Origin of the sequence: Paenibacillus nuruki (assembly GCF_001721045.1) — a bacterium.
In the GTDB taxonomy this organism is placed as follows: Bacteria; Bacillota; Bacilli; order Paenibacillales; family Paenibacillaceae; genus Saccharibacillus; species Saccharibacillus nuruki.
Window position 1 is genome coordinate 1 of sequence record NZ_MDER01000075.1, and the last position, 115,343, is coordinate 115,343.

The 115,343-nt window shown below is 40.2% G+C and carries 94 protein-coding genes and 2 riboswitches; of the genes, 78 read left to right on the forward strand and 16 right to left on the reverse strand.

The features are described from left to right. Nucleotides 1-330 precede the first annotated feature (330 nt). The 13 genes from PTI45_RS18965 (at nt 331) to PTI45_RS19025 (ending at nt 15,509) form a co-directional block, all read left to right on the forward strand. Nucleotides 331-2,436, forward strand: a complete 2,106-nt coding sequence (locus PTI45_RS18965) for a SpoIID/LytB domain-containing protein (protein ID WP_069329156.1) — start codon at nt 331-333, stop codon at nt 2,434-2,436. Between the two features lie 8 nt (nt 2,437-2,444). After that, on the forward strand, nt 2,445-3,473 hold the full coding sequence (gene queA, locus PTI45_RS18970; RefSeq protein ID WP_069329157.1) for a tRNA preQ1(34) S-adenosylmethionine ribosyltransferase-isomerase QueA: 1,029 nt from the start codon (nt 2,445-2,447) through the stop codon (nt 3,471-3,473). Nucleotides 3,474-3,626: 153 nt separating this feature from the next. Then, nucleotides 3,627-4,766: a tRNA guanosine(34) transglycosylase Tgt gene (gene tgt / locus PTI45_RS18975; RefSeq protein ID WP_069329158.1), complete on the forward strand. Its 1,140-nt coding sequence runs from the start codon at nt 3,627-3,629 to the stop codon at nt 4,764-4,766. A gap of 86 nt (nt 4,767-4,852) precedes the next feature. After that, nucleotides 4,853-5,167, forward strand: a complete 315-nt coding sequence (gene yajC / locus PTI45_RS18980; RefSeq protein WP_069329159.1) for a preprotein translocase subunit YajC — start codon at nt 4,853-4,855, stop codon at nt 5,165-5,167. Between the two features lie 129 nt (nt 5,168-5,296). Further along, nucleotides 5,297-6,619 (forward strand): ArsB/NhaD family transporter, encoded by a 1,323-nt coding sequence (locus PTI45_RS18985; protein ID WP_069329160.1) that lies wholly within the window; start codon nt 5,297-5,299, stop codon nt 6,617-6,619. A 103-nt stretch (nt 6,620-6,722) separates the two neighbouring features. Beyond that, complete coding sequence (locus PTI45_RS18990) at nt 6,723-7,007, forward strand: post-transcriptional regulator (protein WP_069329161.1); 285 nt, start codon at nt 6,723-6,725, stop codon at nt 7,005-7,007. A gap of 152 nt (nt 7,008-7,159) precedes the next feature. Then, nucleotides 7,160-8,632, forward strand: a complete 1,473-nt coding sequence (gene secD / locus PTI45_RS18995) for a protein translocase subunit SecD (RefSeq protein ID WP_069329162.1) — start codon at nt 7,160-7,162, stop codon at nt 8,630-8,632. After that, nucleotides 8,622-9,530, forward strand: coding sequence for a protein translocase subunit SecF (secF, locus tag PTI45_RS19000; protein ID WP_069329163.1), 909 nt, complete (start codon nt 8,622-8,624; stop codon nt 9,528-9,530). The genes secD and secF overlap by 11 nt, the downstream gene beginning before the upstream one ends. A 73-nt stretch (nt 9,531-9,603) precedes the next feature. Further along, nucleotides 9,604-10,587 (forward strand): cation diffusion facilitator family transporter, encoded by a 984-nt coding sequence (locus tag PTI45_RS19005; RefSeq protein ID WP_069329164.1) that lies wholly within the window; start codon nt 9,604-9,606, stop codon nt 10,585-10,587. An 11-nt stretch (nt 10,588-10,598) separates the two neighbouring features. Beyond that, nucleotides 10,599-13,004, forward strand: a complete 2,406-nt coding sequence (recJ, locus tag PTI45_RS19010) for a single-stranded-DNA-specific exonuclease RecJ (protein ID WP_069329165.1) — start codon at nt 10,599-10,601, stop codon at nt 13,002-13,004. Nucleotides 13,005-13,052: 48 nt separating this feature from the next. Next, nucleotides 13,053-13,571, forward strand: coding sequence for an adenine phosphoribosyltransferase (locus PTI45_RS19015; protein ID WP_069329166.1), 519 nt, complete (start codon nt 13,053-13,055; stop codon nt 13,569-13,571). A gap of 245 nt (nt 13,572-13,816) precedes the next feature. Continuing rightward, nucleotides 13,817-14,314: a cation:proton antiporter regulatory subunit gene (locus tag PTI45_RS19020; protein ID WP_069329167.1), complete on the forward strand. Its 498-nt coding sequence runs from the start codon at nt 13,817-13,819 to the stop codon at nt 14,312-14,314. A gap of 1 nt (nt 14,315) precedes the next feature. Further along, the gene (locus tag PTI45_RS19025) at nt 14,316-15,509 is read left to right on the forward strand and encodes a cation:proton antiporter (protein WP_069329168.1); all 1,194 of its coding nucleotides are present in this window, start codon (nt 14,316-14,318) and stop codon (nt 15,507-15,509) included. 275 nt (nt 15,510-15,784) lie between these two features. On the opposite strand, the gene uraA is transcribed toward PTI45_RS19025, so the two are convergent. Further along, complete coding sequence (gene uraA, locus PTI45_RS19030) at nt 15,785-17,104, reverse strand: uracil permease (protein WP_069329169.1); 1,320 nt, start codon at nt 17,102-17,104, stop codon at nt 15,785-15,787. A 375-nt stretch (nt 17,105-17,479) separates the two neighbouring features. Here uraA and PTI45_RS19035 point away from each other — a divergent pair, with 375 nt between their 5' ends. The 9 genes from PTI45_RS19035 to PTI45_RS19075 all read left to right on the forward strand — a co-directional run bounded on the left by PTI45_RS19035 (nt 17,480) and on the right by PTI45_RS19075 (nt 29,334). Then, nucleotides 17,480-19,654 carry a RelA/SpoT family protein gene (locus tag PTI45_RS19035; RefSeq protein ID WP_069329170.1) on the forward strand — a complete coding sequence of 725 codons (2,175 nt, stop codon included), beginning with the start codon at nt 17,480-17,482 and terminating at the stop codon, nt 19,652-19,654. 94 nt (nt 19,655-19,748) lie between these two features. Next, nucleotides 19,749-20,201, forward strand: coding sequence for a D-aminoacyl-tRNA deacylase (dtd, locus tag PTI45_RS19040; RefSeq protein ID WP_069329171.1), 453 nt, complete (start codon nt 19,749-19,751; stop codon nt 20,199-20,201). 198 nt (nt 20,202-20,399) lie between these two features. Further along, nucleotides 20,400-20,906, forward strand: coding sequence for a type 1 glutamine amidotransferase domain-containing protein (locus PTI45_RS19045; protein ID WP_069329172.1), 507 nt, complete (start codon nt 20,400-20,402; stop codon nt 20,904-20,906). 84 nt (nt 20,907-20,990) lie between these two features. Continuing rightward, nucleotides 20,991-21,437 carry a hypothetical protein gene (locus tag PTI45_RS19050; protein WP_069329173.1) on the forward strand — a complete coding sequence of 149 codons (447 nt, stop codon included), beginning with the start codon at nt 20,991-20,993 and terminating at the stop codon, nt 21,435-21,437. An 835-nt stretch (nt 21,438-22,272) separates the two neighbouring features. Next, nucleotides 22,273-23,517, forward strand: coding sequence for a histidine--tRNA ligase (hisS, locus tag PTI45_RS19055; RefSeq protein WP_069329174.1), 1,245 nt, complete (start codon nt 22,273-22,275; stop codon nt 23,515-23,517). Nucleotides 23,518-23,583: 66 nt separating this feature from the next. Continuing rightward, complete coding sequence (aspS, locus tag PTI45_RS19060) at nt 23,584-25,374, forward strand: aspartate--tRNA ligase (protein ID WP_069329175.1); 1,791 nt, start codon at nt 23,584-23,586, stop codon at nt 25,372-25,374. A 154-nt stretch (nt 25,375-25,528) separates the two neighbouring features. Further along, a complete protein-coding gene (locus tag PTI45_RS19065) occupies nt 25,529-26,284 on the forward strand; it encodes a tRNA threonylcarbamoyladenosine dehydratase (RefSeq protein WP_069329176.1) in 756 nt (251 codons plus the stop codon). Between the two features lie 165 nt (nt 26,285-26,449). Next, on the forward strand, nt 26,450-26,860 hold the full coding sequence (locus tag PTI45_RS19070; protein ID WP_069329177.1) for an NUDIX hydrolase: 411 nt from the start codon (nt 26,450-26,452) through the stop codon (nt 26,858-26,860). Between the two features lie 341 nt (nt 26,861-27,201). After that, nucleotides 27,202-29,334 (forward strand): HelD family protein, encoded by a 2,133-nt coding sequence (locus tag PTI45_RS19075; RefSeq protein WP_069329178.1) that lies wholly within the window; start codon nt 27,202-27,204, stop codon nt 29,332-29,334. A gap of 159 nt (nt 29,335-29,493) precedes the next feature. Here the strand turns inward: PTI45_RS19075 and PTI45_RS19080 are convergent, their stop codons facing one another. After that, nucleotides 29,494-29,787, reverse strand: a complete 294-nt coding sequence (locus PTI45_RS19080) for a cupin domain-containing protein (RefSeq protein WP_083243621.1) — start codon at nt 29,785-29,787, stop codon at nt 29,494-29,496. 153 nt (nt 29,788-29,940) lie between these two features. Here PTI45_RS19080 and PTI45_RS19085 point away from each other — a divergent pair, with 153 nt between their 5' ends. From PTI45_RS19085 to crcB (PTI45_RS19095), 3 genes are all read left to right on the forward strand, one after another. After that, nucleotides 29,941-31,260, forward strand: a complete 1,320-nt coding sequence (locus PTI45_RS19085) for a replication-associated recombination protein A (RefSeq protein WP_069329179.1) — start codon at nt 29,941-29,943, stop codon at nt 31,258-31,260. 45 nt (nt 31,261-31,305) lie between these two features. Further along, nucleotides 31,306-31,368, forward strand: a riboswitch (Fluoride riboswitch). Between the two features lie 68 nt (nt 31,369-31,436). Further along, a complete protein-coding gene (crcB, locus tag PTI45_RS19090; RefSeq protein ID WP_069329180.1) occupies nt 31,437-31,829 on the forward strand; it encodes a fluoride efflux transporter CrcB in 393 nt (130 codons plus the stop codon). Further along, complete coding sequence (gene crcB / locus PTI45_RS19095; RefSeq protein ID WP_069329181.1) at nt 31,819-32,184, forward strand: fluoride efflux transporter CrcB; 366 nt, start codon at nt 31,819-31,821, stop codon at nt 32,182-32,184. Before crcB (PTI45_RS19090) ends, crcB (PTI45_RS19095) begins: the two co-directional genes overlap by 11 nt. A gap of 100 nt (nt 32,185-32,284) precedes the next feature. On the opposite strand, the gene mnmA is transcribed toward crcB (PTI45_RS19095), so the two are convergent. Beyond that, nucleotides 32,285-33,409, reverse strand: a complete 1,125-nt coding sequence (gene mnmA / locus PTI45_RS19100; RefSeq protein ID WP_069329182.1) for a tRNA 2-thiouridine(34) synthase MnmA — start codon at nt 33,407-33,409, stop codon at nt 32,285-32,287. 332 nt (nt 33,410-33,741) lie between these two features. On the opposite strand from mnmA, the gene cymR reads away from it, so the two are divergent. The 13 genes from cymR (at nt 33,742) to PTI45_RS19165 (ending at nt 47,279) form a co-directional block, all read left to right on the forward strand. Continuing rightward, nucleotides 33,742-34,161, forward strand: coding sequence for a cysteine metabolism transcriptional regulator CymR (cymR, locus tag PTI45_RS19105; RefSeq protein ID WP_069329183.1), 420 nt, complete (start codon nt 33,742-33,744; stop codon nt 34,159-34,161). Between the two features lie 114 nt (nt 34,162-34,275). After that, a complete protein-coding gene (locus PTI45_RS19110; RefSeq protein WP_069329184.1) occupies nt 34,276-35,427 on the forward strand; it encodes a cysteine desulfurase family protein in 1,152 nt (383 codons plus the stop codon). 119 nt (nt 35,428-35,546) lie between these two features. After that, nucleotides 35,547-36,053 carry a PRC-barrel domain-containing protein gene (locus PTI45_RS19115; RefSeq protein ID WP_069329185.1) on the forward strand — a complete coding sequence of 169 codons (507 nt, stop codon included), beginning with the start codon at nt 35,547-35,549 and terminating at the stop codon, nt 36,051-36,053. A gap of 28 nt (nt 36,054-36,081) precedes the next feature. After that, nucleotides 36,082-36,276, forward strand: a complete 195-nt coding sequence (locus PTI45_RS19120; protein ID WP_069329186.1) for a hypothetical protein — start codon at nt 36,082-36,084, stop codon at nt 36,274-36,276. Between the two features lie 553 nt (nt 36,277-36,829). Continuing rightward, nucleotides 36,830-39,457, forward strand: coding sequence for an alanine--tRNA ligase (gene alaS / locus PTI45_RS19125; protein ID WP_069329187.1), 2,628 nt, complete (start codon nt 36,830-36,832; stop codon nt 39,455-39,457). A gap of 221 nt (nt 39,458-39,678) precedes the next feature. Next, nucleotides 39,679-39,939: an IreB family regulatory phosphoprotein gene (locus PTI45_RS19130; RefSeq protein ID WP_069329188.1), complete on the forward strand. Its 261-nt coding sequence runs from the start codon at nt 39,679-39,681 to the stop codon at nt 39,937-39,939. Nucleotides 39,940-39,957: 18 nt separating this feature from the next. After that, on the forward strand, nt 39,958-40,374 hold the full coding sequence (ruvX, locus tag PTI45_RS19135) for a Holliday junction resolvase RuvX (RefSeq protein WP_069329189.1): 417 nt from the start codon (nt 39,958-39,960) through the stop codon (nt 40,372-40,374). A gap of 11 nt (nt 40,375-40,385) precedes the next feature. Further along, nucleotides 40,386-40,682 (forward strand): DUF1292 domain-containing protein, encoded by a 297-nt coding sequence (locus tag PTI45_RS19140; protein ID WP_069329190.1) that lies wholly within the window; start codon nt 40,386-40,388, stop codon nt 40,680-40,682. 4 nt (nt 40,683-40,686) lie between these two features. Then, nucleotides 40,687-40,995: a DUF1292 domain-containing protein gene (locus tag PTI45_RS19145; RefSeq protein WP_069329191.1), complete on the forward strand. Its 309-nt coding sequence runs from the start codon at nt 40,687-40,689 to the stop codon at nt 40,993-40,995. A 91-nt stretch (nt 40,996-41,086) separates the two neighbouring features. Beyond that, nucleotides 41,087-42,136, forward strand: coding sequence for an endolytic transglycosylase MltG (gene mltG / locus PTI45_RS19150; RefSeq protein WP_069329192.1), 1,050 nt, complete (start codon nt 41,087-41,089; stop codon nt 42,134-42,136). Nucleotides 42,137-42,160: 24 nt separating this feature from the next. Then, nucleotides 42,161-43,093 (forward strand): peptidase U32 family protein, encoded by a 933-nt coding sequence (locus PTI45_RS19155; protein ID WP_069329193.1) that lies wholly within the window; start codon nt 42,161-42,163, stop codon nt 43,091-43,093. A 40-nt stretch (nt 43,094-43,133) separates the two neighbouring features. Then, entirely contained in the window at nt 43,134-44,504 is a 1,371-nt protein-coding gene (locus PTI45_RS19160; protein WP_069329194.1) for a peptidase U32 family protein, read from the forward strand. A gap of 252 nt (nt 44,505-44,756) precedes the next feature. Then, nucleotides 44,757-47,279 carry a methyl-accepting chemotaxis protein gene (locus tag PTI45_RS19165; protein WP_069329195.1) on the forward strand — a complete coding sequence of 841 codons (2,523 nt, stop codon included), beginning with the start codon at nt 44,757-44,759 and terminating at the stop codon, nt 47,277-47,279. Between the two features lie 83 nt (nt 47,280-47,362). On the opposite strand, the gene PTI45_RS19170 is transcribed toward PTI45_RS19165, so the two are convergent. The 4 genes from PTI45_RS19170 to PTI45_RS19185 form a co-directional block, all read right to left on the reverse strand. Beyond that, nucleotides 47,363-48,487, reverse strand: a complete 1,125-nt coding sequence (locus tag PTI45_RS19170) for an AI-2E family transporter (RefSeq protein WP_069329196.1) — start codon at nt 48,485-48,487, stop codon at nt 47,363-47,365. A 147-nt stretch (nt 48,488-48,634) separates the two neighbouring features. Next, nucleotides 48,635-50,305, reverse strand: a complete 1,671-nt coding sequence (gene ilvD, locus PTI45_RS19175) for a dihydroxy-acid dehydratase (protein ID WP_069329275.1) — start codon at nt 50,303-50,305, stop codon at nt 48,635-48,637. A gap of 288 nt (nt 50,306-50,593) precedes the next feature. Continuing rightward, a complete protein-coding gene (locus PTI45_RS19180; protein WP_069329197.1) occupies nt 50,594-50,845 on the reverse strand; it encodes a KGG domain-containing protein in 252 nt (83 codons plus the stop codon). 195 nt (nt 50,846-51,040) lie between these two features. Beyond that, nucleotides 51,041-52,111: an acyltransferase family protein gene (locus tag PTI45_RS19185; RefSeq protein ID WP_069329198.1), complete on the reverse strand. Its 1,071-nt coding sequence runs from the start codon at nt 52,109-52,111 to the stop codon at nt 51,041-51,043. Between the two features lie 273 nt (nt 52,112-52,384). On the opposite strand from PTI45_RS19185, the gene PTI45_RS19190 reads away from it, so the two are divergent. The 6 genes from PTI45_RS19190 to mgrA all read left to right on the forward strand — a co-directional run bounded on the left by PTI45_RS19190 (nt 52,385) and on the right by mgrA (nt 57,865). After that, entirely contained in the window at nt 52,385-53,347 is a 963-nt protein-coding gene (locus PTI45_RS19190) for a sugar kinase (RefSeq protein ID WP_069329199.1), read from the forward strand. 27 nt (nt 53,348-53,374) lie between these two features. Then, nucleotides 53,375-54,040, forward strand: a complete 666-nt coding sequence (locus PTI45_RS19195) for a bifunctional 2-keto-4-hydroxyglutarate aldolase/2-keto-3-deoxy-6-phosphogluconate aldolase (RefSeq protein ID WP_069329200.1) — start codon at nt 53,375-53,377, stop codon at nt 54,038-54,040. A gap of 248 nt (nt 54,041-54,288) precedes the next feature. After that, on the forward strand, nt 54,289-55,110 hold the full coding sequence (locus PTI45_RS19200; RefSeq protein ID WP_069329201.1) for an alpha/beta fold hydrolase: 822 nt from the start codon (nt 54,289-54,291) through the stop codon (nt 55,108-55,110). A 79-nt stretch (nt 55,111-55,189) separates the two neighbouring features. Further along, the gene (locus PTI45_RS19205; protein WP_069329202.1) at nt 55,190-55,960 is read left to right on the forward strand and encodes an HAD family hydrolase; all 771 of its coding nucleotides are present in this window, start codon (nt 55,190-55,192) and stop codon (nt 55,958-55,960) included. A 60-nt stretch (nt 55,961-56,020) separates the two neighbouring features. Next, entirely contained in the window at nt 56,021-56,755 is a 735-nt protein-coding gene (locus PTI45_RS19210; RefSeq protein WP_069329203.1) for an NAD-dependent protein deacylase, read from the forward strand. Nucleotides 56,756-56,860: 105 nt separating this feature from the next. Next, nucleotides 56,861-57,865: an L-glyceraldehyde 3-phosphate reductase gene (gene mgrA / locus PTI45_RS19215; RefSeq protein WP_069329204.1), complete on the forward strand. Its 1,005-nt coding sequence runs from the start codon at nt 56,861-56,863 to the stop codon at nt 57,863-57,865. A 65-nt stretch (nt 57,866-57,930) separates the two neighbouring features. Here the strand turns inward: mgrA and PTI45_RS19220 are convergent, their stop codons facing one another. The 3 genes from PTI45_RS19220 to PTI45_RS19230 form a co-directional block, all read right to left on the reverse strand. Continuing rightward, nucleotides 57,931-59,184 carry an MFS transporter gene (locus tag PTI45_RS19220; protein ID WP_069329205.1) on the reverse strand — a complete coding sequence of 418 codons (1,254 nt, stop codon included), beginning with the start codon at nt 59,182-59,184 and terminating at the stop codon, nt 57,931-57,933. Nucleotides 59,185-59,345: 161 nt separating this feature from the next. Then, the gene (locus tag PTI45_RS19225; RefSeq protein WP_069329206.1) at nt 59,346-59,819 is read right to left on the reverse strand and encodes a MarR family transcriptional regulator; all 474 of its coding nucleotides are present in this window, start codon (nt 59,817-59,819) and stop codon (nt 59,346-59,348) included. Nucleotides 59,820-59,869: 50 nt separating this feature from the next. Continuing rightward, a complete protein-coding gene (locus tag PTI45_RS19230; protein WP_139129287.1) occupies nt 59,870-60,736 on the reverse strand; it encodes an AraC family transcriptional regulator in 867 nt (288 codons plus the stop codon). A gap of 386 nt (nt 60,737-61,122) precedes the next feature. On the opposite strand from PTI45_RS19230, the gene galE reads away from it, so the two are divergent. The 10 genes from galE to PTI45_RS19280 all read left to right on the forward strand — a co-directional run bounded on the left by galE (nt 61,123) and on the right by PTI45_RS19280 (nt 75,276). Continuing rightward, nucleotides 61,123-62,115, forward strand: coding sequence for a UDP-glucose 4-epimerase GalE (gene galE / locus PTI45_RS19235; protein ID WP_069329208.1), 993 nt, complete (start codon nt 61,123-61,125; stop codon nt 62,113-62,115). Beyond that, entirely contained in the window at nt 62,108-63,715 is a 1,608-nt protein-coding gene (locus PTI45_RS19240) for a UDP-glucose--hexose-1-phosphate uridylyltransferase (RefSeq protein WP_069329209.1), read from the forward strand. Before galE ends, PTI45_RS19240 begins: the two co-directional genes overlap by 8 nt. 291 nt (nt 63,716-64,006) lie before the next feature. After that, on the forward strand, nt 64,007-65,170 hold the full coding sequence (locus PTI45_RS19245) for an iron-containing alcohol dehydrogenase (RefSeq protein WP_069329210.1): 1,164 nt from the start codon (nt 64,007-64,009) through the stop codon (nt 65,168-65,170). Between the two features lie 210 nt (nt 65,171-65,380). Next, nucleotides 65,381-65,902, forward strand: coding sequence for an NfeD family membrane protein (locus PTI45_RS19250; protein WP_069329211.1), 522 nt, complete (start codon nt 65,381-65,383; stop codon nt 65,900-65,902). Between the two features lie 74 nt (nt 65,903-65,976). Then, entirely contained in the window at nt 65,977-67,614 is a 1,638-nt protein-coding gene (locus PTI45_RS19255) for a flotillin lipid rafts scaffold protein FloT (RefSeq protein WP_069329212.1), read from the forward strand. A 190-nt stretch (nt 67,615-67,804) separates the two neighbouring features. Then, nucleotides 67,805-68,671, forward strand: coding sequence for a glucose PTS transporter transcription antiterminator GlcT (glcT, locus tag PTI45_RS19260; protein ID WP_069329276.1), 867 nt, complete (start codon nt 67,805-67,807; stop codon nt 68,669-68,671). A 304-nt stretch (nt 68,672-68,975) separates the two neighbouring features. After that, the gene (gene ptsG / locus PTI45_RS19265) at nt 68,976-71,033 is read left to right on the forward strand and encodes a glucose-specific PTS transporter subunit IIBC (RefSeq protein WP_069329213.1); all 2,058 of its coding nucleotides are present in this window, start codon (nt 68,976-68,978) and stop codon (nt 71,031-71,033) included. Nucleotides 71,034-71,431: 398 nt separating this feature from the next. Then, the gene (locus tag PTI45_RS19270) at nt 71,432-71,707 is read left to right on the forward strand and encodes an HPr family phosphocarrier protein (RefSeq protein WP_069329214.1); all 276 of its coding nucleotides are present in this window, start codon (nt 71,432-71,434) and stop codon (nt 71,705-71,707) included. After that, a complete protein-coding gene (gene ptsP, locus PTI45_RS19275) occupies nt 71,700-73,412 on the forward strand; it encodes a phosphoenolpyruvate--protein phosphotransferase (protein ID WP_069329215.1) in 1,713 nt (570 codons plus the stop codon). The genes PTI45_RS19270 and ptsP overlap by 8 nt, the downstream gene beginning before the upstream one ends. A 226-nt stretch (nt 73,413-73,638) precedes the next feature. Beyond that, on the forward strand, nt 73,639-75,276 hold the full coding sequence (locus tag PTI45_RS19280) for a methyl-accepting chemotaxis protein (RefSeq protein ID WP_069329216.1): 1,638 nt from the start codon (nt 73,639-73,641) through the stop codon (nt 75,274-75,276). A gap of 160 nt (nt 75,277-75,436) precedes the next feature. Here the strand turns inward: PTI45_RS19280 and gcvPB are convergent, their stop codons facing one another. The 3 genes from gcvPB to gcvT are packed head-to-tail and all read right to left on the reverse strand — an operon-like array spanning nt 75,437 to nt 79,459. After that, entirely contained in the window at nt 75,437-76,945 is a 1,509-nt protein-coding gene (gcvPB, locus tag PTI45_RS19285; protein ID WP_069329217.1) for an aminomethyl-transferring glycine dehydrogenase subunit GcvPB, read from the reverse strand. Continuing rightward, complete coding sequence (gcvPA, locus tag PTI45_RS19290; RefSeq protein ID WP_069329218.1) at nt 76,942-78,297, reverse strand: aminomethyl-transferring glycine dehydrogenase subunit GcvPA; 1,356 nt, start codon at nt 78,295-78,297, stop codon at nt 76,942-76,944. The genes gcvPB and gcvPA overlap by 4 nt, the downstream gene beginning before the upstream one ends. 43 nt (nt 78,298-78,340) lie before the next feature. Next, complete coding sequence (gene gcvT, locus PTI45_RS19295; protein ID WP_069329219.1) at nt 78,341-79,459, reverse strand: glycine cleavage system aminomethyltransferase GcvT; 1,119 nt, start codon at nt 79,457-79,459, stop codon at nt 78,341-78,343. Between the two features lie 279 nt (nt 79,460-79,738). Continuing rightward, nucleotides 79,739-79,836, reverse strand: a riboswitch (glycine riboswitch). A 178-nt stretch (nt 79,837-80,014) separates the two neighbouring features. Here gcvT and gcvH point away from each other — a divergent pair. The 16 genes from gcvH to PTI45_RS19375 all read left to right on the forward strand — a co-directional run bounded on the left by gcvH (nt 80,015) and on the right by PTI45_RS19375 (nt 102,216). Then, nucleotides 80,015-80,407, forward strand: coding sequence for a glycine cleavage system protein GcvH (gene gcvH / locus PTI45_RS19300; protein ID WP_069329220.1), 393 nt, complete (start codon nt 80,015-80,017; stop codon nt 80,405-80,407). A gap of 306 nt (nt 80,408-80,713) precedes the next feature. Further along, nucleotides 80,714-83,146, forward strand: coding sequence for a helix-turn-helix domain-containing protein (locus PTI45_RS19305; protein ID WP_069329221.1), 2,433 nt, complete (start codon nt 80,714-80,716; stop codon nt 83,144-83,146). Nucleotides 83,147-83,405: 259 nt separating this feature from the next. After that, complete coding sequence (locus tag PTI45_RS19310) at nt 83,406-84,305, forward strand: ABC transporter permease (RefSeq protein WP_241669368.1); 900 nt, start codon at nt 83,406-83,408, stop codon at nt 84,303-84,305. A gap of 30 nt (nt 84,306-84,335) precedes the next feature. Beyond that, on the forward strand, nt 84,336-85,208 hold the full coding sequence (locus PTI45_RS19315) for a carbohydrate ABC transporter permease (protein WP_069329223.1): 873 nt from the start codon (nt 84,336-84,338) through the stop codon (nt 85,206-85,208). 496 nt (nt 85,209-85,704) lie between these two features. Then, nucleotides 85,705-87,198, forward strand: coding sequence for an extracellular solute-binding protein (locus PTI45_RS19320; protein ID WP_069329224.1), 1,494 nt, complete (start codon nt 85,705-85,707; stop codon nt 87,196-87,198). 45 nt (nt 87,199-87,243) lie between these two features. Further along, on the forward strand, nt 87,244-88,743 hold the full coding sequence (locus PTI45_RS19325; protein WP_069329225.1) for an extracellular solute-binding protein: 1,500 nt from the start codon (nt 87,244-87,246) through the stop codon (nt 88,741-88,743). 244 nt (nt 88,744-88,987) lie between these two features. Continuing rightward, nucleotides 88,988-89,839 (forward strand): SDR family oxidoreductase, encoded by an 852-nt coding sequence (locus PTI45_RS19330; RefSeq protein WP_069329226.1) that lies wholly within the window; start codon nt 88,988-88,990, stop codon nt 89,837-89,839. 132 nt (nt 89,840-89,971) lie between these two features. Beyond that, complete coding sequence (locus PTI45_RS19335; RefSeq protein WP_069329227.1) at nt 89,972-90,544, forward strand: DUF2569 family protein; 573 nt, start codon at nt 89,972-89,974, stop codon at nt 90,542-90,544. Between the two features lie 59 nt (nt 90,545-90,603). Continuing rightward, complete coding sequence (locus PTI45_RS19340; RefSeq protein WP_069329228.1) at nt 90,604-91,122, forward strand: GNAT family N-acetyltransferase; 519 nt, start codon at nt 90,604-90,606, stop codon at nt 91,120-91,122. A 238-nt stretch (nt 91,123-91,360) separates the two neighbouring features. Beyond that, nucleotides 91,361-92,107: a type I methionyl aminopeptidase gene (gene map / locus PTI45_RS19345; RefSeq protein ID WP_069329229.1), complete on the forward strand. Its 747-nt coding sequence runs from the start codon at nt 91,361-91,363 to the stop codon at nt 92,105-92,107. A gap of 468 nt (nt 92,108-92,575) precedes the next feature. After that, nucleotides 92,576-95,473 (forward strand): type I pullulanase, encoded by a 2,898-nt coding sequence (pulA, locus tag PTI45_RS19350; protein WP_069329230.1) that lies wholly within the window; start codon nt 92,576-92,578, stop codon nt 95,471-95,473. A gap of 258 nt (nt 95,474-95,731) precedes the next feature. After that, nucleotides 95,732-96,691 carry a Ppx/GppA phosphatase family protein gene (locus PTI45_RS19355; protein WP_069329231.1) on the forward strand — a complete coding sequence of 320 codons (960 nt, stop codon included), beginning with the start codon at nt 95,732-95,734 and terminating at the stop codon, nt 96,689-96,691. Nucleotides 96,692-96,939: 248 nt separating this feature from the next. Then, nucleotides 96,940-98,316: a GntP family permease gene (locus PTI45_RS19360; protein ID WP_069329232.1), complete on the forward strand. Its 1,377-nt coding sequence runs from the start codon at nt 96,940-96,942 to the stop codon at nt 98,314-98,316. A 45-nt stretch (nt 98,317-98,361) separates the two neighbouring features. Next, a complete protein-coding gene (gene gntK, locus PTI45_RS19365) occupies nt 98,362-99,945 on the forward strand; it encodes a gluconokinase (RefSeq protein WP_069329233.1) in 1,584 nt (527 codons plus the stop codon). Nucleotides 99,946-100,165: 220 nt separating this feature from the next. Continuing rightward, a complete protein-coding gene (locus PTI45_RS19370; protein WP_069329234.1) occupies nt 100,166-101,743 on the forward strand; it encodes a PTS sugar transporter in 1,578 nt (525 codons plus the stop codon). Then, entirely contained in the window at nt 101,740-102,216 is a 477-nt protein-coding gene (locus PTI45_RS19375) for a GNAT family N-acetyltransferase (protein ID WP_069329235.1), read from the forward strand. The genes PTI45_RS19370 and PTI45_RS19375 overlap by 4 nt, the downstream gene beginning before the upstream one ends. 159 nt (nt 102,217-102,375) lie before the next feature. On the opposite strand, the gene PTI45_RS19380 is transcribed toward PTI45_RS19375, so the two are convergent. Continuing rightward, nucleotides 102,376-104,100 carry a glycoside hydrolase family 13 protein gene (locus tag PTI45_RS19380; protein WP_069329236.1) on the reverse strand — a complete coding sequence of 575 codons (1,725 nt, stop codon included), beginning with the start codon at nt 104,098-104,100 and terminating at the stop codon, nt 102,376-102,378. 104 nt (nt 104,101-104,204) lie between these two features. Further along, a complete protein-coding gene (locus tag PTI45_RS19385) occupies nt 104,205-104,756 on the reverse strand; it encodes a GNAT family N-acetyltransferase (RefSeq protein WP_245703515.1) in 552 nt (183 codons plus the stop codon). A gap of 256 nt (nt 104,757-105,012) precedes the next feature. Here PTI45_RS19385 and PTI45_RS19390 point away from each other — a divergent pair, with 256 nt between their 5' ends. Next, entirely contained in the window at nt 105,013-106,212 is a 1,200-nt protein-coding gene (locus PTI45_RS19390) for an acyltransferase family protein (RefSeq protein WP_245703516.1), read from the forward strand. On the opposite strand, the gene PTI45_RS19395 is transcribed toward PTI45_RS19390, so the two are convergent. Next, nucleotides 106,128-107,015 (reverse strand): LysR family transcriptional regulator, encoded by an 888-nt coding sequence (locus PTI45_RS19395; RefSeq protein ID WP_069329239.1) that lies wholly within the window; start codon nt 107,013-107,015, stop codon nt 106,128-106,130. The two genes, PTI45_RS19390 and PTI45_RS19395, sit on opposite strands and share 85 nt — an antisense overlap. Nucleotides 107,016-107,063: 48 nt before the next feature. Here PTI45_RS19395 and mdcA point away from each other — a divergent pair, with 48 nt between their 5' ends. The 7 genes from mdcA to PTI45_RS19430 all read left to right on the forward strand — a co-directional run bounded on the left by mdcA (nt 107,064) and on the right by PTI45_RS19430 (nt 115,005). After that, nucleotides 107,064-108,731: a malonate decarboxylase subunit alpha gene (gene mdcA / locus PTI45_RS19400; RefSeq protein ID WP_069329240.1), complete on the forward strand. Its 1,668-nt coding sequence runs from the start codon at nt 107,064-107,066 to the stop codon at nt 108,729-108,731. A 2-nt stretch (nt 108,732-108,733) separates the two neighbouring features. After that, a complete protein-coding gene (locus tag PTI45_RS19405; protein WP_069329241.1) occupies nt 108,734-109,696 on the forward strand; it encodes a triphosphoribosyl-dephospho-CoA synthase in 963 nt (320 codons plus the stop codon). Continuing rightward, nucleotides 109,696-109,995 (forward strand): malonate decarboxylase subunit delta, encoded by a 300-nt coding sequence (locus PTI45_RS19410; protein WP_069329242.1) that lies wholly within the window; start codon nt 109,696-109,698, stop codon nt 109,993-109,995. The genes PTI45_RS19405 and PTI45_RS19410 overlap by 1 nt, the downstream gene beginning before the upstream one ends. Then, a complete protein-coding gene (locus tag PTI45_RS19415; protein WP_069329243.1) occupies nt 109,985-111,718 on the forward strand; it encodes a biotin-independent malonate decarboxylase subunit beta in 1,734 nt (577 codons plus the stop codon). Before PTI45_RS19410 ends, PTI45_RS19415 begins: the two co-directional genes overlap by 11 nt. Beyond that, nucleotides 111,709-112,368, forward strand: coding sequence for a malonate decarboxylase holo-ACP synthase (locus PTI45_RS19420; protein WP_069329244.1), 660 nt, complete (start codon nt 111,709-111,711; stop codon nt 112,366-112,368). Before PTI45_RS19415 ends, PTI45_RS19420 begins: the two co-directional genes overlap by 10 nt. Nucleotides 112,369-112,431: 63 nt before the next feature. Next, nucleotides 112,432-113,364: a malonate decarboxylase subunit epsilon gene (gene mdcH, locus PTI45_RS19425; RefSeq protein WP_069329245.1), complete on the forward strand. Its 933-nt coding sequence runs from the start codon at nt 112,432-112,434 to the stop codon at nt 113,362-113,364. A 171-nt stretch (nt 113,365-113,535) separates the two neighbouring features. Continuing rightward, complete coding sequence (locus PTI45_RS19430) at nt 113,536-115,005, forward strand: carboxylesterase/lipase family protein (RefSeq protein ID WP_069329246.1); 1,470 nt, start codon at nt 113,536-113,538, stop codon at nt 115,003-115,005. Nucleotides 115,006-115,343: the final 338 nt, after the last annotated feature.

The window sequence follows — 115,343 nt, forward strand, 5'->3', positions numbered from 1 at the left end:
ATGTGATGAGTGATGAGTGATGAGTGATGAGTGATGAGTGATGAGTGATGAGTGATGAGTGATGAGTGATGAGTGATGAGTGATGAGTGATGAGTGATAGATTATTATATTTGTAAACTTTATTATTGTAAGTATATAGCTCTCTATCAATGATTAATAAGAAAGTGATTTTAGATTTTAAAATATTTTGGCTAATGAGATTAATGTAATAAGTCTTAATGGTTTTAGGACAATTTCTGTGTAAACCAAGTCATTTGGACCACTTATGCGTATAATGGATAAGAGTGTAGCTGTACAAGTATGGATGAAGAAAGGAACAAGTGAGTAAACATGAGTACAAATGTAAATACAACCTTAAAAAAGTGGAAGAAAAAATTATGGCTTTTGCCTGTAGTGATACTGTTAGCGGGAACACTGCCTCAATCTTCTTATGGAGCAACATCATCTGTTGATAATGAAAAAGTGCGTGTAGGATTATTTTTGGACGTGGGGAGTACATATTCTTCAACGGTTCCTTTTGTAAATGTGAAATCAGCAGGTAGTCTAAGTATTGGACAATCCAATAATGGTGTTGTTGATTCATGGGTATCTATCGGTAATCAAGCAAGCTTCGGAATTGATGGCTACCGGGTTAAAGTATTGGAGACGACGGATTTTGCTACAGCGGCTACAGGTATTAAATTGTTACAATCGACCAGTGATAAACCGATCGTATTTTCAGCTTCCAAAAATGGAGGTACAGTATACCAATTGTATACAGGCATGTATTCTTCTAAAGCAGCTGCTGCCACTGGAGCTTCTCGCACTGCTTCTGCGGTACGATCTATTTTGAACGGTCAGACTCCTGCTGTAAAAGGAGGCTTCCATCTATCTGCTGGAAGTTATGCAACGGAAGCGCAAGCTAATGCTGGACTTGCTGCTGTAGGTGCAGCCGGATTAGATGGATTTGTCGCTATGACCAAAAGTGGTGGAGCTCTTTCTTATAATGTATGGGTGGGTGAGGAAGCAGATGCATCTGCTTTGGCAAGTATCAAGTCGCTCGCAGCAACATCGCTACCTGATGTAGCCTTGACTACGGTAAGCAGTACACAAGCAGCAATGATTAAGCGTACCAATGTGACTTCAAGTATCACAAGTCCTTCACCTGTAGATCATTATATGGTGAGTGGAACCGATGCCAAAATGATGTTACAAGGTAATGATTCTGGAACTCAAGTCACCGAACGGTCAGCTCGAACGTATCGTGGCGATTTCGAAATGAGTAATTATAATGGTCAACTGGCATGGATCAATGTTTTGCCGATGGAAGAGTATTTGTACTCGGTAGTAGGTGGAGAAGTGTCTGCTTCATGGCCAGCTGAAGCGTTGAAAGCTCAAGCAGTAGCTGCACGCAGTTATGCAAGATTTCAAGAACAAGGTTCTAAATTTAAAATAGCAGATGTAGTCGATACTACACTGAGTCAAGCATATAACGGTGTAAGTGCAGAAGACAAACGAATTATTGCGGCTGTCGATGCTACAGCAGGTGAGATCGTCACCAAAAATAATAAAGTGATTGAAGCCATCTTTTCTGCTAATAGTGGTGGAGCTTCGGCAGATCCTTCCGAAGTATGGAATGGCGGTGGAGATGTCTTTGTCAGTGTAGTCTCCAAAGAAGATGCTGCTTCACAAGCTGCACTTAAAAATTGGTATCATGTATTATTGGATAATGGAAAGTCTGGTTATGTGCGTGAAGATAATGTAAAATTATCAGGCAAGAAAACATCGGCTGGATTAGACTATATGACGGTTACTGCTAAAAATACAAATGTACGTCCTTTACCAGTTGTACAAAGCAGTGTAGCGATGGTGGGCCAAATGAATCCAGGCGATCAAGCTACTGTGTTGGAATTATTACCTGAGTCTAATAGTTATGAGTGGATACGTGGTCCGTTTACCTCTGCGCAACTTCTAGCTACTTTAAAAGGTAAAACGACATCAAGCTTACCATCAACGATTACTTCTATTCAGGTATCTCAACGTGGACCTTCAGGTCGTGTTACTGAAATTAAAGTCAATGGTGCTGTTGTGAAAGTTAAATATCCAGATGTATTCCGTTCTGCACTTAATAGTCTACCAAGTACATTATTCGATGTGGTCAATACTGCCAATTATGTAGTAATCGGTTCGAATAATGATCAAAATGAAATGCCAGCTGCTGGAACTGTTCTTTTGGGATCGTCCGGACAAGGAACAGGTTCAAGTTCAACTGTTATTTTAAATGGTGATGGTGTAGCTAGAGTGACTGAAGCTGGTGGATTTTTATTTACAGGTAACGGAAATGGTCATGGATTAGGTATGTCTCAATGGGGCGCTAAAGGAATGGCAGATAAAGGCTCCAATTATAAACAAATCTTGCAACATTATTATAACAATGTGCAAATTACGAAGGGGTAAGTAGAACCATGAAAGTAGATGTATATGATTTTGAATTACCAGAGCATTTAATAGCTCAAGTTCCATTACAAGATCGAACCGCTTCACGATTACTCACATTAAACAAACAAACAGGCGAAGTAAGACATCAACACTTCGGTGAGATTTTAGATTATTTACATGAAGGCGATACACTGATTTTGAACGATACGCGTGTTATTCCTGCTCGTCTATTTGGTATCAAACGAGATACAGGGGCTAAAGCAGAAGTACTGTTATTAACTCAACTTGAAGGTGATCGTTGGGAAGCATTAGTGAAACCCGGCAAAAAGTTGAAAAAAGGCGCTGTTATTGATTTCGGCGGTGAGCTTGAAGCCGTGATCGAAGAAGAATCGGATATGGGGATGCGTGTATTGTCTTTCCGATATGAAGGGATATTCCAAGAGATTCTAGATCGATTGGGTGAAATGCCACTTCCTCCTTATATTAAAGAAAAGTTAGATGATCGTGAGCGTTATCAGACGGTATATGCCAAACACGAAGGTTCCGCAGCTGCACCTACTGCCGGACTTCATTTTACAACAGAATTATTAGAACAAATTGCAGCTAAAGGTGTACAAGTAGGCTTTGTGACTCTGCATGTAGGATTAGGTACATTTCGTCCGATGTCAGTTGAAACTATCGAAGAACATGTGATGCATGAAGAATTTTATTCACTGTCTGCGGAGACGGCTCAATTATTAAATGAAACGAAAGCGCGCGGCGGTCGTATTATTGCTGTAGGCACTACTTCTGCCCGTACACTGGAAACTGTAGCTCGTGAAGCAAAAGGCTCATTGATCGAAGCTTCTAGTGGTTGGACACAAATTTTTATTTATCCAGGACATGAATTTGGTCTGGTTGATGCGATGGTGACTAATTTTCATTTGCCTAAATCTACATTGGTGATGTTGGTCAGTGCATTAGCAGGTCGAGATCATATTATGAATGCTTATCAGCAAGCTGTAGCCGAAGAGTATCGCTTTTTCAGCTTTGGCGATGCGATGTTTATTTATTAGAAAATGATTGTATTTCACAGGGGTGCTCCCGTATAATTAACTGTTGATGAACGTTGTTGTAAGCTATGTCTATAGTGACGTTAACAGGATAAGTTAACTTATTGATAAGTCTGACTATCCTATTTTATAAGCAGAAGGATGAGAACCAATACTATGGCTGGACCTATTACGTACGAACATATCAAAACTTGTAAGCAATCAGGAGCACGTCTTGGACGTGTTCATACTCCGCATGGAGTTATTGAAACACCTGCTTTTATGCCTGTAGGTACACAAGCAACAGTTAAAACAATGAGTCCAGAAGAACTTAAACAAATGGATGCGCATATTATTTTGAGTAACACGTATCATTTGTTTCTTCGTCCAGGTCACGATCTGATTCGTGATGCAGGTGGATTACACAAATTTATGAACTGGGATCGCCCTATTTTGACAGACAGCGGTGGGTTCCAAGTATTTAGTCTGAGTGATATGCGTAAAATTAGTGAAGAAGGCGTACACTTTAAATCGCATCTAAATGGCGATAAGTTATTCCTATCTCCTGAAATTGCGATGGATATTCAAAACTCATTAGGTTCGGATATTATGATGGCATTTGATGAATGTCCTCCTTATCCTGCTGAATATGAGTATGTGAAAAAGTCACTTGAACGTACATCTCGCTGGGCAGAACGTTGTCTTGAAAGTCATGGTCGTCCACAAGATCAAGGGCTGTTTGCAATCGTTCAAGGTGGGATGCATGAAGATCTACGTAAACAAAGTGCACTTGATTTGACTTCGATGGATTTCCCGGGGTATGCTATTGGTGGACTGAGTGTAGGTGAGCCTAAGGACTTGATGTATCAAGCTTTGGATTTCACGATACCGTTTCTTCCGCACAATAAGCCACGGTATCTTATGGGTGTAGGTTCGCCCGATGCTCTGATCGAAGGATCGATTCGTGGAGTAGATATGTTCGATTGTGTGTTGCCAACACGGATTGCACGCAATGGTACAACCATGACTAGTGAAGGACGTGTAGTGGTACGTAATGCGAAATATGCGCGTGACTTTGGACCACTTGATCCGAACTGTGATTGTTATACGTGTCGGAATTATTCCCGTGCCTATCTGCGTCATCTCATCAAAGCAGACGAAACATTTGGTCTACGATTGACCACGTATCACAATCTGCATTTCTTATTGAATCTGATGAAAAATGTACGTCAAGCGATTATGGATGATCGTCTTCTCGACTTTAAAGAAGAGTTCTTCACGCAATATGGACTACATGATAATGATAAAGGGTTCTAAACAAACGGTATGTACATGACATCCATCGAAAAACAATATGATATTGCTTTTTGATTAATGGTTGATAAGAAAAAGGGGGAAATAACATGTTTGAAACAGCAGCAGCTGCAGGTGGAACAGGCGGTATCTGGGGAGCAGTACTTCCATTTGTATTTATGTTCGTTATTTTTTACTTCTTACTGATTCGTCCGCAACAAAAGAAACAAAAGCAACGCAAAATGATGTTAAATACTTTATCTAAAGGTGATAAAGTTGTTACAATCGGTGGATTACACGGTACGATTGCTGAAATCACAGACGATATGGTTGTTTTGCGCGTAAATGATGTAACGAAATTAACATTTGATCGTGCTTCTATCAGTCATGCAACAGGCGAAAAAGCACCTGTTTTGACTAAATAATAAAAGTTTATTAATCATTATAATGATGCTTACATCGAAGCGGGCCTGGTTAACAGGTCCGTTTTTTGCTTGAAGATGACCTCTTGTTATCAGTATGATAGATATAAAGGATGAATAAGGAGGTACAATATGCAACCGACAGCGTTGATGAGTTCATGGCAGCCTGTGGCAGCGATTGTGATCTTTTTGATCATATATGCAGTATGGATGACAGATCGAATAAGCAAAGCACTTGTTGCGTTAGCAGGAGCTCTTATTTTTCTAGTCATTTGTATTGTTGATTGGCAAGATGCGTATAGAATGCATATAGAGTGGAATACAGTCTTTTTGTGGATAGGTATGATGTTAATAGCTGCCGTCATGAATCGGAGTGGCTTAATACCTTATGCAGCCATTTATAGTCTTAAATGGACAAAAGGCGGCCCTATACGAGTGATGCTCTTACTAACAGCATTTACAGCAATAGGGTCGGCATTATTGGATAGTGTCACGATGGTGCTATTGATCGTGCCTGTAACGATTGTGATGACTCGCAAATTAGAGCTCAATCCTGTTCCTTTTTTAATTGCTGAAATTGTGGTGAGTAACTTGGGTGGTGCAGCTACGATGATTGGACATCCGGTCAATATTTGGATTGGGTCAGCCAACCCTCAATTGACGTTCGATTTATTCTTAAAAGTCATGGGTCCTATCGTACTTATCTTATTAGTCGTAAATATTGGTCTGTTGTTGCTATTTTATCGCAAGTCTTTTCGGCAAAAGGGACCTACCACTTCATTGCAACATTTGGAGGAAGAAGCACGTTCTTATATTCAGAGCCCACGTCGTTCTATGATTATATTTATCATCTTTATCTTGACGTTGTTGGCTTTTATATGCCAAAAATGGATAGGTCTCGAAGCTCCTGTGATTGCTCTGAGTGGAGCGGTATTGATGTTGTTAGTCAGTTCTCCTTCACAATGGCGTACAGGGGAGATATGGCGTGAGATCGAATGGGGAACCGTTTTATTTTTTATCGGACTCTTTATATTGGTTGGTGGTCTGGTAGATACGGGCTGGATAAGCTTAGGAGCGATGCATCTTATCGAATTAACCAATGGCAATCTTGGATTTGCGGCGATAATTATATTATGGATTACAGGTGTTGTATCTGCAGCCATTGATAATATTCCGTGGGTAGCGACAATGATTCCTTTAATTCAAGAAGCAGGCGTGCAGATGAATGCCAACACTCCTGCTGTGCTGAATCCGCTCTGGTGGGCTTTGTCATTAGGTGCTTGCATTGGTGGAAATGGTACGTTAATTGGTGCTTCTTCCAATATGTTAGTCGCTGCTATGGCTCATCGTGAGAAACATCATTTTAGTTATATGGAATTTTTGAAAGTAGGATTACCTTTAACATTGATTTCTTTGATCATTGCCTCACTTTATCTTTATTTTATTATCTTGTGAATTTAGCAGGAGATTCCAGTTGGATGAAGAATTAGTTAATGTTGAGCATGGACAAATAAAAAAATAGACAGGGTTATCAAGTGCAGGAAGGAAAGGTGCTCCAATGGCGATGGAAGAATTAACCAATGCCGAGCTTACTGAAGTGATTGAGACATTATGCGAAAGCAAAGCAGAAGAATTTCGACTGCTAGGCTATGAAAATGTAACTTCAGATGAGATATGGGATTGTCTTGGTCATAAATATGATCAGCAGGGAATGCCCAAACTTCATGAGTTGGTTAGTGATATTTTGTCAATGAGGGTAAATCAGTTTATGAATTATGTAACTATGTCATCTTATAAAAGCGCACCAGATACTTGGAACCAGGCACCGTTGGATCAATCATAAACTGTTGAATAACAGCATGAACCAATGATAAGCTGGAGTCGGTACTTTATCGACATCAGCTTGTTTATTTTGCAGACCAGTGGTAAATTGACTGTAATTTGTGCCATCGCTATAATAGGAATATTGAGAATGAAAGGGGAACCACATACGGGATGAAAAGAATCATCAGCTTCGTAGTCGTTATGCTCGTCGTTGCTGGAGTTATTGGCGCAACGACACCGTTATTTAAGGATGTTCGTCTAGGACTTGACCTTAAAGGCGGTTTTGAGATTTTGTATCAGGCTACGCCAACCACGCAGGGGGAACAAGTCACCAGGGAATCACTATTGCAAACAGCAAAAAGTTTGGAACAACGTGCGAATGCTTTGGGAACCAGTGAACCAGAAATTACAACAGAGGGTACAGATCGTATTCGTCTGAAAATTGCTGGAGTTACTGACGAAGCAACGGTTCGCCAAACGATGAAAGAACCAGCGGAATTGACTTTCCGTAGTGCAGATGGCTGTACAACAGATTCTTCTGCCAAAAAAGACGAAGCTACAAGTAAAACAGCAACTGAATCTAAAAAATCAGATGCTACTAGCAAGTCTACTTCCAAAGACAGCAATGAAGTATCGGCTCAATCGGCAGGAGCAACACAAGAAATTAATGTTGATCCTACAACCGGAGAAGCTACAACTGCCCCTGGAGATACATACAATGGCGCAGCAGAGCAGGATCCAGCAGCACAAGATCCGCTTAAAGTATATTGTAAAGTAGAATTGACAGGTAATGATTTCACAGAAAATGGAGCATCGATTTCATATACTCAACTGAATGAGCCACAAATTGCTATTAAGTTGAAAGATGCAAGTAAATTTGCTGAGATCACCAAACGTTTGACAGGTAAAAACTTAGCTATTTTCCTAAATGATCAATTGCTGTCTGCTCCTACAGTACAAGGTGAGCTTTCAGATGGAACAGCGGTTATTACAGGTACGTATACGCAAGAAGAAGCACAACAACTGAAAGACCAAATCAACTTGGGTGCATTGCCACTTAAATTGACAGAAGTGTATTCTCAAAGTGTTGGCGCAACATTGGGTCAACAATCATTGAAAGATACATTACTAGCAGGTGTGATTGGTTCGATCTTGATCCTGTTATTTATGGCTCTTATTTATCGTGTTCCTGGTCTTATTGCAGGATTCTGTATTATTGTTCATACCTGGTTATTGGTTATGATCTTTATTGCAGGCGACTTTACATTAACCTTGCCAGGTATTGCAGCCTTTATTCTCGGGGTTGGTATGGGTGTCGATGCGAATATTATTACCTACGAACGGATCAAAGATGAACTTCGTAGCGGTAAGAGCTTATTGTCTGCATTTAAAGCAGGTGGACGCAATTCATTCGGAACGATTATGGATGCAAATATAACCACTATTATTGCCGGTGCTGTAATGTTCGCATTGGGTACAGGCGCAGTAAAAGGTTTTGCATTAGTATTGATTCTTAATATTGTAGTGAGTATTTTGACGAATGTGTTCTTCTCTCGCTTCTTGCTATCTTTGCTTCTTAAAGGAAAGATTATTACCAAAGCGAAGTCGTTCGGTGTAAAGGAGAGTGAACGCAGTGCGCTTTAAGTGGAATTATGATTTTATCAAAATAAGTAAATACTTCTATACGTTCTCGATCATTTTGATCGTACTTGGTATTTTGAGTCTAGCAATCTTCAAATTGAATTATGGTGTTGATTTCCGTTCAGGTTCTAATGTGGATGTGACATTGACCAAACCTATTACAGAAGCGCAAGCTCAACCTGTGGTTGAAGCATTAAAACTGAGTGATGATCCTAGTATTACGATCGGTGACGGACGGATGAATGTTCGTTTTGAAAAAGTACTAACCGATACGCAGGAAAATCAATTCAAACAAGCATTTAACAAACAGTTGGATAGTGGAGCTTCTTTTGAAGTCAACACCGTTGATCCAGCGATTGCAAAAGAATTAGAACGTAACGCTTTGTGGGCAGTATTAGCAGCAAGTTTGGGTATTATTATCTACATTACGATTCGTTTTGAATGGCGCTTTGCGGTTGCAGCAGTTGTAGCCATGCTCCATGATGCGTTTATCGTTATTGCGATCTTCTCTATCTTCCGCCTAGAGGTGGATCTTACCTTTATTACAGCGATCTTAACGATTATTGGTTACTCGCTGAATGATACCGTCGTTATCTTTGACCGTATCAGGGAAAATCTACGTTTCTCTAAACAGAAGAAAAGTGGAGATATTAAAACCATCGTTAACAACAGTATTTCTCAGACGATGACTCGTTCACTAAATACAGTATTAACTGTATTTATCGCCTGCGTATGTTTGTTCATATTCGGTAGTGAATCGATTCGTATGTTCTCATTAGCAATGATTCTTGGTCTTGTCTTTGGTGCTTACTCTTCTGTATTTATTGCAAGCCCATTGTGGTTGTTGCTTAAAAACAGACAAAAACCAAAAGCGAAAACACCGTCTAAAACGACGGCGTAACATTGCAAGTCCAACATGTTGAAGCCGCGTCCTGTTACAGACGCGGCTTTATGTTGTTTTAGGAGGGAAACTCGTGAAGAACCAAGATATCCATCAAGGGGAAAAGGTGTTTTGGACATCGGTTATTACCGGACTTGGCTTAGCTATTGTCAAAGGGGTTACCGGCTATATTGCAAACAATAAAGCATTAATGGGAGATGCATTATATACAGCTTCTACAGCGGCAAGTAGTCTTGTCGATCGTTTATCGAATAATGGTACAACCGCAAAAAGTCATACACGTCAAAATGGGCGTACAGGTACCACTGCTCCACCTGCTAAAACAGGGGCTCCTTTTGCAAATTTAATGATTACTGTGCTGTTATTGTTAGGTGGATTAGAAATTGGTATTTCAGCTGTGCGTGATCTGATGTCTTCAGCGACTCCTGATCCGAAGCCATATGCGATTATTCCTGTATTTCTATCTATTGCTATCAATGAAGCCGTATTCCGTTATCGCTATCGTTATGCGAAAAAACAAAAAAATGCTCGGTTAGCTGATGATGTTGATAATCATCGTTACTCGTTATACTCTTCAATTCTGGTACTTGCAGGGATGTTAAGTACGATTGCTGCTTTGGAACTGAATATTGATCAACTGTATTATATCGAACCGATTTCTGCGATTCTGGTGGCTGGAATTGTATGGCGACAAGGATATCGTATTGCCAAGCACTCTATTTATGGATCACTTGTACAAGAATTAGATCAACAGGATGCTGTCGATTTTATGGATACGGTACAACGTGTACAGGGTGTTATTACAGTTGAAGAATTGAAAGCACAAGAAGTAGGAGATAGTGTCAAAATCGATCTCAAAATCAGTGTAAATCCACAAATTACTGTTCGAGAAGCGGCAGAAATTTCAGAGTATGCCAAAAATTTATTACTGAGTCGGTTTGCACATGTCAGTAGTGTACAAGTACAGGTGGTTCCTTATAACGGGGGATATCCTTACAAATCAAATTATGAACTGACACAAAGTAGAGATACATCTGGAAATGGTATGCTTCAATAAGGAGGAACCCTATGATTCATTCACAATATCATTGGAATATTCGTCGTCCTGATCAGACGATTTCACAGTCTCTTGCTAATCAGTTAGGCATATCTTCATTGATGTCTACCCTTTTGGCGAGTAGAGGCTATACAGAGGAACAACAAGCTCTAGATTTTCTTCATGGAAGTCGGGAAGATATTCATGACCCGTACTTGCTCGCAGGTATGACAGAAGCTGTAGCACGTATTCGTCAAGCTCTGGATCAACATGAGAAAATATGGATCTATGGAGATTACGATGCAGATGGTGTATCCAGTACAACGTTAATGATCTATTTGTTACGTCATTTGAAGGCTGATTTCGATACGTATATTCCTCATCGTTCCAAAGAAGGATACGGGCTACATCAACATGCAATTGATCAAGCTCATGCTCAAGGTGTGACATTGATTATTACAGTAGATACGGGTATTAGTGCAGTAGAACAAATAGCACATGCTTCACAATATGGCATAGATGTGATTGTAACCGATCATCATGAACCGCCTGCTGTATTGCCACAAGCCTATGCTCTGGTGAATCCCAAGTTACCTTACTGTCCTTATCCGTTCAAAGGGTTAGCAGGAGTTGGAGTTGCTTTTAAGCTTGCGCATGCGCTAATAGGTTCTATGCCTGAACAATGGTTAGAAATCGTCGCTATCGGTACGGTAGCTGATCTGATGCCACTTGAAGGCGAGAACCGTATGATGGTACGTGCAGGTGTAGAAAAAATGAAAAACAGTTCTTTTGTCGGCATCAAAGCTTTAATGGATGTAGCAGGGATTGAACATGAGCAAGTATCGGCTACTCATATCGCTTTTGCCATGGCTCCTCGTATTAATGCGAGTGGACGAATGGAACATGCAATGCGAGCAGTTGAGTTGTTAACAGCTACAGATACAGAACAAGCAAATTATATTTCTCATGAATTGGATCAATTGAATAAATCTCGTCAGGAGCTAGTCAACACGATTACTCAAGAAGCTCATCTAATGGTTGAACAAGGGTATGAAGGACAGACCAAAGCTATTCCAGATGTGATTGTCGTAGCTGGAGAAGGTTGGAATCCGGGTGTAGTCGGTATTGTGGCTTCTAAATTATTAGATCGTTATTACCGTCCGACTATTGTTCTTGGAATCGATCCCGTCACAGGGATGTGCAAAGGATCTGCTCGTTCTATTGATGGGTATGATATTTATCAAGCATTATTGAACTGTTCAGACTTAATGGATCATTTTGGAGGACATCCAGCAGCGGCAGGAATGAGCCTACATCGAGATCAATTGGCTGCTTTTCGCCAAGCTTTGAATGAGCGAGCAGCAACGATTTTGACTGAAACTGATTTGGTTCCACAAACGCAGGCTGATTGTGAATGTGAATTAAAAGAATTGTCTTTATCGGCGATTGAGGAATTAGATCAATTGGCTCCCTTTGGAATGTCTAATCCATTACCTCGGATTGTGTTACGTGGAGTTACAGTCATTCAAGCCAAAACGATCGGTAAAACAGGTACTCATCTTCGCTTGGTAGTCGAGCAAGGAGATACGATGATCGAAGGTGTGGCTTTTGGGAAAGGAGAACTTGCGAGTCTACTAAAAGAAGGAGATCATATTGATCTACTTGCCGAAACGAGTATTAATGAATGGCGCGGTAATCGTAAGCCCCAATTGATGGTGCAAGACATTGCTGTTCCGGGTCTACAGATCTGGGATCGACGGGATTGCCAAGCGATCGATAGCGAATTAACTCAGGTTCGGCAACAATTTGGACGTTATATGGCAACTGAACAAGGACAATGGGCGATCTTAAGTGAAGAAGATGAACATTTATCAAAAAGCCAATTGTGTGATGTATCCCTTTGGGGTTATGATAGAAAGGCTGGCATTGTCGCTAGTAATACTATTTCTATGCAATATGGTGCAGAGGCTGTACGCACATTATGTGTATTGTCTTTACCAGCGCATACAGGGCAGTTGGATATGATTTTTGCCCAGTTCACTTCTCTTGAAAATATCATTCTTCTCCATGATAAGCGGCAACAGCAGGAACTTCTGCAAATACCTGATCGAGATCAATTTAAATTGATCTATGGATGGCTTGTCAAAAGCAATCAGCAATTTGTTCGTGAAGATGAGCTTATTCCTTACCTGAGTCAGAAAACATCCAGTTCGATAAGAATGGTACAGCTTATGCTGGAAGTATTCGAGGAACTGGAATTTATTATTCGGGAACAAGGGAAGGTTACAGTCAATACTTCTCCTTCCAAACGTCCTCTGGATAGTTCGAAGCGGTATCAGGAACTTAGCGAGCTGGCTGAAATGGAATATATGTTATGTGAAAGTGATCTGCCGCAGTTAACATCATGGATGATTTCCCGCATGCAAGGCGCGTCATAAAAAGAAGTATAAGGTTGCAGAGGTTTTTATTTTGAGGAGGAGATTTTTTTGGATTTTAAAGATTATATTCGTGTGATTCCTGATTTCCCGCAAGAAGGAATCAGTTTTAAAGATATCACCACTTTGATGCAAAATGGACCTGTTTATCAACAGTCTATCAATGAACTAAAAAAAATGGTAGAGCATTTGCAAATTGATGTGATTGCTGGGCCAGAAGCACGTGGTTTTGTTGTAGGTGCTCCACTTGCTTATGCACTAGGTGTTGCTTTTGTACCTATTCGTAAAGCAGGTAAACTTCCTTACAAAACGATTCAAGCAGATTATGCTCTTGAGTATGGTCAAGATAGCCTAGCTATGCATGCAGATGCAATCACCGAAGGACAAAATGTTCTGATTGCTGATGATCTGCTAGCAACAGGTGGTACTATTGCTACATCGATCCACTTGATTCGTCAATTGGGCGGTAATGTAGTAGGTACAGCATTTATGATCGAGTTACAAGACTTGAATGGTCGTGCTAAATTACCGGACGTTGATGTGTTCACATTGACACAATATCCGTTCTAAAACGGAGCATTTCCCGGGAAATAAAAAGTTGCATATATAAAAAGTGTTGTAATAACGCCCGATTGCCAATAACTATTATTGGTAAATCGGGTTTTTTGGCGTTTTTTGAGCTAAATTGGACTAAAATGAGATTTTTATGAAACCTAAGGGATAGAAGCACGTATAACATTGTAGAAGCATACGGTATGTACAGTTATTTCTGTATAGATTAGTCATGCTATTTTACAGATAAAGGAGGGGGAAGTATGGCTAACATTCGTGAGACGGACTTACCCGGTATTGGCAGGAAATTTTCAGTAGAAACTGATGAGAGTGAGAAAATATCGATCATTGTGCATGAAGATGGGAAGCGCGAGATTTTTCACAATCCACCGGACAGCCCGGAAGACTATGAGTTGGTGGTTACACTTGGAGATGTAGAAGCTCGCCAGATTGCAAGCATTATTGGTGGGATGAGCTATCGACCTAGTGGACTAGAACAAGCAGAATTATCATTGTCTCAATTAAGTATCGAATGGTACAAATTGAAAAGAAATATGGATTGCTTGGGTAAAACGATAGGCGATCTGGCTGTTCGTGAAAGTACAGGTACTGTGATCATAGCGAGTATCGAATCAAGTCGTAAGCAGAAGATTAGTCCAGGACCCGAATATGTACTACAAGAAGGATATACTCTTGTTGTTGCTGGTGAGCGTAGCGGTATTCAGATTCTTAAGCAATTGCTTGAGAGGGGGTCTGGATAATATGGACTATATTGTTTTTGAGATTGGGATTGCTGTTCTGTTAGTCGCTCTAGCAGGATTACTAGCATCCAAACTGAAGTTCTCGGTAGTTCCGTTTTATATTTTAGCGGGAATGGCTGTAGGACCTCATGCACCAGTATTCGGCATTTTGGATTTTCGATTTATTCAAAGTGCTGAATTGATTGAATTTATGGGAAAGATCGGCGTCATTTTCTTACTGTTCTATCTGGGACTCGAATTCTCGGTAGGTCGGTTGGTCAAAGCCGGTAAATCGATAGCGATTGGCGGAACGATCTATATTGGAATTAATTTTACACTGGGATTGCTGTTCGGTTTTGCTACCGGATTTGGCATCAAAGAAACATTGGTGATTGCAGGGATTACAACAATCTCTTCCAGCGCCATTGTAGCTAAAGTGTTAGTTGATCTGAAGCGTACTGCTAATCCAGAAACAGAAATGATCCTCGGGATTATTATGTTTGAAGATGTATTTTTAGCTGTATATCTGTCGGTGCTCTCCGGTCTATTGTTAAGTGGAGCAACTTCAATTGGTGGTATTCTCCTTTCTGCTGCTCTGGCACTTGGATATATGTTATTGATCCTGGTTGTTGGACGAAAAGCTGTACCGCTATTAAATAAAGTACTCAATATTCCTTCGAATGAAATTTTTATGTGTACTGTATTTGCTGCTTTATTTTTAATTGCTGGATTTTCCGAAACGATTCATGTCGCAGAAGCAATCGGCGCTTTATTAGTAGGTCTTGTTCTTGCTGAAACTTCGCATATGCATCGGATCGAAAAAATTATTTTACCTTTCCGCGATTTCTTTGGCGCACTGTTCTTCTTTAGCTTTGGACTGACGATTGATCCATTGTCCTTAGGTGGAAATGCAGTATGGTTGGCGATAGGTGCTGTGATCTTGACGATGATTGGTAACTACTCAGCAGGGATGTTAGCAGGAAAAACGGCTAATTTATCACCTAAATCTTCATCAAATGTAGGACTAACGATTATGTCACGTGGTGAGTTTTCAATTATTGTAGCCAATCTAGGCGCAGCAGGTGGACTTGCTGCTATCTTACAACCTTTTGCTGCTATCTATGTTTTGATCTTGGCGATTTTAGGCCCATTGATGACGAAAGAATCGAAATGGATTCATAACGGAATCGCACGTATTTTCAGACTCAAAAAATAAGCAAATTATTTTCCTATAACACGTCGAGCGAACAGATGTGAGCGTTACTCAGATACCATATATTCAGTATGGTAAATGACTCGTATTATAAGAAAATGACTTGCTTGGGATGGTCATAACGACCGTATATCTCGAACAGAAAATACAAAGTAGGCTGTATCTACAAAGAAAAAAGTAATACTATTCAATAAAAAAGACTATCCTTGTACAAGTATTCTGTACGTTAAAGGTAGTCTTTTTATTGAATATAAATTAATGAAGATGAGATCAATAGATCAATCTGGATTTTTGGCAGGCATAGATGGATCATCTTTATCGTTGGATAATCCTGTCACATGTAGTATACGGAAAAATAGACTGAGTAGAATACCGACAATCGTCGCAAGAGCCATCCCTTTTAACTCCACAGAACCGAATTTTAAAGTCGCTCCGCTTAAACCTGTGATCAGTACCATTGTGGTAAGTAGCATATTCTGTGCTTTAGAGTAATCGACTTTTTGTTCGACCAGAATCCGCAGACCTGACGCGGCAATCACTCCGAATAAAAGAAGGGATACACCGCCCATAACAGGTTGAGGAATCGCAGAGATCGCTCCTGTAAATGTACCTGAGAACGAGAGGACGATCGCAAATAAAGCAGCTCCTGCAATCACATAGATAGAATACACTTTCGTTAATGCCATAACACCGATATTTTCACCGTATGTTGTATTCGGTGTGGAACCGACAAAGCCAGACAATATCGTTGAAATACCGTTTCCTAATAGAGAGCGATGAAGCCCAGGATCTTTGGATAAGTTTTTGCCTACAATATTACTTGTTACAAGCAAGTGACCTACGTGTTCAACAATAACGACCAAAGCGACAGGAATAATCGTCAAAATGACAGACCAGTTAAAAGAAGGCGTAACGACCTGTGGCAGTTGAATAAAGCTTGCTTCCTGAATTTTGGTTGTATCGACTAGACCCATTGGAAAAGCAAGTCCATAGCCGACTGCAATACCAATCAGAATATGTATGATTTTGGGGAATCCACGAAAAGTCACAGCACCGAGTAGCGTGACGCCAAGCGTGATTAACGATAGCGTAATGACTTTCATATCAGGAGCCCATGTACTTGCATCTGCACCTGAAGGAGCGATAAATCCAGCCATCTGTGCAGCGACAGGAATCAGTTCAAGTCCGATCAGAGCGACAATAGCACCCATCGCTGCTGGAGGGAAGACGATATCTAACCAACCTGTACCTGCATATTTTACAATAAGAGCCACAAGAGCGAAGATAACACCTGTTACAATAAAAGCACCTAACGCAAGTGAGTAACCATTCTCATCAAAACCGTATTTGGTTAATACAAGCGTTACCGGTGCGATAAATGCAAAGCTAGAACCAAGGTACGCAGGAATTTTGCCCCGACAAATCCAGATATAAAGCAGGGTACCTATACCATTCATCAATAAAATCATACCTGGATCGACATGGAACAGATTAGGAACAAGTACTGTACTTCCGAACATAGCAAAAAGATGCTGTAAGCTTAACAGCAATCCTTGAAATAAAGGAAGTTTCTCATTCACTTGAATTTCACGCTGCACGTTATTCACTCCTTCTGATCAAATAGTATTCTCTACATTAACAACAATTGTCTTCTGCAACGATCAAACGCATATCTTTAATAGCTTAATGAGTTTGCATGTTTTTTTCAATAACGTTTTTCAGAAAAGCATGATAATCTTCATAAACCATTCATCCAGAATGGTTGACGCGGATACGTGCAAGAGGCATAATTATAGGAAATCCCCTTTTCGGAACCTGATGCCACACAGATATGGGCAGGTTCCATTTTGATATGTATTTTTGGTAAATACTGAAAACTTAAAAAAAGATGTGAAAACAGGTGATATTCTTTCGTTTCTCAAAAAGGATTCACAATGTTTATTTATAAATAGAAAGGATACGACAACGATTCTATGGGCATAGAGCGATTACTTGAAAAGGCGTCCGCCTACATTAAAGAAAAGGATCTTCACCGCATACGGGAAGCCTATGAGTTTGCTGATCAAGCCCATCACGGCCAGGTGCGGAAGTCAGGAGAACCTTATATTTTGCATCCTTTGGCGGTTGCAGATATTGTTGTTGGTATGGAAATGGATACCATTTCCATTATTGCTGCACTTCTGCATGATGTTGTTGAAGATACCACCGTATCCCTTGATGAAATTCGCACCCGGTTTGGCGATAATTGTGCCATGCTGGTTGATGGTCTAACCAAGTTAGAACGAATTAAATTCCGTTCCAAAGAAGAACAACAAAATGAGAATTATCGCAAAATGTTTATTGCGATGGCGCAAGATATTCGCGTCATTGTGATCAAGCTAGCTGACCGTCTGCATAATATGCGGACACTGAAATACCAGTCTGAAGAAAGTCAGCGCCGGATTGCTTATGAAACACTTGAAATTTTCTGTCCTGTAGCTCATCGTCTCGGTATATCGGCGATTAAATGGGAAATGGAAGATATTGCTCTTCGTTATTTGAATCCGCAACAATATTATCGTATTGCGAATTTGATGCACAAAAAGCGTGCAGAACGTGAACAATATATTGATAATGTGATTGGACGTATCAATGAAAAGCTATCTGAAATGGGCGTAGAAGCTGATCTTTCAGGTAGACCTAAGCATATCTATAGTGTGTATCAAAAAATGACGATGAAAAACAAGCAATTTAATGAAATTTACGATCTATTGGCGATCCGTATTATTGTAGATAATATCAAAGATTGTTATGCCACTTTGGGTATTATTCATACGTTATGGAAACCGATGCCAGGTCGATTCAAAGATTATATTGCAATGCCTAAAACGAATATGTATCAGTCTTTGCATACGACAGTAGTAGGCCCAAATGGCGAACCGACAGAAGTACAGATTCGTACATGGGATATGCACCGCACTGCTGAATTTGGTATCGCGGCTCACTGGGCATATAAAGAAGGTACAACCGGAACGATCGAAAATAAAGTTCCTTTTTTCAAAGAGATTCTGGAATTACAGCATGAAGCTAAAGATGCTTCTGAATTTGTAGAATCACTCAAAATGGACTTTTTCTCTGATTTGGTATTTGTTTTCACACCAAAAGGAGAAGTTATTGAATTACCTATCGGATCTGTACCGCTTGATTTTGCTTATCGTATTCATACAGAAGTGGGTAACCGGACGATTGGTGCTAAAGTAAATGGTCGTATTGTACCACTGGATCATCGTTTGAAAACAGGCGATATTATTGAGATTTTGACTTCTAAACATTCCTACGGTCCAAGTCAAGATTGGCTCAAAATTGCTCAATCTTCGCATGCACGTAGTAAAATTAAGCAGTGGTTCAAAAAAGAAAAACGTGAAGAGAATGTAGAAAAAGGTCGTGAAGCTTTAGAACGTGAAATCAAACGTCTAAATCTGGAACCTTCAGTCTGGTTAACAGATGATAAATTAGTCGAAGTCGGTAAAAAGTTTGCTTTTCATGACAGCGAAGATATGTTATCTGCTATTGGATTTGGAGGCATTACAGCGGCTCAAGTCTGTACACGTTTAACCGAGAAATTGCGTAAAGAACAAGAAGAATCGGCGATTATTGAACTGAGTGAACAGGTAAAAGAAGTCAAAACAGCACCAGAAGAAAAACGTCCACGTCCAACTAATGGCGTAAGCGTCAAAGGAATCGATAATCTATTAGTACGGTTTGCTCGTTGTTGTAATCCTGTGCCGGGTGATGATATTGTGGGTTATGTGACACGCGGACGCGGTGTATCGATTCACCGTAGCGATTGTACCAATGTGCCTGATGTGAGTGACAACAGTGAAGCCGCTCGTATTATTGAAGTGGGCTGGGAAAATGCTGTTGAATCTAACTATAGTGTGGATATTGAGATTACAGGACATGATCGTCGTGGACTGCTCAATGAAGTATTGCAGACTGTCGCAGAAAGCAAAACGAATATTTCAGCGGTATCTGGACGTTCCGATAAAAACAAAATGGCTATGATTCATATGACAATTTTGATTCGGAATACAGATCATTTGCAATCGGTAGTCGATAAGATCAAACGTATTCAAGATGTATATACCGTTCATCGGATTATGCAATAATATAAATTAATCGTAATACCAATTGAAAAGAAGCTAATCTCCTTCACCGGAATCGTTAGCTTCTTTTCTTTATAGAAAGGCAGGATTTAGACTTATGAGAGTAGTTGTTCAGCGTTGTAAACAAGCTTCAGTTACCGTAAATGAAGAAATTGTCGGGCAAATTGGCAAAGGATTAATGGTATTAGTGGGAGTTACTCATCAGGATACGGTTGAAGATGCCAAGTATCTTGCAGGTAAAGTAGCAGGAATTCGTATTTTCGAAGATGAGAATGGAAAGATGAATCTAGGTTTACAGGAGATCGGTGGTCAGGTACTGTCAGTATCACAGTTTACCTTGTATGGAGATTGTCGCAAAGGTAAGCGTCCGGGATTCAGTGATGCTGCTCGTCCTGAAGTGGCTACACCTGTATATGAAGCATTTAATAATGCTTTGCGGGAGTTAGGGCTTGTGGTTGAAACAGGAATCTTCGGCGCAGATATGGATGTGTCTCTGACGAACTGGGGACCTGTCACACTGATTATTGATAGCCCCACTAAAAACAATTAATGGATACACAAACCGTATAGGTGATGAATAAAAGGGCATTCTTTTGTAAAGAAGAATGCTCTTTTTGTTATTTATTTATCAATTAGATGATGGATTGTGGTAGAAGAGTAAAAGAAAAGGGTAATAAGAAAGCGAGAACAATTACAGTATTCTACTGTATAGACAACTAGATAGCATCACGAAAGGAGAACTATTCCCATGAGTAAAGTAGCATTCTTATTAGCAGACCAATTTGAAGATTCCGAAATGCAGGTGCCTTATGACGAGCTGAAAAAAGCGGGTCATGATGTTGATATCATCGGTCTCCAAAAAGGAGAAACGGTGAAAGGTAAAAACGGCAAAGAAGAATACACAATCGAAAAAGCAATCAGTGAAGTTAACGCTGCTGATTATGATGGAGTCGTGATCCCTGGTGGTTCTTCACCGGAAGGTTTACGTTTGGATCAAGATATTCTGAAATTTGTAACGGAAGTGAATACAGCGAAAAAACCAATTGCTGCGATTTGCCACGGTCCACAAATTTTAGCAAGTGCTAATTTGCTTCAAGGACGTACCATTACTTCATTCCCTCCTCTCAAAGACGATATGGTCAATGCAGGAGCAACTTTTGAAGATGGCGAAGCGATTGTAGATGGTAATTTTATTACTTCTCGTACACCTAAAGATGAGCCAGCCTTTGTACGTGAAATTTTAAAAGCATTGTAAGTAGAACGTACCATGAAAAGATTTCTTTTCTTAAAATAGTATGTCCGTACCATGTATTTAAAATACAGCAAGGAGGTAATGATAATGACTAAACATATTCAAGCTTATTTTCAAACAGAAGATCAAGCAGAGGGTGCTAGAACAAGTCTGCAAACGTTCAATGTAAAACAACTTGAGGTGGGACGTTTACCTCACCAAATTAGTCAAAGTGGTAAAGTATTAGTACCGCTCGTTCCGATTGCTACAAATACAGGCGGCGCTGTAGGTACAGCAGGGGCTCCATCTGGAGCAGGTCCAGGAGGCATTGTCGCTCCAACAGCTATTATTGAGAATCGTGAAGATCGTGAAGATATTGATCGCGAAGATTCACCTCGTAGTGATGACGATGCAGCTTACAGTGCAAGCAATGCTACAGACAAAGATTATGATGATCTGAAATATGTATTGTCTGCTTCTGTGATGGAAGCTGATGTAGAACAAGTTGTTCAAGCATTGCGTACAAACAATGCGTTTGTAGAAATTTTAGATTAATATTTATTTTTAAAGTAGATATATAGTTTAAAAGGTGTTACAGGTGAAGATTATTCATCTGTAGCACCTTTTTTATGGAATATAATGATCAAAGTTTACCTATTGTAATGAAACTGTAATATAGGAAACATCTTCTCTTAACAATCACCATCTATAATGTACCTATGACCCCCTTTTTAACATACTATGTTGGCCTACAGCCCGTTGCTGTAGGTTATTTTTTTGTCTATAACGATAGAGTCTTTTTGCAAAGGATATTTTTATTAAGTTAAAGTGTTGACTTTAGTGCAGTGGTTCATTACAATCGTTAAATATAACATGATTCTGACTATAAGCTTTGTAGATGACAGTTGGAACGATAGAATATAAGATTATGAGATCAACGTAATCTTTAAATATACGAATTTGTAGACGGGAAAAGTAACTTAGATCGATACAGTATCGATGATCGATAAAGAGAGGAATTCCATGGCTGGAAGAATTCCCTGTATTCCTTTGTGAAAAGACCTCCCCGAGAACATGATGTGAAAGATAGAAAAGTGAGAACGTGTAGCTGTAAATTGATATTTACAGTATAACTAATCCTTTTGGAATCCAAGTAACTTCATGCGTAGTCAGCGGGCGTTAACCGCTAATGAAGCGAGTGCAATGGTTGTATTCTAAATAAAGCGGTTATCGTTTGATTTAGAACGTTGTATTCGAAATGTGGGTGGTACCACGGGTGAATGGAATAATCCAATCCCTCGTCCCTGTTTTTAATAAACAGAGGCGTGGGATTTTTTTGTGTCATTTAGCAAGAGAATAGAGAATGATTTGAATCAAGGAGGAATACGAAATGGCTTTTCAAAAACCGACAGGTACACAAGATTTTTTACCTGGTAAAGTAGAAAAATGGCAATATGTCGAACAACAAGCACGCGATCTATGTAGACGTTACAACTATCGCGAGATACGTACACCATTATTTGAATCGACAGAATTGTTCCAACGTGGTGTAGGAGAAACAACGGATGTTGTACAAAAAGAAATGTACACGTTTGAAGATAAAGGTGGCAGAAGTATGACGCTACGTCCTGAAGGGACAGCTGGTGTTGTACGCGCATATGCTGAAAATAAATTGTATGGCGAGCCTGATGTCAGCAAATTATATTATATGGGTCCTATGTTCCGTTATGAACGTCCGCAAGCAGGACGTTATCGTCAATTCCATCAGTTCGGTATCGAAGCTTTCGGTTCGATTGATCCAGCAATTGATGCAGAAGTGATTGCACTCGGCTTAGAATTTTTTAGAGAATTAGGATTAAAAGGGGTTACTGTTGAAGTGAACTCTGTGGGTACCGCAGAGACAAGAGCGAACTACAATGAGACTTTGCTTGGATTCTTACGTCCTATGCGAGATACGTTGTGCAAAGATTGTCAAAATCGAATGGAACGAAATCCGATGCGTGTCTTGGATTGCAAAATCGATCATGACAAATTCGTCGATGCACCTTCAATTCTAGATAGCTTGGACGAAGAAAGTACCGCTTATTTTGCCAAAGTAAAAGAGTATTTGGAAATTATGGATGTAGCGTATACGATCAATCCTCGTCTTGTACGTGGTCTGGATTATTACGCACATACTGCTTTTGAATATAAAGCTCAAGGTATTGGAGCGATTGATACTGTTGGCGGCGGAGGACGCTATACCAAGTTAGTCTCTGAAGTCGGTGGACCGGATCAACCAGGAATCGGCTTTGGTATTGGGATGGAACGTCTGCAATTGTTATTGGAAGATCAAGAAGTCGATATTCCAGCGATTCAGCCACTCGATGTATATTTGCTAGCACTCGGTGAAGCGGCAGAAGTGGAAGTTGTGAAGCAATTATTCAAATTACGTAAATTAGGTTTCTCCGCAGAACGAGATTATCTAGGACGTAAAATGAAAGCTCAGATGAAATCAGCTGATCGCTTTAAAGCACGGTATACAGCGATTCTCGGTGAAGATGAATTACTACGTGGTGAAATTGCTCTAAAACGTATGGATACTGGTGAACAGCAAACTGTCAAAATGGACGAGTTAGCAGATCACTTGAAATAAATATAGTTTTACTTGTGCAATACAAGGTTAGACCATCAACTCAATTTGAAGGAGAATGAATAATTTATGTTAAGGACTCATAACTGTGGACAACTAACAACTGCCAATATTGGCGAAACGATCACTTTGAATGGCTGGGTACAGACTCGTCGTGACTTGGGTGGCGTACTATTTATCGATCTACGTGACCGTACAGGGATTGTACAAGTTGTATTCAACCCTGCATACTCTGGCGATGCTCTACAAATCGCAGACCGTGTTCGTAGTGAATATGTATTAGCTGTTAAAGGCGAAGTGGTATTACGTGAAGATGAGACGATCAACAAAAACTTGCCAACAGGTGAGATTGAAGTACGCATTACTGAAATTGAAGTATTGAATGCAGCCAAAACGCCTCCATTCTTTATCGAAGATGGGATCGAAGTCGACGAATCGGTTCGTTTGAAATATCGTTACTTGGACTTGCGTCGTCCTGAAATGCAAAAAACATTGATGTTGCGTTCTAAAGCAGCTAAAATTTTCCGTGATTTCTTAGATGGTGAAGGCTTTATTGATGTAGAAACACCAATTTTGACAAAGAGTTCACCAGAAGGTGCACGTGATTATCTTGTACCTAGCCGTGTCCATGCAGGCGAATTTTTCGCATTGCCACAATCACCACAGATTTACAAACAATTATTGATGGTGAGTGGATTGGAACGTTATTACCAGATCGCTCGTTGTTTCCGTGATGAAGATTTGCGTTCAGACCGTCAACCGGAATTTACACAGGTTGATATTGAGACTTCTTTCTTAACACAGGACAACTTGCTTGATATGATGGAACAATTAATGGTGAAATTATTTAAAGAAACGGTTAATGTAGATATTCCTACTCCATTCCAACGAATTACACATGCTGATGCCATGGATAAATACGGTTCAGATAAACCAGATCTTCGCTTTGGATTAGAATTGGTTAATGTGAGTGATATTGTAGCTGCAAGTGGTGTTAAAGTATTTGCTTCTGTGATTGAAAAAGGCGGAGAAGTGAAGTGCCTAAACGCTAAAGGTTGTGGCACATGGACTCGTAAAGAAATCGATAGCTTAGAGCCATATGCAGCACGTTATGGCGCTAAAGGTCTAGCTTGGATTCAAGTGAAAGAAGGCGAGCTTAAAGGACCTATCGTTAAATTCTTCAATGAGCAAGAATTAGAGCAAATTAAAACAGCTGTAGGCGCAGAAGAGGGCGACTTATTGTTATTCTCTGCGGATACTAAAAAAGTCGTTGCTGACGTATTGGGTGCATTGCGTCTGAAAATCGGAAACGATCTAGGTCTGATTGATGAGAAAGCATTCAAATTTGTATGGGTGGTAGACTTCCCATTACTTGGTTACGATGAAGATGCGAAACGTTATGTTGCAGAACATCATCCGTTCACACGTCCTCGTGAAGAGGATGTACATTTGTTCGATACAGATCCAGGTCAAATTCGTGCTCAAGCCTACGATATCGTATTGAATGGTTATGAAGTCGGTGGCGGTTCAATGCGTATTTACAAACGTGATGTACAAGAAAAAATGTTCGCAGCATTGGGTCTTCCAGAAGAAGAATCTCGTGATAAATTCGGTTACTTGATGGATGCATTCGAATACGGAACACCTCCACACGGTGGTATTGCATTTGGATTTGACCGTCTAGTGATGTTGCTAGCAGGACGTACAAACTTGCGTGAAACGATCGCATTCCCGAAAACAGCCAATGCTACAGATCTATTGATGAATGCACCATCTGAAGTCGATACTTCTCAACTTCAACAATTGCATATCAAATTGGCTAAAAAACCGGGCGATGACAAAAAACAAGAAAATAAATAAAATCATTTAAAATATTCTGGGCAATGCGATATAAAGATATTTTAAATATGCTTGCTCAGAATACTTTTGTTATATAGCTCTTAGAACGTACAATACCTTAGAGCTATTTATATGAAGTTCAGTCTTCCACTCATGAAGAAAGGAGTGAATATTGATGTTAAACCAATTTTCACGTACAGAACTTGCTTTTGGCTCAGAAGGTATGGAAGTGATGAAAAATAGTACTGTCGCTGTGTTAGGTATTGGTGGAGTCGGCGGAATTGCTGTGGAAGCCCTCGCACGTACAGGTATCGGACGTATTATTTTGATCGACAAAGATACGGTTGATATTACTAACATCAATCGCCAAATTCATGCGCTAACGACTACAGTTGGACAAAAGAAAGCGGATCTAATGGTGGATCGTGTCAAATTGATCAATCCTGAATGTGACGCAATCGCACTAAACATGTTCTATACCGAAGAAACGTATGAAGAATTGTTCAAATATGATCTCGATTATGTGATCGATGCTTCGGATACGATCATTTATAAAATTCATTTGATCAAACAATGCCTAGAACGCAAAATCCCTGTCATTTCGAGTATGGGTGCAGCTAACAAAATGGACCCGAGTCAATTTCAGGTAGCCGATATTTCGCAGACCAAAATGGACCCGATTGCACGTATCGTTCGTACCAAATTACGTCAAGAAGGCATCAAAAAAGGCGTGAAAGTCGTATTTTCTACCGAAAAACCGATGAAACCACGTCAGGATATTACGGACAAAATCGTGCCTGAAAATGCACCAGAAATCCGTAAAGCCAAACAACCACCAGCAAGTAATGCTTTCGTACCACCTGTAGCAGGACTCATCATGGTCAGCGTCACTGTCCGCGATCTGCTTGAAAAGAATGGTATCGAACTCTAAAACACAATGCTAAGTAAGTTTTCATAAGAAAGAGCATGCTATCTTCCAAAGATACATGCTCTTTTCTTATCATTCTTTTCAAAGATAATCAGTATAAGCAATTGATAATTTATATAAAAAAGTAGTATCTCAAAATCCTGCATATAGAAGAGAGCGAGGAATAACATGCAAAGAGTAGATGTAGTCTATGCTCTTATTTATGATAAAGATCGAGAGCAAATATTGATGGTGAATAATCACGGATCAGGTTGGTCATTACCTGGTGGTGCTGTAGAAATTGGAGAAACATTAGAACAAGCATTGATTCGAGAGGTGAAAGAGGAGACAGGATTAACAGTTGAGATTGAACATGTGCTAGCAATCAATGAAGCGTTCTTTCAGAAGAAAGCCCAGCATGCTTTATTTATAACCTTTAAGGCTAATATTTTACATGGAGAATATCAGATTCAGCATAAAGAAGAAATATTAGAAATAAAATGGATGGATGTCCAAACAGCCAATACATTAATGCCTTATCATTCAAAGGGTATAGAGAAACTACTTCAATCTTCTTGTACATATACATTTCAGTCATAATTATCAAAAGTAGTTATAGATTAATCATTATTGAAGAAATTCAAAGCCTTTTCTGAAGCGAATGATGCCCACAGCGAGCATTTAAAAACAAATCAATCCATAGATTTCCGCCAAAAAGAACTAGTTTTTTCAAAATGCTTGTGGTATATTAAAAATCCTTTGTTAATGGCAAAACTATAAACATAAGCGCAGACTGACCTGAAAATAGTACACATGACACCATATTCGCTTTGCAAAAAGTGATCATGAGAAGTGTACCTTTTTACTGTTACGTCTGCGTTTTGTTTTTTTGCGTGCTTAACAAAGAGATCATAAGTAGATTTCTTAGGAGGTAACTGAAATTGGAGGACAACTTTCAAAGTGCCTATCAAGAAGAGCAAGACAAGTTGCAACAAACGGTTGTTGAGATCGATGAACAACTCGAGCGTTTAAGCCAGATTCCTGTCTATACCGGTCATGATTTTACCGAGCAGATTTTGGAATCAGGTCGTGAACAGCAACGTCAATCTCTTTCGAAAAGCGCACAAGCACCGTATTTTGGTCGACTCGATTTTGCAGAAGGAGAAGAAGGAGCGCGTCAACCGCTGTATATTGGCAAGATTGGCGTAGGTAAGTCTGAAGTGGATGATCAGCCATTAGTGATTGATTGGCGAGCACCGGTTGCCAGTTTGTTTTACTCATTTACAGGCGGAGATGAAGCAGCAGTCTATGAAGCTCCAGAAGGATTCATTCAAGGATTAGTCTATCTGAAACGCAATATTGTGATTCATCAACGGATGTTAGAACGCCTAGCAGATACGTATGATCGTGAAAGTACAGAACCTGCGGTCACTGATGAATTTCTGGTGTATCGTCTGGGCGAAAATAAAGATAATAAATTGCGTGATATTGTATCTACGATTCAAGCCGAGCAAGATCGGATTATCCGTGCCGCTAAAAATACAGCACTGGTGATTCAAGGAGTAGCTGGTAGTGGGAAAACAACTGTTGCTCTGCATCGCTTAGCTTTTTTACTGTATCAATATCAAGAGCAAGTATCTGCGGATAAAATGATTATTTTTGCACCTAACCATATGTTTTTAGACTACATTTCAGAAGTGTTACCTGAACTGGGTGTAGGTGATATTCAGCAAAGTACATTCAGTGACTGGGCGCAGCAGATTCTTAAAAGTGATATCCGTCTTGTTCCTCAATCAGAGACGTATGATTACTGGTTTGAAAATACCGATCGTCCAGCTGTAACCGATCATACCCCTTCTCGTTATAAAGGATCGCTTGTATTTATGCAGTTGATTCGTCAGTATATCGAAGTGCTTGAGCAGACAGCAGTTCCTGATATGGACTTTAATCCATGGGACGAAGCGATTTTGCCACAAGCTGAGATATTGGAATGGTTCAATAATGAATACAAACACTATCCACTAGCGAAGCGTAAAGAGCGAGTGATGGCACGTGTTCACCGCTGGGTAGAAATGCAGTTAAAAATAGCGCCTTCCGAAGCTATCCGTAAAGAGCGTAAGAAAAAAGCAGCTCAACGGGAAAAAGCATACTTAAATAAATGGCCGAAATACGAGCCGTTAACATTATATAAACAACTATTTAAAGCAATTAAAAGTAATAGTCTCACTGAAAATCTGCAACCGATCTGGGAACAGATTCCGACTGATGTTATCAAAATTGTTTCTAGTGAATTGAAAAAAGATCGTATTCGTGAAGATGATCTGCCAGCGCTGGTATATATCCATACGTTACTTCATGAGATGGAAGCCGAACATCGCTTTGACCATGTGGTGATGGATGAAGCGCAAGACTTTTCGCCTTTCCATGTGTCTTTATTAGATCATTATGTACGAGGTAGTTCATTTACGATACTGGGCGATTTGTCGCAGGGGATTCATGCGTATCGAGGTGTACACCAATGGGAAGAAATAAGCAGTCTATTTGCTTCGGAGCAGACCGATTACTTCCCTCTAACTCGAAGTTATCGTTCAACGATGGAAATTATCGAATTTGCAAATATTATTTTGAATAAAGGTGTACAAAATGGTATCACCGCTGTACCTGTATTCCGTAGTGGTGATCCGGTACAGATGATTCCTTGTCTTCCGGATTCACGTGTAGAGACGATTAAGTCACACTGGCAACAATTGCAAGCTAAAGAGTACCGCACAACTGCTATTCTGACACGTACTCTGCATGAAGCGATAGCGCTACATCAACAACTGACTGAACAAGGGATAGACATCCATTTAATTGATGGAGGCAAAGCTGCTTATCAAGGTGGACATTCGATTCTACCTGTGTATTTGTCTAAAGGGTTAGAATTTGATGCAGTGATCGTCACTGATGTAGATACGGATCATTATCGTAATGATGATTGGGATGCCAAATTATTGTATGTTGGATGTACGCGTGCATTGCACGAATTGTGGATTATGCATGGTCAACAAGTACCTGATTATATTAGTAGATAACAATAATTAAAATGTAGAGTGGAGTAAGGATACTCATTCTATACAATCAAGTCAAAATGCTAAAAAGAGAGTACCGTATACAGTGAATCTGTATATGGACTCTCTTTCTGCTTTTTGTGCAAAATAATGTTAAAATAAAGAGACGTTCTTTCGCCCAATTTAGGATTTGATAACTAAAATAGAGGTATCTTCAAGGGCTTTGAGAGAATGAAATTCATCAGGTTCCATAATCAAAACTTCATGAGGAGAAAGTATAATTTCTTGATCTGATACGGTAAAAGCTACTTTTCCACTTTTGACCACAATGAACACATGCTTAGGGCTTTTGTGAGTAGGAATTTCTTGATTCGCACTTAATTGTAAATGAACAATCTGACGTGCTTCGGTATTGTAGATCGAAGTTAGTTTTTTATCCTGTTGTGGTATTACTGTATCTAATAAAATGGTTTGCATACTATCGTCTCCTTCAAGTGTTTAGCATAAGGCAATCATTAGGGTTGTTGTTAACCTGCTTTTACTATAGATCGAAATCAGAATCATCTAGGTGATTACAGTCACTACAAATGTGACAGTATAAATGAGTCAGTATAGATAGGATGTGAACGTATGGATTTATTTTCTTATGAAGACAGTGGCAATGGTTCTGGATCAGAGAGTATGGGTGTACTGGCAGATCGGATGCGTCCACAGTCGCTCGATGAATATATAGGGCAAGAACAGATTGTCGGTCAAGGTAAATTACTACGACGTGCGATTGAAGCAGATCAAGTATCATCGATCTTATTATACGGCCCACCAGGGTGTGGCAAAACGACATTAGCACACATTATTTCAAAGCATACACAAGCTGAATTTGTACGACTAAATGCTGTAGAAGCCACAGTTAAAGAAGTGCGTGAAGTGATCGAACGGGCACAGACGAATAAGTCGTTATACGGTACCAAAACGATTCTTTTTCTAGATGAAGTCCATCGGTTTAACAGCTCTCGTCAAGATGCACTATTACCTGCTGTAGAAAAAGGAACGATTATTTTTATAGGCGCTACCACTGAAAATCCTTTTCATTATGTGAATGGCGCTTTGATGAGTCGCTCGACTCTTTTTCAATTAGAGTCATTGAATCAAGAACATTCGATGATTGCAATGAAGCGTGCATTGAGCGATTCACAGCGTGGACTTGGATTTATGCAATTACAAGTGGATGAAGAAGCATTACAACATATCGCTTCTATGGCTAATGGAGATATTCGGCGAGCACTTAATGCGCTGGAACTGGCTGCTGTGACTACACCACCAGACAGTGAAGGCAATATTCATGTCACTCTAGAAGTAGCAGAAGAATCGATTCGTCGTCCGATTGTAAGGGCAGATGAGTCGACTCAATATGATGTATTGTCTGCTTTTCACAAAAGTATACGGGGCTCTAGTGATGCCGCTCTATTCTGGTTCTTATATGCAGTTGAAAAGTTAGGGATGGACCCGATGACTTTCCTAAGACGCTTAATCGCTGCCAGTAGTGAAGATATCGGACTGGCTAACCCACAAGCGATGATTCAATCACTAGGCGCATTAGATGCGTATCGTACAAATGGATGGCCTGAGGCGAAGCTCAATATTGCGCAAGCGATTCTATTTGCTGTCGAAAGTCCGAAGTCTAATGCTGTCTATACTGCCATCTCTAGTGCAATGTCGGCTATTGATGAGATCAAGTCTGCTGAAGTTCCTTTGCATTTACGAGATACTCATTACAAAGGATCAGCACAGTTAGGGCATGAAGGATATAAGTATCCGCATAACTTCCCGAATCATTTTGTCAAACAAGAGTATTTGCCGAAAGGGATTTCTCGTAAAGTGTTTTATCAAGCGACAGAACAGGGCAATGAATCGAAGATTAAGCTCAATCAAGAACGCAGACGAGGATTATAATATGCCATTCTTTACAAACTAATAGGCATACGTTATATTAAAATCAATAAAATCGGCGATGGAGTTCGCCATTGACTGCTGATTTCAGCTAATGACTCCTACTTGTTTAAGCACAGGATTGCTGTGTCTTGATCGAGTAGGAGTTATTTTTATGTACAGGAAAGGGGATCATAAATATGTATTATGTCTGGGTAGCTCTATTTGGCGTGTTGGGAGCATTATGTCGTTATCTAACAGGAGTATGGATTGTAAGCCCTGGCTTTCCAATGGCAACATTGATCATTAATATTGTGGGATGTTTTCTGTTAGCGATAGTGATGAAGTACTTGGCGGAACTTCCTTATATCTCAAAAACGATAATTACAGCGCTTGGTACCGGATTTGTCGGTTCATTTACTACCTTTTCAACATTTAGTGTGGAAAGTATAGAGCTGATCGAAAAACACTGGTACGGTACAGCAGCACTTTATATCGGAGCCAGTCTTATCGGTGGATTGTTATCTTCGCGCTTCGGATTCTATGTGAGCGAACAATGGTTGAATAGAAGGAGGAATCGTCATGCTCATTAATATGCTGTTGGTATCAGTAGGAGCGGTATTTGGCGTGTTGACTCGCTTATTATTATCCAACTGGATGAAAACCAAGTGGCCGATGCAATTTCCTTTAGCGACGCTATGTATTAATATCAGCGGTTCTTTTTTGTTAGGATTATTATTCGCTTCAGGGTTAAATAGTCATTTTCAATTGTTGATTGGTACTGGTTTTATGGGCAGTTATACTACGTTCTCAACATTTAAGTTAGAAAATATTGAATTACATTTGAAAAAAAAGTATCGTATCTTCTGGAGCTATATCGGTGCTTCCTATGTACTGGGCATAGGATTTGCTGCATTGGGGCTATGGATAGGAAATACGTATTTATAAGTTTGTGATTAAGAAGTATGAGAAACAGCAAAGAGTTACTGATAACGATCATCAGTAACTCTTTGCTGTTATTACATATTTAACTTAGTTTCTATAACAATTACACAACGGCTTCGTAAGCTACTTTTTCAACGACATCAATCGTACCGCCACCTAGACAAAGTTCTCCATCATAGAAAACAACTGCTTGTCCTGGGGTGATTGCTTTTTGTGGCTCATCAAATTGCACATGGACATTGCCATCAGCTTGCCATGTCAACGTCACACCTTGATCCGGTTGACGGTAACGGAACTTCGCTACGCAATGAAGAGTTGAACCCACTGCATGTTCAGAACCATCAATCCAGTTCATTACAGATGCTACAAGACCCGTCGAATACAGACTTGGATGTTGATCACCTTGTACAACATACAAAATGTTTTGATCCAAATCTTTGTCAGCGACAAACCACGGATTACCATTTCCTGAACCGCCAATTCCCAATCCTTGACGTTGTCCAAGAGTGTAATACATCAATCCATCATGATCGCCTTTGACTTCACCTGTTGCAATATCAATCATTTTGCCCGATTTGGCAGGTAAGTATCCACTTAGAAATTCACGGAAATTACGTTCACCGATAAAGCATACGCCAGTGCTATCTTTTTTCTTCGCTGTATATAGACCTGCTTCTTCTGCAATACGGCGAACTTCTGGTTTCGGCAAATGACCGATCGGGAACATCGTTTTGGATAATTGTTTTTGATTCAATGCATTCAGAAAATACGTTTGATCTTTGCCATTATCAATACCACGTAGCAACTGGAATACACCGTCTTTTTCAACGACACGTGCATAATGACCTGTAGCGACATAATCAGCACCTAGATCCATCGCTTTGTTCAAAAATTCACCGAACTTGATTTCACGGTTACACATCACGTCTGGATTCGGTGTGCGTCCACGTTTGTATTCGTCTAAGAAATACGTAAATACTTTATCAAAGTATTCTTTTTCAAAATTCACTGTATAGTAAGGAATACCGATCTGTTCACAGACCCGGCGCACATCCTCTGAATCTTCTTCTGCTGTACAATGACCGAATTCATCGGTATCATCCCAGTTTTTCATAAAAATTCCGATCACATCATAACCTTGTTGTTTGAGTAGCAACGCGGTCACTGAGGAATCGACTCCGCCGGACATACCGACAACGACACGAGTGTCTGCTTTTGCTTTTTCCATTTGTACTCACCACTTTATATAAGATGAGATGATTCTGTATTATTTGCTAAATGGATCATATTCTGTACCCAATAATAAGAATTCATCTGTAAAAGGTATATCTAACCGACAGCAATAATTCATTGTACCATTTTCTTGCAAGATCGCGTGGAGAAAAGCACGAATAATTTCCCATAAAGCCTGTATATATGTTACGATAGGTCACAAGAATGATCGGAATACAGTGAATTATCGAAATTTTACGATACGTGCAACTATTAATAATAATTGAGGTTGTTCAATAAATCAACGATTTATCATTGTTTTTGCCAAATTTAAGTGAGGTGCCCTATATGAAGATATCAACTAAAGGACGTTACGGTCTAACAATCATGATGGAATTGTCTTCCCGCTTTGGTGAAGGTCCTACATCACTCAAAAGTATTGCTGAAAAAAATCAACTATCTGAACACTATTTGGAGCAGTTAATCGCTCCACTTCGTAATGCCGGATTAGTAAAAAGTATCCGCGGGGCGTATGGCGGTTATATTTTATCACGTGAACCGGAGACGATTACAGCAGGCGAAGTTATTCGTGTACTCGAAGGTCCCATTTCCGTTGTTGATTTTACCGATGAAGATGTAGCTGCTAAGCGTCATCTATGGATGCAGATTCGTGATGCCATCGCTCAAGTCATTGATTCAACGACACTTAAAGATCTGATCACGTACCGTGAGCAAGGTCAAGAAGACAATTATATGTTTTATATCTAAATTCGATATAGACAACAAGACGGAGGGGAATCCGCAGGTATATGGCTGCTCCCTTCCGTTTTTTGCTGTCTTTGTACGTATATTTTATTTTCCGATACAGAAAGGTGAATTGATATGAAAGCTATTTATTTAGACCATGCAGCTTCTACTCCGATCCATCCACAAGTGGCTGAACGTATGTTACAGGTAATGACCCATACCCACGGTAATGCTTCAAGTGTGCATGCTTTCGGACGTTCTGCCAAAAAAGTAGTCAGTGGAGCCAGAGACCAAATCGCTAAAGATCTGGGTTGTCGTCCGGATGAATTGGTATTTACCGCAGGAGGAACCGAAAGTGATAATCTCGCTTTATTTGGGATTGCTGAATCCTTAAGTCATAAAGGCAAACATATCATCACATCACAGATTGAACACCATGCGGTACTTCATGCTTGTGAAGCGTTAGAACAGCGTGGTTATGAAGTAACTTATTTGCCTGTTAATGCTCATGGATTAGTTTCTATAGAAGAAGTAGAAGCGGCTATTCGCCCGGATACGATATTGATCAGTATTATGTTTGGTAACAATGAAGTAGGAACCATTCAGCCGATTACAGAGATTGGACAATTAGCACGTGCCAAAAATATTATTTTTCATACCGATGCTGTTCAAGCACTAGGTGCTATTCCTTTGAACTGTCATGAGTTACCTGTAGATTTAATTAGCTTTTCTTCTCACAAAATCAATGGTCCACAAGGGATCGGTGCACTATATATACGTCATGGAGTCAAAGTAGAACCTGTATTGTACGGCGGTCTACAAGAACGCAAGCGTCGTGCAGGAACGGAGAATTTAGCAGGTATTGCAGGCTTTGCACAAGCGGTAGAACTTGCTGTACAAGGACTATCTGAGCGCATCAACCATCTGGAATCGTTACGTGCATACATGTTAGAAGAATTAGAACAACAAGTCGGTACCGAAGGGTATGTTGTCAATACACCTATCGATCAATCGCTCCCTCATATTCTGAATATTAGCTTTCCCGGCGTGAAAAGTGAAACGATGTTAATGAATCTCGATATGGAAAATATTGCAGCTGCCAGTGGATCAGCATGTACTTCAGGTTCACTCGAATTGTCACATGTTCTTCAAGCAATGAAAATTCCTGAAAATCTCTTGAATTCGGCGATTCGCTTTAGCTTTGGGATGGGTAATACTAGGGAAGAAATAGCATATGCTACACAAAAGATTGCAACTATTTTAAAGCGTATACGTAGTAGAAATTAGGGCTCCCCTGTGTGGTGAATAATAAGGGAGGGAAGATGATCATATGACGCCAACAGCCGGGCAAGAAAGAAATGATTTTCTTCCTGCGCAATCTATGCGATGAGGAGGTCCTGAGCGTTATGAAGATGCAGGGAATGATTGGACTTGCTGTATTTGATATTGAAGATGGCAAGCAACTTGGTAAAATTCATGACTTTATATTAAGCGAAGACTGGGCGGTTCAAGGTTTTGAACTGGAAGGTAAAAGCTTTTTCTCATTACAAGTGCGTACCATACTATGGGAAGATATTGTGTCCTATGGAGAAGACGCTATTATGATTCGCAATCAACAGGCAGTCCGCCAGATCGCGGCTGACGATATTAAACATACATTTTTGATCGGTCAAAACAAAATTAAAGATATGCCTCTGCTTACCAGTGATGGAGCAATGTTAGGCTATGTGTCTGATGTTTATTTTGATCATGAGTTGGGTAAAAGCATTACCGGGATTGAAATCAGTGATGGCTTTATCTCGGATATGATAGGCGGAAGAAAGTGGCTTCCAGTAAGTGGACAAGTTGCTTTTGGTGAAAGCGCGATTATGGTGCCGATTGAAAGTAATGAACGCCTACAGGAATGTCATTAAACTTGGAGACGGATAGGGTGAGCGCTGAATGAAATGTCCAAATTGTAGTTCAAAAGATATTGGTAAAATTGGTTCCCATCAATTTTATTGCTGGGGTTGCTTTATTGAGTTAACTGTTAACGGCGGTAAAATGTCTGTGTATCAAGTCGAAGAAGACGGCACACTGAGTTCATTAGACGATTTGTTTGTCGAAGAACCTGTAGCTATGTATACACAAGCTTGAGCCTTTTTAGAAACGTGAACGATGTATAGAATGGCGAATATCGGCTGTTCCGACAGCGCGATACAATTCTTATCTTATACATACTACGTGTATCAGCGCTATTTTAAAAACCCCGTCTTGTATTGCACATCTGTAGAGGTGGCGATAGAAGTCGGGGCTTTTAAGCATGATGGATGCGATTGACAGACGTATGGGCGCTAGATATACTGATATAGTTGTTAAAGAACCGTGAAATTTCGGAACATGAACGTTAGATGAGCCGAAATAAAGGAGATCCAGGCATACATCTTTTGTTACACAGGTAATTGAAGTGATGACCGAACCCTACATAGTGTTAATCGGATGTATTCAGCGGTTAAGAGTCACTTATTCAAGAGACCTATATACAATAAAAGAGCGGTTGCAGGGAATATTGTTAGATATACACCAGAACACCGCCCCTGATTTTGCGCAGGGCGCTTTTTTTTTACCGACTTGTCAGCGATACAGGTTGGATAGATTACTGGATCACCAAGAAATTGATGTTTAACTATTCTGAGGAGGCTCATTACTTATGAAAGCAAGTGAAATTCGTTCCAAATGGCTCGCTTTTTTCGAAAGCAAAGGACACAATGTTGAGCCAAGCGCTCCGTTAGTTCCTCATAATGATCCATCTCTATTGTGGATTAATGCAGGGATGGCTCCACTCAAAGCTTATTTTGATGGACGCGAAAAACCTGAAAATCCACGTATTACGAATTCGCAGAAATGTATTCGTACCAATGATATTGAAAATGTAGGAAAAACACGTCGTCACCATACGTTTTTTGAAATGCTAGGAAACTTCTCGATCGGTGACTATTTCAAAGAAGAAGCGATCACATGGGCTTGGGAATTTTTGACGGGCAAAGAGTGGATTGGATTTGATCCAGAACGTTTATCTGTAACGGTATATCCAGAAGACGAAGAAGCTTTCAAATTGTGGAACGAGAAAATCGGTCTACCTGCTGAACGTATTATTCGTTTGGAAGAAAATTTCTGGGATATCGGTGAAGGCCCTTGTGGACCTTGTAGTGAGATTTTCTATGATCGTGGAGATGCTTACGGCGCTCTTGATCCGAATGATCCTGAGATGTATCCAGGTGGAGAAAATGAACGTTTCCTGGAAGTATGGAACCTTGTATTCTCTCAATTTAATCATAACAAAGATGGTAGCTATACACCGCTACCGAACAAAAACATAGATACAGGTGCAGGGTTAGAGCGTTTTGCTTCGATTTTGCAAGAAGTGGATTCTAACTTTGATACTGACTTGTTCCAACCGATTATTCAACAAGCCGCTCAAATTGCGGGTGTAACGTATAAACAAAATGAAGAAACCGATGTAGCGTTGAAAGTCATTGCTGACCATATTCGTACGGTTGCTTTTGCAGCAGCAGATGGCGTATTGCCTTCGAACGAAGGACGCGGTTATGTTATCCGTCGATTGTTACGTCGTGCAGTGCGTTATGGTAAAGTGATCGGTCTGGATAAACCGTTCTTGTTCAGCTTAACCGGTATTGTAGGCGAGATTATGGGCGTCTATTATCCAGAAGTAGTATCCAAGCGTGAATTTATCGAGAAAATTATTCGTACAGAAGAAGAGCGTTTCCATGAGACATTATCCGATGGTTTGAATATTTTGGCTGATCTGAGTACACAAGCGAAGCAAAATGGACAAACAGCGATCAGTGGCGCAGAAGCGTTTAAATTGTATGATACGTATGGTTTCCCATTTGATTTGACAGAAGACTATGCAGCTGAAAATGGATTGACTGTAGATCGTGCAGGCTTCGATACAGCAATGCAAGAGCAACGTGATCGCGCTCGTGCAGCTCGTCAAGATAGTGGTAGTATGAAAGTACAAGGTGGCGTATTGTCTGATTTTGAAGGCAAAAGTGAATTTATCGGTTATGAGCAGTTAACCGTACAAGCTACTGTAGTCGCATTGATTCAAGAAGAAGCTTCGGTCGACCGTGTCGGTGAAGGTCAACAGTGTCAGGTGATTCTAGATGTGACTCCTTTCTATGCTGAAAGTGGTGGTCAGATCAGTGACGTAGGACGTTTGAGCAACGATACTGTAGAAGCTTCTGTTGAAGGATTGTTCAAAGCTCCACGCGGACAATTTGTGCATATCGTAACGGTAAGTTCGGGTGAACTTCATATCGGTGATGTGGTTACAGCAGAAGTAGATGCACCAAATCGTAACGATATTATCAAAAACCATACCGCGACTCATTTACTTCATCAAGCACTTAAAGATGTATTGGGTACACATGTTAATCAGGCAGGTTCACTGGTTGAAGCAGAGCGTTTACGTTTTGACTTTTCTCACTTCGGTAGTATCACACCGGAAGAACTGGCAGATATCGAACGTCGTGTGAATCAGGAAATCTGGAAAGGTCTTGATGTCGAGATCGAGTACAAAGGTATTGACGAAGCTAAAGCGATGGGTGCTATGGCATTATTTGGCGAGAAATATGGCGATATCGTACGTGTTGTACAGATTGGCGATTACAGTATTGAGCTATGTGGTGGTTGTCATGTCGATAACACAGCACGTATTGGATTGTTCAAATTAGTATCTGAAAGTGGTATCGGTTCGGGTGTACGCCGTATCGAAGCTGTTACAGGACGCCTAGCTTACATGTTCTTGGATAGCCAATTGGATATTCTGAAGCAAGCTGCGGTACAATTGAAATCAAATGTACATGATGTGCCTAAACGCATCGAGTCATTGAACCAACAACTTCGCGATCTAGGTCGTGACAATGAATCTCTACAAAGTAAATTAAGCTTGATCGAAGCAGGTCAATTAACAGACAAAGTGGAAATGATTGGTTCTACACCATTATTGGCTGTATCTGTCAATGTTCCAAGTATGGATGCTTTACGTGGTCTAGCAGACGAATTGAAAGGCAAATTGCCTGAAGCAGTGCTTGTATTAGGAGCTGCTCAAGACGATAAAGTAAACTTTGTAGTCGTTGTTCCGAAATCAGGTATTGAGCGTGGACTTCATGCTGGTAAATTGGTTAAAGAAGTCGCTGCTATCTGTGGTGGTGGCGGTGGTGGTCGTCCAGATATGGCACAAGCCGGCGGTAAAGATGCTTCCAAATTAGCTGAAGCTCTTGAAGCAGCCAAACAACATGTAGCATCCATCTAAGTGATATGAGTATCAGATAATGGGTACAAAATAGAAGGAATAGCGTGTTAGATTCAAAAAGTTGAAACAATTTTGTAACTTTTTGAATAGTTTTAACGTAAATATTCCTTGTATATCCCTTGTTGTGTTATGATGAAAAAGAATCAGCATGAACAGCAAGGGATTCCATTTTGAGGAAGTGTACAAGTATACACTTTTTCCAAAAAGCGAGGTGTCAGCGAGTGGACTCCATGGATAAAACAGTTAAATTTAATGTGAAGGGTGACGAGCACGAAACCTCTTCTCAGGAAATACTTCTCACTGTATACGATGCACTGGTTGAGAAGGAATACAACCCGATCAATCAAATGGTCGGATATTTGATCTCAGGGGACCCCGCTTACATTCCCCGGCATAAGAATGCTCGAAGTTTGATCGGCAAAAAAGAGCGGGATGAATTAATAGAAGAACTGGTCCGATCCTACCTGGCCAGTCATCGGTAGAGACGGAGCGTACAAGAAATGAGAATATTAGGTTTGGATTATGGGGATCGAAAAATTGGCGTTGCGATAAGCGATGCTTTTGGCTGGACCGCTCAAGGGGTAGAAGTTATTGATCGTAAACGTACCAAAGATGTCGGTGCACGGATCGTAGAGCTTGTACAGGAACTTGAAGTGACCGAGATTGTTGTTGGACTACCCAAGAATATGAACGGAAGCGTCGGTCCCCGTGGTCAACTAAGTATGGAATTCGCTGAAAGTCTCAAAGAATCTGTGCAGCTACCTGTTCACCTATGGGATGAAAGGCTTACAACCGTGTCAGCTGAGCGTACGCTTATCGAGGCAGATGTAAGTCGCAAGAAACGCAAGCTAGTGGTTGATAAAATGGCTGCAAGCTTGATTTTACAAAATTACTTGGATGCCAAAAGTAAAAGGTGAGGGTGGTAAATATGGCTAAAGATCAAAATTTGCTTGAGGAAGAACCAGAAATTATTTATATTCCTGATGATGAAGGTAATGAAGAAGAGTTTGAAGTCATCATGAAATTCGAGGTTGATGGTTCGGACGCCAAATATATGATGGTCGTGCCTATGGAATCCACAGAGGACGATACCGACGAAGTATATGCGTTTCGCTATGAAGAAGATAACGATGATCTCAAACTCTTCATTATCGAAAATGAAGAGGAATGGCAGATCGTTGAAGAAACATTCAATACTTTAGTTGCTGAATTGGATGGTGAATAAGCCCATGACGGATCTTTCTGCGAGTAACGTCAAGTTTACGTCAAGATTGCTAGAAGCTTATGGTCTGTTGATTGAACTAACGGATGAACAGAACGAAGTCACTGTTTATCGTATTGTCAGTGAGTTTCAGATAGACACAGGAACTTATGCAGTCTTGCAAAAAGATACGGTTATTCCTGAAGACAACGTCGAGATTTTAAAAATCATTGATGATGCAGATGGACAACCTGAACTTGTGACTATTGATGATGATGATGAATGGGAAGATGTAGCCGAGCTATATGACGAACTGACATTACCGTTTGAAGATTAATCACGGATGCAGTACAATATGCACAATTATCTTCCAAAAAGAGCGGGATCTATTCCGCTCTTTTTGGCTGTAAAAGGAGCTGTTATATTCATTGCGCAGACGAGGTAGGGCAGGGATATGGATAATATTGATTGTTCTTATTGTGATTGCAGCAGGTATTGGCTACGGCTGGAATGCCATGCAACCTACAGCAACATCAGATCAAGTCGTTCCATATACATTAAAATCAGGAACAAGCAAATCAACCGTAGCTGAAGAATTAGCTCAAAATGGATTGATCAAAAATGCGTTGGTTTTTAAAGTCTATTTGAAATTAAATAGTGAAGGTAGCGAATTCAAAGCAGGTGATTATGAGTTCACGCCAGGTCTAACATATGCTCAAATCATTACGAAGCTGAATAACGCAGATGTTGTGGTGCCCAAAACGATGAAATTTACGATTCCTGAAGGTTATACCGTGACACAGATTGCGGATAAGTTAAGTGAAGCAGGATTTGTAGATCGTGATGCTTTTATGAAATTGGTTGATGATCCTTCATCCATGAAGCTTGCTCAAGAATTGAAAGTTCCTACTGGAGACGGCATTCTTCATCCACTGGAAGGGTATTTGTTCCCGGCAACCTATGATTTACCGATAGAAAGTACAGAATCCGATATTATCGCTAATATGTTGTTAGCCACACGCACCAAGCTGCGTTCAATTGATAATCTAGATGCTCAGCTCAAAGAACGCAATTTGACGGTGCATCAGCTGTTAACAGAGGCCTCTCTTGTTGAACGTGAAGTTGTCGTTCCAGAAGAAAGAGCTCAGGTTGCAGGGGTAATCGATAATCGTCTGAAGCAAAATATGAAGCTCCAAATTGATGCAACTGTGCAATATGCCCTAGGCAAGCAAAAAGCCCGACTGTTATACTCAGATCTTAAAATAGATAGTCCTTACAACACTTACTTACATGAAGGGTTACCACCAGGTCCGATCGCGAATCCGGGTCTAGATGCGATCAAAGCAACACTGGCACCTGAAGCTTCAAAATATTTATATTATGTGACCAAAAAAGACGGTACAGGCGGGCATTTATTCGCTCAAACGTATCAAGAACATCTCAAAAATATCGAAACAAGCAAGAGTACAGCCAAGTAAGGCTGTGTGGGAGGCGGCTTCAAGATGAATACAAAACCTGAATTGTTGGTTACAGCATCTTCGCTGGAAGAATTATATCGTTTGGCAGAAGCAGGAGCAGATGCTTTTCTGATCGGTGAAGAACGTTATGGAATGCGATTGTCTGGGGAGTTCAAAGTAGAAGATATTGCACAAGCAGTAAATTATGCGCATGAACATGGCAAACGTATTTATGTAGCCGTCAATAATTTAATGACCAATGAGCTTTTAGAAGATTTACCAGAATACATCAAACAGCTGACAACGTTACAAGTAGATGGGATTGAATTTGGCGATCCCGCTATCGTAGCATTGGCTCGTGAGCATGCGCCTGGAATAGCGTTACACTGGAATGCTGAGATGACTTCGACCAATGCAGTGACAGCGAACTACTGGGGCCGTAAAGGCGCTACAAGAGCTGTACTGGCACGTGAACTCAATATGGATGAGATCACAGGTATGATCGGCAAACTAGAAGTGGAAGCGCAAGTGCAGGTACACGGGATGACGAATATTTATCATTCTAAAAGACGCCTAGTCGGTAGCTATATGCAACATCAGGGTAGACCTGTGGATGGTAATGATCTAGGTCTGCAACGTGGATTGTTCCTGATTGAAGCCGAACGTCGGGATGAGACATTTCCTATCTATGAAGATACCAATGGAACGCATATTATGAGCTCAGAAGATGTATGTATTCTGGAAGATTTACACTTGCTGATGGAAGCAGGCGTTCAAAGCTTCAAAATCGAAGGCATTTTAAAATCAATCACTTATAACGAAACAGCGGTCCGTATGTTCCGTCAAGCGATTGATCAGTATGCTCAAGATCCAGAACAATATGAATTTGATGAGTCATGGATGGATGAGATTCGTCGTATACAAGATCCTGAACGTGAATTGTCATTTGGTTTCTTTTATAAAGAACAAGTATTTTGATTGCAGTGTAGATGGAATGATTGAAAAAGGGGGGCTTTCCATGTCAACAACGGAAAAACCAAAGTATTATGGTAAACGTCATCGTCTAGCCAAACCTGAATTGTTAGCACCTGCTGGTAATTTGGAAAAACTGAAATTTGCGATTCACTATGGTGCAGATGCAGTCTATATTGGTGGACAAAAATACGGTCTTCGTTCGAATGCAGATAACTTCAGCTTTGAAGAAATGCGTGAAGGGGTCGAATTTGCAAATCGTTACGGTGCTAAAGTATTTGTAGCTACCAATATTTATGCTCATGATGAAGATATTGCAGGTCTTGAAGAGTATTTGTGCAAATTAGAAGAAGTAGGCATCTCTGCGGTTATCGTAGCAGATCCTGCGATTATTGAAACAGCACTACGCTGTGCACCCGGTCTTGAAGTCCATTTGAGTACACAGCAATCCACATTGAACTGGCAAGCGGTGAAATTCTGGAAAGAAGAAGGATTACCACGGGTTGTATTGGGAAGGGAAACAAGCTTTGCTGAAATTGCTGAGATCAAAAAACATGTAGATGTTGAAATCGAAGCTTTTATTCATGGAGCGATGTGTTCTTCTTTTTCAGGACGCTGTGTGTTATCGAACCACTTTACAGATCGTGACTCTAATCGTGGTGGATGTTGTCAGTCTTGTCGTTGGAAATATGATCTATTCGAAGATGCACGTTCAGAACAAGAATGGGTATCAGAAGAAGATGCGGCTGATCAACAAATGTTGCAATCTTTTAGTCTGGGTGTGAACCAGAAACCACTTTATGAAGAACAAGATTCTGCGTTTTCTATGGGTTCCAAAGATTTGTGTATGTTAGAGCATATTCCTGATCTGATTGAAGTCGGTGTAGATAGCTTCAAAATTGAAGGGCGTATGAAATCGATCCATTATGTAGCGACTGTGGTGAATGCGTACCGTCAAGCAATCGATTCATATATGGCTGATCCAGAGAATTATGTGTTGAAGCCAGAATGGTTGGAAGATATTAATAAAGCAGCCAATCGTCCATTAAATACAGGATTTTTCTATGATACACCTGATCATGAAGATCATATCTATGAAGCAGAAGAAAAAGCAGTTCCTTATGATTTTGCAGGCTTAGTACTGGATTACGATGAAGCAACAGGAATCGCAACGGTGCAACAGCGTAATCATTTCAAACCAGGACAAGAGATCGAATTTTTTGGACCGAATCAAATGTTTTTCAAACAAACAGTCGGTCAATTGTGGGATGAAAATGGCAACGAGTTAGATGCTGCACGCCATCCATTACAAAAAGTGAAAATGAAAGTTGATCATCCTGTTCGTTACTTTGATATGATGCGTAAAAACAACACCAAACAAAGCAAATCAGCTGTTAAAACAGCAGTCACAGTATAATTTAAGTTATAAGAAAATAATGGAATCATTTACAATCTTATAAGGTAATAAGGTCTATTATACCGCATAGTATAATAGACCTTATTTTTTTGCGAAAAAGGGTTCAAATTTCCTGGTTTATAACCGATAATGGAATCAAGAGCATTCGAAATGCTTATTTTTTGTTTCGTTTATAAGGTGAAGCAGGGATAAAACAAGTAGGATTACATAAAAACCTGTATGCACACGAAATCTAAAACGGCGGTGAAGATTATGGGGTTATTGCAGAAAAAAGGTAAGTCAAACAGCAAAACAACACTTCCAGACACCAAGAAGCTTGAAAAAGAACAAAAAAAGAAATTGAAAAGTGAGCGTACAGGTCTAGCGAAAAAGGCTAATGAAGTTGCTCAGAAGAAATGGTTTAAACCAGAAAAGAAAGCGAATACACAACAACCTTCTATTCTCCCCACGACAGCAAAACATTCTCGTACACTACCCAAATGGGCGAAAATTCCCAAAATTCCTAAGTTCTCAAGTAACTATTCAAACTCATCAAATGATCCATCTGTACCCACTAATCGCTGGGGTAGATTAAATCCAGCAAAATCGGTAGGCATCAAATTATTTCTTATCTTTTTTATTGCTATTATGTTGCTAGTGGTATCGTTAGGAACGTTCTCGTATCTGATAGCAAAAAGTATTATCAAAGAAAATGCAGCTATCGGTAATGAACAGACGATTATTCAAACAGGTGAAAAACTTGATGTGATTTTGGGACAACTGGTGAATTCATCTACTCAAATCTTTTTCGATCCTAATATGCAAGATCAGTTAGTGAAGTTATCTACAGCAGGTATAGACGATTTTGAGAAATTCCAAGCGGTCAATGCAATTACAAGTAATCTACAAAATCAACTCAACTCATTAGATGCTATCGATTCAATTTATATTATTCCAATGAATAAAGCAGTGAATATTGTAGGAGCAGGGGTACAGATTCCGGCAGAGGATGAAGTACGTAATACAGCCTGGTATAAAGAATTAGAAAGTGGCAACGGTGTGATGCAGTGGGTACCTACCATGGAAATGCAAGGCACTGTCAAAAACTTCTTATTCGCACGTGCTGTCCGTACGACCAATACTTCTGATTCGTTTATTTTTGTAATCAGTGCCAACAGTAAATTGATCGAAGATCAGATTGCTAATGTAAATATGGGTACTGGAGGTCGTGTTGATCTTATTGGTGGTGCGACAAATACGGTCGTTGCTTCCACAAATAATGCAGATATTGCAACACCATCGAATTACAGCTTTTTAACTCAATTGACAGAGAAAAGCGGTAGAGTAGAAAATAGTGATGGTCAATCGCCTATTTTGATCGCATATAGTACACTTCAAAATTCAGATTGGAAATTAGTAGGGACAGTACCGATTAATGAACTGGTATCTAGTGCCAAACCGATCTTAAATATGACTTTGATTTTCGCTGTGATTGATGCTGTATTTGCTGTATTAATCGGTATCTTTATTATTCGTATTATTGCGAAGCCGTTACAGAATTTACAACAACTTATGCGTCAGGGTGCACAAGGTAAATTGAATGTTCGGACGACTCATAAGTCTGAAGATGAGATTGGGCAGTTAGGTTCGGCTTTTAATGAAATGATGGAAAACATTACGAATCTGGTTAAGCAAACGAATCAATCGGCGCAAGAAGTATTAGGTACAGCCACAATCCTTAGTAATGCTTCCAAACAGACAGCTACATCAGCTAAAGAAATCGCTGTTGCTACTGAAGAAATTGCAAATGGTGCAGGCAGTCTTGCTCTGGAAGCAGAACGTGGTACAGAACTTGCTGATGGTATTATGGGTCAAATGAATAAAGTAATCAGTGCTAACAATGAAATGGGTGCTTCTGCTCATGATGTGGAACAAGCTAGTGAAACAGGTGTTCAGCATATGGAAAAATTACTTACTCGCACACAGACTACAGAAGATATGATTCGTTCGCTTGGCGCTCGGATCGACTCATTACAACAAAGTACGTCTTCTGTTCAACAAGTGCTTGAGGTGATGCAGAATATTACCAAACAAACGAACATCTTATCCCTTAATGCTACGATTGAAGCCGCTCGTGCTGGAGCAGCCGGTAAAGGATTTATGGTGGTTGCTGATGAAGTACGTAAGTTAGCAGAACAATCACGCGAATCTATTCTCATGGTTGGTAAAATCACCACCAATATTCAGCAGGAAATGGAAGAGACGATTAAAGTTCTGAATGATGCCTATCCATTATTCAAACAACAGACAGAAGCAGTTAAAGATACAACGACTATTTTCGAATCGGTTCAAGGACAAATGTCTGCTTTTGTTACCAAGCTAAATTCAGTTACAGATTCGATTAATGAGCTTAGTCAGGTGCAAAATACGATGTCTGAAGCGATGAGTAATGTAAGTGCGGTTGCAGAACAATCTTCTGCTACATCACAAGAAGTGGCTTCTCTAAGTAATGAACAACACAATGTAAGTAGTCAACTGGTATCCTTGTCAGGTCAATTGGAAAATGTATCGCTTGATTTGAAAGAAACGATCTCACGGTTTACGGTGGAAGAAGACGAAGGAGATGCAGATGCGTTGCAATCGTCTATAGATCCATTTACAGAAGTGAATGAAGCACAAGAATCACAGCAAGAAGAACAACCAGTAACACAAGATGAAAAGGATCACGAGCAACCAGAAGCAACACATACTGAAGCAGATGCAGAGCAAGATACAACTTCAGACAAAAAAGAATAATAGATTTAAAAAAAGCCAAAAGCCGAAGCCCTGTATTCAATACGGGACTTCGGCTTTTTTTGGCTAGCATACCTATTTATGATTTATTGTACAGGCGGAGCTGGATCATCTTCTTGTATCGGTTCAAATTCTTCTTGTGGAAGTCTGATCCACCGTTGTAGATATCCTTGTAACCACAATTCTTTTAACAAGATAATCAAGATCGGCGACAATACTAAGCCCACCACACCAAAAATAGATAAAGAAATAATCATTGCTGATAACATCAAATATGCTGAAGAAATGCCAATCGAATTTCCTGTGATTTTGGGTTCTAATAATTGACGGGTCAACATCACAACCACTAATAAAACGATCAATCCGATCGCAAGCCCTGTCTCACCAACCACAAATAGATACACAATCCAGGGAATAAAAATAACAGGAATACCGAGTAATGGCAAAATATCAAATGCTGCACTGAGTAACGAAATTGAGAAAGCATTATTCACGCCCAAAATAAGCAATCCTATGTACACCAATACAAAAGTAATCATCACCATGATGAATTGTGCTTTAAGATAAGCACCGATAGCATAGAAAACATGTTCTTTTAAAAAGAAATAAGCTTTTTTGAGTGTGTTCGGTGTTCTTTCGGTAGCTACACGTCGCCAGAGATTGATTTCAGCACTCAAAAAGAACGCTAAAATAATACCTACAGCAAAGTTAGCAATAAAAGTAGAAAATGAGCTAAGCCAGCCTAATACATAGTTGAATGCCGCTTTACCCCAAATCGCTAAGTTCCCTGTAAAGATCGCAAAATATTCATTAATCCGCTGTGTCACATTGTCTGGTAAGGTATTCATTTCTTGATGCATCAATGTAGTTAGTCGTGTGAAATGACTTTGAACGATCTTAGCATATTCAGGCAAATTATCTGCAATCTGAGCAGACTGTGATATAAAGATAAGCCCTGCACCAAACAATGCGCCAAGTAAAAATAATACAAAAGTAAGAACAGCTATCGCTGAGCAGACCATTTTGGGTAATCCACGACGATGAAGAAACATGGCAAAAGGTTCGATTAAAGCAAAAATAATAAAAGATAAAAAGATAGGCGCAGCAATATGATATAGCTTGCTTGCGAGTAATAGCACTAGATATACCGTCAAAATCACAATGCCAATATCAAAAGCAGTTCGCCAGTATTTTTTGTACAAAGGAAGCATAAGCGTACTAAATCTCCTTTTCTAACATAGTATACAAGCATTTTATAAGCGAGCTTAGATCACGTCAACAAAAAAAGGAACTGCCCCTGAGGACAGTTCCTTTTGAGTTATAACGAATATTCAACAATCTATTGAATATGCAGATGACTATATTTTCATAACTCCGCCCATACTTGCATTGGTTACAAGTTTGGAATAACGAGCTAGATATCCTGTTTTTACTTTAGGTTCAAATTCAACCCAGCCTTTACGGCGTTCAGCAAATTCTTCTTCACTAATATGAAGTTCAATTTTGCGTTCGTTCAGATCCAGTTCAATAATATCTCCATCATTTACAAAAGCGATAGGTCCACCTTCAGCAGCTTCTGGAGAGATATGACCAATACTGATACCACGAGAAGCTCCTGAGAAGCGTCCATCTGTGATTAGACCGACTTTGGCACCAAGACCCATACCTACAATTTGAGAAGTAGGAGCAAGCATCTCTGGCATACCAGGGCCGCCTTTAGGACCTTCATAACGGATAACAACGACATGTCCTTCTTTCACATGACCGTTAGCAATCCCGTACAACGCATCATCTTGTGAATCGAAGCAGATTGCAGGGCCTTTATGATATCCGCCTACAGAAGCATCAACAGCACCCACTTTGATAATAGCCCCTTGTGGAGCCAAATTACCAAACAATACGGCTAGACCGCCACGCTCAGAGTGAGGATTATCGATTTTGTGGATAACTTCAGTATTTTGAATTTCTTGTCCTTCTACATTCTCACGAATCGTTTTACCTGTAACGGTAATACAATCTGGATGTAGAGCACCTGGTTTTTTGAGTAATTCATTCAACACAGCACTTACGCCACCTGCCAAATGAACATCTTCGATATGCCAGTCAGAAGCTGGAGCCAATTTCGCCAAATGAGGTACACGGTTAGCGACTTCATTGATGCGTTCGATTGGATATTCGATACCTGCTTCTTGAGCAAGAGCCAATGTATGAAGAACTGTATTTGTAGAACCACCCATCGCCATATCCAAAGCAAATGCATTATCCAATGCTTCTTTAGTTACGATATCACGAGGTTTAAGGTCTAATTTGATCAATTCCATTAATTGTGTAGCTGATTTACGAACAAAATCGCGACGATCTTCAGAGACTGCAAGAATTGTTCCGTTACCTGGCAAAGCAATACCCATTGCTTCTGCTAGACAGTTCATCGAGTTCGCTGTAAACATACCTGAACATGATCCACAAGTTGGACAACCAAATTGTTCTAGTTCAAGCAGACTTGCATCATCAATCTTACCAGCTTGGTAAGCACCTACACCTTCAAATACAGATGTCAGGGAAATCGAACGACCATTTTTGTCTTTACCGGCTTTCATCGGTCCACCACTAACAAACATTGTAGGGATGTTAACACGAAGAGCACCCATCATCATACCCGGTGTGATTTTGTCACAGTTTGGAATACAGACCATGCCATCGAACCAGTGAGCGGCAACAACAGTTTCAAGAGAATCAGCAATGATTTCACGACTCGGTAACGAATAACGCATACCGATATGTCCCATTGCGATACCATCATCTACGCCAATCGTATTAAATTCAAACGGAACGCCGCCTGCTTCACGGATCGCTTCTTTTACGATTTTACCAAACTCTTGTAGATGTACATGACCCGGTACGATATCAATATAAGAGTTACATACCGCGATAAACGGTTTACCAAAATCTTCTTCTTTAACGCCTGCGGCACGAAGTAAGCTACGGTGTGGTGCACGGTCGAAACCTTTTTTGATCATATCGGAACGCATTTTTTTGCCCTTGTTGACTACCATGGTGTCGATTTCCCCCCAAATATATAATAGTAAGCTTTGGAGCTTTAGCGCGTTGTAACGCCAAAGGTAAAAGCTAAAAAAGTCTTGCATAACGTAGTATAAATATACAAATTACGCGGAAGTTTTCTATAGAGTCTATCATATATGTTAGCTTTTTTCTAGCGAATATATATTAAATCCGTAGCAAAACAAAACGAAATAAAAAAGATGGCACAAAAAAAGCAGACATTCCACCATTAATGGAAATGTCTGCTTTTTATGGTATTAACGGCTGCCGCCCTTTTTGCCAATTTCTCTATAAAAATCTTTGTCGTGAGATTCGGAAGTGGCTTCTCCGCCTTTTTTACCGATTTCTTGATAAAATTCTTTATCATGAGACTCAGAAGTGGCTTCTCCACCTTTTTTGCCGATCTGTTGGTAGAATTGTTTATTATGTTTTTTGGAGGTTGCCTGGCCACCCATACGACCTGCTTCTTCACGACTCATTTTGCCGTTGTTGTTATTACTCTGTGCCATCACCAAATCACTCCTTATTTATATAAGTGTAAGCATGGAATGCCATGTATACTTAAACCTTACTTACCCGTCTTGTTTAGAGTGAAACGAATAATTAGGAATGAGTTGGAAAAAATTATACGATAATATCAGAAAAAGAGCACGAATCGATCTATATTTTCGTTGTTATGTGTATATATTCCTTATAATTGGTCATTAGGATTGCTTTTGAAATAAAGTATGTCTTTGAACATAATGGATCATGGAGTAAAGCGGTTGAGGGATAGAAGGCTCGACTAATCGTGAAGTCCAATGTTTAACCTGCGGTTGAGCAAGTAATACCGCTATAAGAATGGCGAAGACCAATAGGATCACTATTTCCAAAGGTGTATTGAACTGATGTAAAATGCCCGTCGTTTCTATCGCTCTCACCAAAAGTCCATGCAATAAAAAGACATATAATGTACGTCTACCAAGTTCAGTTATATAGTGAGCACCGATAGGAACCAGAGCAAGAAAACCTATAGAAGCGACACATTGCAACATATACATACACAATCGATACAACATACCTGTCCATGAATTTACGCCCAATTGCACAAATGTCTGATTACCATAAAACCATCCTATAACGAGCGGTAGGTTCAAATCAAAAAATAAAATCATAAATGCGATAGAGCCTATAGCAATTGAGCGCCGATAATGTTGAAAAAACGATATTATTTTATCCACATGTAGATGGTATCCAACAATAAAGAAAGGGAAATAAATCAATGTTCGGGACAAAGCAAGCCATACTCCATCTACAGGAAGTAACCCTACACCTAATCCAAGTGCTAAAGATACAATCAATTGTTGCTTGAATGTAAACATACGTAATGAAATCAATAAAAGACGCCAGACGATATGCCCAGCTAAAAACCAGAGTAACAAATAAGGAGCAAAAAACGAATGCGTAATATGAGGAACACGGAAAATCGTATAATCAAGCACAGAATAGATACTTTGAAATAATATATATTGTAGAGCAATATGACGTAACATTTGGCTACCTGCGGGTCCATGTAGATTAAAGCGAGCAAAATAACCAGTCACCAACACAAATAAAGGCATATGGAATGAAAAAATCCATACAAATAAATGATGCGCTGCTATTGATTGTTGGATCAGCGGTTCTAGTAAGTTACCTGCTACCACACAGACTATGAGTAAAAAGCGTATATTTAAAAAGTAGGTTTCTCCGATCGTATTCAATGGATATTTATTGATTTTAAGCGGAATATTCATACGTTGTTCCTCCTGTTAGTGATGATGAAATGATTCGTCCTATCCCTCTGAAATGTATTATTTTAAGCGTGATATAAAGGTTACTTTAAAAGTAAAACAAAAAACTTTTTAATATTGTGATTTAATTCACAATTGAAAACGGTATCTATCGTTAAAATTGTGTATATATGATGAAGCTATGTCATTGACAACAAAGAAAGCGGTTGCGACAATGGTAAATATGACCAGCTACATATTAAGCATGATTTTGTATGCGACTCAGGAGGCTGAACAATGAACAATCAACATACTTACCCGGAAGTGGTCACTTTTGGGGAGTCTATGGGATTGATGACTGCGGATGATTCACGTGGTCTGGAGTATGCTGCCCATCTTAATAAGTCATTTGGCGGTGCTGAAAGTAATCTAGCGATAGGAATTGCTCGCTTAGGGCATTCGGTAGGTTGGTTCGGTCGTCTTGGGGCTGATCCTTTAGGACGCATGATCCAGAAAGCGATTCGTGGTGAAGGCGTAGATGTGTCTCGCTCGATATTAGCAGAAGGAGAACAGACGGGACTGATGTTACGAGAAAATGTATCCGGTCATGCTTCGGTACATTATTACCGCAAACATTCAGCAGCCAGTCGAATGACGCCAGAAGATCTGGATGCTACGTATATCAGTCACGCTAAAATATTGCATGTTACAGGCATTACAGCAGCGATCAGTGAATCTGGACTGGCGACCGTAGAAAAGGCAATCGAGATCGCTAGAAATGCAGGCGTTAAAGTCTGTTTTGATCCTAATTTGCGTCTGAAATTATGGAGTATCGAACAAGCTCGTCCGGTATTACTACGACTTGCCGAACAATGTGATTACTTTTTACCGGGCTTGGACGAACTAAGCTTGTTATATGAAACAGAAGATGAAACACAGATTTTTGATCGTCTCAATCAACTATCTGCTGTCTGTATTGTCAAAGGTGGTCCTAATCTAACCTATGTGCTGAATCAAGGTCAGAAGTTAGAAGTGCCTTATTTCAAAGCAGAACGTGTACTCGATACTGTAGGAGCAGGAGATGGCTTCTGTGCTGGTTTTATCGTTGGATTGTTACGTGGCTATGAAGTGACTGAAGCTGTACGTCTGGGCAACCTCAACGGTTCTATGGTTATACAGGCTGTAGGCGATTGGGAAGCATTACCGACGCATGAGCAAGTGGAAGCGAAGTTAAATAATAAAGTTCATATCGAACGCTAAACTAACCTACTAAAGGAGCACTTAACGATGAAAAAATTACAATTATTACAAAAGATATTAGATAACGGTGTAGTTGCTGTGTTACGCGGAGACTCGGCAGATCAAGTCTTTACGATGGCAGAACAAGCGATTGCAGGTGGGATCAAAGTTATCGAGATCACTATGACTGTTCCTGGCGCTCTCAAAGCGATTGAGAAATTAAGCCGTATGTATAGCTGGAAAGCAGATGTAGCTGATAACTTTGCGATTATTGGAGCAGGAACTGTATTGGAACCACAGACAGCACGCGCTGCAATAATGGCTGGAGCAGAATTTGTAGTCGGGCCTTCTTTGAATCCAGAAACGGTTAAAATATGCAACTTGTATCGTGTACCTGTATTGCCCGGCGTAACGACACTAGAAGGCATACAACATGCACTTGAGCTAGGTGTTGATATCGTTAAATTATTCCCGGGGAATCTATACGATCCTTCCATTATCAAAACATTAAAAGGACCTATGCCTCAAGCGAATATTATGCCTACAGGCGGTGTATCTTTGGATAATCTAGGAGAATGGATCAAAGCTGGAGCAGTAGCAGTAGGGATCGGTTCCGATCTCACGACAGAAGCACTCAAAACAGGGGATTATGGTCTGGTACGCCAAAAAGCAGAACAATACATGGAAGCTTTCTATCAGGCTAAGCAGCAATAAGGCTTTAGTCTTCATAGAAAATGCAGACGTGTGCATAAAATAAAAGTACTTTAAAAATAAATAAGTCTAAATCAAAAAGTAACAATGAATCCTTATTCTAAGTATATGTAGAAAAGCCAGTGTTTATACTGTGCTCCAAAAAATGATATAATCACATAAGAAGCAGCCTGTTGTCCTGCGAAGGAAACGGGCTGTTGCTTTATACTTATACAGTGCTAGGATGCAGGTGGAAGGGGACTCATAGATTTATGTTTAGAAAGAATCGTAATCAATTTGCAAGTTATGGTCGTACACGGAAGAGAAGTCGTGCAGGGACGATCGGTAAAGTATTACTCGTGATTCTAATTGTACTTGTGATTGCGGCAGGTGCAGCAGCATGGTATGTATTTACACCTTATACACCTAGCAGTCAGGCTCAACAAGCTCTGGTCTCAGGAACAGATAAGATATCCGTTCAAGACACAGAAGATTGGATTGCTTTTAGCAATGCCAAACCTAAAGGAAATAGCGTTATTTTTTATCCAGGGGCACGGGTAAAGCCAGAAGCATATAGCTTACTTGCTCATGATCTAGCGAAAAATGGACACACTGTATATATTATGAAATTACCGTTCAATTTTGCATTTTTCAAAACGGATGCAGCGCAAGCAGTGATTGATCGTCATCCAGATGAGAAATTTGTTATTGGAGGTCATTCATTAGGTGGAGTCTTTGCTGCTCGTTATGCAGCTAGTCATTTAGATCATATTGCAGGTGTATTCTTCTTAGCTTCTTATCCAGAGCAAAAAGGAAGTCTACAGCAAACCGATATTCCTGTATTATCGATCACCGCTTCTAATGATGGTTTGCTCAAAAAAGATACGTATGAAGTAGCACGAGCTTTTTTACCAAAACAAACGGTTTATTATAGTATCGAAGGCGGTAATCATGGTCAATTTGGTAGCTATGGTGAACAAAAGAATGATCTTCCTGCTCAAATCGATGCCGATGAACAACGTAAACAGACGGTGAATACGATTCTAGGATGGATGAAAGAAATTCCGGCTACAAAGGCTTCTACTAAAAAATAAATGATTTGCTAGCTACGTATATCGTATGTATACATTATAAATATAGGTTAGATCACGGTCGCTAAAGGAGTACATGTCAATGGTGCTTTTACAAATAGGTACACAGCAAATACGCTGTGATGCTGTTTTATTTGATAAAGATGGGACATTGTTTGATTTTATGCAGTTATGGGGATCATGGGCGGAGCATATGCTTCAACAGATCGAACAGTATTTGCAATCAAGTGGTCATACCTTTACCGGAGATCGTGAACATGTATTTGGAACTCGTTACGATGCTCAAGGTCTATTGAATGACTATGATCGTCTAGGTCCATTGGCAATGGCTTCTGTAGAAGAATCGACAGCGATACTGGCATGGCAATTGTATGCTGCGGGAACACCGTGGGATCAAGCTATTGCTCGTATTCGTCAGTTCAGTGAGCTTGCTATGCAATCTATCGAAAAGGAACGTCCGGTGCAACCATTGCCCGGACTGCTTCCATTTCTAGAACAATGTGTATCTGCACAGCTTCCACTGGCAGTGGTAACAGCCGATTGGACATCTGAAGCGTTAAAGCATCTACGTTGGAGTGAATTGGATTCTTACTTTGATTATGTGATCGGTAGTGATCAAGTACAGCAGAGTAAGCCAGCACCGGATCTAGTGTACTTAGCCTATGAACAACTAGGCATATCGCCTGCTCATATTGTGTTAATCGGAGACAGCAATGCAGATATGCAAATGGGCAAACATGCCAATGTCTCCTGTTGTGTCGGTATCAGTTCTTCTGTAACATCTGCACAGACCGAATTACCGGATGCAGATCTAGTGATTACTCATTACGATCAGCTTCGTATCATCAAATGATAGATTGTAAACTTGCGCTTTTACTTTATAGATAAAGATTCAATAGAGAGGAGCATCATTATGGATAAAATCGAACAGTTAACCACATGGTTACAACAATCGCAACGTATTGTGTTTTTCGGTGGAGCAGGCACATCAACCGAAAGTGGTATTCCTGATTTTCGCTCGGCACAAGGATTGTATAGTGAAAATGGTAAAAGAGGATATTCGCCTGAAGAAATGTTAAGTCGTTCTTTTTTTGAAAAAGAAACGGAATTGTTTTTTGAATTTTATCGCAGTAAGTTGATCCATCCACAAGCTAAGCCTAATCCAGTGCACAATGTATTAGCCCTTTTGGAAAAGCAAGGCAAATTATTGTCTATCATTACGCAAAATATAGATGGTCTGCATCAGATGGCAGGTAATCAGAAAGTGTTAGAATTGCATGGTTCGATTCATCGGAATTACTGTACGACATGCAGACATTCTTATACATTAGACGATGTACTGGCTCAATCAGGAGTCCCGCGTTGTCCGATTGATCAAGGTGTGATCCGACCGGATGTGGTGTTGTATGGAGAATCCTTAAATCAAGATGTACTTGAGAAAACGGTAGAAGTATTATCACAAGCAGACCTATTATTAATCGGAGGTACATCGCTTACAGTCTATCCAGCAGCCGGATTGGTTTCTTATTTCCGTGGTCAACATACGGTACTGCTCAATGCTTCACCGACAGGTCATGATCGTCATGCTGATTTATTGATTACAGATCCGATGGGTAGTGTGATGGAGAAAGTACAACAGCGCCTCTAATATAAGTTTAGCGAAATGAATTTATTTGCATAATGGTAACGCTTACGCTATGATTTGGAAGATGTGAATATATCTATTTTTGCTTGAAGAAGGGTAGGGGTTATTGTGGTCTATGTAGCTTCAGAAAAGCGTTATGAAGAGATGAAATACAATCGTAGCGGTCGTTCAGGTTTGAAATTACCAGCGATTTCGTTAGGATTGTGGCATAATTTTGGCGGAATTAACGTCTATGAGAACAGTCGTGAAATGATCACACGTTCTTTTGATATAGGAATTACGCATTTTGACTTGGCTAACAATTATGGTCCACCCGCAGGTTCAGCAGAAGAAACATTCGGGCAAGTGTTGAAGCAAGATCTTGCTGCTTATCGGGATGAGATGATTATCTCGACCAAAGCAGGTTATTATATGTGGCCAGGTCCTTATGGCGAATGGGGTTCTCGCAAAAACTTGTTATCCAGTCTTGATCAGAGTCTGAAACGGATAAATGTCGATTATGTTGATATTTTCTACTCTCACCGCTTTGATCCGGAGACTCCGCTTGAAGAAACGATGATGGCATTAGATTATGCTGTACGTTCAGGTAAAGCTTTATATGCAGGAATATCTAGTTATTCCGCAGAACAGACACGGGAAGCGGCATCCATTTTGAAACAATTGGGCACACCACTTACGATTCACCAGCCTAATTATTCTATGGTCAATCGCTGGATTGAAGATGGATTACAAGATGTGCTTGAAGAAACAGGAACAGGTAGTATTGCGTTCTGTCCACTTGCACAAGGACTACTGACTAGTAAATATCTTAACGGTGTACCAGAAGATTCACGTGCAGCTGGTTCTTCTGTCTTTTTAAATGAAGATTCGATTACACCGGAAAGTATTCGTAAAGTACAAGCTCTGAATGAAGTCGCTTCAGAGCGCGGACAAAGTCTAGCTCAATTAGCATTAGCATGGGTGTTACGTGGTGGTAAATTAACGTCTGCGCTTATCGGTGCTAGTCGTGTTTCTCAGATTGAAGAGAATGTAGCTGCGCTGAACAATCTTGATTTTACGCAAGCTGAATTGGATCGTATCGAGTCGATTTTGCAAACAGACGAATCTAAGTAAGCTGTAATAATAGCAGAATACAATCAGTATTCTTCATTTTTAAGTCAAAAGGTTTTAGAGCGTGGTTACGTTCTAAAGCCTTTTTGCTGTATATTCTTAACCCCTCTGTGCAAAACAAAGATAGCCAATACAATCAGTATCATTCCCATCCAAGCAGGAGCTGTATGACCGAGTAAAATATAAATTTGCCCTCCAATAAGTGGCCCGATCATTCTAGCCAAAGCTTGGATCGATTGGCTTCCTCCTTGAACTCTGCCTTGTTCGCTTGCATCTACAGATTTGGAAAGCATACCGTTAAATGCAGGTCCGAAGAGCGAATCACCACAACCAAATACAAACATTCCTGCGATAAAAAGAGGATAATAAGTGAATCCAATCGACACTGCAATAAGTCCATAACCGATAATTTCAGCCATCATTCCCAGTGTAGCGATTTGTTGATCACTGTATTTTTTCAGAAGTTGAGGCATGATCAGACCCTGAGCAATAATATCTTGAACACCCAGAATCGAAAACATTAGCCCAATTAATACCGGTTTCCACTGAAATGTATCTATCGTCAATTGAGAAAAAATGGCTTGTAAAGATCCATTCGGAATCCAGAGTAAAAAAGCAGCTATTAATAATCGACTCAAGTATTTCGTAGACAAGAGACTAGCCAGTTGAGCAAAAGGATTTAACTTTTGAAAGGTCATCTGTGATTGTCTATGTTGCTCTGCAAGACTTTCTGGCATAAAAAAGTATCCATACAACATATTCAATAATGTGATAACAGCTCCAAAATATAAAGGAAATGTGTAATCAAATTTGGCAAGTATTCCGCCTAATGTGGGACCAATTACTGTAGCTACACCTACAATAGCGCCTAACCAGCCAAAATATTTGGTGCGTTGTTGAGGGGGAATAATATCTGCAAAGTAAGCAAAGATCGTACTGATACTTCCACCTGTTATCCCTTCAATGATACGCCCAACGAACAATACCCATAATGCTCCTCCAATGCCGAAAATCAAATACCCGACAGCTGAACCGAATAGACATAATAATAGTATAGGACGACGGCCATATTTATCACTTAATGCTCCAAGTACAGGGGCGGCTAGAAATACACAAAGAGCATATACAGACATTAATAGCGTAACCATAATCGCCTGATCTGCTGAAGAATGAACATAAGGTTGAACTAAAAAAGGAACAACAGGCGCTATAATACTGAATCCAATGCCGCAAAGAAAGACAGAGATTAATCCAAAGCGTAAAGCGTGTTTATTTACCTGTGGTTCGGGATGTTGTGAATCATGGGGTGTTAATGTAGACAAAAGTCATCTCTCCTTATTTTCATATTGATTCCTAGGAAACAAATTTATCATATTACCATTTTGTTTCCTTGTCAACAAAAATAAAAATACAAAAAAGACAACTCACTTATGATCAAGAGTAGTTGTCTGAGCTCTATCTTATTGTTTGATCATCGATCGGTTTATTCAGACTTTGGATCATGATCTAACTTTTTAATTTCATCATCCAAATGATTACTGTATTTTTCTATAAAACGAAGCATATTTTCAAATTGTTCATCAGTTACTTGTTCAAATACAACTTGATCTCGTTCTTCAAATTCTTGGTGCAATTGCTCATGCATATGTTGGATTTGGATTCCTTGTTCTGTAAGTTTGAAATAAATTTCTTTTTTATTATCAGGTTTCTGATAGCTTTCGATCAGTTGTTTGTCGATCAGTTTTTTAGTGATTTTGCTTATCGCACCTCGGGTCATATACAGTGATTCTGACATCTTAGTTACATTTGCATCGGTATGGTGCCCAATATATTCGATACAGTGTACTTCAGAAGGTTTATAATCAGTAAGGCTACTTTCCATTTTGAGTTTATTCAACCAGACTAGTTTACTAAATAAATCTCGGAAATGGGTAAGTACCTGTTCTTTTTTATTCATCCTTTAGTTCCTCCTCCGATTATGATAGTGAGCCAGACTACATTTCAACATTAATGATGTTTGTATTGATGAACAGAAGCACGATATCCGGTAGGCGATACTTGATAAAACCGTTTGAACTGTTTAGAAAAATAAAGAGCATCAGTTAAGCCAACAGAAGCTGCAATCTGCTGGGTAGACAACTCGGGACGCTCTCGCAACAATTGACGTGCTTTATCTATACGTAATTTGAGCAGATACGTGATGGGTGTCATACCTGTTTCTTTTTTGAAAATGCGGGACATATATGCTCGATTATACCCGAGACTGTTACACATATCTTCGATCGATACAGGATGCGCATACTGACTGGACATGTAATGAATCATTTGTTTAACGATACGGCGGGTCATTGATTGAGTTCCAGGCAATACAGCTTGTTGTATCATCAAGTCACTGGTCTCCGCTAGAATCAGATGTAGATACCCGAGTGCAGCTAGATCAGAACTTTCTTTTTGACTGGCAAATGAAACAAGTAATTGTTCTAAATACGTACCGATACGTTCTTGCTCACCTGTCCGAGCAATAGGAGAATGAAGCGTAAAACCAACCTTTTCAATCAGTGTCGCAGCTTCCTGTCCAGCAAAAGCAATCCAGCGATAGTGCCAGGGTTGCTGTTGATCGGAAATATAGCTGACCAATTGCCCAGGATGAATCAGAAATAAATCACCTTGAGATAAACGGTAGGCTCGCTCCTCGGTGATAAATTGACCATGTCCGCTTTCGATATAATGAAGCAGATAATAATCATATATTTTGGGACCAATACGGTGATCAGGGGATGTCTGACTTTCACCAGCAAACAATACATACAAAGCTCCTTGGTCATGAAAAATAGGATTAGGTGAAACTTGATACGTTTTGGCATTTGTCATCACTATGCACTCCTTATTGTGAAGTTTATTGCCGAAGTCACATTTGTCCATATAGATCACACATCTATTCATTACATCTTATGATATTCATATAGTATACTTAGTTCAAGCCAAACATTACATCATATCTAAATATGATAGTAAATAAAGGCGAAAATCATATGTATTTTCACATATACTAGCATATAAATAGTACTGATCTAGTATATAAATAACTAACAATGTTTAACATCAGGTCACATCGATACTGCTTAAGATTATGGTTTTATGTTGAAGTAGCGACTTTTTTAGACATGGATTGATTTGGCACATGTTCTGTTTATATACTCTTCACAAAAGAGAGTTACACTAGATAACATCATATATACTACTATTAGGAGGCGAATAAAATGGCAATATTAGTCACAGGTGGAGCAGGTTATATCGGATCACATACAGTAGCTGATTTATTAGAACGTGGAGAAGAAGTAGTGGTGATTGATAACTTATTAACAGGTCATCAAGAAGCACTTCTAGGTGGCAAATTCTATGAAGGTGATCTACGAGATAAAGAATTGTTAACTCGTATTTTTGCTGAAAATGATATTACAGCAGTAATCCATTTCGCAGCAAGTTCACTGGTTGGTGAAAGTATGCAGAATCCTTTCAAATATTATGATAACAATGTTTATGGTGCAATGTGTCTACTGGATGCGATGCAACAAGCAGGCGTGAAAAAAATCGTATTTTCTTCAACAGCAGCAACTTATGGTGAACCGGAAAAAGTACCGATTGAAGAAAGTGATCGTACAGAACCTGCTAACGTATATGGCGAGACCAAGTTAATGATGGAACGCATGATGAACTGGTTCGATAAAGTACATGGTATTCGTTATGTAGCTCTACGTTACTTTAATGCAGCAGGTGCACATACAAGTGGCAAAATTGGAGAAGATCACCGTCCAGAATCACATTTGATCCCGTTGGTATTACAGACAGCATTAGGTCAACGTGAATTTATCTCGGTCTTTGGTGAAGATTATCCGACAGAAGATGGCACATGTATACGTGATTATATTCATGTCAGCGATCTAGCAGATGCTCATATCAAATCTGTAGAGTATCTGAACAATGAAGGTGCAAGTAATGTATTTAATCTAGGTAACGGTCAAGGATTCTCTGTAAAACAAGTGATTGAGACCGCAGTCAAAGTCACAGGACGCGATATTCCGGTCAAATTCGAAGCACGTCGTAGTGGTGATCCAGCAGTCTTGGTGGCTTCTTCGGATAAAGCACGCTCTGTACTTGGATGGAAGCCTTCTTACAATCAATTAGAAGATATTATTAGTGGTGCATGGCAATGGCACGAATCTCATCCACAAGGATATGGTAACCATGAGTAATCCAGTAGAACGTACAGCTGAACAAAATAGCGCATTACTTGCAATCGATGAACTGATTAAGTTCGCTTTTGATAAAGGATTAATTAAAGGAGCCGATATCGATTACGGACGAAATCTATTGTTAAAACAATTCCATTTCGATGAACCTTATAATCCAGATGTACCGGCAATTCATATGGTCGCTCAGGGACAAGCAGCGGCTGAACCACAAGTGATGTTGGATACATTGATTGATTATGCACATAGCATCGGATTATTGGTTGAAAATACAGATACGTACCGGGATTTAATGGATGCAGAGATTATGGGATTATTGATGGCACGTCCATCAGAAGTCACTGGAGATTTCTTTGATACGTTAGATCGGGAAGGTATTGAATCTGCAACAAGTGAATTTTATCAGTTATCGATCAATTCCAATTATATTCGGATGGATCGTGTCTCCAAAAATGTATACTGGAAGCAACCAAGTGCATACGGAGAAATGGAAATAACGATTAATCTGTCCAAACCTGAGAAGTCGTCAGCTGAAATTGCTTTGGCTAAATTAATGCCACCACCATCGTATCCTAAATGTCAGTTGTGTCGTGAAAATGTAGGTTATGCAGGACGTATTAATCATCCAGCCCGCCAAAATCTACGTGTTATTCCACTTCAACTGAACGGAGAATCGTGGTTGTTCCAGTATTCACCTTATGTGTATTACAATGAGCACTGTATCGTATTCCATCATGATCATGTACCGATGAAATTAACAAAAGATACATTCCGTCGTTTGCTTGATTTTGTCGATGAATTCCCGCATTATTTCTTGGGATCGAATGCAGATTTGCCTATCGTAGGCGGTTCAATTTTGACACACGATCATTTCCAGGGTGGACGACATACGTTCCCGATTGAACGAGCTACTGTGGAAGAAGTATATGGTCATAATGTTCATGATGATATTACATTAGAATTGGTAAATTGGCCGATGTCTGTCGTGCGTTTGCGTGCGAATAATTCATCTTTATTATTGAACTCCGCGAACGAGATCTATGAAGCATGGAAATCCTATAGTGATGCCGAAGTTGATATTTTAGCGTCAACGATTCAAAATGGAGAATCGGTTCGTCACAATACAGTGACACCGATTGTTCGTCGTCGTGATGGTCAATATGAAATCGATCTTGTATTGCGTAACAATCGTACGAATGAACAGTATCCAGATGGGATTTTCCATCCTCATCCGGAGATGCACCATTTGAAGCGTGAAAATATCGGATTGATTGAAGTCATGGGATTAGCTATTTTACCAGGTCGTCTTAAAGAAGAATTGGATCAGATTGCTTCGATTTTAACAGGAGATATCGCTTTGCTGGATATGATTAGACAACAACCGAATCATCCATTAGCGATTCACTTGCTTTGGATTGAGCATCTGGTTGAAGCGTACGGTAATGATCTAGATCATGATCAAGCCACGTTAACGATTCAAAATGAAGTCGGTACCAAATTTGCTGAAATTCTTGAACATGCAGGCGTATATAAACGCAATGATCAAGGTCGTAAAGCATTCCGCCGCTTTGTTACACGAATGAATTATCATCTAAAAAGTTAAATATGATGCTAGTCAATCTACTATCTCTGGGTAATGATAAGAGGTAGTAGATTTTTTTATACAAATTTGGGTAAATATAATTGTACGAAACCAATGTTAAAAGCAGTTTGATCGGGAAACTTTGTTTTTAGCTGTATAAGGTATATAATTGTAAAGGGCTGAGGAACAGTAACTTACTTATAACTTATTACAGCAGATATCCTACAGTTTATATTATAGATATACACTTATATCGAATAGAGAAGTATCACTTCATCTATGAATCGTTTTATTCCAAGGAGGAATTTTCCAATGAAATCATTTGAATTTTATAATCCAACCCGTCTTATTTTCGGTAAAGGTCAACTTGAAAAGTTGAAAAGAGAAGTAGGTAACTACGGTAAAAACGTATTGCTTGTTTATGGTGGAGGTAGTATCAAACGTGCAGGTCTATACGACAAAGTGATCGGTTATTTGAATGAAGCAGGAGCTAACGTTACAGAACTTGCTGGTGTAGAACCGAATCCGCGTTTGTCTACTGTACACAAAGGTGTAGATTTATGTAAAACGAATAACATTGACTTGATTCTTGCAGTTGGTGGCGGTAGTGTACTTGACTGCGCCAAAGCGATTGCTGTTGGTGCAAAATATGATGGCGACATGTGGGACTTTGCACAACGCAAAGCAGCTCCTACCGATGCATTGCCATTAGGTACAGTATTAACTATGGCAGCAACAGGTTCAGAAATGAACAGTGGTTCTGTGATCACTAATACCGAAACACAAGAAAAATTAGGTTGGGGTAGTGCATATTCATTCCCTGCATTCTCTATTCTTGATCCTGAGAACACCTATTCATTGCCTAAAGATCAAACGGTATATGGTGTTGTAGATATGATGTCTCACGTATTGGAACATTATTTCCATGCTGAGGAAAATACAGATATTCAAGACGGATTCTGTGAATCTATTCTACGTGGTGTTATTGATGCAGGACCTAAATTAATCAATGATTTGCAAAACTTTGAATTACGTTCAACAGTGATGTATGCAGGTACAATGGCATTAAACGGTGTTGTTAATATGGGTTACAACGGAGACTGGGCAACTCATAATATTGAGCATGCGGTATCTGCTGTATACGATATTCCTCACGGTGGTGGACTTGCGATCTTATTCCCGAACTGGATGCAACATAATTTACATGTGAATCCTGCTCGTTTTGCTAAATTAGCCGTTAATGTATTCAATGTAGATCCAACAGGTAAGAGCGATGAAGAAGTGGCTAATGAAGGTATTCAAGCATTACGTGACTTCTGGACTTCAATTGATGCACCTAGCCGCCTAGCAGACTACGAAATTGACGATAGTCAAATCGATGTTATGGTAGACAAAGCGATGAAATTCGGCGCATTCGGTAACTTTAACAAATTAGAAGCAGAAGATGTGCGTAAAATTTACAGCATGTCTCTATAATTTCTCTATTTTTGAATACAATCAATAAATATATAAGCTGCTTATTCCTATCAGTAATGATAAGGAATAGGCAGCTTTTTTTGTCTATATCGTAAAAAATTGAAACTTTACTTACCATCAATACGTAAATATAGGTATAACGCCAAAAAATGGTGGATTAAAGCAGAATATCGCTTTTTTTCGCTAAATAGAAGAAAGGAGCGAACAGACATGGAAACGCTATTTTGGATTTGCTTAATCACCGGTGCACTTTATGCATTGTTCAGTCTGTTATTTGGTGACTTGCTTGGTGATGCGCTAGGTGGGATAGACTTACCAGGGTTTGATCTGTTTAAGCCTGTTATTTTGGCAGCAGCCGTTACATTGTTCGGTGGAGCAGGGATCATGTTAGTACGTTACAGTTCGTTCGCTCCTGTAGCTGTTGTACTGCTTGCATTATTGATTGCTGTTGTCGGAGGAATGTTTGTATTTTTTGTATATGTCAAACCGATGGAAAATAGTGAGGTTTCGACCAGTTACTCGATTCAAGAAATGATTGGTCGTATTGGAGAAGTCACAATACCTGTTCCACAAGTAGGATACGGTGAAGTGATGATTAAGCTTACAGGTGGCAACACGTTACATATTGCATACAGTTTTGATCGTTGTGCACTCGCCGCCGGTATGCGGGTAGTGATCGTAGAAGAACAAGAAGGAACATTAGGTGTGTCTTTATTAGAAGATTCCATATGATTGGCGTTAGAACAGAAGCAGTATAACAGCTTTTTGAAAAGGTAGCCTAAATCAGACCAAAAGGGGCGAGACGTATGGCATTTTTGAATGAGATGATTATTGTACCTGCGATTGTGATTGTAGTCTTGATCGTACTCGGAATTACATTCTGGGCAAGGTACAAAACGGTGAGTACAGACGAAGCAATGGTTGTCACAGGTTCTTTTCTGGGCAGTCGTAATATTTCAGATGATGGAGCAGGGCGCAAGATTAAGATTGTACGTGGTGGCGGCGCATTTATTTTACCTATTTTTCAGAAATCAGAATTTCTGTCGTTATTATCACATAAACTGGATGTAACAACGCCCGAAGTGTATACAGAGCAAGGCGTACCGGTACTTGCAGATGGTGTAGCTATTATTAAAATTGGTAGTTCGGTTGAAGATGTAGCGACAGCGGCTGAACAATTTATGGGCAAGCCTATTCAAGCATTACAAGCAGAAGCACAAGAAGTGTTAGAAGGTCATCTACGTTCGATTATGGGTTCGATGACTGTAGAAGAAGTCTATCGTAATCGCGATCGATTTGCGCAAGAAGTACAAAGTGTAGCTGCGCGTGATCTGAAAAAGATGGGTCTACAAATTGTTTCTTTTACAATCAAAGATATACGCGATAAGCATGGATACCTTGAATCACTGGGTAAACCTCGAATCGCCGCTGTCAAAAGAGATGCAGAAATTGCTGAAGCTGAAGCGGTTAGAGATTCTCGGGTGCAGAAAGCATTGGCAGAAGAAGCCGGACAAAAAGCAGAATTACTTCGCGATACCAATATCGCTGAAGCTTCCAAAGAAAAAGAATTAAAAGTAGCTTCGTTTAAAAAAGATCAAGATACAGCAAGAGCCGAAGCCGATCAGGCGTATCATATTCAAGAAGCCAAAGCCAAGCAGATTATGATGGAAGAACAGATGAAGATTGAACTGGTTCGTAAAGAACGTGAGATTGATTTACAAGAACGAGAAATTACAGTACGTGAGAAATACTATGATGCAGAAGTGAAAAAGAAAGCCGAAGCCGATCGTTTCTCTGTAGAACAAGCAGCCGAAGCTGAAAAAGCTCGTAAAATGCGTCAAGCCGAGGCGCATCAATATTCAATAGAAACTGAAGCGAAAGCATCTGCAGAACAACAGCGTCTAGCCGGACAAGCAGAAGCCGATGCTGAACGTGCTAAAGGTACAGCGGAAGCTGAAGTGATTCGTCTACGAGGTCTTGCTGAAGCCGAAGCGAAGCAGAAATTAGCAGAAGCATTCCAAAATTATGGACAAGCCGCAATCCTTGATCTAGTTGCCAAAATGCTACCTGAATTAGCAGGTAAAATTGCAGAACCAATAAGTGCGATTGATAAATTGACTGTCGTAGACACAGGTAAAGGTGAAGGCGGCGGAGCAACACGAGTGAGTAACTATGTAACTGAACTGATGGCTACAGCTCCAGAAATGCTGAAAAGTGTCTCGGGACTGGATATCGAAGAATTAATCAAAGGATTTGCAGGTGGCAGATCACAGCAAGTTGGTAATAGCATTTCTGAGACTAGATCTGATATAGCTGCAAATAAATATTCACAGACAGCAGACTCTTCTGAATCGGTATTATCTCTTCCAACTCAAGATAAAAATGATCAAGATCATGCAACAACATCTACAGGAATAGGAATTTCCAGCGAACAAGAACGATAATGGAATATTTATATGTAACAATCATGCTATAAAGCAAATCTGTTTACAATGACATCAAGACGACAAGTCCTTGCTCAATAAGGATTTGTCGTCTTCTTTATCTAGTTAGCTAGCAGTTCAATTGTATTGACTAGAAGGTGAATTTTTGGTAACTTTACGGGATGAAGGTGATCGTAAAAGGGGTGCAAATGTGAGCAGCCTACTTGTGGCTAAAGTGCTGAATAATAACGTTATTATCGCTGATCATCCTCAGTATGAAGAAGTTGTGGTGATTGGCAAAGGAATCGGCTTTAATCGTAAAGCGCGTGACGTGATTCCTTTAGATGTTGTCGAGAAGATGTTTATTTTAACCAATCAGCAAGAACAGGAACAATATAAGCAGCTCGCTGTTCAGATTGACGAGCGGATTATCGAAGTCATTAACGAAATCATTTATTATATTAATTCGGAAAGTAAGACTCCACTGAATGAACATATTCATATTGCCTTAACCGATCATATTGCATTTGCGATTAAGCGTGCCGAGCAAGGGATGACGATTCAGAATCCTTTTTTGTATGAGACACGAGAAATGTATCCATTAGAATATAAATTAGCTGCTCATGCATTAGAAATCATTCATGATAAGCTAGGTGTAGCTTTGGAAGAAGATGAGATTGGTTTTGTCGCACTCCATATATATAGTGCATTGACCGATCAGCATATCACAGCGATCAAGGCGGATTCTCGTCTAATTGCCGATATGGTCAAAGTTATCGAAGATAGCCTCAAAATATCAATTACTGGTGATACTTTAGATTATTCTCGTTTGCTCACTCATTTGCGATTTGCGATTGAACGTATACGTAGAGGTGAAAAAGTAGCGGCTACTCATCGCTTAGAAGAAATGCTTAAAATGGAATATCCTGAAGTCTATTCGCTATCTTGGAAATTAACAAAGATGATGGAGAAACGATTACGCCGACCCGTCTACAAAGCCGAAGTGAGCTACCTAACCATGCATTTACAACGGTTTGTCGAGAAGCGTGAAGAGGAAGAAGAAAGTACGCAACAATAGATTCAAAATCGATTAAATCTTTTTTATTGAAAAGGCTTGCAGATTTAAAAAGTGGGTGCTATAATTCAGAACGTAATCAACAAATGAATAGCGGATTTTTTAACGTGTTACTGATTCGATCAGGCATGAGTTAACAAAGTATTTGATGTAAGGCTGTAAGCACACAGGGGTAGTCTATCCTTATGTACCGAGATCCTTATCCTATCAGATACGTTGTTCACTCGTGCCTTTTTTTGTGGCTTTCCGCCTTAATTTGTTGAAGCAACAATATATTATTTATACTATTCGAGGGGAAGTGGCGGTATTGTTTAGACGTCTGTTTGGCGTTTTGCAAAAAGTAGGTAGAGCATTGATGCTTCCAGTGGCAATCTTGCCAGCAGCAGGTTTATTGCTTGGTTTTGGTAACATGCTCGTTAACCCTGACTTTTTGCAGTATATTCCTGCATTAAATGCACACTGGGTTCAAATTACAGCGACTGTAATGATGAACTCCGGACAAATTGTTTTTGATAACTTATCCTTGCTCTTTGCCGTCGGGGTAGCCGTCGGTCTTGCTGGAGGAGAAGGGGTAGCCGGGCTCGCAGCCATTATCGGTTATCTAATCATGAACGTAACGATGGGTACAGTTATGGGTGTTACATCTGATATGGTTGGTAAAGGCGACTATTCAGTAGCTTCTGTACTTGGTATTCCTACATTACAAACAGGCGTATTCGGCGGTATTATTGTCGGTATTCTAGCCGCATCGATGTATAAACGTTTCTTCCGTATTGAATTGCCTTCTTATCTTGGTTTCTTTGCAGGTAAACGTTTTGTACCGATTATGACAGCTATTACTTCTTTGCTTTTGGGTCTAGTAATGGTTCTGATCTGGCCTCCAATTCAAACATTCTTAAACACGGTTTCTCACAGTATGGTTGAATCGAACCCTACATTAACAGCATTTATTTTCGGTGTAATTGAACGTTCATTGATTCCTTTCGGTCTACATCATATCTTCTACTCACCATTCTGGTATGAATTCGGTGAATATGTAAACAAAGCAGGACAATATGTACGTGGTGACCAAAAAATCTTTATGGCGCAACTTCGTGATGGTGTTCCATTTACAGCAGGTACATTTATGACTGGTAAATTCCCGTTCATGATGTTCGGTCTTCCAGCTGCTGCACTTGCGATCTACCATGAATCCAAACCACAACATAAAAAATATGTTGCAGGTATCATGGGTTCTGCCGCATTGACTTCGTTCTTAACAGGTATTACTGAACCGCTTGAGTTCTCATTCTTGTTCGTAGCACCAGTATTGTTCGGTATTCATGCAATCTTCGCTGGTCTTTCTTTCATGACGATGCAGATTCTAGGCGTTAAAATTGGTATGACTTTCTCAGGTGGTCTGATTGACTTTGTATTGTTCGGCGTTATTCCTAACCGTACTGCATGGTGGGATGTTATCATCGTCGGTCTAGTCTTAGCAGTCATCTACTACTTCGGATTCCGATTTGCGATTCGCAAATTTAACTTGAAAACACCAGGTCGTGAAGATACGCCAGCAGGTGATGATAGTGCAGTAAGCAGTGGTGGTAATAGCAAAGATGAATTGCCACATAACATTCTTGAAGCATTTGGTGGACAAGAGAATATTTCAAGTCTAGATGCTTGTATTACTCGTCTACGTATTCAAGTTAAAGAACCTAAAAACGTAAATAAAGATCGTTTGAAATCTTTAGGCGCTTCCGGTGTTCTAGAAGTGGGTAATAATGTCCAAGCGATTTTCGGAACACGTTCCGATACGATCAAATCGCAAATGCAAGATATTATTGCAGGGCGTACACCAAGACCTACACCAGTCACTGTAGATTCGGTTCCAGCAGAAGGAACAGCAGAGAATCAAGTGAACATTTTGGCAGAAGAAGTAATCGTTGCTCCTGCTGATGGTGAGTTGATGAATATTAGTGAAGTACCAGATCCTGTATTTTCACAAAAAATGACAGGTGATGGATTCGCAGTATTACCAACCAATGGAACCATTTGTTCACCGGTGAATGGTAAAGTATTTAACGTATTCCCTAGTAAACATGCGATCGGTATCATGTCTGAAGCCGGTAAAGAAATTCTTGTGCATGTAGGCGTAAATACGGTTAAATTGAAAGGTCAAGGCTTCACTGTATTGGTTGCAGAAGGCGATGATGTTATGGCTGGACAACCGATCCTTGAAGTGGATCTGGAGTATGTAAAAGCAAATGCACCATCGATCATTACTCCGATCATTTTCTCCAACTTACCAGAAGGTGCTACTGTAACATTGCACAAAACAGGTAATGTAAAAACAGGAGAAGGCAATATCGTTACCATCAAGTAATACGTTCATTTCGACTTTTGCAATGAATCTCAAAAAAATATAAAATAACAGACTATACGTACTTGTAAGTAAACAGTGCGATAAGGAGTTAATAATAGATCGTTGTTACAGTCATGATCTGTCCTTATCGCATTGAATTTACAAATTGCTTATAGTTTTGTTATTAAGCTGCATTGTAAGCAATACTTAGAAAATACTTTATTTTTTCTAAAAACATCATGAATTTGCAGGATATTGCTGAATAATGTTAGCGATTGCTGAAAAAAGTCGAAAATAATTGTTTTGAAACGTGCATCACGCCTTATAATGCTGTACAATATAAGGGATGATCTAGTTATTAGTTAGTTATGATTGATCTTTACTATCCTATTATGATGAGAAAGCGAGTGAATTTTATAATGGAAAAAACATTCAAAATCGTTGACGAAGATGGTATCCACGCACGCCCAGCAACAGCATTGGTAACAGCTGCTAACAAATTTGCTTCTACAGAATCTTTTGCAGAAGCTAAAGGTAAAAAAGTAACTTTGAAATCAATCCTTGGAGTATTGTCTCTAGGTCTTGAGCAAGGTGACGTTATCGTTCTTTCTACACAAGGTGCAGAAGAAGATGCAGCATTGAAAGCTTTGACTGACGTTATGGTGAACGAAGGGCTAGGCGAAATCAATGGCTAATATTTTGGGAATCGCGGCGTCTTCGGGCATCGCCATTGCCAAAGCATTCCGTCTAGAACATCCTGAATACGAGATTACCAAACGCTCGATTAGTGATACAGATGCGGAATTGGCTAAACTTGATGCAGCTTTGGAAATTTCCAAAACTGAACTCGAGGCGATCAAAGAACGTACGTTACAAGAAATGGGTGCTAAAAAAGCAGAGATTTTCGAATCACATTTGTTGATTCTAAATGATCCTGAATTGATTAGCCCTGTAAAAGATAAAATCGCTACAGAAATGGTGAATGCTGAGTTTGCATTGAATGAAGTTGCAGCTCAATTTGTAACCATGTTTGAAAATATGAAGAGCACTTATCTTCAAGAACGTGCTGCTGATATGAGAGATGTTAGCAAGCGTGTCTTGAATCACTTGATGGGTGTTAACTTCCAAAGTCCAGCTGAGATCCGTGAAGAAGTCGTTATTATTGCAGAAGATTTGACGCCTTCGGATACCGCTCAATTGGATCGTAATTTTGTTAAAGGCTTCACTACAAATATTGGCGGACGTACTTCTCACTCCGCAATTATGGCTCGCTCGTTGGAAATTCCAGCAGTAGTCGGTACAAAAGAAGTCATGGAAGTTATTCAAAATGGGGATATCGTTATCGTTGATGGTCTTGAAGGTAATGTTATTGTTAACCCTGATGAAGCAACTCTTGCTGAGTACCGTGCTAAAGGTGCAGCTTATGAAGCTCAAGTTACTGAATGGCGCAAATTGCGTGATGAAGTAACGGTATCTAAAGACGGAGTACATGTTGAATTGGCTGCTAATATCGGTACGCCAAACGATGTGGCTGGTGTATTGGATAATGGCGGCGAAGGCGTAGGTCTATACCGTACAGAATTCTTATACATGGGTCGCGATGAATTGCCTTCTGAAGATGTGCAATTTAACGCGTACAAAACGGTTTTGGAAAAAATGGCAGGTAAACCGGTTGTTGTTCGTACACTAGATATTGGTGGCGACAAAGAACTACCTTACCTTGTTCTTCCAAAAGAAATGAATCCATTCCTTGGATTCCGTGCCATTCGTCTTTGTCTAGATCGTCAAGACATTTTCCGTACACAACTACGTGCATTGCTTAGAGCAAGTGTATATGGTGACCTACGTATTATGTTCCCGATGATCGCTACATTGATGGAATTCCGCGAAGCAAAAGCAGTATTGGTAGAAGAAAAAGAAAAACTGGTTGCTGAAGGTGTTGCTGTTTCTGACAACATTCAACTTGGCATCATGGTGGAAATTCCTTCTACAGCAGTACTGGCTGACCAATTTGCTAAAGAAGTGGACTTCTTCAGTATCGGTACTAACGATTTGATCCAATACACAATGGCAGCGGATCGTATGAATGAACGGGTATCTTACCTGTATCAACCATACAACCCATCTATCTTGCGTTTGGTTAAAATGGTTATCGATGCAGCTCATAAAGAAGGTAAATGGACAGGCATGTGTGGTGAGATGGCTGGCGATGCTACAGCAATTCCATTGCTACTCGGTCTAGGTCTGGATGAGTTCAGTATGAGTGCAAGCTCTATTCTTCCAGCACGTAGCCAACTAGCTAAATTGTCTAAAGCAGACATGCAAGAATTAGCTGCTAAAGCTTTGGATATGCAAACAGCTGAGCAAGTGGTTGAACTGGTACAAGCAATCCACGCTTGATTTTTCTTCCGTTACACGCTTGGCATGATGAGCGTTAATAAGTTTTCCCAACATTTACTTTTAGCTGATTTCTCTGTACAGAGAAATCAGCTTTTTTTGTTGTTATTATTTCTAATATTGTAGAATACTTATAAATAAAGTAAAAAAAGTTAATTGGATTTCCTCTAACTTCCGAAGTAACTGTTATATCTATATTTATAACTGATTACGATAGGGGAAAAAGAAAATGACAATGAACCGGAAAAAGAAATTTAAAACGCTCTCTGTTCAATTTAAAATTATTTTACCTATCATGTTAGTTGTAGGTACTATTATTTGTTCTATGGTCTATTATATTTTTCTACAAGTTCACGATGAAACAGATGCCCAAGGTATTGCTATGGCAAAGATTATCCGAATTGGAGCAGAATTAGCAAGTAACAATCCTAATTCGGGAATAGAAGCGTATCTAAAAGAACTTCATCAACAATTAGGCAATGAACTTCTGTTTTCAGCAATTTTAAATAAAGACACATCACCTGTATATACGACTGATAATGATTATATGGGCACAACGACATTGCAAACATTTGTAAAAGCAAATCAAGATAGTAAAGAATGGGTACTCCAAGATACAACCTATAAGAGCGAAGCCGCCAATCTTTTGGCAACTACATTATCTAATGGGCAAATTCTAGTTTTAATTACTTCCGAAAATGTATTGCATACCATCCGTAACGTTACACTTGTTGTAGTAACCATAAGTATGGTATTGCTTTTAGTATGTATTTACTGGATTGTATATCGACAATTTGAGACATTACGTACATTAGAAAAAATGATGTCTACTATTAGCGAAGGACAGGGCGATCTTACTCAACGTTTAGTCGTTAAAAGTGAAGATGAGATTGGACGAGTAGCGAATTCATTTAACCAATTTATCGAAAAAATACAGTCTATTATAGCGCAAGTTCAACAGACAGCAACAGCAACTTCTGTCCATACCAAAAATGTGTATGATACGTCTATTCATAATATGACAGTTTCTAAAGAAATTGATTATGCTATACAATCGATTACCAAAGCTACAGCAAGTCAGTACGATGAAATCGAACAGGGAACTATTTCTATTCGTAAGATAGCTACTGTAATTGAGAATACAGATCAACATGCACAGCATCTGGAAAAACTAAGTACATTGATTGGTCAACGTCAACAATCTGGTGAACAAGCAGTTATTTATTTGCAAAATCATATGCAATCATTTGCAAGCTTGTCTGAACAAGTCTCTGTCAATTTAAATCATTTGATTACAGAAGTGAATGGTATTGTTAACATGTCTGTTCTTATTCAAGAGATTTCTAAACAGACAGGATTATTAGCACTTAATGCTTCTATAGAGGCTGCTCGCGCAGGAGAACATGGTAAAGGATTTGCTGTAGTAGCTTCTGAAGTTGGCAAATTGTCAGATCAGTCCAAAGAAGCAACTACTCAAATACAAGATATTTTGAATCGTATTATTTCTTCTACTACGCTGACCAAAGAAGTGATGAATGCTTCGCAGATTGCTTTAAATGATCAATCACAAAGTGTTGATAATACAAGCGGTGCTTTTATAGAAATTGGTCAATCCATTCAAGAAATGAACAGTCTTATTGTAAGCATGAAGGATATGACGACTCAATTGAATATTAGCAAAGAACATATTATCGACTTTATTCAATCTGCTTCAACGACTACAGAAGAAACAGCTGCTGGCTCACAGGAAGTACTTGCCAGTGTAGAAAATCAAATCAAAATGTCACAACAAGTAACAGACAATATAGGATTACTAACTGAAAATATTAAAGAGTTAAACGTTATGGTTGATCGCTTTAAAGTATAAATAATTAGTTAATGGATTCAAAATAGTAGATGGATAGAGACTTATATAGATAATTAAGTTAGAAAAATGAGTATATCAATAATTATTCATCTTATAAAAAAATCATCCCATCGACTTGATCAGAATAGAAAAGTCGGTGGGATGATTGGTATGTTGCTATTTAATTACAAGCACAGTTTAATACTGGCTTACGAGCAGCTGTTGTTTCGTCCAAGCGTCTTACTGCTGTTCCATAAGGAGCATTTAGTAGCAATTCTGGATTGTCTTTCGCTTCACCAGCGATCTGAATCATGGTATCAATAAAAGCATCCAGTGTTTCTTTGCTTTCTGTTTCTGTAGGTTCGATCATAATACATTCTTCTACATTTAGCGGGAAGTAAACTGTAGGCGGATGGTACCCGAAATCCAGTAACCGCTTAGCAACATCCAGTGTACGAATACCGTACTGTTTGAGCCCTTTACCAGACATCACAAATTCATGCTTACATACGCTTGTATATGGCATTTCATAATGATCTTTAAGACGGTGCATCATATAGTTCGCATTCAGAACGGCACATTCAGACACTCGGCGCAGACCTTCAGGTCCATAGCTACGAATATACGTATACGCACGTACAAGAATACCAAAGTTACCATAGTATGCTTTGACACGACCGATCGAGTCAGGAGAACCACTACGTAAAGTAAAGGTACCGTCTTCTAATTTTTCAACAACCGGTTCAGGTAAGAAAGGAAGCAATCTGCTTTTCACACCGACAGGACCTGCACCCGGACCACCGCCACCATGCGGTGTACTCATTGTTTTGTGTAAGTTCAAATGAACCACATCAAAGCCCATATCACCCGGACGTGTAATTCCCATAATCGCATTGGAGTTAGCACCATCATAGTACAACAATCCACCAGCTTCATGAACAATCTGAGCCACTTCACTGATTTGCTTTTCAAAAAGACCCAGTGTATTCGGGTTCGTGAGCATTAATGCAGCTGTGTCTGATCCAACAGCAGCACGCAAAGCATCGAGATCGACCAAACCTTCTGGAGTAGAAGGAATCGTGATCGTTTGGAATCCAGCTACTGTTGCACTTGCAGGGTTCGTACCATGAGAAGAATCAGGTACGATGACTTTGGTACGATGTTCGCCACGTTTTTCATGATACGCACGAATCATCATTAGACCTGTCCATTCTCCATGAGCACCGGCAGCAGGTTGAAGAGTGACGGCATCCATGCCTGTTAAAGCAGCAAGGTCATTTTGCAAAGTATGCATCAGTTCCAGTGCCCCTTGAATACTTTGTTGTGGTTGATAAGGATGAATCTTCGCAAACCCTGCATAACGAGCTACATCTTCATTGACTTTAGGATTGTATTTCATCGTACAAGAACCCAATGGATAGAAGCCATTATCTACGCCAAAGTTACGACGGGACAATTCTGTATAATGACGAATCACATCAACTTCATATACTTCAGGTAAAGCAGGTTCTTCTTTACGAAGCATTTCTTGCGGAATCAATTGAGAGACTTCGACACGAGGAACATCGCAATCCGGTAAAGAATAACCGATTCGACCCGGTTGACTCAATTCAAAAATCAAAGCTTTTTCAGTAACAACAGCGCCTTGTACAGAAGTAACGGTCTCATGGACTACAGTTTCGTTTGTCATAGGATTGCCTCCAGTTCAGTTGCCAATAGATCTATCTCTGCTTTGGTACGTTTCTCTGTGACTGCGAACAAGATATGACCGGACAATTCAGGATAAGATAGGCTTAGATCATAACCACCAATCATGCCTTTAGCTAACAGTTGAGTATTAACATCAGCGACTGAAGTGCCTTCTGGTAAAGCCAGTACAAATTCATTGAAAAAAGGAGATTGGAACGCTAATTTGACATTAGGGATAGAAGATAAAGTTTGAGCAGCATAATGAGCTTTTTGCACATTCAGATCAGCTACATCCACCATACCTTGTCTACCCATGACAGATAGATATACCGATGCACACAGCGCAAGCAATGCCTGATTGGAACAAATATTTGATGTCGCTTTGTCACGACGGATATGTTGCTCACGAGTCTGCAACGTCAATACAAAACCACGTTTACCATCAATATCTTTGGTCTGACCTACGATTCGTCCGGGCATACGACGCATAAGCGGTTGAGCCACAGCGAAGAATCCACAAGTTGGCCCGCCAAGCGACATCGAAATTCCAAGCGGCTGTGCATCACCAACAACGATATCAGCTCCAAGTTTACCAGGAGATTCGAGTAGTCCCAGTGAAATAGGATTCGTACTCACTACCAATAAAGCACCTTTGGCATGAGCAAGATCGGCAACTGCTTGAATCGCTTCAATACCACCGAAAAAGTTAGGGGATTGGACAAGTACAACAGCGGTCTGCTCATCAATCGCTTCAGTGAGCACCCCAATATCTGTGACTCCATCGCCATAAGGCACTTCAACTACATCCAGATTAAGACCACGAGCATAACTACGAACGACTCCGCGTGATTCAGGATGGATCGTAGAAAGAGCAATAATCTTTTTGCGTCCTGTAGCTGATGCTGCAAGGGAAGCTGCTTCGGCAAGTGCTGTTGCGCCATCATACATACTTGCATTGGCTACAGCCATTCCTGTCAGTTCACAGATATAGGACTGAAATTCAAAGATCGCTTGTAATTCACCTTGACTGATCTCTGGTTGATATGGAGTATACGCTGTATAGAATTCAGAACGAGAAATTACATGATTAATCACAGATGGCAAATGGTGATCATACAATCCTGCACCCAGAAAGCTAGTGTACCGATCTGTATCTGCATTTTGTCCTGCAAGACTAGACATATGACGAGTCAGTGTATATTCATCCAGCATTTCAGACATAGGCATTGTGCCTTGATAACGAAGGGATGCCGGAATATCTGTAAATAAATCCTCTATCGAAGAAGCACCAACAACCTCTAACATCTCTGCTTCATTCTGTGGGGTCATTGGAATATAACGATGCGATTTCATAAAGGTAGACTCCTTTGGGCAACATATCAGTCGCCTTGTAATTTTATTTAGTGACAGAAGATGCTCGTTTGTAGAAAGGTGCTTTCACCACTTCAGCTTTGAGCATTTTACCGCGAATCTCAAGTTCTATCGGTGTTCCTAGAGCAGCACTGTCAGCTTCAATTAAAGCAAGTCCAAGATTACGCTTAAGTGTAGGAGATTGAGTTCCTGTCGTCACTTCGCCGATTTGTCGACCGTTCTGGTAGACAGGATAGTGCGGGCGAGGAATACCACGGTCGATCATTTCTACACCCACTAATTTACGAGACAATCCTTTTTCTTTTTGCGCGACTAGAGCCTCTTTGCCTGTGAAATGTTCTTTGTCTAACTTTACAAAATAGCCAAGTCCCGCTTCGAGTGGAGAAATATCTGCTGACAGCTCTTGACCATACAGAGGAAGACGAGCTTCAAAGCGAAGCGTATCCCGTGCACCCAGTCCACAAGGAATCAAGCCAAGCGGTTCACCTGCTTGCAATAGCTTTTCCCAGATGAGAGGAGCATCTGTTGCAGATACATATAGTTCATAACCATCTTCACCGGTGTAACCTGTACGAGAGATGAGCGCATGAACACCAAAAATCTCAGCTTTTTCGATAAAAGAAAATCCTGCCAGTTCAGCATAACGATCGCTTTGTGTAGCCGCTTGTAAAATAGCAACCGCTTGAGGACCTTGTAAAGCAATCAAAGCGGTTTGTTCTGAAATGTTCTCAAGAGTGACATTGGCAGGCAAAGACTGCTTCATCCAATCGATATCCTTATCAATATTCGAGGCATTGATCACGAGCATATAATGTTCTTCGCCCAGACGATATACCAATAGATCATCGACTACACCACCTGTTGGATAGCACATTAATGTATATTGGGCTTGTCCATCTTGCAAGCGAGAAGCATCGTTAGTTAATAATTGTTGCAAATAGGCAAGGGAACCTTCACCTGAAATGATCACTTCACCCATATGAGAAACATCAAATAATCCAGCTTGTTCACGAACCGCTTCATGTTCTTTTTGAATTCCTGTAAATTGAACAGGCAATTCCCAACCGCCAAAATCGATACAGCGTGGGGAACCGGATTGAGCATAAAGAGGAAAAATCGGCGTACGCTTCAGTTCTGTTGTCATGATCGTCACCTCATCGAATTAGTTTGTAGCGAAAAATCGCATATATCATTTTTTATGAAAAAAGAATAAAATCATCCGAAAAGCTCAATAAAAAAGACAGAGAGAAAAGGAAATAAGCAGGTGCTATACCTGAAATATTTCTTTTTCTCCCTGTCCTTGATACCTGAGAGTTACCTTGTGCTCAATAGCTTATAAGCAACAAGTTTCCCCTTGGGTGATTGGTTGTTATCATTCGGATATTCGTCGGTGACCGAATGATGCCAATTCTCTCCAGAGCTGCGTCCGGTACAGGTCCCTTTTACCTGAGAGATTCACCATTACTGGCTTACTCCTTCGGCGCTGTTATGGTTCTGAACAGTCTCTCCCTGTACTTTCATTCGCTACATATGATGTTATGTATTTCCGAACATTAAGTATTGAAACAGTAATGAATGTATGTATATTATATTAATACTTGATTCAAAAAGCAATGTCAAGAGTATTGACAGTATAATCTGCCTTGCTATACGCTTGTGTGCATGAAGACATTACAACCATGAACCGGAGGAATGAACAATGAGTGAGATTAAAGATCAATTGCTGTATAGTGCAGAACATGAATGGGTAGAGCGTATTAGTGATGATACGGTTCGTATCGGTATTACTGATTTTGCTCAACATCAGCTAGGAGATATCGTATTTGTTGAATTGCCACAAGCAGGTGCAGAAGTTGCTTCTGAAGCTGTGATCGGCACGATTGAATCGGTCAAAACAGTATCTGATCTTTTTAGCCCGGTGACAGGTACGATCACTAATTTTAATCCTGAATTGGAAACAGAACCTGAACTGGTGAACTCTGATCCTTACGGACGTGGCTGGATGGTTGAAGTTAAAGTCAGTGGTGACCTAGATAGTGCATTATCAAGCCTTTTGAGTGCAGAAGCTTATGCTGAACACGCCCAAGACTAACTCATAATACTGTCAATCTATACAAAAGAAGGATATAAAATCTATTTATATGTATTGTAACAAGAACAAGACTGAAAACCTAGATGGGGATCAGTCTTTTTTGTTATGTATATTTTTGCTACAGGTAATTAAAGTGCACAATAACGACATTCTTTTTTATTTTAGGTTGGAGGAATCTGCATAATACGATAGAATGATTAAATAAAGCAAAAATAGAATTTTTTTACATAGATCCAATAATGAATGTACACTGCGACATGTACAACATACCTATTTTATTGATGATTACCTCTGGAGGGGAGATTGTTGTCTAAATATCTATATCGTTTATTTCTGATTATGGTGATATTGGGATCGTTACCTGTACTGGTAATCGGGATATTTTCTTATACGTTGGCGGCAGGTGATGTCGAGCAGAAAGTGCAAGATGGTAATGCACAATTATTAAATGAAACTCAATTACGTGTAGATCAAGTACTCAAAACATTGCAGTTGTCTGCTGTACAATATGTCAATTCGCCGTTTGTTACGGAAACGATGAAGCAACCTTTGCAATCGGGAGACTTTGAAAAAATACGTAATTTGACGACCGGATTTAATAATTTGCAAACGATTACATCGCTAGATCAGATACGTTTAATTAACTTTGAGCATAACTGGGTAGTCTCAGGAACATCATTCAGTCAAGTATCTGATGCAGAAGATCAAAGTGTGCTTCGATCATACCGACACAATCGAAATAGCATGTTCTGGGTAACCGATACTTCAATAGCGAATAACGGATATACGTCAAATATAGATATGATCTCAGAAGAGGAATTGGACTCAGGATCGCCTGAAAAGGAAACAAAGGTAACCAGTATGGTGTTCAAAATTCCACTATTACCTTCGACCGGTGAACCACGCGGATTGTTAGTCTTGGATATTGCCAATGATGAAATTGATAATTGGGTCACCAGCAGTACACGTCTGGGACAAATATATGTGTTTGATCAATACCAACAAGAATTTCTAGATAACGGTCAGAGTACACAATATCCTGGATTACAAAATGAAGTGTTTGCTCATGTTCATCAAGGAGAACGTCAAGGATTTTTTAATTGGAAAAGTGAAGGTGAAGAAGTGGGAGTGACTTATTCTTCATCGACACTGAACGGATGGGTATATGTGTCTGTCGTATCTATAGGACAGATTACGTCCCAGACAAGAAAAATAGCAGTATTAACGATTAGTGTCTGTGTAGCGATGTTATTGTTAACTGCACTGTTGGCTTTTCTCAGCAGTCGTCGTATGTATTCTCCTGTGTCTAAATTAATGCAGTTATTAGGTGCCAGTGACTCTGTAGATTATACCGGACGGCTCAAGGCAGAAGAGCCATCCACAGATACAGGGTATAGACGATTATGGTTAGGTTACCGAAAAGGATTAGCCGGAGATCAACATAAGCCAGTGAAAAGACGAGATGAATTTGCTTATATTGGAGAACAAGTAGAGCGGATGCGCTTAACAGGGCGTGAGTTGGAAGAGCAGATTCGGGAACAGGTTCCGCAATTGCGAGAATTATCAGTGATTAAGTTGATCAGCGGGCAGATTCCTGCTAATGAATTTGAACGTCGCCGTCTGATCTATGGATTTCCTGAATCGGTTCGTTCTATGGCGGTATTGGTATTACAGATCGATACGGTACAAGGAACACGGTATGAAGAAACCGATCGAGAACTGTTACTGTTTGCTATTAATAATATGGTGTCTGAATTGATTTCGGTGGAGCATCGCTTTAGTCCGGTATTGATCGAACAATCTCAAGTTAGTATTCTGGTCCAACCCGCAGATAATGAAGATGCTACTTCGTGGTATCACAGTCAAGCAGAGCGAGTACGTACTCAGATTCAAGACTATTTATCGTTGTCAGTCAGTATCGGGATCAGCCGTCCATTTGAACATTATCAAGGAGCACCTGATGCCTATGGAGAAGGACTAGAAGCACTCAAGCAACGAATGAGTCTGGGCAACAAATTGATTATTCATTTTGAAGATATTGATCATAGTACGCCTATGGAAGTAGCAGTCTATACTCAGCTCAAACAGTTAGAAGATCGTATTATCCAATCGCTGCAAAATGGAGATTATGAGCAGACTCCACTGTATTTCGATGAATATATTCGTCATGTGATGGACAAAGAAATACATTTCCGCGATTATCCAGTATTACTAACCCAATTGGCTGCTCGTGTATATGAGATGGTACAGCAAAAAGGCGGAACTGTTAATGGAGTCTTAGGTAAAAAAGCATCGCTGCATCGCTTGCTTGAACTACAGACGGTAGAAGAAATCAGACACTGGTTCACTCATGCACTATTTGAGCCGTTACAGCAATTTTTACAAAGCCAATCGGAGTCACAGTATATCAATATTGCCGATCAGATGATCCAGATTATCCAACAGCGATATGAACAAGATTTGTCCTTAGAAATGTGTGCAGAACAGCTTAACTTTCATCCAGTGTATTTAAGTCGTGTTTTCAAAAAAGAAACAGGTATTAAGTTTAGTGATTATGTAGCTGAATATCGAATGAATCAAGCGAAGAAATGGTTAGAAACAACCGATTGGCGAATTGCAGATATCGCAGAAAAATTAAGCTACAGTAACACGACAGCCTTTATCCGTATTTTTCGTAAAATAGTAGGAACGACTCCTGGTAAATATCGTGAAGAACATCGCAGTCGGAAGTTGATTTGAGTAAATACGAGTTGAATTCAGCATATATAGAGGTTGAAAAAAGGTTATTGTGTTCCCAAAAAAAGAAGCTAAAACCCTGATACAGTAAGGATTGGCTTCTTTTTTTACATATAAAGCTAAAATTGGATGATAGCCTGTTATTCTTCTGGAAGCGACAATGAGTCTATACAAATGTTAACGCTTTCAAGGAGGGTGAAGGATGGAAGCCAAATCGGTCAAATCATCTACACGGATACGTACAAAGGAACGTCAGGCGAACATGTCATGGAAAGAATTTTACAAAAATCGTTGGTTGTACATTATGTTATTGCCGGGAATTATTTATTTTGTCGTCTTTAAATATGTACCGATGTATGGAATTGTGATGGCGTTTCAAGATTATGTTCCTTACCGAGGAATCTGGGAAAGCAATTGGGTAGGATTCAAGCATTTTGAACGCTTTTTCAGTGAACCGCAATTTTGGATGTTATTTCGCAATACGCTGATCTTAGCACTGTACAATATTATCTTCTTTTTTCCTTTACCTATTATTGTATCGTTGATGCTTAATGAAGTGGTGACGGAACGATTTAAACGGTTCGTCCAAACGTTAATCTATGTACCGCATTTTGTCTCATGGGTTGTCGTTGTTGGTGTATTTTATATGATCTTTACCACAGAAGGTGGAATTTTAAACGAATTGATCTTTGCGATTACCGGACAAAAAATAGCATTTTTATTAGAACCCGGTTGGTTCCGTACGATGATTATTTCGCAATCGATATGGAAAGAAGTCGGTTGGGGAACGATTATTTTTCTAGCGGCTTTGTCAGGTGTAGATACTCAGTTATATGAAGCTGCCCGGATGGATGGAGCAAGTCGTTGGAGACAGTTATGGCATATCACATTACCAGCGATTCGCAGTACGATTATTATTTTACTTATTTTGCGTCTGGGTACGTTTTTGGATACCGGATTCGAACAGATTTTCTTAATGCTGACTTCTACAAACCGTGATGTAGGGGAAGTGTTCGATACTTATGTATACGTCAAAGGGATGACTCAAGCCCAATACAGTTACAGTGCCGCTGTGGGACTATTCAAATCTGTGATCGGCTTGCTACTGGTTGTCGGTGCTAATCAATTAGCCAAAAAATGCGGAGAAGAAGGCATTTATTAATGTATCTATCGTCCGAAAGGAGACCACATGATGAAACAAGATCGTACATTAGGAAATCGGTTATTTGATTATACCAATCATACCTTGTTGTTATTGTTAGGGATTGTAACGGTATTACCTTTTATCTATATCACTGCTGTATCGTTTACCAGTCCAGCCGAAGTTGCTAAAGGAGGATTTATTCTTTTTCCCAAAGAATTCTCTCTTGCCGCTTATCGCTATATCTTCTCAACGTCTACACTACTGAACAGTCTATGGGTATCAATCTATATTACCGTACTTGGTACACTGATTAACTTGCTACTGACGACATTGATGGCATACCCGTTATCTCGTCCTTATTTGCGAGGCAGAAAATACATCATGCTCGGTGTACTGTTCACCATGTTATTCAGTGGCGGAATGATTCCTACGTACTTTGTAGTCAATTCACTACATTTAACAGATACATTATGGTCGCTGATGATTCCCGGAGCGATTAGCGCTTTCAACTTAATTGTACTCAAAAACTTTTTCCAACAGATTCCGGACGGACTGGAAGATGCCGCCAAGATTGATGGATGTAACGACGTATCGATCCTTTTCCGTATCGTCTTACCACTATCTTTACCAGCAATGGCAACCTTTGCACTGTTCTACTCTGTAGCTCACTGGAATAGCTTCTTCAGCGCTATTCTATATATCAACGACAGCGACAAATGGCCTGTCCAAGTGTGGCTACGCGAAATCGTTATTCTCGCCCAAAGTCGAATCGGAGACACCAGTATCGAAGAAGCCGATATCCAACCACTCACGATCCGAATGGCAGTAATCGTCTTCTCCACACTACCGATCTTAATGGTCTACCCATTCCTACAAAAACACTTTGCCAAAGGCGCACTCCTAGGCTCAGTCAAAGGCTAATATATTAATGATCCAATACATCTTAATTGCGTATTTAAAAATAACTTAAATAAGTTTGTGGATAGAAATCCCAAGTTACAACTATCCCAACACATCCATAATCAAAAACCACATTCAATGCATTTCGATCCACTATTATTTGTATAAACCATTACAATCAATACTTTATCTAGAAAATGATTAACTCCAATAATATCTGAACTCCAAATGCTCAAAACAAACAATCTCACTCATATCCAAAACCAATATCCAAATCCTTAAATCTCTAAATCTCTAAATCTCTAAATCTCTAAATCTCTAAATGTCTAAATCTTTCCTGCTACCCCCACCCAATGGTGCTGGGCGAAGGGGGAGATGGATTCTGAAAGTCGCCTTTAAGACTCGGATATCGACCGTTTAGCGGTCAATCAAGATATCCGATCTTACCAGCGACGGCAAGAACCATCTCCCCCGAAGCCCTTCACCCCACCCCATCAATGAAAGGAGTTATCAACACATGAAAAAACAAACAGCAACATTAATGTGCTTCATCCTAGCCACATCAACCGTACTCAGTGCATGTGGAAGCAAAGGCTCTCAAGGAGCTTCTGTCGATGATACAATCACTATGGCAATTTCTCAAGTCGGGGATATTCCTTCCGCAGGCAATCAAGTGCAACAAGAAATCGAAAAGTACACCGGCAAAAAAATAGATGTACAGTGGATACCGAACTCCGCCTATGATGACAAAATCAATGTCATGATCGCTTCGGGAGATATGCCTGATATTTTGAAAGTAAACTACACACCTGCGGTCACCAATGCGATGCGTAATGATGTGTTCTGGGAAGTTGGCCCTTATCTCAAAGACTATCCCAACTTAGCTGCACAAGCCGATGTATTTTACGATAACGTCAAAGTAGATGGCAAAATTTACGGGGTACCTCGCTTTTCCGATATTGCCCGTGCGACATTGATCTATCGCTCGGATTGGTTCAAAAAGCTGAAGCTAGATGTACCGAAAAGCACAGAAGACTGGTACAACAATGTGAAAGCGTTAACATTAGATGATCCAGATGATAATGGCAAAAAAGATACGTATGGCATGATGCTATTTAAAAAATATAATGAAGGCGAATATTCATTTACCACGCGTCTTGCTGTTAGTCTGGGTGCACCTAATAAGTGGAAAGTCGAAGAAGATGGTTCATTTACGCCAGAATTTATGACAACAGAATATAAAGGTGTAATGGATCTACTGAAGCGTCTGTATGATGAGCAATTGATCAATCAAGATTTTGCTGTATTTGATTCGACTGAAGCAGACAAGAAATTCGATTCCGGTCTAACCGGTATGAAGATCGCTGTAGCACAAACGGCTAAAAGTCAGCTTGAACGATTACAAGAAAATGTACCTGATGCAGAGATTGATCTTTCCAAGTTAGAAGGGCCAGACGGTTATCGTGTACCTGCGCAATCGGGTAATGCAGGCATTCTTGTATTCCCTAAAGTGTCTGTACCTACAGAAGAAGACCTCAAAGCACTTCTTTCTTTTTTGGATAAATTAATGGACCCTGAAATGTCTACATTGTTATTACGTGGAGTCGATGGCAAGCATTATAAAAAGTTAGACGATGGACGTGTGGAAATGACAGACTTTGCTGCTTTTCAGCGTGAAGTGAAGCCTTATCGTGATAATCTGCCATTGGTAGAAGGCTATAACGTACCTGCGCAAAAAGATACCAAGATTGGTGAAAAAGGAGTAGCGATGGCAAAAGAAATCACGCAGTATGCTGTTCCTAATCCAGCATTGACATTGTATTCACCGACATATGAAGAACGTGGTGGTGATCTAGATCAACTGATCAATGATGCACAGACCAAATACATTATGGGCAAAATCGACGAGAACGGGTGGCAACAACAAGTGGAACTATGGAAAACATCAGGTGGCGATAAAGTGATGCAAGAATACGCAAGCTCTTACAAAGAACAGCAACAACAAAAGTAAAGCCAATCATGATTTTTATTCCACTATATTCAGGAGGATACCAAAATGAAATTTGTGGTCAAACAAAGTGCATGCTGGACACTGACAGCAATATTGGCTTTCGGATTAACAGGTTGTGGCAATAGCGATCAAGGCGCTGCCACAGCAGACTCTTCAACAGTACGTATTTCGCTTATGCAAGTCGGTGATATTCCCAAAACTGGAAATGATATTGAGACAGGATTGGAAAAACATATCGGCAAAGATTTGGATATTCAATGGATTCCAAGCTCTGCTTTTAACGATAAAGTCAACGTGATGATCGCTTCAGGCAATCTACCTCATATTATGAGATTGAATTATATTCCAACAACAGTGGGTGCGATTCGTTCAGATCAATTTTGGGAGATAGGACCGTATCTTAAAGACTATCCGAATCTAAGCGCTCAAGATCCTGAGTATTATAGCAATATCACAGTAGATGGCAAATTGTATGGAATCCCTAATTTCCGCGATATCGGACGGGCTGCAATCGTGTATCGAAAAGACTGGTTTGATACATTGAAATTAGGTGTTCCGAAAAGTGTAGACGATTGGTACAATGCCGCCAAAGCGATAGCGACTCAAGATCCTGATGGCAATGGTAAAAACGATACGTATGCTTTTCCATTATTCAAAACATATACCGAAGGTTCTCAAGCTCCATTGACCCGTATTGCAGTCAGTTTAGGTGGAGTCAATCGCTGGGGAGTAGATAACAGTGGTAAATTTACGCCTGAATTTATCACACCGCAATATACCGAGGTATTACAAATGATGCATCGTCTATATGCAGAAAAATTAATCAATGCCGATTTCCCATCACTGGATTCAACAGAAGCTGATAAAATGATGGCATCCGGTAGAATAGGGATGAAATTGAATGGCGTAGCTACTAACGGCAAAAGTACACAACAGTTGCTGACAGCTGCTGTACCGGATGGTGTAGTGGATATTTCTCCATTTATAGGACCCGAAGGTATTCGGATAGCCGGTGAACCCGGTAACTTTGGCTTTCTGGCTTTCCCCAAAGCGACTGTACAAGATGAAGCTCAATTGAAAGATCTGTTAAGTACACTCGATAAATTAATGGACGAACCGACAAGTACATTACAATTACGTGGAATCGAAAATAAACATTATAAAAAAACAGCAGATGGTAAAACCGAATTTATCGATTTTGACGGATACCAACGGGATGTGAAGCCATACCGTGATAATTTACTGAATATCGAAGGGTATAATGTGCCTGAATTAATCGACACTGAACTGGGAACTAAAGGTGTGAAATTATCGAAAGATGATCGCAAATATGCAGTCTCCAACCCGGCGTATAATCTGGTATCTGATATCTATACCGAACGTGGGCAAGAATTAGATCAGATGATCAGTGATGCTCAGACCAAGTACATTATGGGTGAATTAGATGATGCTGGCTGGCAACAAGCGATTACAAGTTGGCGTACAGCAGGAGGAGATCAACTGATCAAAGAGTATGAAGAAGCATATGCCAAGTTGAATAAGTAAATGATTAAATCAATAAATAGTTAGCGATAACGAAATATTTATCGAAATTATGCAATAGGATAGATACCAAAAACTGTAATTACTTCTTGTTCTATTCTTATACTACAGAGTAGGCAATGAGGTGTGATTACAGTTTTTTTGGTATGTCATCTCCATGCTTCGACGCTTTTACCGATCAATACATGCGTAGAAATAGATGGACTGGTTTATTAACAAGAAAAGAATGACTTACAGGAGGAACATCATGAGTACAAAACGTGTATTGATTACAGGTGCCAATTCCGGTATGGGACTTGCTTCTACTATCGAATTAGCGAAGCGTGGTTATGAAGTGATTATGGGCTGTCGTAACGAAGAACGCGGACAACAAGCGTTACAAGAAGCACGTAAACAGAGTGATTCTGATCGAATTAGTCTTATGAAATGTGATCTAGGTTCTCTTAAACATATTCGAGAGTTTGCCGAAGAATTCAACCAAAAATATGATCGTTTGGATGTACTGCTTAACAATGCAGGGGTGGTGAATTTAAAGCGTCAGGAGACTGAAGATGGATTTGAAATGAGTATTGGTGTGAATCATCTAGGGCACTTTTTGCTGACTCATTTACTGTTGGATGCACTTCAAGCTTCTCCGCAAGGACGAATTGTTGTGGTCAGTTCAGGCGCTTACAAAATTGGTAAAATTCATTGGGATGATCCACATTTACATTATGGATATACTGTTATCAAATCGTATGCTCAATCCAAGCTTGCGAATATCTTTTTTACACGTGTTATGGCTGACAAGTTAAAAGATACAAATGTAACGATCAACTGCCTGCATCCTGGTGCAGTGGCTACGAATATTGGAGTCGATCGAGATACTGGATTCGGCAAGCGTATTTTGGCAGGAGTAGCGCATCTTCCTTTTTTCCAGACGCCAGAGCAAGGTGCCGAGACTGCTATTTTTCTAGTGGATGATGAGACTGTTGCTCAACATTCGGGTGCTTATTATTATCGTAAACAGAATCATAAGCTGAAGTCCAAAGCCCTTGATGAAGCAGAAGCGCTTCGTTTTTGGGAATGGAGTAAAGAGCAGATAGGCTGGCAAGATTAATAAGAATGATCATTTTAAAATGATGTCATTTGTTGTGCAATCTATCTTACATCATGATGGATCTACTGTTACAATAGAAGCATCTGGTATCCAGTAGGATCAGAATAAACATAGAAAGGATGATGATATAGAATGAGTAATGAATATCCACCAAATCCGAATGGAGTTCAGCAGAATCCGTATCAAGCTCCGCCTCAAGAGCAACAGGGAGGAATGCCACCCTATCCACCTTATATGCAACCGCCTTTACAAGGGTTAGGTGGCTGGCTAGCTTGTTTTCAGGTGTATATGTATTATGTACTTATCGCTTTCTTTTTCACGATTCCTAGTTACATATTTTTAATGTGGATGCACAATAATCCAGAAGAGTTTGAATCAGCAATGCCCGGAATGACTAATCAGTTGTTTGCGATTTATGGTGAACGTTTTACATTGGTGATGATCATAGGAATTATACTTGCTTCGATCTCTTTGGTCTGGATGCTTGTTAATTTAATTTTCTTTTACCAACGTAAAAAATTCTTGCCACGTTTGATGATTGCTTATTTCATTTTTGAGTTAGCAGGTACAGTCGTTACTATGTTAATCATACCTGATGTAGGTGTATTTACTACATTTAGTACGATTTTGGGAGTCGCTCTTGCTGTAGCTTGGATTTTCTACTTTATGCGTTCTGTACGTGTTAAAAACACATTTGTGCGTTAATCTTCTTTAATCCATACATCTAATCTTAATTTTTGCGTTTTTACAAGGAGGCAGACTTTATGAGTGATCCACATTTACCGTACACTATAGAAATAGCCAGACAAGAAGATTTACCTGCTATTGTCGATATCTATAATGCTTCGATCCCTGCAAGGCTAGCTACCGCAGACACAGAACCTGTGACTGTAGAAAGCCGTCAAGCGTGGTTCGATGAGCATGTTCCAGATCGTCGTCCCCTGTGGGTCTTATGGCAAGAAGGTCAGATTGCAGGCTGGGCAAGTTTACAGACCTTTTATGGACGACCTGCTTATAATGGAACAGTGGAGCTAAGTGTATATGTGCATAATGATTATCAAGGCAAAGGGATAGGGAGCAAATTAGTATCTTATGCGATTGAGCAAGCCCCATCATTGCATATCCATACATTGCTTGGATTTGTTTTTGCTCATAATGATCCAAGTCTAAAATTATTGCGTAAATTTGGATTTGAAGATTGGGGACATTTGCCACGTGTAGCTATTTTGGATGATGTAGAACGTCATTTAGCGATTGTGGGCAAACGCATAGAATCCAAGTAAAATAAGCTACATATTTAACTTCATACTTGCAACCTCACACCTGATAATCCGTCTAAAGATTATCAGGTGTTTTTTCATTATGGCGTCGATTACACTGGGATAGAGTATGCATCTGATAAGATCGGTAGGTTGCTCAAAGATAAAGTTGACGTTAATATGTATGAGGAACCATAACTATAGAGAAATGGCTATTCCAGCATATGCCAACAGGAAATAGCTTGTGAAAGGAAGCCGATCAATGATTATATTAAAATCGCCTCAAGAAATAGAAGCAATGAGAACAGCTAGTCAGATCGTAGCTGATTGTCATCGTGAGCTTGCCAAGCTTATTCAACCCGGCATTACCACGATGGAAATTAATGAATTTGTCAAAAAACATATCACCAAACTAGGTGGTAAGCAGTTTACCAATGGATATAATGGTTTTGAATATGAGACCTGTGCATCTGTAAATGACGTTATTGCTCATGGATTTCCGAGTCGTACTCCTTTAAAAGAAGGCGATATTGCCAAAATCGATATCGTTGCTGAATATGATGGTTGGCTTGGTGATTCCGCATGGTGTTATGCCGTAGGTAACATCTCACCAGAAGCTGAAAAATTAATGCGAGTCACTAAAGAATGTCTGTATATCGGGATAGAACATGCTATCGTAGGCAATCGTCTAGGAGATGCAATGGCACCTCTTCAACATCATGCGGAGAGCAATGGCTTCCATGTGGTACGTGATCTGTTAGGGCACGGAATAGGGCGTGAACTTCACGAGGAACCAAACTTTACGCATACAGGTAAGCCCGGCAAAGGCACACGTCTTAAAGAAGGTATGGTCTTTACGATCGAACCGATGATTAATGAAAGTACGTATCGGATGACGATTGATGCAGATGGTTGGACAGCACGTACCGCAGATGGTGGATGGTCTGCTCAGTATGAACATACAATAGCGATCACAGCGGATGGACCGATTATTTTGACTGCTCAGTAATCGTTTTAGATTCGTCTGAGTTTCTTTTGAATAAGGATCAGGTAGCAGTGCTTAGCAAGTGAATCATCAACAGCTGTTACCTGATCATTAATCCTAATTAATAATTTAATTTTGATATATGATTATGATTTTTATTCAAAAGCAAGCATTTGAGGTAAATAATAGGCAATATTATATCCAAATTAACCTTCGCTTTCCCAAAGATACAATCGCTATCGGATAAATAATAATAGTCGGTATGATATTCATTAACTATTTGTGCTAACGATTGCACTCTTGAATATTACAAAAACCCCCATCAAATAGGACTAAAGTTCCATTAAACCTTCAAGAATTCGACAAAATATCCGATACTATTATTATAAGCAATTGTAAATAAATACTAGACTTGTTAGTAACCCTTGACGGTGTGGAAATAAATATGAACATTCGTGCTCATAGTTAACCTAAAATATGGTGGTGAATATAATGTTAGATAAAATGAATCATTCCTTAATACGAAATTTAGATGTAGCTGCTGACTACTTTTACGATATAGATGATCTTGGACTACAATATACGCCTCAGTACAGTATATTCAAACTTTGGGCACCAGATGCTGTCCAGATGGATCTTATGTTATATCAAGATATGGGTGTGTACGATGACGAAGGTCTAGTGCATGATCATACGTATGGTAAAGCGTATCCAATGAAATCCGAAGAAGGCGGCGTATGGCAATGTGAGCAACACGGTGATCTTGCAGGTCATTATTATATGTACCGTGCTACATTTGCTGACGGTTCTGTCCAATATGCAGTAGATCCTTATGCTCGCGCTGTTTCTCCGAATGGACAACGGACAGCTATTATTGATCTTCAGACGACCAATCCAGAAGGTTGGGAAAATGATGTAAAGCCACGTATGTCCAGTGTGACTGATGCCGTGATCTACGAACTGCATGTGCGTGACTTCTCCATTGATGAATCTTCACAAATGAAATATAAAGGTCAATATCTAGCTTTTACTGAAAAAGGTCTACAAGACGAGCATGGCAATCAGATCGGTATCGATCATCTTAAAGAACTAGGTATAACCCATGTTCATTTATTACCGATTGCTGATTTCCATACCGTCAATGAATTAAAAGTAAATGATCCTGATTCTACTCAGATGAAATACAACTGGGGATACGATCCTCAGCATTACAATGTACCTGAAGGCGCATATGCGACTGATCCTGCGGATCCGACTTCACGTATTCGTGAATTTAAACGTTTGGTACAAGCTTTACATGCAGAAGGTCTACGTGTAGTCATGGATGTCGTGTATAACCATACGTATTCTGTAGATGATGGACCTTTTGATCGTTTGGTTCCGGGCTACTTTTACCGTACAGATGAAAAAGGTCAATTGACTAACGGTTCTGGTGTAGGTAACGAGATTGCAACAGAACGTCCAATGGTACGCAAATATATCAAAGATTCTTTGCGCTACTGGGCTAATGAATATCATTTGGATGGATTCCGATTTGACTTGATGGGCTTAATTGATACCGATACCGTGACTCAATTGACTCAAGAATTACGTCGTGATGTCGATCCTTGTATATTGATCTATGGTGAGCCATGGACAGGTGGATGGTCTCTTCTTCCACAACAGACGCTGAAAGGCGCACAACGTGGTAAAGGATTTGCTGTATTTAACGATAATTTCCGTGAAGCGATTAAAGGCGATAGCGATGGGGATACACAGGGTTTTGCAACAGGAGCATTTGATGTTGAAGGCGATGTTGTCAAAGGAATCTATGGCGCAATTGGTGATTTTACAGATCATCCTAGTGAAACGGTCAATTATGTAACTGCTCATGATAACTTAAATCTGTGGGATAAGCTTGTACGTACCTACGGACAAGATGATGCTCTTTCTTTCTTACACATGGATAATGGACGACAGTTAGCAGATGGACGTAGCGTAGAACAAGCGGTAGAAGCCGCAGAACCTTATAAATACATTGATCCTGAATATGTGTTGTCTAATGATTGGGTTCGTCGTTCAATCTTGGCAAACGGGATTGTGTTAACCAGTCAAGGCATTCCATTTATCCATGCTGGTGATGAAATGTTACGTACCAAATTTGGCGATCATAACAGTTATCGTAGCCCGGATGTGATCAATGGATTACGCTGGGAAAATAAACATCATTTCCGTCCTGTATTTGATTATTATCAAGGTCTGATTCAATTAAGACGTTCTCATCCCGCATTCCGTATGGATCAACGAGAAGATGTTGAAAAACATCTAAAAGTATTGCGTAGTGACAAGCAGATTGTTGCTTTCCAACTTGGTGAATATGCTCATGGTGATAAATGGAATCGAATCGTTGTAATCTATAATGCGAGCACTCATGATCAGAATGTGGCTTTGCCATTATCAGCAAGCCCATGGCAAGTGGTTGTTAACGAGAATCAAGCAGGTATACATCCATTAGCTAGTGTGGTCGGTCAAGAAGTGATCGTTCCACCATTATCAATGATGGTGCTGTACGATGAAGAAGATCAATATATCCCTGTAGCAGCTAGTCTGGAATGGGATTATACGCCAAGCATTATGGAACCCGGCGAAAAGTTACAGATTAAAGTCACTCCACGCGATCAACGGGGTCGTATTTTTGAAGCAGAATCTGTACAGTTCCACTCTTCGAATGAGCAAAACGTTATTGTGCGTGAAAATGGACAAATGATTGCTTTAAACGAAGGAGATAGTACAATCTGTGCTTCTTGTGGTAGCGTGAAAAGTACACTGTTATTACATGTAGAAACGCTAGTACCGCATATGATTCATTTGCAAGGGGAACATCAAGTCTATGGCGGAAAACGTATTCCGTTGAAGGCTGAAGTTCTGGATCAATACAGTCGCCCCATTGCTCGTCCAAAAGTGCAATGGGATTCAAGCGACAAACGGATTATCCGTGTAAATAAAGATGGATTGGTACGTGGGATTCGCCCGGGTACAGCCAAAATTACCGCTTCTTGTGGTAAAGCAACAGCCCAATGGTTAGTAGAAGTACTGCCTTATGTTCCTCGTAGTATTGAAGTGGAATATGAGCGTCCTAATCAAGATTATAAAGGTTGGAATCTATGGGTATGGGGACCAATCTTAGGTCACAGACAAGTTGATTTTGAACGGATTGAAGACGGTAGAGCCGTTGCAAAAATTGTGGTTGCTCCTGAAGAAACCAGTGTTGGATTTATTATCCGTCTCAAAGACTGGCAAGCCAAAGATGTAGATACAGATCGCTATATTTTCGTTAATACTCATCAAGATGCGATTAAAGTATTAATCAAAAGTGGCGATCCACAATTTGAAGTAGAACCTGTGATGTAATCATTCAAAATAGCTACTTCTTTAGAAATAAAGAGTAGCTATTTTTGTTATTTTTGATAATAAATTAGGTTTATAACGAGTAATTATGGAAATGAGAGACCGTTCCTGATAAAATCATAACCAACAAACGTTTGGCATAGCGAAAAATATGGCGATGGAAGTAAAGGATAAGGAATAACGAACACCTAAAATAGATAGAAGGAGGAACTCGTTGATGGCGATTTATGGAATAGCGGACGCGTTCACAGCAAGTATACGATGAGCGAAAACCGGAACCGACTCGGAGTCATTGATATTGGTTCAAACTCAATCCGTCTGATTATTTATGAAGCAGGTGCAGATGGAACCTGTCGTATGATACACAAAGCGAAAGAAACTGTTCGGCTAGGTGTGCGCAGGGATGAGAATGGCAACATGATTGAGGAAGATATCCGAACGGTTATTCCTATCCTCCAGAAGTTTAAGCATATTTGCGCAACGAATCATACCCATCAGATTCGTGCTGTAGCTACAGCAGCAGTTAGACAATCAGCCAATACGGAAGAGATTATGAAGTGTTGGGAAAGCAATACCGATATCAAAGTGCAGATCTTATCCGGTGAAGAAGAAGCGTATTTTGGATTTCTAGGGGTAATGCGCTCTATGCCAGCTCATGTGACAGAAGGCTTTATTGTTGATATTGGTGGTGGCAGTACCGAAATATCTTATTTTAAAAATAACCAATTAATTCAAAGTACTTCATTGCCTTGCGGGGCAGTCAATATGACGATGCAAAATGGTGGTACCGATCATTGGAGCGAGCAATCGACAGCACAGTTGGAACAGAGTATTCAGCAACAATTAGCAGAATATCCGTGGACAGCGATGCATCCTGATTTGCCTTTGATTGGTCTAGGTGGGGGTATTCGTGCTCTGGCAAGAATGGAGCGAGAACGTAAACGTCAATCGAAGCCCGCTAGTGATCCTTACCGTATCGATCCAGATACTATTTTCTTTTATGCTGAAGCGTTAGCAACGCTAAGTTTAGAAGAACGGGTGAATCGATTTGATCTAGGGAAAGATCGTGCCGATATTATTGTTGCAGGTACGCTTATCTTACGCACATTGTTAAAACATATGAAATGTTCAGCATTGTTAGCCAGTTGGCGTGGTCTGAGTGATGGTTTTTCACATCACTTTTTCACCGCAGAATCAGCTTCTTCACGTCCCACTTCATAAATATCAAAAAGCTGTTAATGCGCATCTTAGGATGTGATGTTAACAGCTTTTTTGTTATGTAGTTGTTGTTACAAGCAAATGGTTGCGTATATAACAATCCGGAAAATTCTCAAAAAATGTAAACGGTCACAAATGAGCATGAAATAATTAAAATGACATTATCGTTTGAAAAATCTTTAATTTGGGGTAATAATAGAAGGGGTTTATTTGGGAAAAGATGTGCATAAGCAGAAAAAGGAGGAAAATGAATGTATTCCATTTTTGGTTTGAGCCATGAAACCACACTATTGGTATGGGCTCTTGTTGCTATTGTTATTTTGATTGTCATGATTGCGAAGTACAAATGGAATCCATTTGTCGTTCTGCTCATGGCATCATTGTTTTTGGGATTGGTTATCGGTATGGCACCACTCGATGTGGTCAAATCCGTACAAAGTGGTCTAGGTGGTACACTGGGTTCCATCGCTATTGTTATCGGTCTGGGTACAATGCTCGGGAAGATGATGGCTGAATCGGGCGGTGCAGAGCAGATTGCCACCACGATGGTTAATCGATTCGGGGAGAAAAATATTCCCTGGGCGATGCTAATCGTAGGGATTATTGTAGGGATGCCGGTATTTTTTGAAGTCGGCATTATTTTGTTGATTCCTATTTTATTTACTGTTATTCGCAAAACGAATATTTCATTATTACGTGTAGGGATTCCGATGCTGGCAGGTTTATCCACCGTTCATGGACTGTTGCCACCGCATCCTGCACCTATGATAGCGATTGATGCTTTTGGTGCAAGTATTGGTAAAACGATCATCTATGCGCTGATTGTAGGTATACCGACAGCGATAGTAGCAGGGCCTTTATTCGGAGCTTATATTGGCAAACGCATTATTGTGCATCCGCCTGAAGGGTTATCTGAACAATTTACAACCAATAACAAATTAGATCGTCCTGACAAGCCGTTGCCAGGTTTTGGGATTACAATGTTGACGATTCTTATGCCTGTAATTCTGATGCTAGCAGGTTCTATTGCTGAGATTGCAGATCCGCAAAGTACGCACGGAATTAGTGTATTTTTACGCTTTGTTGGTAATGAAATCGTAGCGATGTTTATTGCAACTGTGTTTGCCTTTTTCACATTGGGATTCGGACAAGGATTTACCAAAGAACAAGTATCCAAATTTGCAGGGGATTGTCTTGCGCCAACCGCTTCGATTATTTTGATTATCGGTGGTGGTGGAGCATTCAAACAAGTATTGATCGACAGTGGTGTAGGTGATGCAATCGCCGCAGTAGCTACTTCTGCTCATGTTAATGTGATTGTATTTGCTTATCTAGTGGCTGCTCTGATTCGTGTGTCTACAGGATCGGCTACCGTTGCAATGACTACTGCCGCAGGGATTGTTGCACCGGTACTAGCATTAACGCCGGGAGCCAATATTGAATTGGTCGTACTGGCGACAGGTGCAGGTTCATTGATTCTTTCTCATGTGAATGATGCAGGATTCTGGATGGTCAAAGAATTCTTTAATATGACCGTTCCACAGACGTTGAAGTCTTGGACAGTTATGGAGACTTTATTGTCTCTTGTTGCGTTTGGTTTAATTTTGCTACTGAATGTAGTAGTCTAAATAAGAAAAGAAGTGCAGGAAATTAGAGCGAAAGTAGGTTAAATCATGAGCACGGCGAAATATATGATCGGTGTAGATATTGGAACAACAAGTACCAAAGCTGTATTGTTCGAAGAAAACGGCAAAATTGTAGCACAAGGTGGAGCAGAATATCCTTTGCATACGCCTGTACCTTCGATTGCTGAACAAGATCCAGATCAATTGTTCCGTGCAGTGGTTGATTCCGTAAGACAAACGATGGACAAGAGCAGTGTTGCACCGGAGGATGTTTTATTTGTGTCTTTCAGTTCAGCGATGCATAGTATGTTGGTTGTGGATAAAGAAGGCAAGCCGCTTACGCAGTGTATGACTTGGGCAGACAATCGTAGTGCCGCCTATTCTCGTCAATTGCAAAAAGAGAAAAAAGGACATGAGATTTATATGCGTACAGGGACACCGATTCACCCAATGTCTCCATTAACCAAAATAATGTGGATTACCCATGATCAGAAAGAGATTGCGAATGCAGCGCACAAATACATTTCGATCAAAGAATATATTTTCCTGAAATTGTTCGGTGAGTATGTTGCCGATCATTCGATGGCTTCTGCTACTGGACTAATGAACTTGAAAGAATTAGATTGGGATCAAGAAGCTCTAGAAACAGCAGGCATTACACGTGATCATCTATCCAAGTTAGTACCGACTACACATATTATGCACGGTCTACATGCGACATATGCAACAGAAATGGGTCTGATTGAAAGTACGCCATTTGTACTTGGAGCGAGTGATGGAGTGCTATCGAATCTAGGTGTGAATGCTATTGAACCGGGCGTAGTCGCTGTAACTATCGGAACCAGCGGTGCGATTCGTACAGTCACTGATAAGCCAGTCACCGATCCAAAAGGTCGCTTTTTCTGTTACGCGTTGACTGAAGATAAGTGGGTAGTAGGCGGACCAGTGAATAACGGTGGTATTATTTTCCGCTGGATTCGTGATGAATTCGCTGCTTCAGAAGTAGAAACAGCGAAGCGTCTTGGGCTGAGTGCGTATGATGTACTGACTCGTATTGCTGAAAAAGTACATCCAGGTGCAGATGGATTATTGTTCCATCCCTACTTATCGGGTGAGCGTGCACCGTTATGGAATCCAGATGCAAGAGGTTCATTCTTCGGACTGGCTTTGCATCACAAAAAAGAACATATGATTCGTGCAGCCTTAGAAGGCGTACTGTTCAATCTGTATACCGTGATGTTAGCAGTAGAAGAACAAATTGGTGTGCCTAAGAAAATCCATGCAACAGGCGGGTTTGCTCGTTCGGAGCTATGGCGTCAGATGATGGCTGATATTTTTGACCAGACGGTTGTGGTTCCTGAAAGTATCGAAAGTTCTTGTCTAGGTGCAGCTGTGCTCGGATTGTATGCTCTCAAACGGATCGATTCATTGGATGAAGTATCCAAAATGATTGGTACCACGTATGAACATAAGCCTTACAAAGAACATGTGGCGATCTATCGCGAACTATTGCCAATCTATATTCGAATTTCACGTAAATTTGAAGAAGATTATGAAGATATCGCAGACTTCCAACAGAAAATGCTAGATAAGTATACGCCTATTGATAAAAAAGATAGTGATGATCTTTAATCAATATGTTGAATGAAATTTCATACAATAAATAACTAATCTAGAAGATCATATAAGGTTGATTCAAAAAAAGATTACTGCTACTATTCGCAGTAATCTTTTTTTAGTTTATAACGTATTATTTCAGGTTAAATATATCGAGTTACTTAGTTATTGCTTTACCGTGATAGAGTTAAAAAGGTATAGTAAATAGAATTCATAAAGGCTGAGGGAGGATTGTATGAAAAATATTATTATCTTAGGCAGTAGTGGAGGCAATCTCTATAGTCTTGGTGGGAAAAATCCAGATGGACTACTAAAAGAATTACTGGTACAAATGGAGGCGGCTGAATTTCATTGTGCAGGTATTCAATTTATTGCTGCTCAAACATCTATGGATCATATCAAAGAATCTACCCCTGCTTCTTTATACATATGGAGTGAAGAAGAACAACGTCCGGTGATTGCGAGTAAAGGTACGCTAGAAGAAATAAACCAAGCAGCTATTGCTCAAGATGAACGATTAGCAGCTATGATAGCCAATGGTGAAGTAGATGGTGTTATTCTGATGAGCGCTAGTCCTGGAGGAGCGAATCGCTTAGCGATTGAAGCCGCAGCAACTGCTCAATTACCAGTGACAGGTACAGGTGGAACGTCGATGGCAGCAGCAGCTACCAAAGGATTGAAAGTGATCTCTACTTCCGGTACAACAGGCACAACCAATCGTACCCGCGCCGTTTCATTTATCACTTCACTGAGTAAGCATTGGGGCAAATCGTATCGTCCGGTGATTGGTCAAGTTTCCCACGGACAAGGAATGCCACAGGGAACAGGCTTTTCACGCATCAATATTCGTGGGATTATGCTGGCATCGTTACCGGGTTTTATTGCGATGGCTTTGATTCTGGCAGCCAGTCAGATCCCCGGATTAACGGCTTTAAGTCAAGTATTTGATATTATGATTGCGGCATTGCCTGTGATTATTGCAGTTGTTGCAGCGAAGCAAGTGGCTGAATTAGATGAAGTATCGATTGTAGCAGGGATTGTAGCCGGTGTATTGTCTGTCAATGGAGGAATTATTGGTGGATTGATTGGCGGTATCGGTGCTGGATTGTTAGCCAATTATCTATTTCGTAAATGTGTAGAATGGCGATTTCCTGCAACAACCGTTAATATTGTAGCAGGCGGAGTCGCAGGTCTGGTAGCAGGATTAGTAGTCTATTTCTTTATCGCACCGATTGCCGCTCAAGCTGGCGAAGGAATACGTACTCTTTTAGAAAATCTGGTACAAGCCAATAGCGCCCTTGCTGGCTTAATAGCAGGGTTGTTGATCTGGCCGGCTATTCTTGGTGGTGTATATCATGCGGCTATTTTACCGATTGTATTATTGGAAATGGAACGAAGTGGTAACAGTTTCCTAGGTGCAGTGGATATGACAGGGCTGGTTATGGTATCAGCAGGGATTACTCTAGCTAATATTATTGCTCCACAAGATAAAGGTGCCGCCGCAGTAGCCGCGCCAGGGTTTCTTATTAATATCGGATTTGGTACATTTGTAGAAGCGGCATATCCATTTATGTTTGCAAGCAAATGGGTGTTTGGCGGAGCCATTTTCTCAGCCGGGTTAGGTGGATTATTGGTAGGTGTATTGGATGTGCGTGGGATCGCGTATGTTCCTGCTTTTGCAGCTCCTTTTTCTTCTAATCATATTGCTGGCTTTGCGATCGCTATGTTAGGCAGTCTGACTTGTTCATTTGTAATCACATTGATTATTAATCTCATGTTCAAAAACCGTAAAAAGAAAGAGGCTATTCTATGATCGAATTAGTACTGATGAATCATGAACAATATGAAGCTTTTCGTGATCAATCGGCAGCCGATTATGCCGCTGAAAAAGTAGCAGCAGGCACATGGGATGCTGTAGATGCAGAGCGATTAGCAACCGAAAGTTTTGCTAAATATTTACCACAGGGCAAAGATACACCGGGCGCTTATATTTATAATATTGTAGATACAGCTAAGCAACAGATTATCGGTTATATCTGGCTTCAGATCAGTGATGCGCCAGCAGGTAAGCAAGCTTTTCTGTATGATATTTTGATCTATGAACCGTATCAGGGTAAAGGATATGGTCAAGCGACCATGAAAGCACTGGATCAAGTTGCGATAGAAGAAGGTGCCGTTAAGATTGGACTGCATGTATTCGGTCATAATCTCAAGGCGCTACATGTCTATGAAAAAGCAGGCTATCAGATTACCGACTATCAAATGTCCAAAACATTAACTCTATAAAAAAATAGAACATAGTTAGTAAATCTAAAAAAAGGCTATAAACAATATGATCTTCATCAAAAAACCTCTTTCTCATCTGCCTTACTGCGCAGAAGAAAGAGGTTTTTTTCTATAATGATATATGCCCATTACATTAGAAATGTTGATTCGATAGAAAGATTACATCCGATAGATCAATACTTCGTAAGGACGCAAATATTGTAAATCTTCGATATATTGTTCTTCCTCAAGATGAGGAGGATGCGCAGTATGAGGATAGTTTCCTAGAATTTTGACCATCGAAGTTGGAAAGACTCGATATTCTTGAGTCCAATCAATCTCTGCTTCGATATCAGCAAAATTGAGTAGAATTAACCAGCGTTGGCTTTGCCATTCTCGGATAAAAGCAAACACTTCAGAATGATCTTTCAGTAGCATCGTAAATGAACCATGAGACATGATCGGGAACTGCTTGCGCATGGCAATAAGATGTCGGTAATACGATAGAACAGAACCTCGTTGTTCTTCTTGTTCGCTAACACTATAACCTTTCAATCCACGTTTTTCTGGAAATGGAATCCATGGTTCCACATGTTCATCGGGACTAAAGCCAAAATTGTGATGCTGATGATCCCATAGCATCGGCGAACGTGAACCATCCCGACTTCGCTTATGAATACCGGATAACACTTTTTCAGCAGATTGTCCATTGGCTACCGCTTCTTCATAATAATGAACTGTGCCTTGATCTCGATAATCTTCGATTCGATCATACGTGGTATTCGGTAATCCTAATTCTTCTCCTTGGTATACCAGTGGGACACCAGGGATGAGATGGAGAAACGTAGCTATTAATTTAGCAGCAGTCATATTGTGTTCATGATGACCGACAACGTCTGGAATCATACGTGGATGATCGTGCGTACTCAAGTAGACTCCATATTCTCCGCGCGCAAAAACATGTTCATACCACTTCGCTACCGATTCTTTTAACTGAGACACCGACCAATCAGCAGAGCGCCACGGATCATGAGGATCTTTGCCCAGACGCATCATATCCATAGCCAGTACCATATTTAATTCTTTGCGATCAGGTAGTGTATATTCCAATACCTGTTCCATCGTTAAAGAAGGAGCTTCACCTATTGTCAAAATATGCGGATAATGAGCAAATGTTTCTCGATTCAACTCTTGTAAAAATTCATGAATTCGTGGGCCATTTTTATAATATTTTTGCCCGATCGGATGAGGATCATCTTCTGATGCATCAGGTAGATCAGGGTGCTTAGAGATCATATTAATTGCATCTAAGCGAAAGCCGTCAATTCCTTTGTCTAACCACCAGCGAATCATTTTATAGATTTCTTGACGTAAAGGGGGATGCTCCCAGTTCAGATCAGGTTGCTTGCGATCAAATAAATGAAGATAATACTCATCGGTCTGCTCATCGTATGTCCAAGCAGATTCATTTTGGAACGAACGCCAGTTATTCGGTTCTGTACCATCGCTTTTAGCCGGTCTCCATATATAATAATCCCGATATGGATTGTCTTTCGCACTTCTCGATTGTTCGAACCAAGGATGCTCATCTGAAGTATGGTTGATCACTAGATCCATAATAAGCTTCATATCTATATGGTGTAGCTGTTCAAGTAGCGATTCAAATTGTTCCATAGTTCCATACTTGGGATCGATTTTGTAATAATCTCTGATATCATAGCCATTATCAATCATCGGTGAATCGTAGACAGGGCCAAGCCAGATCGTATCAATTCCCAGTTGGTGAAGATAAGGAATTCGTGTAGCAATCCCATTCAGATCGCCCCAGCCATCGTTATTGCTATCCATAAAACTAGGCGGATAAATCTGATAAATCACAGATTCTCTAGCTGTTTTATTTTCCATGATGATCCTCCTATTAGATGTTTAACCCCATATAAATTTCAATTATTTAACATAATTAGCCTTTAATACATGGTTAAACCTCGGAGTACATGTTCAAACAATCACTACACCGTCTTTATCATTCGATAAAAGTCATGTCCGCTGACCTTAATATTTCCATCTTCTGTGTACCCTAATCGTTCATATAACTGTTTGGCTTTAGGATTAGCGGTATCGACAATCAACATCACTTTAGAATGTCCTAATTGTTGAGCACGCTTTTCAAAGGCTTTAATTAAAATAGTTCCAATCCCTTGTCCTTGATAACGAGCATCTACAGCTAGTGAATCTAGATAGTATTCATCTTCCCGTGCTTCAGGCACAATAGCTGTTGGATCTTGTCCCAGTTCTTGTACACGTTGTATGAGAGGAGCATCTAACGAAGCAATCTGGCTTCCATGATAAGACAGTACAAAGCCAATCACTTGGTGATCACGTTCTTCGACAAATACATTTTCATAACTGATCCGATTACCTGTTTGTTCAAAAAAAGAACGTAGCGCAAGTAACGATTGTTCTTTGTTAGTTGTTCCTGTTAAGGTATGGGCGATATCTCCAATTGCGGTATACATCAGTTCTAAGACAACAGGTGCATCTGTAGGTTGAGCGGGTCTCATCATAAGTCCTCCATTTGAATCATTATTTGTGAATATCGTTCTATACCAAATCTGTTATAAGCTGATAACTCGTTCTGTATTATACATACTCCTGTATCTGTTTTACTATTATAGATGTAAGGCATTGCATGATTGAATATGAGATTTCAAGCGCTTGATGTTACATATTCATGGTTAAAGAATCTGTTCCATAAGAACGATTATGCCGTGTGTACACACTGTGCATGGTTAGGTAACTGGAGGTGTCATTTTGAGTATGTCATCCACATCTCCTGCTATGCGTGTAAGTGAAACGACTGAGCCGGAGATCATGAAGACGTTAGCTGTAAGTGCTGTAATCTGGCAATTGATGTTGAATGTAATGTTACTTCATTATCAGACGACAGCACAAAAGATAGAAATTGGCATATTATACGATCTGGTTAAATTTTCAGCACCTATGTTTATTTTTGCAATAGCGTTTGATTTGGCGAAGTTAAGAGATACTCACTATTCTCATTATGTATGGCACAAAACAAAAGAGATTATAGGCCCTTATCTTGCCTGGACAGTGGTATATATGATTGTGTTCAATATAGGCAATTACTCGACGATCTGGAACATTTTCAAAGGCGTTGTACTGGGCGGTGCTGCACCGCAACTCTGGTACACGATTATGATGTTTCAGATTCACTTATTGTTGCCACTACTCACAGGCTTGGTTCTATTCTTATTAAAAAATAAAAAGAATATCATATCGGTAATGATTATTACGGTGGTCGTCTATGCTGCATTAATCGTATGGTATTCAATCTATGCTTTTCACAATACCCAGCATCCCGGACTTATACAGTGGGATCGTTTATTGTTTATGTTTGGTATCTATGCTGTGCTTGGTGTGATTGCATCCACTTACAATCAGCAATGGCGTGCACTGGTAGAACGTATTCGCTGGTGGGCGTTACCTGTAGCTGGACTATTATTCATACTGGTAAACCATGAATTGTTCTCTTTTGGATTGGATACACTGAATCTAGCCGATGCCAGTTATTTGAAATGGTCGATGGTACTGTTCAATATCGCATTGATCATTATCGTTTATGGATGTACCGTATCGCTGATCAAAAGTGGTTCCAAAACATTACCGTACTTTAAGTTTATCGCTAAATATGCTTTTCGTGCGTATCTAGCCAGTTATTTTGCACTTCGATTAACCGTGGCATTAATCGGTGATTATTTTAGTGATATTCCGTTAGGGTTGAATTTGATCATGACTTTTGGTGTGACTGCTTTCCTCTCGTTTGCCATTGTGTATATCGTAGAGTGGATCTGCAAAAAGATAATGGCTTTATTTCGCCGATCCGCAAGCACATCATCTCATCAGACGACTACTCAAGGAGAGGGTGCTTCATCCGAAGCATTAGCAAAAAATTCAATCGTAAATTCACGGAATACCAGTGCAGCTCGTGATAAATAATGATCTCCACGCCAAGAAATACCGATCGTACGCTGGCAAATCGGTGAATGGATAGGTAAAAGCGAAATATCTGGCCCTGTTGATCCTTCCCAGGATACAGCTGGAATAAAAGCAACACCTTGTCCCGCCCGAATCAATCCGCGTACGGTAGCTGGATCATCACTTTCAAAAATATGCTGAGGCTTAAAGCCAGCCATATGACAATAATCATCCGTCATTTCACGCAAGCTATGTCCGTGACGAAGACCGATAAAATGTTCATGTGCCGCTTCAGATAGGGCAATACTGCTTCGATGAGCTAGAGCATGACCTTTGGGCACTGCTAGAAAGATCTGTTCCGTCACAAGCGGAGTGCTTTGTATATGTTCATAATTGAGCGGTAAGGAAGATATGCACAGATCGAATTCAGGTTTGACATTTTCTTCGTAATGCTGAAGCAATTGAAAATGAATATCAGGATATTGTTCACGAAAAGCAGTAATCAAATTCGGTACGATATGAGAACCAACAGGAAAAGCAAGCTTGATATAGCCCACTGTTCCGGTGGCAAGATCATGAACTTCACGGGTAGCATCTTCAAGCGATTGAAGCGCCTTTTCAACATGTTTGAGAAAAGTTCTTCCGTATTCGTTGAGTGTAATATAACGCCCGGTACGGTCAAATAAAGAAACACCAAGTTCGGTTTCGAGCATTTTGATTGATTTACTCAGTGCAGGTTGAGCGATATGAAGTTCTTCAGCAGCATGAGTCATATGTTGAAGCCGTGCTACTTTACAAAAGTATTTTAAGTGAAGTAATTCCATTCAGAACACCATCCAATCTCAATTAATCAAACATCAAGGAGGAGTATCATGTCAACCCACATCAGCAAGTTGAAAGCCGGAACTCCGCGTATTTGGACGACACGTCGTGATGAAAAAAAACGTCGTATGGAAAAGGTTCGCTCGATGTTAAACGGTGTGATTTTGCCTACGGATCATATTGTAGATGCAATGGAAGTCTTGTTAGTTAGCGGTGATCGAGTAGCGCTAGAAGGTAATAATCAGAAACAAGCTAGCTTCTTATCCCAAGCATTATCCAATGTGAATCCGCAAGTGGTTAACAATCTGCATATGATTATGTCCAGTGTATCTCGCCCAGAACATTTAGACATTTTCGAAAAAAATATTGCTAGCAAACTTGATTTCTCGTATGCAGGCCCTCAAAGTCTACGTATCGCTCAAATGGTGGAAGATCAGACGCTGAGTATCGGCTCGATTCATACGTATCTTGAACTGTATGGTCGGATGTTTGTCGATCTGACTCCAAATATCGCATTGGTTGCCGCTGACAAAGCAGATCGTCAAGGTAATCTATACACAGGTGCCAATACGGAAGAAACACCAACGATTATTGAAGCCACTGCTTTCCGCGATGGAATCGTTATTGTACAGGTGAATGAAATTGTAGATGAATTACCACGTGTAGACGTACCTGCTTCTTGGATCGATGTCATTGTTGAAGCCGATCAACCGTATCAATTAGAAGCGTTATTTACCCGTGATCCACGTCATATCAAAGAAACCCATATCTTAATGGGCATGATGGCAATTCGAGGCATCTATGAACGGCATCAAGTTCAATCGCTGAATCATGGGATTGGATTCAATACAGCTGCTATTGAATTGTTATTACCCACCTATGGAGAATCGCTTGGACTACGAGGTAAGATTTGCAAAAATTGGGTGCTCAATCCTCATCCTACGTTAATTCCTGCTATTGAAAGTGGATGGGTCGAAAGTGTACATTGCTTCGGCGGTGAAGTCGGTATGGAAAAATATACAGCCGCTCGCCCGGATGTCTTTTTCACCGGACATGACGGTACAATTCGATCGAATCGGGCAATGGGGCAAGTTGCTGGACAGTATGCGGCAGATATGTTTATCGGAGCCAGTCTACAGATTGATCCAGACGGCAACTCCTCAACAGTGACCTCGGGTCGGTTAAGTGGTTTTGGCGGTGCACCAAATATGGGTAGTGATGCTCGTGGACGTCGTCATGATACAGAAGCATGGCTGAATATGATAAAAGATCAAGATCCTATCGTACGTGGACGCAAATTAGTAGTGCAAATGGTAGAAACTTTCCAATCAGGGGATCAACCTACATTTGTCGATCAACTGGATGCGATTCAAGTAGGGCATGATGCAGGTCTACCGCTTGCTCCTGTTATGATCTATGGAGATGATGTAACCCATGTCGTTACTGAAGAAGGAATCGCTTATCTCTACAAAGCGCAAAATATCGAAGAACGTCGTACTGCATTAGCGGCGATTGCTGGAGTGACCCCTTTAGGTCAACGTCATGATACCGATCTGAATGAGAAATTACGTCAAGATGGACTGATTGCTTTTCCAGAAGATTTGGAGATTCGACGTACCGATGCGAAGCGTTCTTTGTTAGCTGCGAAAAGTATAGAAGAACTTGTAGAATGGTCAGATGGATTATACGAACCACCATCCAAATTCCGGAGCTGGTAATCATGAGCATATCAAGTATATCCGCAATCCAATCAGACAAGAACCTTATAGTCAATCGTTATGCTTCTTGGTTAGGGGAGTTAGCAGTGTCTGCACTTCGAGATGAAGCTTCTTTAACCCCGAAGCCCGGATTGGTTGATCTTCATCATAATGGTTCTCATGAAGATATGAATATTGAGTTGATGTACCAATCGGCAGCCTCTTTACAATCTACATTTACACAAATGGCTCAAGTATCTTATGGCACATATGCAGATCAATCGCTACGTGAACAACTGGCATGGATCGGACGCACAGGTGAACAGCAGATGCTTACTGTAACGAAGGGGGTCAATACCCACCGAGGAGCGATCTGGGCACTTGGATTGTTAACAGGCTCAGCTTCTATGCTTATTAGAGAAGCTTATAGGAATACAGAAGTACCCTATAGATTAAAGGCTATCTCTGCTGAACATATCGCACGTACCGCATCTGAAATTGCTCAGTATCCCGATCGTTATGCACCTGTTACAGCTTCGCATGGTACACAGGTGAAGCATCAGTATGGAACAGGTGGAGCCAAAGACGAAGCACAACATGGATTCCCTCATGTGATCAATGTCGGGCTACCTGCTCTACAACAAGCTCGTGCACAAGGAATTGATGAATTGTATGCTCGCCTCGATAGTCTGCTGACTATTATTTCGGTTCTACCGGATACCTGTTTATTATATCGAGGAGGTCAGCAGGCGCTTGAGCAGACACAGCAACGTGCAACAGTGATTTTGTCACAAGGTGGAACATCTACAACTAAAGGCTGGCAAGCTCTATTAGCATTCGATCAGTGGATGGTGAAGCATCATTTCTCCCCGGGAGGTAGTGCTGATCTACTTGCAGCTACTTTATATATCGATTCGATTCTTAAAGGCATCACAGATAGGACTGACATGGAATCTCTTTCAAAAACGACAGGAGGTCGTATGTAATGGAAATTATTCATCTGCAATATCCAGCGAAGCAAACATTAACTCAGCGTGCACATATCGGTGTAGCCGGGTCAGGCGACTTGGAACTATTAATTGAACCTTCTACAGACAATCAAGCATATATTCAGATCAGTACAAGTGCAAATGGATTTGAAGATATTTGGCGTGCAGTATTTGATCGCTTTTTCAAAATCTATTCGTATGCGGTAAAGATTGAAATTAACGATTTTGGCGCTACACCGGGTGTCGTCAACTTGCGATTAACTCAAGCCATGGAGGTGCTTCGTGATGGACAATAATACTCAACCTTTAAATATAGCGACAGAAAGTTTTATCGAATTATCAGGACGGGAACGTGCACAAGCTGTACTTGATGCTGGTAGCTTTCGCGAATTGATCGGACCTTTTGATCGAATGACTTCGCCTCATTTACCATTGCAGGGCATTGTGGCACAAAGTGATGATGGAGTGATCGTAGGCAGAGGAACGATTGATGGAGAACCTGCGGTAGCGATTGCACTTGAAGGTGCTTTTCAAGGTGGTGGGATCGGTGAAGTCTGTGGAGCCAAAATCTCAGGTGCGCTCGAACAAGTACTTCGTGATCATGAAAAAGGAATCAAAACACGTCCTGTCCTGTTACTCGAAACAGGTGGAGTACGACTACAAGAAGGAAATTACGGTCTACTGGCGATTGCTGAGATCGGAGCAGCTATTATGGCGCTTCGTCCGTATACACCTGTAGTAAGTGTGATCTCGGGTATGATTGGCTGTTATGGCGGAATGTCGATCTGTGCGGCAGGATTATCCAGTCATTTAATCATGACCCGTCAAGGTCGCTTACAGTTGAATGGTTCAGAAGTGATTGAGCAAGAAGCAGGGATTCAAGAAATGGATGCATCGGATCGTTCTCGTATCTGGTCGATGGTAGGCGGAGAGCAACGAGTCGCCGCTGGTTTTGCAGATACACTGGTGAATGATGATATCCACGAAATTAACGAAGCGATTCATGACGTTTTCCGCCAAGGGATTCGAGAAGTGACACGTACAGCGCAAGTCGATCGTTACCTTGCTTTGTTGGCTGCTGTCGATGCGAATACATTGATTGTTCCCTCTTCGATTCGTGAATCTTGGAAATCCGGTATCGTAGACCAAGAGAATTTACAGTCACAATTGGGAGCACAGCAAGCTCAAGCCAATGATTCAGTTGTTGAAGCACCTATCACCAGAGGACGGACATGGTTTGAAGCATTATCCGGTCAATCGGCTTCGGCTCAGCAAGGGATTGCTTCCGTACTTTGTGCAGATACTGAATTAGAGAATCAACAGGTACGTTATATCTCGGTTGTTCCGAATCCAAATGCACGATTTGTGAGAGCTCGCCAAGGTGAGATTGGACTTGAAGAAGGATGGAATATCGCTCGTTCTATTCGTGAAGCGATTGAAGCAGACAAAGACGGAGAAAAGCGCGCGATTGTAGCCATCGTAGATGTTCCTAGTCAAGCTTATGGTTATCGTGAAGAAGTATTAGGTATTCATTTATCATGCGGATCAGCTGTGGATGCTTATGCTAGTGCCCGTCTTGCCGGTCATCCTGTGATTGCTTTGATTGTAGGTAATGCTATCTCGGGTGCATTTCTAGCCCATGGTATGCAAGCGAATCGATTACTTGCTTTAGATGATGAAAAAGTAACCGTACAAGTCATGTCCAAGCAGTCTGCGGCTCGTATCACACGTCGTTCCATCGAACAGTTAAATGAAGCGGCGACTAAAGTGCCAGGTGCGGCTTACGATATTCGTTCTTTTGCCAAATTGGGAGCTTTGGATCAATTGATCGAAGGAATCGAAGCAGATCAACCACAAGACAAAGATATCGAGCGCATTCAGCAATATCTGATTGCAGCTATTGCAGAGACTCGTCAAGGACCTCGTGATCTTAGTGTACGTCTAACCAGTGCAACTGCGGCGACAGGTAGAGCTTCTTCTATCAAAGTAAGACAGTTATTAGCAGAGCAATGGGATTAAGTATAGCTCCTCATGATTTACTTCAACTCAATTCACGCTGGAGAGAAGTAGAAGCAGATCATGATCTGCCTGAATGGGTGCTTAGATCACTAGAACATACACCATGGGTCGTCGTCAGACGTGCTCCTGCGCTAGAAGGTCAGATTGCTGTAGGTGTTCGTGGTAAAGAGCGTCATCTAAGGCAAGCATTAACGATTCCAGATCATCTAGTTGTTCAACAAGTGACACCAGAGCAATTATTACAGTCCTCTCTATCTCCTGATCACCGTTCGATAGCGAAAGAACGTTGGCACACTATGCCAGCCCTACAAGTTTTAGAGCAACTTGCTGTATCGTGGAAATCATATGATCTCCATTGGGGGCCAGCAGGAAGCACTGGATTTGAATTAGCTACCGGTATGCCAACATTGACGATGACTAGCGATCTGGATATTGTACTGCGTTGTACTTCATTTCTTGCTCCTGTGTTAGCAGAGCAATTATTAGAACAAACATTGGATCTTCCGGTACGTGTCGATGTACAGATAGAGACGCCTTATGGAGCAGTAGCTCTAAGTGAATGGGCAAGACCAGCTACTGATCAGGTGTTAATGCGTACTTTGCAAGGGCCTTTGCTGGTGACTGATCCGTGGAATCCACGCCTCGTATAATTATGATTGATCCAAAGTTATAAAATAACTGACAAACACGATCAGATGAAGGAGAGATGCCAGATGAGTGTAGTCATGCTTTTTCCCGGTCAAGGTTCACAGCGTGCAGGGATGTTGCATGAATTGCCGGATCATTCTGTGATTAAGCAGACACTGACAGAAGCAGAAGACCTTTTACAATTAAAGATCGATCAACTGGATAGTGAAGAAGCATTACAGACAACCGATCATGTGCAGATGTCTCTTTGTATTGCTGAAGTAGCTGTGTCTAGAGCTTTGGCGGCAGAAGGCGTTCTTCCTGATCTTGTAGCGGGTCATAGTGCAGGTGCTTTTGCCGCGGCAGTGGCTTCAGGTTCACTTTCGTTCAAAGATGCTCTACATCTAACTCGCTTACGCGGTCAATTGATGATGGAAGCTTATCCACAAGGGTATGGAATGGGTGTAATTACGGGAATGACTCAGCGTCAGGTGGAACAGATTCGTCTGAGTATTCATTCTGAAGAGCATCCAGTATATATCGCTAATCTAAATGCCCCAACACAGATTACTGTCGCAGGGCAGTGGCAAGCGATCGACCAACTGTTGACCACATGCAAAAGCAAAGGAGCACATACTGCCAAACGATTGAATGTCAGTGTACCCTCCCATTGTCCATTATTATCTTCTGTATCCGATCAGTTAGCTACAGCACTGCATGATATGGAAGTGTCTCGTCCACTTATCCCGTATGCAGGCAATTATAAAGGGCGTGCTATTCGTACAGCAGAAGGAATTGTAGAAGATTTATCTTTAAATATTGCTCATCCTGTACGCTGGCATGAAGTGACTACTTTATTTTATGAATTAGGTGCTCGGTTATTTCTAGAAATGCCTCCCGGACAAGTATTAAGTGGTCTGGCTTCTGCTGCTTTTCCAGAAGCTCGTGCAGAAGCCTTATCTTCCAGTCGGCTCGATAATGCAGTCATTTTGGCAAAGCGAGAGCAAGGTAACCGCTAACGTAATCTAAGCTATACGCAAAATACATGCATAAACATGTGCTCTTATCTTCAAAAGAAGAGCGCATGTTTATATACATAGAAGAAGTGTACTATAATAAATATAGTCATTATGTATAAATGACCATTTGGATTGATCTTGTTGCAGCGTATTAGAGAGGATGAGAAAAAGATGGAAACGACACAAATTCATACACAATACGGAGAATTACAAGGTATACGTGAACATGGAGCAGTGATCTGGAAAGGGGTTCCTTTTGCAGAACCACCTGTTGGAGAACTGCGTTTTCAAGCTCCAAGACCGCCGCAACCATGGCAAGGTGTGAAAGAAGCATTGCATTTTGGTCCGATTGCTCCTCAACCGGTATACGAAGGAGCGAGTATGTTCGGTTCTGGAAGTGAACCTCCTGTGCAATCGGAAGATTGTTTATATTTGAATATATGGGCTTCGGATAAATCGACTCAAAAGAGACCTGTTATGGTCTGGATTCACGGAGGTTCTTTTGTAACAGGTGCAGGTAGTATTCCTTTGTATGACGGAACATCGCTTGCAGTTAACGGAGATATGATTGTAATAACGATTAACTATAGATTAGGGCCATTTGGATTTTTGAATTTATCATCTTATGGTGATGATTATCATTCCAATGTTGGCTTGTTGGATCAGATTGCGGCGTTAGAATGGATCAAAAACAATATCGAAGCATTTGGTGGCGATCCTGAACGTGTAACTGTATTCGGTGAATCCGCAGGTGCAATGAGTATTGCATCTCTTTTGGCAATGCCAGCCGCTAAAGGGTTATTCCAAAGTGCTATTATGCAAAGTGGTGCCGCTCAAGTAATGCCAACAGAAGTCAGCAGACAAATTGCAGACGGATTTGTACAAGCATTGGGTGTAGGTGAACAAGACTTATCCAAGTTGTATACCGCTTCAACGGAAGAAATATTGCAAGCAGGTAATCGTGTGAGTCAAATGCTTGATAATGGTACATGGGCATTGTTGTTCCAACCAACGATTCATCCACACACTTTACCTGTTGAACCTATACAAGCGATCAAAGATGGCTCAGCCAAACATATTCCATTGATTATCGGTACGAATTTGGAAGAGGGTACGTTATTTTTCAATCAACCGACTCAATTGATGAGCGAGACTCAAATTGTAAATATTGTCCAAGCTTTGTTGGGAGAAGATCCTCATGGATTATCTAAACAATATCCTTTGACTGTAAGAGGTCATGCTGATCTGATGACTGACTTGTTCTTCTGGCGTTCGGCTTTACAATGTGCTGAAGCACAGATTGGACATGCTCCAGTATGGATGTATCGATTTGATTGGTGTCAACCAGGGCATCCGTTGTTAGGAACAGCTACACATGGTGCTGAGATTGCTTTTGCTTTTAACAATCTACCTTTATTTGCTCATCTTGGATTAGAAATTGATGAAGATACGTATAATCTAGCAGAGCAAATGCAGGCGGCTTGGATTAATTTTGCGCATAACAGTATGCCGGTGACCAGCAATTTGCCGTGGTCTGATTATGATCTTAAAGAACGTTCTACTATGGTCTTTAATCGCCAGTTAAATGTGGTACACGATCCAGAAAGTAACAAACGTCAACAATTGATTTCTTATTCTTAAGCAGTTGTAAATAGCATGAGATGAACCGATCTTTATCCGGTTCATCTTTTTTATTTGGCATTTCACTTTCGTATTCGCAAATAAGAGATATTCAGTAAAAAGAACGGATTATAGCTATAAATCTATTTTTGCATAAAAGCGAAGTACATTTTACCTATAATTGAGGATTAAGAGCTATACATTATTTCTATAATTTGTCGATATAATAGAGTAAATATCGAAAAAGGTATACATCATTTTGGCACACTTCTAGATGATCATTACTTTATAACTATAGTTACTGATTTAGCTTCTATTTACTCGTATATACGCTATTTTGATTTTTGATATATAAATAT

Coding starts and splice junctions, on each gene's coding strand:
- PTI45_RS19170 (WP_069329196.1), bottom strand. CDS start 48,487: ATGCTTCCTTTGTACAAAAAATACTGGCGAACTGCTTTTGATATTGGC.
- PTI45_RS19415 (WP_069329243.1), top strand. CDS start 109,985: ATGGACAATAATACTCAACCTTTAAATATAGCGACAGAAAGTTTTATC.
- PTI45_RS19240 (WP_069329209.1), top strand. CDS start 62,108: ATGAGTAATCCAGTAGAACGTACAGCTGAACAAAATAGCGCATTACTT.
- PTI45_RS19205 (WP_069329202.1), top strand. CDS start 55,190: ATGGTGCTTTTACAAATAGGTACACAGCAAATACGCTGTGATGCTGTT.
- PTI45_RS19355 (WP_069329231.1), top strand. CDS start 95,732: ATGAGCGAAAACCGGAACCGACTCGGAGTCATTGATATTGGTTCAAAC.
- PTI45_RS19255 (WP_069329212.1), top strand. CDS start 65,977: ATGGCATTTTTGAATGAGATGATTATTGTACCTGCGATTGTGATTGTA.
- PTI45_RS19085 (WP_069329179.1), top strand. CDS start 29,941: ATGGATTTATTTTCTTATGAAGACAGTGGCAATGGTTCTGGATCAGAG.
- PTI45_RS19145 (WP_069329191.1), top strand. CDS start 40,687: ATGACGGATCTTTCTGCGAGTAACGTCAAGTTTACGTCAAGATTGCTA.
- gcvT (WP_069329219.1), bottom strand. CDS start 79,459: ATGACAACAGAACTGAAGCGTACGCCGATTTTTCCTCTTTATGCTCAA.
- PTI45_RS18965 (WP_069329156.1), top strand. CDS start 331: ATGAGTACAAATGTAAATACAACCTTAAAAAAGTGGAAGAAAAAATTA.
- PTI45_RS19195 (WP_069329200.1), top strand. CDS start 53,375: ATGAAAAAATTACAATTATTACAAAAGATATTAGATAACGGTGTAGTT.
- gntK (WP_069329233.1), top strand. CDS start 98,362: ATGAGCACGGCGAAATATATGATCGGTGTAGATATTGGAACAACAAGT.
- PTI45_RS19155 (WP_069329193.1), top strand. CDS start 42,161: ATGAATACAAAACCTGAATTGTTGGTTACAGCATCTTCGCTGGAAGAA.
- PTI45_RS19050 (WP_069329173.1), top strand. CDS start 20,991: ATGACTAAACATATTCAAGCTTATTTTCAAACAGAAGATCAAGCAGAG.
- PTI45_RS19185 (WP_069329198.1), bottom strand. CDS start 52,111: ATGAATATTCCGCTTAAAATCAATAAATATCCATTGAATACGATCGGA.
- aspS (WP_069329175.1), top strand. CDS start 23,584: ATGTTAAGGACTCATAACTGTGGACAACTAACAACTGCCAATATTGGC.
- queA (WP_069329157.1), top strand. CDS start 2,445: ATGAAAGTAGATGTATATGATTTTGAATTACCAGAGCATTTAATAGCT.
- PTI45_RS19250 (WP_069329211.1), top strand. CDS start 65,381: ATGGAAACGCTATTTTGGATTTGCTTAATCACCGGTGCACTTTATGCA.
- PTI45_RS19070 (WP_069329177.1), top strand. CDS start 26,450: ATGCAAAGAGTAGATGTAGTCTATGCTCTTATTTATGATAAAGATCGA.
- alaS (WP_069329187.1), top strand. CDS start 36,830: ATGAAAGCAAGTGAAATTCGTTCCAAATGGCTCGCTTTTTTCGAAAGC.
- PTI45_RS19370 (WP_069329234.1), top strand. CDS start 100,166: ATGAAAAATATTATTATCTTAGGCAGTAGTGGAGGCAATCTCTATAGT.
- PTI45_RS19385 (WP_245703515.1), bottom strand. CDS start 104,756: ATGAGACCCGCTCAACCTACAGATGCACCTGTTGTCTTAGAACTGATG.
- mdcH (WP_069329245.1), top strand. CDS start 112,432: ATGAGTGTAGTCATGCTTTTTCCCGGTCAAGGTTCACAGCGTGCAGGG.
- PTI45_RS19190 (WP_069329199.1), top strand. CDS start 52,385: ATGAACAATCAACATACTTACCCGGAAGTGGTCACTTTTGGGGAGTCT.
- PTI45_RS19115 (WP_069329185.1), top strand. CDS start 35,547: ATGAAGATGCAGGGAATGATTGGACTTGCTGTATTTGATATTGAAGAT.
- PTI45_RS19110 (WP_069329184.1), top strand. CDS start 34,276: ATGAAAGCTATTTATTTAGACCATGCAGCTTCTACTCCGATCCATCCA.
- PTI45_RS19025 (WP_069329168.1), top strand. CDS start 14,316: ATGGACTATATTGTTTTTGAGATTGGGATTGCTGTTCTGTTAGTCGCT.
- mdcA (WP_069329240.1), top strand. CDS start 107,064: ATGTCAACCCACATCAGCAAGTTGAAAGCCGGAACTCCGCGTATTTGG.
- PTI45_RS19340 (WP_069329228.1), top strand. CDS start 90,604: ATGAGTGATCCACATTTACCGTACACTATAGAAATAGCCAGACAAGAA.
- PTI45_RS19320 (WP_069329224.1), top strand. CDS start 85,705: ATGAAAAAACAAACAGCAACATTAATGTGCTTCATCCTAGCCACATCA.
- PTI45_RS19270 (WP_069329214.1), top strand. CDS start 71,432: ATGGAAAAAACATTCAAAATCGTTGACGAAGATGGTATCCACGCACGC.
- crcB (WP_069329180.1), top strand. CDS start 31,437: ATGTATTATGTCTGGGTAGCTCTATTTGGCGTGTTGGGAGCATTATGT.
- PTI45_RS19335 (WP_069329227.1), top strand. CDS start 89,972: ATGAGTAATGAATATCCACCAAATCCGAATGGAGTTCAGCAGAATCCG.
- cymR (WP_069329183.1), top strand. CDS start 33,742: ATGAAGATATCAACTAAAGGACGTTACGGTCTAACAATCATGATGGAA.
- tgt (WP_069329158.1), top strand. CDS start 3,627: ATGGCTGGACCTATTACGTACGAACATATCAAAACTTGTAAGCAATCA.
- PTI45_RS18990 (WP_069329161.1), top strand. CDS start 6,723: ATGGCGATGGAAGAATTAACCAATGCCGAGCTTACTGAAGTGATTGAG.
- crcB (WP_069329181.1), top strand. CDS start 31,819: ATGCTCATTAATATGCTGTTGGTATCAGTAGGAGCGGTATTTGGCGTG.
- gcvH (WP_069329220.1), top strand. CDS start 80,015: ATGAGTGAGATTAAAGATCAATTGCTGTATAGTGCAGAACATGAATGG.
- PTI45_RS18985 (WP_069329160.1), top strand. CDS start 5,297: ATGCAACCGACAGCGTTGATGAGTTCATGGCAGCCTGTGGCAGCGATT.
- PTI45_RS19330 (WP_069329226.1), top strand. CDS start 88,988: ATGAGTACAAAACGTGTATTGATTACAGGTGCCAATTCCGGTATGGGA.
- galE (WP_069329208.1), top strand. CDS start 61,123: ATGGCAATATTAGTCACAGGTGGAGCAGGTTATATCGGATCACATACA.
- ruvX (WP_069329189.1), top strand. CDS start 39,958: ATGAGAATATTAGGTTTGGATTATGGGGATCGAAAAATTGGCGTTGCG.
- PTI45_RS19380 (WP_069329236.1), bottom strand. CDS start 104,100: ATGGAAAATAAAACAGCTAGAGAATCTGTGATTTATCAGATTTATCCG.
- PTI45_RS19325 (WP_069329225.1), top strand. CDS start 87,244: ATGAAATTTGTGGTCAAACAAAGTGCATGCTGGACACTGACAGCAATA.
- PTI45_RS19310 (WP_241669368.1), top strand. CDS start 83,406: ATGTCATGGAAAGAATTTTACAAAAATCGTTGGTTGTACATTATGTTA.
- gcvPB (WP_069329217.1), bottom strand. CDS start 76,945: ATGACAAACGAAACTGTAGTCCATGAGACCGTTACTTCTGTACAAGGC.
- PTI45_RS19360 (WP_069329232.1), top strand. CDS start 96,940: ATGTATTCCATTTTTGGTTTGAGCCATGAAACCACACTATTGGTATGG.
- PTI45_RS19180 (WP_069329197.1), bottom strand. CDS start 50,845: ATGGCACAGAGTAATAACAACAACGGCAAAATGAGTCGTGAAGAAGCA.
- PTI45_RS19045 (WP_069329172.1), top strand. CDS start 20,400: ATGAGTAAAGTAGCATTCTTATTAGCAGACCAATTTGAAGATTCCGAA.
- PTI45_RS19375 (WP_069329235.1), top strand. CDS start 101,740: ATGATCGAATTAGTACTGATGAATCATGAACAATATGAAGCTTTTCGT.
- PTI45_RS19080 (WP_083243621.1), bottom strand. CDS start 29,787: ATGCAAACCATTTTATTAGATACAGTAATACCACAACAGGATAAAAAA.
- PTI45_RS19120 (WP_069329186.1), top strand. CDS start 36,082: ATGAAATGTCCAAATTGTAGTTCAAAAGATATTGGTAAAATTGGTTCC.
- ilvD (WP_069329275.1), bottom strand. CDS start 50,305: ATGCGTTCCGATATGATCAAAAAAGGTTTCGACCGTGCACCACACCGT.
- PTI45_RS19410 (WP_069329242.1), top strand. CDS start 109,696: ATGGAAATTATTCATCTGCAATATCCAGCGAAGCAAACATTAACTCAG.
- PTI45_RS19405 (WP_069329241.1), top strand. CDS start 108,734: ATGAGCATATCAAGTATATCCGCAATCCAATCAGACAAGAACCTTATA.
- gcvPA (WP_069329218.1), bottom strand. CDS start 78,297: ATGAAATCGCATCGTTATATTCCAATGACCCCACAGAATGAAGCAGAG.
- PTI45_RS19395 (WP_069329239.1), bottom strand. CDS start 107,015: ATGGAATTACTTCACTTAAAATACTTTTGTAAAGTAGCACGGCTTCAA.
- PTI45_RS19165 (WP_069329195.1), top strand. CDS start 44,757: ATGGGGTTATTGCAGAAAAAAGGTAAGTCAAACAGCAAAACAACACTT.
- mnmA (WP_069329182.1), bottom strand. CDS start 33,409: ATGGAAAAAGCAAAAGCAGACACTCGTGTCGTTGTCGGTATGTCCGGC.
- dtd (WP_069329171.1), top strand. CDS start 19,749: ATGAGAGTAGTTGTTCAGCGTTGTAAACAAGCTTCAGTTACCGTAAAT.
- pulA (WP_069329230.1), top strand. CDS start 92,576: ATGTTAGATAAAATGAATCATTCCTTAATACGAAATTTAGATGTAGCT.
- PTI45_RS19245 (WP_069329210.1), top strand. CDS start 64,007: ATGAAATCATTTGAATTTTATAATCCAACCCGTCTTATTTTCGGTAAA.
- PTI45_RS19315 (WP_069329223.1), top strand. CDS start 84,336: ATGAAACAAGATCGTACATTAGGAAATCGGTTATTTGATTATACCAAT.
- PTI45_RS19430 (WP_069329246.1), top strand. CDS start 113,536: ATGGAAACGACACAAATTCATACACAATACGGAGAATTACAAGGTATA.
- PTI45_RS19140 (WP_069329190.1), top strand. CDS start 40,386: ATGGCTAAAGATCAAAATTTGCTTGAGGAAGAACCAGAAATTATTTAT.
- PTI45_RS19020 (WP_069329167.1), top strand. CDS start 13,817: ATGGCTAACATTCGTGAGACGGACTTACCCGGTATTGGCAGGAAATTT.
- map (WP_069329229.1), top strand. CDS start 91,361: ATGATTATATTAAAATCGCCTCAAGAAATAGAAGCAATGAGAACAGCT.
- PTI45_RS19225 (WP_069329206.1), bottom strand. CDS start 59,819: ATGAATAAAAAAGAACAGGTACTTACCCATTTCCGAGATTTATTTAGT.
- ptsP (WP_069329215.1), top strand. CDS start 71,700: ATGGCTAATATTTTGGGAATCGCGGCGTCTTCGGGCATCGCCATTGCC.
- PTI45_RS19035 (WP_069329170.1), top strand. CDS start 17,480: ATGGGCATAGAGCGATTACTTGAAAAGGCGTCCGCCTACATTAAAGAA.
- PTI45_RS19160 (WP_069329194.1), top strand. CDS start 43,134: ATGTCAACAACGGAAAAACCAAAGTATTATGGTAAACGTCATCGTCTA.
- PTI45_RS19210 (WP_069329203.1), top strand. CDS start 56,021: ATGGATAAAATCGAACAGTTAACCACATGGTTACAACAATCGCAACGT.
- secD (WP_069329162.1), top strand. CDS start 7,160: ATGAAAAGAATCATCAGCTTCGTAGTCGTTATGCTCGTCGTTGCTGGA.
- PTI45_RS19065 (WP_069329176.1), top strand. CDS start 25,529: ATGTTAAACCAATTTTCACGTACAGAACTTGCTTTTGGCTCAGAAGGT.
- PTI45_RS19390 (WP_245703516.1), top strand. CDS start 105,013: ATGTCATCCACATCTCCTGCTATGCGTGTAAGTGAAACGACTGAGCCG.
- PTI45_RS19280 (WP_069329216.1), top strand. CDS start 73,639: ATGACAATGAACCGGAAAAAGAAATTTAAAACGCTCTCTGTTCAATTT.
- PTI45_RS19200 (WP_069329201.1), top strand. CDS start 54,289: ATGTTTAGAAAGAATCGTAATCAATTTGCAAGTTATGGTCGTACACGG.
- hisS (WP_069329174.1), top strand. CDS start 22,273: ATGGCTTTTCAAAAACCGACAGGTACACAAGATTTTTTACCTGGTAAA.
- yajC (WP_069329159.1), top strand. CDS start 4,853: ATGTTTGAAACAGCAGCAGCTGCAGGTGGAACAGGCGGTATCTGGGGA.
- PTI45_RS19420 (WP_069329244.1), top strand. CDS start 111,709: ATGGGATTAAGTATAGCTCCTCATGATTTACTTCAACTCAATTCACGC.
- recJ (WP_069329165.1), top strand. CDS start 10,599: ATGATTCATTCACAATATCATTGGAATATTCGTCGTCCTGATCAGACG.